This window comes from Paenibacillus tritici (genome assembly GCF_013204885.1).
GTDB lineage: Bacteria > Bacillota > Bacilli > Paenibacillales > Paenibacillaceae > Paenibacillus_AQ > Paenibacillus_AQ tritici.
On record NZ_JABMKX010000025.1, the window covers coordinates 1 to 82,197 of the forward strand.

99 protein-coding genes, 2 rRNA genes and 1 other annotated feature are annotated in these 82,197 nt (G+C 49.0%); of the genes, 94 read left to right on the plus strand and 7 right to left on the minus strand.

Features of this window, described 5'->3' with window-relative positions; all coding sequences use genetic code 11:
• Nucleotides 1-3: 3 nt before the first annotated feature.
• The 9 genes from rrf (at nucleotide 4) to pssA (ending at nucleotide 10,123) form a co-directional block, all read left to right on the plus strand.
• Nucleotides 4-120: ribosomal RNA gene (gene rrf, locus HQN87_RS29085) — 5S ribosomal RNA — on the plus strand.
• A 435-nt stretch (nucleotides 121-555) separates the two neighbouring features.
• The gene (locus HQN87_RS29090; RefSeq protein WP_173140416.1) at nucleotides 556-1,728 is read left to right on the plus strand and encodes a GNAT family N-acetyltransferase; all 1,173 of its coding nucleotides are present in this window, start codon (nucleotides 556-558) and stop codon (nucleotides 1,726-1,728) included.
• A 329-nt stretch (nucleotides 1,729-2,057) separates the two neighbouring features.
• The gene (locus HQN87_RS29095; RefSeq protein WP_036721901.1) at nucleotides 2,058-2,519 is read left to right on the plus strand and encodes a CtsR family transcriptional regulator; all 462 of its coding nucleotides are present in this window, start codon (nucleotides 2,058-2,060) and stop codon (nucleotides 2,517-2,519) included.
• A gap of 30 nt (nucleotides 2,520-2,549) precedes the next feature.
• On the plus strand, nucleotides 2,550-3,074 hold the full coding sequence (gene mcsA / locus HQN87_RS29100; RefSeq protein ID WP_173140418.1) for a protein-arginine kinase activator protein McsA: 525 nt from the start codon (nucleotides 2,550-2,552) through the stop codon (nucleotides 3,072-3,074).
• A 28-nt stretch (nucleotides 3,075-3,102) separates the two neighbouring features.
• Nucleotides 3,103-4,167 (plus strand): protein-arginine kinase McsB, encoded by a 1,065-nt coding sequence (gene mcsB / locus HQN87_RS29105; protein WP_173140420.1) that lies wholly within the window; start codon nucleotides 3,103-3,105, stop codon nucleotides 4,165-4,167.
• 36 nt (nucleotides 4,168-4,203) lie between these two features.
• Nucleotides 4,204-6,672, plus strand: coding sequence for an ATP-dependent protease ATP-binding subunit ClpC (gene clpC, locus HQN87_RS29110; protein WP_173140422.1), 2,469 nt, complete (start codon nucleotides 4,204-4,206; stop codon nucleotides 6,670-6,672).
• 190 nt (nucleotides 6,673-6,862) lie between these two features.
• The gene (gene radA, locus HQN87_RS29115) at nucleotides 6,863-8,230 is read left to right on the plus strand and encodes a DNA repair protein RadA (protein WP_173140424.1); all 1,368 of its coding nucleotides are present in this window, start codon (nucleotides 6,863-6,865) and stop codon (nucleotides 8,228-8,230) included.
• Between the two features lie 14 nt (nucleotides 8,231-8,244).
• Entirely contained in the window at nucleotides 8,245-9,321 is a 1,077-nt protein-coding gene (gene disA / locus HQN87_RS29120) for a DNA integrity scanning diadenylate cyclase DisA (protein WP_173140426.1), read from the plus strand.
• A 64-nt stretch (nucleotides 9,322-9,385) separates the two neighbouring features.
• Nucleotides 9,386-10,123, plus strand: coding sequence for a CDP-diacylglycerol--serine O-phosphatidyltransferase (gene pssA, locus HQN87_RS29125; RefSeq protein ID WP_173140428.1), 738 nt, complete (start codon nucleotides 9,386-9,388; stop codon nucleotides 10,121-10,123).
• Nucleotides 10,124-10,252: 129 nt separating this feature from the next.
• Here pssA and HQN87_RS29130 read toward each other — a convergent pair whose 3' ends face one another.
• Nucleotides 10,253-10,648: a nucleoside triphosphate pyrophosphohydrolase family protein gene (locus HQN87_RS29130; RefSeq protein ID WP_173140430.1), complete on the minus strand. Its 396-nt coding sequence runs from the start codon at nucleotides 10,646-10,648 to the stop codon at nucleotides 10,253-10,255.
• A gap of 212 nt (nucleotides 10,649-10,860) precedes the next feature.
• On the opposite strand from HQN87_RS29130, the gene HQN87_RS29135 reads away from it, so the two are divergent.
• From HQN87_RS29135 to tuf, 25 genes are all read left to right on the plus strand, one after another.
• On the plus strand, nucleotides 10,861-11,949 hold the full coding sequence (locus HQN87_RS29135; RefSeq protein ID WP_173140432.1) for a PIN/TRAM domain-containing protein: 1,089 nt from the start codon (nucleotides 10,861-10,863) through the stop codon (nucleotides 11,947-11,949).
• Between the two features lie 95 nt (nucleotides 11,950-12,044).
• The gene (gene ispD / locus HQN87_RS29140; RefSeq protein ID WP_173140434.1) at nucleotides 12,045-12,743 is read left to right on the plus strand and encodes a 2-C-methyl-D-erythritol 4-phosphate cytidylyltransferase; all 699 of its coding nucleotides are present in this window, start codon (nucleotides 12,045-12,047) and stop codon (nucleotides 12,741-12,743) included.
• The gene (gene ispF / locus HQN87_RS29145) at nucleotides 12,740-13,228 is read left to right on the plus strand and encodes a 2-C-methyl-D-erythritol 2,4-cyclodiphosphate synthase (RefSeq protein ID WP_173140436.1); all 489 of its coding nucleotides are present in this window, start codon (nucleotides 12,740-12,742) and stop codon (nucleotides 13,226-13,228) included. The genes ispD and ispF overlap by 4 nt, the downstream gene beginning before the upstream one ends.
• A 58-nt stretch (nucleotides 13,229-13,286) precedes the next feature.
• Nucleotides 13,287-14,750, plus strand: coding sequence for a glutamate--tRNA ligase (gltX, locus tag HQN87_RS29150; RefSeq protein WP_173140438.1), 1,464 nt, complete (start codon nucleotides 13,287-13,289; stop codon nucleotides 14,748-14,750).
• 406 nt (nucleotides 14,751-15,156) lie between these two features.
• Nucleotides 15,157-15,849, plus strand: a complete 693-nt coding sequence (gene cysE, locus HQN87_RS29155) for a serine O-acetyltransferase (RefSeq protein WP_173140440.1) — start codon at nucleotides 15,157-15,159, stop codon at nucleotides 15,847-15,849.
• Between the two features lie 50 nt (nucleotides 15,850-15,899).
• Nucleotides 15,900-17,306: a cysteine--tRNA ligase gene (gene cysS, locus HQN87_RS29160; RefSeq protein WP_173140442.1), complete on the plus strand. Its 1,407-nt coding sequence runs from the start codon at nucleotides 15,900-15,902 to the stop codon at nucleotides 17,304-17,306.
• Nucleotides 17,303-17,740, plus strand: coding sequence for a Mini-ribonuclease 3 (locus HQN87_RS29165; protein WP_173140444.1), 438 nt, complete (start codon nucleotides 17,303-17,305; stop codon nucleotides 17,738-17,740). Before cysS ends, HQN87_RS29165 begins: the two co-directional genes overlap by 4 nt.
• Before the next feature lie 24 nt (nucleotides 17,741-17,764).
• Nucleotides 17,765-18,526, plus strand: a complete 762-nt coding sequence (gene rlmB, locus HQN87_RS29170; RefSeq protein WP_076081731.1) for a 23S rRNA (guanosine(2251)-2'-O)-methyltransferase RlmB — start codon at nucleotides 17,765-17,767, stop codon at nucleotides 18,524-18,526.
• Between the two features lie 2 nt (nucleotides 18,527-18,528).
• Nucleotides 18,529-19,050: an NYN domain-containing protein gene (locus HQN87_RS29175; protein ID WP_173140542.1), complete on the plus strand. Its 522-nt coding sequence runs from the start codon at nucleotides 18,529-18,531 to the stop codon at nucleotides 19,048-19,050.
• 161 nt (nucleotides 19,051-19,211) lie between these two features.
• Complete coding sequence (gene sigH / locus HQN87_RS29180; protein ID WP_019908203.1) at nucleotides 19,212-19,856, plus strand: RNA polymerase sporulation sigma factor SigH; 645 nt, start codon at nucleotides 19,212-19,214, stop codon at nucleotides 19,854-19,856.
• A 362-nt stretch (nucleotides 19,857-20,218) separates the two neighbouring features.
• On the plus strand, nucleotides 20,219-20,368 hold the full coding sequence (gene rpmG / locus HQN87_RS29185; RefSeq protein WP_074086515.1) for a 50S ribosomal protein L33: 150 nt from the start codon (nucleotides 20,219-20,221) through the stop codon (nucleotides 20,366-20,368).
• A 20-nt stretch (nucleotides 20,369-20,388) separates the two neighbouring features.
• Complete coding sequence (gene secE / locus HQN87_RS29190; RefSeq protein WP_036692354.1) at nucleotides 20,389-20,580, plus strand: preprotein translocase subunit SecE; 192 nt, start codon at nucleotides 20,389-20,391, stop codon at nucleotides 20,578-20,580.
• A gap of 21 nt (nucleotides 20,581-20,601) precedes the next feature.
• Nucleotides 20,602-21,135 (plus strand): transcription termination/antitermination protein NusG, encoded by a 534-nt coding sequence (gene nusG, locus HQN87_RS29195; RefSeq protein ID WP_173140446.1) that lies wholly within the window; start codon nucleotides 20,602-20,604, stop codon nucleotides 21,133-21,135.
• A gap of 75 nt (nucleotides 21,136-21,210) precedes the next feature.
• On the plus strand, nucleotides 21,211-21,636 hold the full coding sequence (rplK, locus tag HQN87_RS29200; RefSeq protein WP_019908208.1) for a 50S ribosomal protein L11: 426 nt from the start codon (nucleotides 21,211-21,213) through the stop codon (nucleotides 21,634-21,636).
• An 81-nt stretch (nucleotides 21,637-21,717) separates the two neighbouring features.
• Nucleotides 21,718-22,410, plus strand: coding sequence for a 50S ribosomal protein L1 (gene rplA, locus HQN87_RS29205; RefSeq protein ID WP_173140448.1), 693 nt, complete (start codon nucleotides 21,718-21,720; stop codon nucleotides 22,408-22,410).
• A gap of 68 nt (nucleotides 22,411-22,478) precedes the next feature.
• Nucleotides 22,479-22,632 (plus strand) — a sequence feature (ribosomal protein L10 leader region).
• A 64-nt stretch (nucleotides 22,633-22,696) separates the two neighbouring features.
• Nucleotides 22,697-23,200, plus strand: coding sequence for a 50S ribosomal protein L10 (gene rplJ, locus HQN87_RS29210; protein WP_173140450.1), 504 nt, complete (start codon nucleotides 22,697-22,699; stop codon nucleotides 23,198-23,200).
• Nucleotides 23,201-23,263: 63 nt separating this feature from the next.
• Nucleotides 23,264-23,623, plus strand: coding sequence for a 50S ribosomal protein L7/L12 (rplL, locus tag HQN87_RS29215; RefSeq protein ID WP_173140452.1), 360 nt, complete (start codon nucleotides 23,264-23,266; stop codon nucleotides 23,621-23,623).
• A 139-nt stretch (nucleotides 23,624-23,762) separates the two neighbouring features.
• Nucleotides 23,763-24,359, plus strand: a complete 597-nt coding sequence (locus HQN87_RS29220) for a class I SAM-dependent methyltransferase (protein WP_173140454.1) — start codon at nucleotides 23,763-23,765, stop codon at nucleotides 24,357-24,359.
• 425 nt (nucleotides 24,360-24,784) lie between these two features.
• Nucleotides 24,785-28,330 (plus strand): DNA-directed RNA polymerase subunit beta, encoded by a 3,546-nt coding sequence (gene rpoB, locus HQN87_RS29225; protein ID WP_173140456.1) that lies wholly within the window; start codon nucleotides 24,785-24,787, stop codon nucleotides 28,328-28,330.
• A 112-nt stretch (nucleotides 28,331-28,442) separates the two neighbouring features.
• Nucleotides 28,443-32,054, plus strand: coding sequence for a DNA-directed RNA polymerase subunit beta' (gene rpoC, locus HQN87_RS29230; RefSeq protein ID WP_173140458.1), 3,612 nt, complete (start codon nucleotides 28,443-28,445; stop codon nucleotides 32,052-32,054).
• A gap of 180 nt (nucleotides 32,055-32,234) precedes the next feature.
• The gene (locus tag HQN87_RS29235) at nucleotides 32,235-32,486 is read left to right on the plus strand and encodes a ribosomal L7Ae/L30e/S12e/Gadd45 family protein (RefSeq protein WP_036692367.1); all 252 of its coding nucleotides are present in this window, start codon (nucleotides 32,235-32,237) and stop codon (nucleotides 32,484-32,486) included.
• A 134-nt stretch (nucleotides 32,487-32,620) separates the two neighbouring features.
• On the plus strand, nucleotides 32,621-33,040 hold the full coding sequence (gene rpsL, locus HQN87_RS29240) for a 30S ribosomal protein S12 (protein ID WP_020427075.1): 420 nt from the start codon (nucleotides 32,621-32,623) through the stop codon (nucleotides 33,038-33,040).
• A 45-nt stretch (nucleotides 33,041-33,085) separates the two neighbouring features.
• Complete coding sequence (rpsG, locus tag HQN87_RS29245; RefSeq protein WP_020427074.1) at nucleotides 33,086-33,556, plus strand: 30S ribosomal protein S7; 471 nt, start codon at nucleotides 33,086-33,088, stop codon at nucleotides 33,554-33,556.
• A gap of 47 nt (nucleotides 33,557-33,603) precedes the next feature.
• Nucleotides 33,604-35,682, plus strand: coding sequence for an elongation factor G (gene fusA / locus HQN87_RS29250; protein WP_173140460.1), 2,079 nt, complete (start codon nucleotides 33,604-33,606; stop codon nucleotides 35,680-35,682).
• A gap of 110 nt (nucleotides 35,683-35,792) precedes the next feature.
• The gene (gene tuf, locus HQN87_RS29255) at nucleotides 35,793-36,983 is read left to right on the plus strand and encodes an elongation factor Tu (protein WP_173140462.1); all 1,191 of its coding nucleotides are present in this window, start codon (nucleotides 35,793-35,795) and stop codon (nucleotides 36,981-36,983) included.
• 139 nt (nucleotides 36,984-37,122) lie between these two features.
• Here tuf and HQN87_RS29260 read toward each other — a convergent pair whose 3' ends face one another.
• Nucleotides 37,123-37,464, minus strand: a complete 342-nt coding sequence (locus HQN87_RS29260; protein WP_173140464.1) for a cupin domain-containing protein — start codon at nucleotides 37,462-37,464, stop codon at nucleotides 37,123-37,125.
• 34 nt (nucleotides 37,465-37,498) lie between these two features.
• Nucleotides 37,499-37,849 (minus strand): V4R domain-containing protein, encoded by a 351-nt coding sequence (locus tag HQN87_RS29265; protein ID WP_246553800.1) that lies wholly within the window; start codon nucleotides 37,847-37,849, stop codon nucleotides 37,499-37,501.
• Nucleotides 37,850-38,108: 259 nt separating this feature from the next.
• On the opposite strand from HQN87_RS29265, the gene HQN87_RS29270 reads away from it, so the two are divergent.
• The 35 genes from HQN87_RS29270 (at nucleotide 38,109) to rpsI (ending at nucleotide 56,309) form a co-directional block, all read left to right on the plus strand.
• Nucleotides 38,109-38,828 carry a Crp/Fnr family transcriptional regulator gene (locus HQN87_RS29270; protein ID WP_173140468.1) on the plus strand — a complete coding sequence of 240 codons (720 nt, stop codon included), beginning with the start codon at nucleotides 38,109-38,111 and terminating at the stop codon, nucleotides 38,826-38,828.
• A gap of 254 nt (nucleotides 38,829-39,082) precedes the next feature.
• The gene (gene rpsJ / locus HQN87_RS29275; protein WP_017692074.1) at nucleotides 39,083-39,391 is read left to right on the plus strand and encodes a 30S ribosomal protein S10; all 309 of its coding nucleotides are present in this window, start codon (nucleotides 39,083-39,085) and stop codon (nucleotides 39,389-39,391) included.
• Between the two features lie 41 nt (nucleotides 39,392-39,432).
• Nucleotides 39,433-40,056: a 50S ribosomal protein L3 gene (rplC, locus tag HQN87_RS29280; RefSeq protein WP_036721840.1), complete on the plus strand. Its 624-nt coding sequence runs from the start codon at nucleotides 39,433-39,435 to the stop codon at nucleotides 40,054-40,056.
• A 25-nt stretch (nucleotides 40,057-40,081) separates the two neighbouring features.
• Nucleotides 40,082-40,705, plus strand: coding sequence for a 50S ribosomal protein L4 (rplD, locus tag HQN87_RS29285; RefSeq protein ID WP_173140470.1), 624 nt, complete (start codon nucleotides 40,082-40,084; stop codon nucleotides 40,703-40,705).
• Entirely contained in the window at nucleotides 40,705-40,998 is a 294-nt protein-coding gene (gene rplW, locus HQN87_RS29290; RefSeq protein WP_019908225.1) for a 50S ribosomal protein L23, read from the plus strand. The genes rplD and rplW overlap by 1 nt, the downstream gene beginning before the upstream one ends.
• A gap of 27 nt (nucleotides 40,999-41,025) precedes the next feature.
• Entirely contained in the window at nucleotides 41,026-41,856 is an 831-nt protein-coding gene (gene rplB, locus HQN87_RS29295; protein WP_173140472.1) for a 50S ribosomal protein L2, read from the plus strand.
• Between the two features lie 76 nt (nucleotides 41,857-41,932).
• Nucleotides 41,933-42,211, plus strand: a complete 279-nt coding sequence (gene rpsS / locus HQN87_RS29300) for a 30S ribosomal protein S19 (protein WP_036692395.1) — start codon at nucleotides 41,933-41,935, stop codon at nucleotides 42,209-42,211.
• A gap of 31 nt (nucleotides 42,212-42,242) precedes the next feature.
• On the plus strand, nucleotides 42,243-42,575 hold the full coding sequence (gene rplV, locus HQN87_RS29305) for a 50S ribosomal protein L22 (protein ID WP_036680546.1): 333 nt from the start codon (nucleotides 42,243-42,245) through the stop codon (nucleotides 42,573-42,575).
• Nucleotides 42,576-42,588: 13 nt separating this feature from the next.
• Nucleotides 42,589-43,254 (plus strand): 30S ribosomal protein S3, encoded by a 666-nt coding sequence (rpsC, locus tag HQN87_RS29310; protein ID WP_173140474.1) that lies wholly within the window; start codon nucleotides 42,589-42,591, stop codon nucleotides 43,252-43,254.
• A 2-nt stretch (nucleotides 43,255-43,256) separates the two neighbouring features.
• Entirely contained in the window at nucleotides 43,257-43,691 is a 435-nt protein-coding gene (gene rplP, locus HQN87_RS29315; RefSeq protein ID WP_039298647.1) for a 50S ribosomal protein L16, read from the plus strand.
• On the plus strand, nucleotides 43,681-43,878 hold the full coding sequence (gene rpmC / locus HQN87_RS29320) for a 50S ribosomal protein L29 (RefSeq protein WP_019908232.1): 198 nt from the start codon (nucleotides 43,681-43,683) through the stop codon (nucleotides 43,876-43,878). The genes rplP and rpmC overlap by 11 nt, the downstream gene beginning before the upstream one ends.
• Before the next feature lie 43 nt (nucleotides 43,879-43,921).
• Nucleotides 43,922-44,188: a 30S ribosomal protein S17 gene (rpsQ, locus tag HQN87_RS29325; RefSeq protein ID WP_173140476.1), complete on the plus strand. Its 267-nt coding sequence runs from the start codon at nucleotides 43,922-43,924 to the stop codon at nucleotides 44,186-44,188.
• 39 nt (nucleotides 44,189-44,227) lie between these two features.
• Nucleotides 44,228-44,596, plus strand: a complete 369-nt coding sequence (rplN, locus tag HQN87_RS29330) for a 50S ribosomal protein L14 (RefSeq protein ID WP_036680556.1) — start codon at nucleotides 44,228-44,230, stop codon at nucleotides 44,594-44,596.
• 60 nt (nucleotides 44,597-44,656) lie between these two features.
• A complete protein-coding gene (gene rplX / locus HQN87_RS29335) occupies nucleotides 44,657-45,010 on the plus strand; it encodes a 50S ribosomal protein L24 (RefSeq protein WP_019908235.1) in 354 nt (117 codons plus the stop codon).
• 30 nt (nucleotides 45,011-45,040) lie between these two features.
• Nucleotides 45,041-45,583, plus strand: coding sequence for a 50S ribosomal protein L5 (rplE, locus tag HQN87_RS29340; protein WP_173140478.1), 543 nt, complete (start codon nucleotides 45,041-45,043; stop codon nucleotides 45,581-45,583).
• A 44-nt stretch (nucleotides 45,584-45,627) separates the two neighbouring features.
• A complete protein-coding gene (locus HQN87_RS29345) occupies nucleotides 45,628-45,813 on the plus strand; it encodes a type Z 30S ribosomal protein S14 (protein WP_036589425.1) in 186 nt (61 codons plus the stop codon).
• Between the two features lie 32 nt (nucleotides 45,814-45,845).
• On the plus strand, nucleotides 45,846-46,244 hold the full coding sequence (rpsH, locus tag HQN87_RS29350) for a 30S ribosomal protein S8 (protein WP_019908239.1): 399 nt from the start codon (nucleotides 45,846-45,848) through the stop codon (nucleotides 46,242-46,244).
• 30 nt (nucleotides 46,245-46,274) lie between these two features.
• Entirely contained in the window at nucleotides 46,275-46,817 is a 543-nt protein-coding gene (rplF, locus tag HQN87_RS29355) for a 50S ribosomal protein L6 (RefSeq protein WP_036692405.1), read from the plus strand.
• A gap of 84 nt (nucleotides 46,818-46,901) precedes the next feature.
• Nucleotides 46,902-47,270 carry a 50S ribosomal protein L18 gene (rplR, locus tag HQN87_RS29360; RefSeq protein WP_173140480.1) on the plus strand — a complete coding sequence of 123 codons (369 nt, stop codon included), beginning with the start codon at nucleotides 46,902-46,904 and terminating at the stop codon, nucleotides 47,268-47,270.
• Between the two features lie 26 nt (nucleotides 47,271-47,296).
• On the plus strand, nucleotides 47,297-47,794 hold the full coding sequence (rpsE, locus tag HQN87_RS29365; RefSeq protein WP_036652980.1) for a 30S ribosomal protein S5: 498 nt from the start codon (nucleotides 47,297-47,299) through the stop codon (nucleotides 47,792-47,794).
• A gap of 14 nt (nucleotides 47,795-47,808) precedes the next feature.
• Entirely contained in the window at nucleotides 47,809-47,994 is a 186-nt protein-coding gene (gene rpmD / locus HQN87_RS29370; RefSeq protein ID WP_019908243.1) for a 50S ribosomal protein L30, read from the plus strand.
• A gap of 40 nt (nucleotides 47,995-48,034) precedes the next feature.
• Nucleotides 48,035-48,475, plus strand: coding sequence for a 50S ribosomal protein L15 (gene rplO, locus HQN87_RS29375; RefSeq protein ID WP_036692409.1), 441 nt, complete (start codon nucleotides 48,035-48,037; stop codon nucleotides 48,473-48,475).
• Nucleotides 48,475-49,773, plus strand: a complete 1,299-nt coding sequence (secY, locus tag HQN87_RS29380) for a preprotein translocase subunit SecY (RefSeq protein WP_173140482.1) — start codon at nucleotides 48,475-48,477, stop codon at nucleotides 49,771-49,773. Before rplO ends, secY begins: the two co-directional genes overlap by 1 nt.
• A 98-nt stretch (nucleotides 49,774-49,871) precedes the next feature.
• Nucleotides 49,872-50,516 (plus strand): adenylate kinase, encoded by a 645-nt coding sequence (locus tag HQN87_RS29385; protein ID WP_173140484.1) that lies wholly within the window; start codon nucleotides 49,872-49,874, stop codon nucleotides 50,514-50,516.
• 4 nt (nucleotides 50,517-50,520) lie between these two features.
• Nucleotides 50,521-51,273 carry a type I methionyl aminopeptidase gene (map, locus tag HQN87_RS29390; RefSeq protein ID WP_173140486.1) on the plus strand — a complete coding sequence of 251 codons (753 nt, stop codon included), beginning with the start codon at nucleotides 50,521-50,523 and terminating at the stop codon, nucleotides 51,271-51,273.
• Nucleotides 51,274-51,284: 11 nt separating this feature from the next.
• Entirely contained in the window at nucleotides 51,285-51,593 is a 309-nt protein-coding gene (locus HQN87_RS29395) for a KOW domain-containing RNA-binding protein (RefSeq protein WP_173140488.1), read from the plus strand.
• Nucleotides 51,594-51,595: 2 nt separating this feature from the next.
• The gene (infA, locus tag HQN87_RS29400) at nucleotides 51,596-51,811 is read left to right on the plus strand and encodes a translation initiation factor IF-1 (protein WP_018753971.1); all 216 of its coding nucleotides are present in this window, start codon (nucleotides 51,596-51,598) and stop codon (nucleotides 51,809-51,811) included.
• 53 nt (nucleotides 51,812-51,864) lie between these two features.
• Complete coding sequence (gene rpmJ, locus HQN87_RS29405) at nucleotides 51,865-51,978, plus strand: 50S ribosomal protein L36 (protein WP_003322638.1); 114 nt, start codon at nucleotides 51,865-51,867, stop codon at nucleotides 51,976-51,978.
• Between the two features lie 19 nt (nucleotides 51,979-51,997).
• On the plus strand, nucleotides 51,998-52,366 hold the full coding sequence (gene rpsM / locus HQN87_RS29410) for a 30S ribosomal protein S13 (RefSeq protein WP_025706577.1): 369 nt from the start codon (nucleotides 51,998-52,000) through the stop codon (nucleotides 52,364-52,366).
• A gap of 19 nt (nucleotides 52,367-52,385) precedes the next feature.
• On the plus strand, nucleotides 52,386-52,781 hold the full coding sequence (rpsK, locus tag HQN87_RS29415; RefSeq protein ID WP_020427052.1) for a 30S ribosomal protein S11: 396 nt from the start codon (nucleotides 52,386-52,388) through the stop codon (nucleotides 52,779-52,781).
• Between the two features lie 131 nt (nucleotides 52,782-52,912).
• Complete coding sequence (locus tag HQN87_RS29420; protein ID WP_036692422.1) at nucleotides 52,913-53,857, plus strand: DNA-directed RNA polymerase subunit alpha; 945 nt, start codon at nucleotides 52,913-52,915, stop codon at nucleotides 53,855-53,857.
• A 41-nt stretch (nucleotides 53,858-53,898) separates the two neighbouring features.
• Nucleotides 53,899-54,264 carry a 50S ribosomal protein L17 gene (gene rplQ / locus HQN87_RS29425; protein WP_019908254.1) on the plus strand — a complete coding sequence of 122 codons (366 nt, stop codon included), beginning with the start codon at nucleotides 53,899-53,901 and terminating at the stop codon, nucleotides 54,262-54,264.
• Between the two features lie 179 nt (nucleotides 54,265-54,443).
• Nucleotides 54,444-55,223 (plus strand): tRNA pseudouridine(38-40) synthase TruA, encoded by a 780-nt coding sequence (gene truA, locus HQN87_RS29430; RefSeq protein WP_173140490.1) that lies wholly within the window; start codon nucleotides 54,444-54,446, stop codon nucleotides 55,221-55,223.
• A 235-nt stretch (nucleotides 55,224-55,458) separates the two neighbouring features.
• Nucleotides 55,459-55,896: a 50S ribosomal protein L13 gene (gene rplM, locus HQN87_RS29435; protein WP_173140492.1), complete on the plus strand. Its 438-nt coding sequence runs from the start codon at nucleotides 55,459-55,461 to the stop codon at nucleotides 55,894-55,896.
• Nucleotides 55,897-55,916: 20 nt separating this feature from the next.
• On the plus strand, nucleotides 55,917-56,309 hold the full coding sequence (gene rpsI, locus HQN87_RS29440) for a 30S ribosomal protein S9 (RefSeq protein ID WP_042140127.1): 393 nt from the start codon (nucleotides 55,917-55,919) through the stop codon (nucleotides 56,307-56,309).
• 153 nt (nucleotides 56,310-56,462) lie between these two features.
• On the opposite strand, the gene HQN87_RS29445 is transcribed toward rpsI, so the two are convergent.
• Both HQN87_RS29445 and HQN87_RS32625 read right to left on the minus strand, forming a co-directional pair.
• Complete coding sequence (locus tag HQN87_RS29445; RefSeq protein WP_173140494.1) at nucleotides 56,463-57,359, minus strand: ImmA/IrrE family metallo-endopeptidase; 897 nt, start codon at nucleotides 57,357-57,359, stop codon at nucleotides 56,463-56,465.
• 87 nt (nucleotides 57,360-57,446) lie between these two features.
• Nucleotides 57,447-57,845 carry a helix-turn-helix domain-containing protein gene (locus tag HQN87_RS32625; protein WP_339220551.1) on the minus strand — a complete coding sequence of 133 codons (399 nt, stop codon included), beginning with the start codon at nucleotides 57,843-57,845 and terminating at the stop codon, nucleotides 57,447-57,449.
• A 203-nt stretch (nucleotides 57,846-58,048) separates the two neighbouring features.
• Here HQN87_RS32625 and HQN87_RS29455 point away from each other — a divergent pair, with 203 nt between their 5' ends.
• The 20 genes from HQN87_RS29455 (at nucleotide 58,049) to HQN87_RS29550 (ending at nucleotide 77,299) form a co-directional block, all read left to right on the plus strand.
• Complete coding sequence (locus tag HQN87_RS29455) at nucleotides 58,049-58,570, plus strand: sigma factor-like helix-turn-helix DNA-binding protein (RefSeq protein ID WP_216857497.1); 522 nt, start codon at nucleotides 58,049-58,051, stop codon at nucleotides 58,568-58,570.
• A gap of 178 nt (nucleotides 58,571-58,748) precedes the next feature.
• Entirely contained in the window at nucleotides 58,749-59,171 is a 423-nt protein-coding gene (locus HQN87_RS29460) for a hypothetical protein (protein ID WP_173140496.1), read from the plus strand.
• Nucleotides 59,168-59,440 (plus strand): hypothetical protein, encoded by a 273-nt coding sequence (locus tag HQN87_RS29465; protein WP_173140498.1) that lies wholly within the window; start codon nucleotides 59,168-59,170, stop codon nucleotides 59,438-59,440. The genes HQN87_RS29460 and HQN87_RS29465 overlap by 4 nt, the downstream gene beginning before the upstream one ends.
• A gap of 3 nt (nucleotides 59,441-59,443) precedes the next feature.
• Nucleotides 59,444-60,889, plus strand: a complete 1,446-nt coding sequence (locus HQN87_RS29470) for a phage tail sheath family protein (protein WP_173140500.1) — start codon at nucleotides 59,444-59,446, stop codon at nucleotides 60,887-60,889.
• A 15-nt stretch (nucleotides 60,890-60,904) separates the two neighbouring features.
• On the plus strand, nucleotides 60,905-61,423 hold the full coding sequence (locus HQN87_RS29475; protein ID WP_173140502.1) for a phage major tail tube protein: 519 nt from the start codon (nucleotides 60,905-60,907) through the stop codon (nucleotides 61,421-61,423).
• A 12-nt stretch (nucleotides 61,424-61,435) separates the two neighbouring features.
• On the plus strand, nucleotides 61,436-61,756 hold the full coding sequence (locus HQN87_RS29480) for a phage tail assembly protein (protein WP_173140504.1): 321 nt from the start codon (nucleotides 61,436-61,438) through the stop codon (nucleotides 61,754-61,756).
• A gap of 149 nt (nucleotides 61,757-61,905) precedes the next feature.
• The gene (locus HQN87_RS29485; RefSeq protein WP_173140506.1) at nucleotides 61,906-64,905 is read left to right on the plus strand and encodes a phage tail tape measure protein; all 3,000 of its coding nucleotides are present in this window, start codon (nucleotides 61,906-61,908) and stop codon (nucleotides 64,903-64,905) included.
• Nucleotides 64,902-65,102: a tail protein X gene (locus tag HQN87_RS29490; RefSeq protein ID WP_173140508.1), complete on the plus strand. Its 201-nt coding sequence runs from the start codon at nucleotides 64,902-64,904 to the stop codon at nucleotides 65,100-65,102. Before HQN87_RS29485 ends, HQN87_RS29490 begins: the two co-directional genes overlap by 4 nt.
• A gap of 5 nt (nucleotides 65,103-65,107) precedes the next feature.
• Entirely contained in the window at nucleotides 65,108-66,139 is a 1,032-nt protein-coding gene (locus HQN87_RS29495) for a phage late control D family protein (protein WP_173140510.1), read from the plus strand.
• Nucleotides 66,133-66,558 carry a phage baseplate assembly protein V gene (locus tag HQN87_RS29500; protein ID WP_173140512.1) on the plus strand — a complete coding sequence of 142 codons (426 nt, stop codon included), beginning with the start codon at nucleotides 66,133-66,135 and terminating at the stop codon, nucleotides 66,556-66,558. Before HQN87_RS29495 ends, HQN87_RS29500 begins: the two co-directional genes overlap by 7 nt.
• Nucleotides 66,555-66,995, plus strand: a complete 441-nt coding sequence (locus HQN87_RS29505) for a phage tail protein (protein WP_254075729.1) — start codon at nucleotides 66,555-66,557, stop codon at nucleotides 66,993-66,995. The genes HQN87_RS29500 and HQN87_RS29505 overlap by 4 nt, the downstream gene beginning before the upstream one ends.
• Complete coding sequence (locus tag HQN87_RS29510) at nucleotides 66,992-67,321, plus strand: GPW/gp25 family protein (RefSeq protein ID WP_173140515.1); 330 nt, start codon at nucleotides 66,992-66,994, stop codon at nucleotides 67,319-67,321. The genes HQN87_RS29505 and HQN87_RS29510 overlap by 4 nt, the downstream gene beginning before the upstream one ends.
• Nucleotides 67,322-67,324: 3 nt before the next feature.
• Nucleotides 67,325-68,452: a baseplate assembly protein gene (locus HQN87_RS29515; RefSeq protein ID WP_173140517.1), complete on the plus strand. Its 1,128-nt coding sequence runs from the start codon at nucleotides 67,325-67,327 to the stop codon at nucleotides 68,450-68,452.
• Nucleotides 68,445-68,996 carry a phage tail protein I gene (locus HQN87_RS29520; RefSeq protein ID WP_173140519.1) on the plus strand — a complete coding sequence of 184 codons (552 nt, stop codon included), beginning with the start codon at nucleotides 68,445-68,447 and terminating at the stop codon, nucleotides 68,994-68,996. The genes HQN87_RS29515 and HQN87_RS29520 overlap by 8 nt, the downstream gene beginning before the upstream one ends.
• Nucleotides 68,997-69,008: 12 nt before the next feature.
• Complete coding sequence (locus HQN87_RS29525; protein WP_173140414.1) at nucleotides 69,009-72,524, plus strand: hypothetical protein; 3,516 nt, start codon at nucleotides 69,009-69,011, stop codon at nucleotides 72,522-72,524.
• Between the two features lie 173 nt (nucleotides 72,525-72,697).
• A complete protein-coding gene (locus tag HQN87_RS29530) occupies nucleotides 72,698-73,096 on the plus strand; it encodes a hypothetical protein (protein ID WP_173140522.1) in 399 nt (132 codons plus the stop codon).
• A gap of 236 nt (nucleotides 73,097-73,332) precedes the next feature.
• Complete coding sequence (locus HQN87_RS29535; RefSeq protein WP_173140524.1) at nucleotides 73,333-74,025, plus strand: phosphoadenylyl-sulfate reductase; 693 nt, start codon at nucleotides 73,333-73,335, stop codon at nucleotides 74,023-74,025.
• A gap of 68 nt (nucleotides 74,026-74,093) precedes the next feature.
• Nucleotides 74,094-75,263 carry a sulfate adenylyltransferase gene (gene sat, locus HQN87_RS29540; protein ID WP_173140526.1) on the plus strand — a complete coding sequence of 390 codons (1,170 nt, stop codon included), beginning with the start codon at nucleotides 74,094-74,096 and terminating at the stop codon, nucleotides 75,261-75,263.
• A 78-nt stretch (nucleotides 75,264-75,341) separates the two neighbouring features.
• Nucleotides 75,342-76,088, plus strand: a complete 747-nt coding sequence (cwlD, locus tag HQN87_RS29545) for an N-acetylmuramoyl-L-alanine amidase CwlD (protein WP_173140528.1) — start codon at nucleotides 75,342-75,344, stop codon at nucleotides 76,086-76,088.
• A 101-nt stretch (nucleotides 76,089-76,189) separates the two neighbouring features.
• Nucleotides 76,190-77,299: an iron-sulfur carrier protein/transcriptional regulator SalA gene (locus tag HQN87_RS29550; RefSeq protein ID WP_173140530.1), complete on the plus strand. Its 1,110-nt coding sequence runs from the start codon at nucleotides 76,190-76,192 to the stop codon at nucleotides 77,297-77,299.
• Between the two features lie 64 nt (nucleotides 77,300-77,363).
• Here the strand turns inward: HQN87_RS29550 and gerD are convergent, their stop codons facing one another.
• The gene (gene gerD, locus HQN87_RS29555; protein WP_173140532.1) at nucleotides 77,364-78,077 is read right to left on the minus strand and encodes a spore germination lipoprotein GerD; all 714 of its coding nucleotides are present in this window, start codon (nucleotides 78,075-78,077) and stop codon (nucleotides 77,364-77,366) included.
• Nucleotides 78,078-78,205: 128 nt separating this feature from the next.
• Here gerD and HQN87_RS29560 point away from each other — a divergent pair, with 128 nt between their 5' ends.
• Both HQN87_RS29560 and HQN87_RS29565 read left to right on the plus strand, forming a co-directional pair.
• The gene (locus HQN87_RS29560) at nucleotides 78,206-78,796 is read left to right on the plus strand and encodes a KinB-signaling pathway activation protein (protein WP_173140549.1); all 591 of its coding nucleotides are present in this window, start codon (nucleotides 78,206-78,208) and stop codon (nucleotides 78,794-78,796) included.
• A 133-nt stretch (nucleotides 78,797-78,929) separates the two neighbouring features.
• Entirely contained in the window at nucleotides 78,930-79,751 is an 822-nt protein-coding gene (locus HQN87_RS29565) for a PPK2 family polyphosphate kinase (RefSeq protein ID WP_173140534.1), read from the plus strand.
• A gap of 17 nt (nucleotides 79,752-79,768) precedes the next feature.
• Here the strand turns inward: HQN87_RS29565 and pdaB are convergent, their stop codons facing one another.
• The gene (gene pdaB / locus HQN87_RS29570; RefSeq protein WP_173140536.1) at nucleotides 79,769-80,572 is read right to left on the minus strand and encodes a polysaccharide deacetylase family sporulation protein PdaB; all 804 of its coding nucleotides are present in this window, start codon (nucleotides 80,570-80,572) and stop codon (nucleotides 79,769-79,771) included.
• Nucleotides 80,573-80,705: 133 nt separating this feature from the next.
• Between pdaB and HQN87_RS29575 the strand changes: the two genes are divergently transcribed.
• The 3 genes from HQN87_RS29575 to HQN87_RS29585 form a co-directional block, all read left to right on the plus strand.
• The gene (locus HQN87_RS29575; RefSeq protein ID WP_173140538.1) at nucleotides 80,706-81,317 is read left to right on the plus strand and encodes a stage II sporulation protein M; all 612 of its coding nucleotides are present in this window, start codon (nucleotides 80,706-80,708) and stop codon (nucleotides 81,315-81,317) included.
• Nucleotides 81,318-81,557: 240 nt separating this feature from the next.
• Nucleotides 81,558-81,788, plus strand: a complete 231-nt coding sequence (locus HQN87_RS29580; protein ID WP_173140540.1) for a hypothetical protein — start codon at nucleotides 81,558-81,560, stop codon at nucleotides 81,786-81,788.
• Nucleotides 81,789-82,132: 344 nt separating this feature from the next.
• Nucleotides 82,133-82,197, plus strand: a 16S ribosomal RNA gene (locus HQN87_RS29585); the annotation flags it as partial.

An 82,197-nucleotide genomic window follows, 5' to 3' on the forward strand; every position in this document is an offset into this window, starting at 1 on the left:
ATGTTTGGTGGCGATAGCGGAGGGGTTCCACGCGTACCCATCCCGAACACGACCGTTAAGCCCTCCAGCGCCGATGGTACTTGGACCGAAGGGTCCTGGGAGAGTAGGACGTTGCCAAGCAGATCAAGCCATTGTTGAGCAATCGACAGTGGCTTTTTTGCGTGCGGGCAGGGCTGTGGAAAAGCTGTGGATAGATTTCAGCAAGTACAGAAAAATTACGCACATGTGGATACTATTTCAGGAACGAATCTATCCCCGGAAAACGGGGGATAACGCATAATTCAGGGGACGAGTCAAGAAAAAACATAAGTAATACACCGATTTTGTGGATAAAAAGTGAATAATGTGGATAGATAATTGCTATTCGTGGATAACTCGTTTTTGCCGGAAAGAAACTCTTTCCGGTTTTTTATGTTGTTGTATAAAAGCTGTGGATAACTTGGGTATTAAAGCTGATTCGAGGCGCCTTGTTAGCTTCCGGACGATTTGCTTGTTATACTCTCTAATAAGCAATAATTGTCGCGATTTCTATGAAATATTAACGGGGTGAGCAGAATGGAAATTAGGAAATTACGGAACGAAGAATTTGAGGAAAGCTTGAGCTTGTCCGAATATGCTTTTCAGTACAAGGTAACCGGGGAAGACCGGGTACGCGCCAGGGAGAAATTTAAGCCGGACCAGATATGGGGGCTTTTTGAAGGGGAAGGAATAGGTGCACAATTGACCCTTCTTCCGCTACAGGCATATATCCAGGGCAGACCCGTTTCCATGGGGGGAATTGCGGGTGTCGCTACTTGGCCGGAGAACCGCCGGCAGGGGTATGTGGCCCATCTGCTGACCCATGCGCTGAAGACAATGAATGAAGCCGGTCAAACGTTGTCCTTTTTGCATCCGTTCCTGATTCCTTTTTACCGTAAATTTGGCTGGGAGATCTACTGTGAATATAAGAAGTACACCATTCCTGTAGGGAAGTTCCCGCATAAGACGGAGATCCAAGGCGCGGTAAAGCGCGGGACAGCTGATATTGCAGTATTTCAGCAGTTGTATGATACATTTGCCATGCGGTATAACGGCACGCTCCTGCGCCCTGAGCAATGGTGGAAGGAAAGAGTGCTCGATGAGGATACGCACACAGGTGTGTTTTATTCGGAGCAGGGTGAACCGGAAGGATATGTGCTGTATAAAATAGTGAACCAAGAGCTGATCATAGATGAATTTATCTATGTGAATGAACTGGCCCGCCAAGGCTTGTGGACCTTCCTTGCCAACCATGACTCCATGATTACGGCAGCACAGCTGAAGCTGGTGCCGTCTGATGATATTCTTCCCTTTCTGCTTCCCGATCCGCGTGTGGCACAGGAGAATTATCCTTACTTCATGGCGCGTATCGTGAATGCTAAGGCTTTTGTGGAGAACATGACGTTTAAGGTGCCGGGCAGCGTTCAGGATCGTGTGCTATATATTGAAGATACACATGCGCCCTGGAATAACGGGTTATGGCGGTGGACGGTATCGGAACACGGGAAGGTATCGCTTACTCAGATCGAAGGAGACCGGGCAGACGCAGACCTTGTATGCGGTATCGGAACACTTACCATGCTCCTGATGGGCTATAAACGTCCGCTGGAGACAGCCAGGTACGGACAATTAGCCGGGACCGCTGAAGCTGTAGAATGGCTGGAAGCGCTGATTCCGCAGGCGGAAACGGCATTATTCGATTTTTTCTGACAGTGCTATCCTATACATATCGTATGGGCCCAGTGATCTATTAAGACACCATGGAATACAATGCCGCCAATAAGTAAAAAATAAGCGTAACCCCTTGGAATTCAGTGAGAATATGTTATAATATGAAAAAGTCAAAGAAAGTCAAAGTCAACGCAGGCCGATTAGCATCGTTCTCAAGAATGTAACAATTAGACGAAAAGGGTAGTGCGAAGGTGATTGCAGCCGATTCTTACGCTATGGCCCGGTTTAAATTCTTAAGAGCATGTCTCTGACGGCAGGCGGTGGCGCACCACAAATTTTACCAAGGCTTACACACTGGAGGATGAGTGATGCGTAATATCTCCGATATTATTGAACAATATCTGAAGAATATTTTGCATGAAAGTCCCGAAGGTACGGTGGAAATTCAGCGCAATGATCTGGCGGACCAGTTCTCGTGTGTGCCGTCGCAGATCAATTACGTTATCAGTACACGCTTTACTTTGGAAAAGGGATATGTGGTGGAGAGCAAACGCGGCGGAGGCGGATATATCCGGATTCAGCGCTATGAGCTGCCTCAGAATGTGGCCTTGTATGCACATCTGAACTCCACGATAGGGAATGATATTGACCAGAATTCTGCCGAAGGACTGATTTATCAGTTGGAGGAGGCCCGTTTCCTCTCCAAACGTGAAGCGTGTCTGATGCGATCCGCGGTTTCCCGGGAATGCCTGACGGTTAATCTGCCGTACCGGGATGAGATTCGTGCCAAGCTTATGAAGGCTATGTTAATCTCTTTATTAGGCAAATAATTTGTCAACATGTAAGGAGGGACACCGCTCATGCAATGCCAGGAATGCGGCGTCAAACCGGCTACACTCCATTTCACGAAGATTGTGAACGGGGAGAAGACAGAATTTCATATTTGCGAAAGCTGTGCGCGGGAGAAGGGGGAACTCATCCCTGGTACTTCCGGAGGTTTCTCCATTCACAGCCTGCTCTCCGGGCTGCTTGATCTGGAGAGCGCAGGCAAGGGCAAGTCAGCAGCTGCACAGTCTGTGCAAGGGCTGCAGTGTGAGAACTGCGGTATGACCTATTCACAGTTCAGCAAGCTTGGACGGTTTGGGTGCAGCTCTTGCTACAAGTATTTCGACAGCACACTGGACCCGCTCTTCAGACGGGTACATGGAAGTACGGCTCATGTCGGCAAGCTTCCCAGACGGGCCGGTGCACAGATCATGTGCAAACGCCAAATTGATGAGCTGAAGCAGGAATTGCAGCAGAGTATCGTGCAGGAAGAGTTCGAAACTGCAGCAGAGCTGAGGGATCGGATCCGCAAGCTTGAAAAAGAAATGCCACAAGAGTAAAGTCTTTGATATATAGGGGGGATTGGACATGTCAAGTCTCCGGTTTACCGAACAAGCACTTAGTGACTGGATGCGCTGCGGCGGCAGTCATTCTGAGATTGTAATCAGCAGCCGTATGCGAATCGCCCGTAATCTGGAGCATCTGCCCTTCCCGCTGCTCGCCTCAAGAGAGCAGTCCGAAGAGGTGCTGGACCTGCTTGCTCCTGTTTTTCAGGGTGAAGCTTCTGCAGATTTCGGCAGCTTTGAGCTGCTGAGACTGGATGAGCTGGATGAGCTGGATAAAAAGGTACTGGTCGAGAAGCATCTCATCAGTCCTAATCTGGCGGATGATTCCAAAGGCGGAGCAGTCATTCTTAATGAGGACGAGTCGGTCAGCATTATGATTAATGAGGAGGATCATCTCCGCATTCAATGCCTGTTTCCCGGACTGCAGGTCAGAGAAGCCTGGGTAAGGGCAACTGCCATCGACGATATTTTTGAGGCTGCTGTCAATTATGCCTTTGATGACCGCAGAGGTTACCTGACCAGTTGTCCCACCAATGTGGGCACAGGACTCAGAGCTTCGGTAATGGTTCATTTGCCGGCGCTGGTCATGACCCATCAGATTAACCGGATTTTGTCCGCAGTCAATCAGGTTGGACTTACCGTTAGAGGAATTTATGGTGAAGGCAGCGAAGCAGTAGGGAATATCTTTCAGATCTCCAATCAGATTACGCTCGGACAGACCGAGAATGAGATCATCGAGAATCTTCACAGCGTAGTTACCCAGATTATAGAGCATGAACGGAATGCACGTGAACGCCTGCTGGTCGATTCCGCACTGCGGATTACGGACCGCATCAAACGTTCCTACGGAATTCTGTCCTACGCGGCAGTGATGGAGCTTAAGGAGTCCGCACAGCGGCTCTCCGATCTGCGGCTTGGTGTAGACCTTGGAATTCTGGAAGGGCCGTCGATTTCAGTGCTCAATGAGCTGAATGTCAAGACCCAGCCTGGTTTTCTGCAAAAGCTGTTCGGTGACGAGCTGTCTTCTACCGAACGTGATATGTACCGGGCGAAGCTGCTCCGGGAGACATTGGGATCACAACATTAATTATAGATATATATTATCCGTGGAGGTGCAGGAGATATGATGTTTGGAAGATTTACGGAACGCGCACAAAAGGTGCTGGCGCTGGCGCAGGAAGAAGCCGTACGTTTGGGACACAACAACATTGGGACAGAACATATTTTGCTCGGACTGATTCGTGAGGGAGACGGCATTGCCGCGAAGGCACTGATCGGACTCGGTCTGGGTCTGGAGAAAATTCAGGATGAAGTGGAAACACTGATTGGCAGAGGTCAGGAGCAGCCGACCAACATCGCGTATACTCCTCGTGCCAAAAAAGTCATCGAGCTGTCCATGGACGAGGCCCGCAAGCTGGGGCATACGTATGTGGGAACAGAGCATATCCTGCTCGGTCTGATCCGTGAAGGAGAGGGCGTAGCAGCCCGCGTACTGAACAATCTCGGCATCAGCCTGAATAAGGCCCGTCAACAGGTACTGCAGCTTCTGGGCAGCAGTGAAGCCACCTCCAGCCATAGCGGCGCTCCGGTCAACGTAAGCACGCCAACACTGGATGGCCTGGCCCGTGACCTGACAGCCTATGCCAAGGACGGCAACCTTGACCCTGTAATCGGCCGCAGCAAGGAAATCGAACGTGTCATTCAAGTGCTGAGCCGCCGTACCAAGAATAATCCGGTGCTGATTGGTGAGCCGGGGGTTGGTAAAACAGCTATTGCTGAAGGCCTGGCCCAAAAGATTATCAACAATGAAATTCCGGAAACGTTGCGCGACAAGCGTGTCATGACCCTTGATATGGGTTCTGTAGTGGCCGGTACGAAATATCGCGGTGAGTTCGAGGACCGCCTCAAAAAAATCATGGATGAGATTCGTCAGGCAGGCAATATCGTGCTCTTCATTGATGAGCTGCACACTCTGATCGGAGCTGGCGGTGCGGAAGGTGCAATTGATGCTTCCAATATCCTGAAGCCTGCTCTGGCCCGTGGCGAGCTGCAGTGCATCGGTGCGACAACCCTTGATGAATACCGTAAATATATTGAGAAAGACGCTGCGCTGGAACGCCGCTTCCAGCCTATCACAGTCGATCAGCCTTCCCCGGAAGAAGCTGTACAGATTCTGTTCGGTCTCCGTGACCGTTATGAAGCCCATCACCGGGTGAAGATTACGGATGAAGCAATTGTGGAAGCAGTGAAGCTGTCTGACCGCTATATCCCGGACCGGTTCCTGCCGGACAAAGCGATTGACCTGATTGATGAAGCAGGCTCCAAGGTAAGACTGAACTCTTACACGATCCCGCCGAATCTGAAGGAACTCGAAATGCGTCTGGATGATATCCGCAAGGAGAAGGATTCCGCCGTACAGAGCCAGGAATTCGAGAAGGCTGCTGCGCTTCGCGACACCGAGCAGAAGATTCGTGAAGAGCTGGATACCACGAAGAACCAGTGGAAAGAAAAGCAGGGCCGTACCGACTCCCAGGTTACACCTGAGGATATCGCGCAGGTGGTTGCCAGCTGGACCGGCATTCCGGTCAGCAAGCTGAAGGAAGAAGAGACGGACCGTCTGCTGAACATGGAGTCCTTGCTTCATGAACGTGTAATTGGACAAGATGAAGCCGTTAAGGCTGTCAGCCGGGCACTCCGCCGGGCGCGTGCGGGTCTGAAGGACCCGAAACGTCCGATGGGCTCCTTTATCTTCCTCGGACCAACCGGGGTGGGTAAAACCGAGCTGGCACGGGCGCTTGCCGAAGCTATGTTCGGTGATGAGAATGCGGTAATCCGCATTGATATGTCGGAATACATGGAGAAGCACTCCACCTCGCGTCTGGTTGGGGCTCCTCCAGGATATGTAGGATATGAAGAAGGCGGACAGCTTACGGAGAAGGTACGCCGCAAACCGTATTCCGTTGTCCTGCTGGATGAGATTGAGAAGGCTCACCCTGAAGTGTTCAACATTCTGCTGCAGGTGCTGGAAGACGGCCGTCTGACCGATTCCAAAGGCCGCGTGGTCGATTTCCGCAATACGCTGATTATCCTGACCTCGAACGTAGGGGCACAGGCGATCAAGAAGAATTCGACGCTTGGATTCACTGCAGTTCAAGATGCGGGCGCTGATTACAGCAACATGAAGGGCAAGGTTATGGAAGAGCTGAAGAAGAGCTTCCGTCCCGAGTTCCTGAACCGGATCGACGAGATCATTGTCTTCCACTCCCTGGATGAGAAGCATATCGCCGAGATCGTTACCCTGATGTCCGAGGAGCTGCGCAAGCGTCTGCGTGAGCATGATGTAGACTTCCTGCTTACGGATGCGGCCAAAGCGTTCCTGGCCAAAGAAGGCTATGACCCGGCCTTCGGTGCCCGTCCGCTCCGCCGGGCGATTCAGAAGCACATCGAGGACCGTCTGTCCGAAGAGCTGCTGAAGGGCAACATCAAGAAGGGCGATTCCCTCAACATTGATGAGGTGAACGGTGAACTGGTCGTAACCACTGTAGAAGCACCATCTGAAGTCTCCCTGGAGAAAACCGTTGAAACTGAGTAATTCTTGCGTAAAATGAAACAAAGCTCCCGTTCCTCCGTATAGAGGGGCGGGAGCTTTATTTGGCTTCCGGAGAAGACGCAAATGAAAAGTAGATCTTAAGTGTCCTTCCGTTAAGTGTGCAGAAATGGTAAACTTTGAATAAGAGAAAAATATCCGCAATTTTAGTAAGTTCGGACGGTAAGGAGCGCACATGGCAAAACCAAAAACAAAATTTTTCTGTACCGAATGCGGGTACGAATCACCGAAATGGTTCGGGAAGTGCCCGGGGTGCCAGGAATGGAACTCGATGGTAGAGGAAACGGAAAGCGTCGTCAAAACACAAGGCATGAATGCACCTATTTTTCAGAGTAAAGAAAAGGCGCAGTCGATCATAAATATAGAAAGTGACAAGGAGCCGCGGATTCTGACGGGCATCGGTGAGCTTAACCGCGTGCTTGGCGGCGGAATTGTGCCCGGCTCGCTGGTGCTGGTCGGAGGCGATCCCGGAATCGGCAAATCGACGCTGCTGCTGCAGACCTCACATGCCCTGACCACTCAGGGGCTTCGCGTGTTGTATATCTCGGGGGAAGAATCCGTGCGGCAGACCAAGCTGCGGGCCGACCGCCTCGGAGCGCTGTCTGCGGAATTGTATGTTCTATGTGAGACGAATATGGAGAGCATTGAAGAAGCCATTGAGCAGATTAACCCGCAGTTTCTGGTCATTGACTCCATCCAGACTGTATTTATGCCGGAAGTAACCAGTGCGCCGGGCAGCGTGGCACAGGTACGGGAATGTACGACAAGATTCATGCGAATCGCCAAGATCCGGGGGATTGCCACAGTACTTGTAGGGCATGTAACCAAGGAAGGGGCGATTGCCGGCCCGCGTATGCTTGAGCATATGGTGGATTGTGTCCTCTACTTTGAAGGAGAACGGCATCATACGTACCGTTTGCTGCGGGCGGTGAAGAACCGGTTTGGCTCCACCAATGAGATCGGCATCTTTGAAATGGGGGAGGTCGGGCTAACCGAGGTGGAGAACCCGTCAGAGCTGTTCCTCTCGGAGCGTCCGCTTGGAGTGGCCGGTTCAGCGGTAGTAGCCAGCATGGAAGGCACGAGACCTGTACTTGTAGAATTACAGGCACTGGTAGCCTCGACACATTTCCCTTCACCCCGCAGAATGTGCACAGGTATGGATCATCAGAGAATGGCGCTGATTATTGCTGTACTGGAGAAGCGGATGGGCATGTTCCTGCAGAATCAGGATGCTTACCTCAATGTAGCGGGAGGAGTGAAGCTGGATGAGCCGGCGGTAGATTTGGCTGTCGCCATCAGTATCGCTTCCAGCTTCCGGGATTTCCCGACCAAGCCTTATGATGTGTTCTTCGGCGAGGTAGGGCTTACCGGTGAGGTGAGGGGGGTATCACGCGCAGAAATGCGGGTGAAAGAGGCGGCCAAGCTTGGCTTCCGGCGGGTCATTATGCCCGAGAAGAGCATGAAAGGCTGGAAGCATCCGCAGGATATTCAGATTATTGGCGTCAGCACAGTAGCACAGGCACTAGCGGTCGCGTTAGATTAGGGGGCACAGGGACGATGAAAGAACATAATCCATTAGATAATATGAATGATCTGCTTAGAATGGCCGCACCGGGAACACCTTTCCGGGAGGGGCTGGAGAATGTGCTCCGCGCGAAGACCGGGGCACTGATCGTTGTCGGATATAGTCCGGAGGTGATGGAGGTTGTCGATGGCGGATTCTCCATTAACTGCGATTTTTCACCCAATTATTTATATGAGCTGGCCAAAATGGACGGGGCCATCATTCTGAGCGAGGATCTGAAGCGGATTCTGTACGCCAATACTCAGCTCATTCCCGATTCCTCTATCTCGTCCATTGAGACAGGAATCCGGCACCGGACGGCTGAACGTGTAGCCAAACAGACCGGCAAACTGGTAGTTTCCATTTCCCAGCGCCGTAATATTATTACTCTGTATCAAGGCTCCATCCGTTACGCCCTCAAGGAAATCGGTTCGATTCTGGCCAAAGCCAACCAGGCGATTCAGACCCTCGAGAAGTACAGAGCCGTTCTGACACAAGGGCTGACCAACCTGTCCGCTTCCGAATACGAAGGGATTGTAACTGTAGCAGAGGTCGTCGGCGTGATCCAGCGGGTGGAAATGGTGCTGCGGATCAAAATGGAAATTAAGCGATACATCAACGAGCTTGGCAATGAAGGCCGCCTGATCAGCATGCAGATGGAAGAACTGGTGGGAAATACAGAGGAAGAAGCATGGCTCCTGTACAGAGACTATGCAAGAGTGGAGCAAGAGGACAAGATCCGCGAGATCATTGCCGGACTGAAGCGCAGCACGGATGATGAGCTGATGGATGACAATCATATTGCCCGTCTGCTCGGCTATTCCTCGACAGCCATTTCGTCCGAAGAAGCTGTGACCCCGCGCGGTTACCGTCTGCTCAACAAGATCCCAAGACTGCCGAATGTGATCATTCACAATCTGGTGGAACGCTTCGAAAGACTGCCTAATCTGTTGACGGCAAGCATTGCTGAACTCGATGAAGTGGACGGCATTGGCGAGGTCCGGGCACGCAATATTCAGGACGGACTGAAGCGGCTCCAGAAACAAGTTCTTATTGACAGACAAATGTAAATAACATACAATCACGTAATATTGCAAACCAAAGCAGTACAAGTAGGAAAATTGAGGTGAAGAAATGATACAAAAATCAATTCCAAGTCTGTTTACGATCGGTAATCTGATGCTTGGAATGTTTGGTATCATGATGGCGTTTGACGGCAAACTGAGCATGGCCGCTATCATGGTGATTATCGCGATGCTGCTCGATGGTCTGGATGGCCGCGTGGCCCGTGCGCTCAAATGTGAGAGTGAATTCGGCAAGGAGCTGGATTCCTTATCCGATGTAGTTTCCTTCGGAGTGGCTCCGGCGATTATTATGTATTTGACCAGTCTGCAGGACTTGAATTCTGCACTGGGATGGACGATTACAGCGATTTTCCCTGTATTCGGAGCACTGCGTCTGGCCCGGTTCAATGTCCGCCCGGGGATTCCGGGATATTTCGTAGGATTGCCTATACCTGCTGCGGGTGGGGTTCTTGCCACACTGGCGCTTTTCCATAAAGACGTATCTGCACCCTTTATGATTGTGGCTACACTACTGCTCTCTTATCTGATGGTCAGTACCGTGAAATACCCCAATTTCAAAAAGATCGGCCTGCCCAAAAAAGCGGTCGTAGGCGCGCCTTTAGTGATAGTGATTGCTGTAGCCGTTGCTGTAGTATTTCCTGAACAGATTGCCAAGCTGATCTTCGGCCTGCTTGCGCTGTATGCTTTATATGGCTTCAGGCAGAGTCTGGGGCTGCTGAAGGCCCGCCGTCAGCGCCGCCGCAGAAGACGATCGGAAGACAAGGTATATCATTCCAAGAACGGCTAGGTATCAGTGCAGCACTAATTCCATTCATAGACCGATAAGCAAAAGGCATTGCCTTTCCTGAACCAGGAGAGTGCAATGCCTTTTTGCTGCGTATTGCTGAACGGATGAAGGAGGACACTGGCCGTCTGCTTAGGATAAATTGAACAATCCGAGTGTGGCGCATTTCTGCGATTCCTTGGACACTACCTCGTCCATATTGATCGCAAGCAAATTGCAGAGCGCAGACATATAGAACAGCTCGCGGCCCAGCTCTGAGCCAATGACCTCCCGGCAGTTCTCGCACAGCTCCCCTTCAAGATGGGTGCCGGCAAGCTCTTTGGCTTGTTCCAGCCCCAGTGTCGGTTCATAGACCTGCTTGGTTGCATGCAGTTGAATGCAGCCGCATTCGGTAATGGATTTGACGACAGCCCGGTTGACGGAAGCGCTGCTCTGTCCGTTCTTGGACATTACATCCAGAAGACTACGGTGACGGAGCAGCAGTTCGGAGACTTGATCCTGAAAGGCCTGTAAACTTGGTGCGCTCATTAACCATTCACCCCTGGGTTCGTAATTGAGTTCATTATATGTCAGGGGCTCCCTTATTTTCAACCAGCAATAGCAGTTTCGGCAGCGGATATGGACACAGAAATGGTAGTCCGCAGAAAAAATAACGTACCTCCGGATTATTGTCCTAAAAATTGGAACATACTGGTGAAGTATAGATGAATTGTGGATGAATAATAAGGAGGTGCGAGGTTATGTGGAAAAAGATTGTTCTGATGCTTGCCGGGTGTTGTGGAGCCTGGTCCGGTTATTCGCTATATCGCGCGGCAGAAAGAGGGTTCCCGGGAGGGATGGGGAAGCTGGAGGATAGTTTGCCTATGGAAGGAAGCGTTTTGTTTGCGGTGCTGGGTGCCATTATTTTTTTGATTGCGGGGACTTTATGCGCGGATTGGGCGATTTCTAAACTGCGTGAGGCGGTAGAGTATTGTTCGCGTATGCCGATGAGTGAGTTCGCTGCAGGCGCAGCGGGGCTTACTGGAGGTCTGCTGCTGTCTCTGCTGCTGTATCCCGCTATGGCCTGGCTTGGCAAGGCAGGAGAGCTGCTGCAGGTAGCTGCAACGCTTGCCCTGGGGTACCTGGGTCTTCGGGTAGGGCTGGAGAAGAAGGAAGAGCTGGCTTCGCTCTGGACTACCGGACGCTGGGCACGTGCTGCCGAACCGGAGGGCCGGGGAACACAGGAGCACAAGATTCTCGACACCAGCGTTATCATTGACGGACGGATTGCCGACATCTGCAAAACAGGCTTTATCGAAGGCACGATTGTTATCCCTGAGTTCGTACTGGAGGAATTGCAGCATATTGCCGATTCCTCGGATCTGCTGAAGCGTAACCGCGGACGCAGAGGGCTGGATATCCTCAACAAGATTCAGAAAGAGCTGGACGTCAAGGTACTGATCTATGAAGGAGATTTCGAGGAAATCTCCGAGGTGGACAGCAAGCTGGTCAAGCTGGCTAAAGTGCTGCACGGCAAGGTCGTCACCAATGACTTCAATCTCAACAAGGTATGTGAACTTCAAGGGGTGTCGGTGCTGAACATCAATGACTTGGCCAATGCAGTGAAGCCGGTGGTGCTTCCGGGCGAAGAGATCATTGTTCAAGTGATCAAGGACGGCAAAGAACATGGACAAGGTGTAGCCTATCTCGATGATGGCACGATGATTGTGGTGGAAGGCGGCCGGGATTATATCGGCACTACGATGGAGGTGCTGGTGACAAGCGTCCTGCAGACATCGGCAGGCCGGATGATTTTTGCCAAGCCCAAGCTTCTGGAAAAAGCGCAATAAGTACCCGTTAGCCTTCCGGCGGGACCTTGAAGGCTTGGAAATGCCAGTCAAACACGTTATGATGGGAGTATACGTGAAAGACAGGAGCCAAAAGCATGTCAAACAGTGTGGGTGTCGTTATCGTAGCGGCAGGCCGAGGAACCCGGATGGGGACGGCAGAGAGCAAGCAATACTTGCTGCTCCAGGGCAAACCGATTATCGTACATACCCTGGAGGTATTCCAGCGGCATGACCTTATCTCTGAGATTGTGCTTGTCACCGGTGAAGAGGATGTGGAGCGCTGCCGGCAATGGGTACAAGCCTACAAGCTGGATAAAGTGGCTGCAGTCATTCCCGGAGGAACGGAGCGCCAGCATTCGGTACGCCGTGGACTGGGAGAACTTACGACCACCTGGGTCATGGTGCATGACGGGGTCCGGCCATTCGTACAAGGCAGTGAGATTGAGGCTTGCTTTGAACGGGCTCAATCGGCCGGAGCAGCGGTGCTGGCAGTACCGGTAAAGGATACGATCAAGCAGGTGGACAGTGAGGGCAAGGTGCTGTCTACGCCGGATCGGCGAAGTCTGTGGGCGATTCAGACCCCGCAGACTTTTCGTTTGTCCGATCTGCGCTCCGCCTATGAGGAGGCAGAGCGGGACGGCTTCCTCGGTACAGATGATTCCAGTCTGGCGGAACGCAGCGGCATTACCGTTTCGGTTGTAGAGGGAAGCTACAGGAATATTAAGATCACAACACCGGAGGACCTGGATTTCGCTGAATTCACAGTAAGAAGCAGGGGAGAGGAACACACATGATTGCTGTAGGACAAGGGTTCGATGTACATCAACTGGTTGAGGGAAGGCCGTGTATTATCGGCGGGGTGACCATTCCTTATGAGAAAGGGCTGCTGGGGCATTCCGATGCGGATGTGCTGCTGCATGCTGTTAGCGATGCTATACTGGGGGCGCTGGGCCTTGGGGATATCGGCAGACATTTCCCGGATACGGACCCGGCCTTCAAGGATGCGGACAGCCTGAAGCTGCTGGAGCAGGTATGGGCGCTTGCACGCGAGCGGGGATACCGGCTGGGGAATATTGACTCGACCATCATTGCGCAGAAACCCAAAATGGCGCCTTATATCCCGCAGATGACGGAGGTTATTGCCCGTGCGCTTGAAGCGGATCTGTCGAAGGTGAATGTCAAAGCGACAACGACCGAGCAGCTTGGCTTTGCCGGACGCGGTGAAGGAATTGCCGCGCAATCTATTGTCTGTCTGCTCCAAGATGTGATATCATCGTGAGATGGTTTTAGCTTAAGAAACAGCCTAATTTCAACCAATATGAAGCGGAGGGAAACCCATGGCGGATCAAGTTCGGGTGCGTTACGCACCGAGCCCTACGGGACATTTACATATCGGAAATGCCAGAACAGCCTTGTTCAACTATCTGTTCGCCCGTAATCTGGGCGGCAAATTCATTATCCGGATCGAAGATACGGATCTCAAGCGCAATATAGCAGAAGGTGAAGAAAGCCAGCTGAAGTACTTGAAGTGGCTGGGAATAGATTGGGATGAAAGTGTGGATGTAGGAGGCGAATATGGCCCTTACCGACAGACAGAGCGTCTGGACCTTTACCGTGTCTATTGGCAGGATCTGCTGGACCGCGGTCTAGCTTACCGCTGCTATTGCACGGAAGAAGAGCTGGAAGCAGAACGTGAGGAACAGACGGCACGCGGCGAGACTCCGCGCTATTCCGGCAGACACCGTAATTTGACCGAAGAGCAGCGCCTTAGCTTTGAAGCAGAAGGGCGTGTTGCCAGCATTCGTTTTCTCGTTCCGGAAGACCGTACTTATACCTTCAATGATATCGTTAAGGGCAGCATTTCCTTCAATACCAAAGAGATGGGCGACTTCGTCATCGTGAAGAAAGACGGCATTCCGACGTATAACTTCGCAGTAGCGGTTGATGATCATCTGATGGCCATCTCCCACGTGCTGCGCGGAGAAGACCATATCTCCAATACGCCGCGTCAGCTCATGATCTATGAAGCTTTGGGCTGGGAAGCTCCGTTGTTCGGCCATATGACGCTAATTGTCGGGGACGACCATAAGAAGCTAAGCAAACGGAATGAGTCGATCATTCAGTTTATTGAGCAGTATGACCAGCTGGGCTATCTGCCGGAGGCACTCTTCAACTTCATCACCCTGCTGGGCTGGTCGCCGGAAGGTGAGGAGGAGATCTTCACGAAGGAAGAGCTGATCTCGATCTTTACAGCAAACCGTCTGTCGAAGAGCCCGGCGGTGTTTGATACGAACAAGCTGGCACATCTCAATAACCATTACATCAAGCATGCCGATCCCAAGCGGATCGCGGCACTTGCTATTCCTCATCTGCAAAAGGCGGGACGGCTGCCGGAAGCTCTGAGTGCGGAGCAGCAGATCTGGGCAGAGAGCCTGGTTGCGCTGTATCAGGAGCAGATGAACGCTGCTTCAGATATTGTAGGACTGTCCGACCTCTTCTTCCGCAGTCACCTGGAACTGGAGACAGAAGCAGCCCAGGTGCTTGCCGAAGCCCAGGTTCCTGAGGTTCTCTCCGCTTTTCTGGCTAAAGTGGAAGCGGCCGAGGACTTCAGCGCGGCCAATATGGCAGTGCTGATCAAGGAAGTACAGAAGGAAACCGGGCACAAAGGCAAAGCGCTGTTTATGCCGATTCGTGTCGCTCTTACCGGACAGATGCATGGCCGTGATCTGAATGCGACCCTTGCGCTGCTTGGCCGGGAACGGGTAATCGAACGTCTGAAGTCGCAGATCAAAGGCGCATAAACAGAAGCAGGCAAGGGCAGAGCCCCTTGTCAGTTCAGCGGCTTTTCGCTAAGATAGAAGAATATAATAATAGCTGGGATCAGGAAAAGTAAGCGTATAAGGGCAATTGCCAGAGAGAATAACCGCTGAGGGAGATTTCCCTTGCAGGCTGGGAGTTATTCATTTGTCTGCCGCTGAAGATGCACCTGTGAGCTGCAGGGTTGAAAGTCTCTAACCGGAGGCTGTAGACTGTGCCGGGAACGTCGCCGTTACAGACGCCAAGAGGAACACCAGAGCATGGGCCGTGAAGTGAACGGCATCCATGTATACGAATGTTCAAGCAGAGTGGGACCGCGGTTAAACGTCTCTGCAGCTATAGGCTGCAGGGGCGTTTTTTGTTGAAAAGTCAGAGAAGAGGGGAACCGTGATGTTTAAACATATCAAGTCGGACATTCAGGCCGTATTCGACAACGATCCCGCCGCCCGCAGCAGGTTCGAGGTTATCTTCACCTACGCAGGGCTTCACGCTATCTGGGCGCACCGGACGGCCCACTCTTTTTATAAACGCCGCTGGTTTACACTGGCCCGCATCGTCTCCCAGATCAGCAGGTTCATGACCGGGGTGGAGATTCATCCGGGCGCGGTGATCGGCAGCAGACTGTTTATTGACCATGGAATGGGTATTGTCATTGGGGAGACCTGCGAGATAGGCGATGATGTCATTATCTATCAGGGGGTCACGCTTGGCGGAACCGGGAAAGAGAAGGGCAAACGTCATCCTACCGTCGGCAACAATGTCGTGATCGGCTCTGGTGCGAAAGTACTGGGTTCCTTCACAATCGGTGATAATTGCAATATCGGCTCCAACTCCGTCGTTCTGCGCGAAGTGCCCAGCAACAGTACGGTAGTCGGCAATCCCGGGCGTGTGGTCAAACGTAACGGAGAACGCGTATCCGACCGGCTGGATCATACCAAGATGCCCGATCCGCTGATTGATTCCCTGCGTTTCCTGCAGAAGGAGATCGAAGAGCTCAGGGAACAGATGGGTGCGGAAGACAAGCAGAAGAAGGAACAGCGGCGGCTGGAAAGCCAGCAATATATCGGCGATTACGAAATTTAAGCTTACCGGTATTTCAGAATCCGGGGACAATAGAAAGGGTTGGGACAAGAATGGCTTTGCAAATTTATAACACGATGAGTCGCAGTAAAGAAGTATTTGTACCGCAGGAGCCGGGTAAGGTGAAAATGTACGTATGCGGACCCACAGTCTACGGCTATATGCATATCGGTAATGCCCGGCCGATTATCGTCTTTGACATGGTGCGCAACTATCTGGAGGCACTCGGCAATGAGGTACGTTATCTGACGAATTTCACCGATGTGGATGATAAAATGATCCGCAAAGCGGAGGAGATGAACATCACCGTAGCTGAGGTTGCAGATATGTTCATTGCCGCCTATCAGGAGGATCTGGCCGGACTTGGCGTGAAGCCGGCAACGATGAATCCGCGGGTGACGGACAGTATGGACACAATTATCGGATTCATCAAAGAGCTTGAAGAGAAAGGTTATGCGTATGAGAACGGTGGAGATGTGTATTACCGTACCGGCAAATTTTCCAATTACGGCAAGCTGTCCGGCCAGAATCTGGAGGAGCTGCGCTTCGGTATCCGGGTTGAGGTAGATTCCCGCAAAGAGAACCAGGAGGATTTCGTACTCTGGAAGGCTGCCAAGCCGGGTGAGGTGCACTGGTCCAGTCCATGGGGAGAGGGACGTCCCGGCTGGCATATTGAATGCTCGGCGATGGTGCGCGAATATTTGGGCAAGACTATTGATATCCATGGCGGCGGAGAGGATCTGAAATTCCCGCATCATGAATGCGAGTGTGCCCAGACCGAGGCGCTGACGGGCCAGCCGCTGTCGAATTACTGGATGCATAATGCATTTCTGAACATCGGCGACGAGAAAATGTCAAAATCACTGGGGAACGGTCTGCTGGTGAAGGATATCAGTGCGCGCTTCAAGCAGGGAGCTATCCGCTACTTCATGCTGTCCAGCCATTACCGCAATCCGCTCAATTTCACCGAGGAAGCACTGCAGTCTGCCGAGAAAAGCGTAGATCGTATCGCTCTGGCCGAAGGCAATGTGAAGCACCGCCTTGAGCTGGGTAAAGAGGAGGCGGCGGGTGAAGCAAGTCCGCAGATTACGGAACGGCTCGCGGCTATCCTGGGCAGCTTTCATGCCCGGATGCAGGACGATTTCAATACACCGGATGCGATCACCGCTGTGTTTGACTGGGTGAGTCTGGCGAACCTCACACTTGCTGATAATCATGCGCTTAATGCTGATTTAACAGCACTGCTGAAGGCTTTTGCCGAGATGAATTCGGTATTGCGCCTTACGGCGGAAGCCGAAGAAGAGGTAGCAAGTGAAGAGGTGGAGCGTCTGATTGCTGAACGTGCAGAAGCGCGCAAGAATAAGAATTGGAGCCGGTCCGATGCCATCCGTGATGAGCTGAATGCTCTGGGGATTCTGCTGGAGGATACTCCGCAGGGAATGCGGTGGCGGCGTAAATGAGCGGAACGTTTGATCTGAACAGCGTCTGGTTCCCGTACGAACCCTCCAAGCCGGCCCATCTGTTGTCACCGATCGTACTTGCGTATGCAGGCGATGCCGTCTATGAGGTTGCCGTGCGGCAATATCTGATCTCGCTGCCTAATCTGCGCCCCAATCATTTGCACCGCTCGGCAACCGGGCTGGTCTCTGCCAAAGCGCAGAGCACCATTCTTGCACACCTTGATCCGGTGCTTACGGAGGAAGAGAAGGATGTGGTAAGACGGGGGCGCAATGCGAAGTCCGGCACGATTCCCAAAAACGCGGATGTGCTGGAGTACCGCCACGCGACTGCTTTTGAATGCCTGATCGGGCATTTGTATTACACCGGACAGCAGGCGAGAATCCAGGAGCTTGTTCACAGCAGCATCGAATACATGTTGAACCGGACCAAGTGAGCATACAGAACAGGAGATAAAACAATGGAAGAATTGAGAACAGAAGAGGAAATACTGGCAGGCAAGCATTCTGTGCTTGAAGCCCTTAGAGCCGGACGGACACTGAACAAGATATGGATCGCTGAAACCGCGCAAAAGCATCTGACTGCACCTATCGTAGCTGAAGCGCGCAAGGCGGGAATTGTGATCCAGCATGTAGACAAGCGGAAGCTGGACCAGCTCGCACCGGGAGTGCAGCATCAAGGGGTGGTTGCGCAGGCGGCACCGTTCGCCTATACGGAGGTTGCTGATATTCTGGCAATTGCTGAAGCCAAGGGAGAACCGCCGTTTCTGCTTTTGCTGGATGAAATTGAAGATCCGCACAACCTGGGGTCTATCCTGCGTACGGCTGATTGTACGGGTGTGCATGGAGTCATTGTGCCGAAGCGCCGCTCTGCACAGATCACGGCAACTGTATCCAAGACCTCTGCCGGCGCAGTCGAATATGTGCCCGTAGCGCGCGTAACGAATCTTGGGCAGACCATTGACCGGCTGAAGGAGCTGGGGGTCTGGGTGGTAGGAACCGATGTGGACACCGATCAGAATCTGTTCGGATCGGATATTGTCACCGGACCGGTAGCAGTGGTTATCGGTAATGAGAACAAGGGAATGGGCCGCCTGATCCGTGAGAAATGCGATGTGCTGCTGAAGCTGCCGATGGCCGGAAGAATTAACTCGCTTAATGCTTCGGTTGCAGCCGGTGTAATCATGTACGAGGTACTCCGCCGCCGCCAAGAACAGGGATAATGATGGCGGACTGGCGCGATATCCTGCTCGTGGACGGGTACAATATGATCGGCGGCTGGCCGGAGCTTGCGGCATTATCGCAGACCGGCATGCAGGAGGCGCGCGACCGGCTGCTCGATATGCTGGCCGATTATCAGGCGTTCTCCGGGCTGCGCGTCATTGCCGTATTCGATGCCTACCGTGTGCCGGGACTGGGGCGGTCTTTTGTACAAGGGAAAGTCCAGGTCTTCTTCACCAAGGAGAAGGAAACCGCAGATGAGTGCATCGAACGGCTGGTTGGAGAATTCACGCACCGCCGCAGACAGATCTCGGTTGCAACCAGTGATTTTGTGGAGCAGCATGTCATTTTTGCCCAGGGAGCTCTCAGAATCTCAGCCAGGGAACTGAGACTTGCGATTGAAGAGAACCAGAAGCAGGTGAAGAAAGCCATCGAACCGGGAAGCATAAGCTCCACCCGTCACTCGCTGGAAGACAAACTGCCTCCCGAGACGCGCAAGCGGCTGGAGGACTGGCGGAGACAGTAAGGACGCGAAAGCAGCAGACTCCCGTCGAAAAATGCCATAATATGTTATTGAAGATTGTTTTTGGACAATTCCGGTTGACGGTGTAAGGTAACATAATATATACTGTTCCTATATTTCGAGAAGTAACGATGTGTCTTGCGTTGCAGCCGGGGGGATTCTTGGTGAGTGTCGACCTCAAGGAAATAATGCTGTCCGAGTATGATTTCATAAGTGATGAAGAAATTGTCGAGATCTTCCGTGGTGGCGACAGTGGCGCATTAGAGCATTTGATTAACAAGTACCGCAATTTCGTGCGTGCCAAGGCTCGTTCCTATTTTTTGATCGGGGCAGATCGTGAAGATATTGTGCAGGAAGGCATGATTGGCCTATACAAGGCGATTCGTGACTTCAAGGGTGACAAGCTGTCATCATTCAAGGCCTTTGCCGAGCTGTGCATCACCCGTCAGATTATAACCGCCATTAAGACGGCTACCCGCCAGAAGCATATTCCGCTGAATTCTTATGTCTCGCTTGACAAGCCCATCTATGATGAGGATTCCGACCGGACACTGATGGATGTGATATGCGGAACGCAGGTGCTTGACCCGGAAGAGCTGATTATCAACCAGGAGGAGTTCATCGGACTGGAAGATAAGATGGCTGAGATTCTGAGTGATCTGGAACGCAAGGTTCTGATGCTCTATCTGGACGGACGTTCCTATCAGGAGATTGCCGAGGATTTGAAGCGGCATGTGAAGTCCATTGACAATGCACTGCAGCGAGTGAAACGGAAATTGGAAAGATATCTGGAAGTGCGTGACAATTAATGATATAATGAACTAGGAAGGCTCGGGACTCGAGTCTTTTTTTAGTGTCGCTACATTTTGATGTGATGAATTTCTGATTTATGAAGCATTGGCTGGCAGCAGGTTTATACCATGGCGGAATGCACCATAATGATATGGAAGACAGCGAGTGGCATAAGGAAGAAGCTAGAGCAAAGATGATGGTTGTTACACGGCTACAGCACCCGGAAATACCCAGTGCGATGGGGGAAACTTTCGTTGACACAGACATTGATATTATGCTAAAGTGTTTTAGGTAGGCCTAAATTCGCGGCTTTTTTTTGAATCAATATCTACGTCTTCTAATTTAACCGTTAGAAGTACGTCTTCGGGAGGTGCACATCATGCGGGTAATTATCACTTTGGCTTGTACAAGTTGCAAACAAAGAAACTATGCAACAACCAAAAACAAGCGAAATCACCCCGACCGCTTGGAGATGAAGAAATTTTGCAAGTTTTGTAACGAGCAAACTCCTCATCGCGAAACCAGATAGTCTTTGGAGGTGTAGTCGGCGTGAAACGTAGTTTCAAGTCTTTGTTTTCCTTTTTCACTGAGAGCTGGAGTGAACTCAAAAAGGTTCGCTGGCCTAGCCGTAAAGAATTGAAGAACTATACATTGATCGTTCTCGGTACAATCGTAGTTATTTCTCTTTACTTCTGGGTTCTGGACATCGGTATTTCCGCTGTGATTGAAGCGATTATTTAGAGAGGTCCCAGGTGGCTTGATATGGAAAAAAGATGGTATGTCGTTCATACCTATTCCGGGTATGAGAATAAGGTCAAGGCCAATTTGGAAAAACGCGTTGAGTCCATGGGCATGGAAGACAAAATATTCCGCGTTCTTGTTCCTATGGAAGAAGAGCTGGTAAACAAGGATGGCAAGAAAAAAACTGTCATGCGCAAAGTTTACCCTGGTTACGTTTTGGTCGAAATGGTTCAGACGGATGATTCCTGGTATGTAGTCCGCAATACGCCGGGCGTTACCGGATTTGTCGGTTCAACTGGTTCAGGGTCCAAGCCTACTGCACTGCTCCCTGAAGAAGTTGAACAAATTCTGAAGCATATGGGCATGGTTGAACCTAAAGCGAAGATTGATTTCGAAATTAAGGAATCCGTACGTATTATGGTCGGTCCATTTGCGAATTTTGTGGGCTCTGTGGAAGAGATTTTGGCAGACAAGAGCAAGATCAAGGTACATGTCAACATGTTTGGACGGGAAACCCCAGTCGAGTTGGATTTCACTCAAGTGGAGAAGATATAACAAGCACAAGGGTTTCTTGTGGGAGAATGCTGTATAGCATTCGAATACCACTATTTACGCAAGGAGGTGTCACTCATGGCTAAAAAAGTTATTAAAATGGTGAAACTGCAGATTCCTGCAGGGAAAGCGAATCCAGCGCCTCCAGTAGGTCCGGCGTTAGGTCAAGCAGGTGTCAACATCATGGCATTCTGTAAGGAATTCAACGCTCGTACTGCCGACCAGGCTGGCCTGATCATCCCGGTTGAAATTACAGTATTTGAAGACCGTTCCTTTACCTTCATCACCAAAACTCCTCCGGCTGCTGTTCTGCTTCGCATCGCTGCGAAAGTAGAAAAAGGATCCGGTGAACCAAACAAGAAAAAAGTAGCGAAGCTGGGCCGCGCAGCGGTTCGTGAAATCGCTGAAACAAAAATGCCCGATCTGAACGCTGCATCTGTTGAAGCTGCAATGCGTATGGTTGAAGGTACTGCCCGCAGTATGGGAATCACAATCGAAGACTAATATGTATTCGATGAACCGGTCATTCATGACCGCAATATGTGGGAGGAATTTCCGCTAACACCACAAAGGAGGAACATTTTCATGGCTAAACATGGTAAGAAATACATGGAATCTGCTAAGCTGATCGACAGCGAAGCGACTTACGAGCCTTCAGAAGCTGTAGAGCTTGTGAAAAAGGCAGCAACTGCCAAATTCGACGAAACCGTTGAAGCAGCAGTTCGTCTGGGTGTAGACCCGCGTAAACAAGACCAAGCAGTTCGTGGTGTTGTTGTCCTGCCTCACGGCACAGGCAAAACTCAACGCGTGCTTGTATTTGCAAAAGGTGAAAAAGCGAAGGAAGCAGAAGCTGCTGGCGCTGATTTTGTTGGTGATGCTGATATGATCAACAAGATTCAACAGGGCTGGTTTGAATTCGATGTCTGCGTAGCTACACCTGATATGATGAGCGAAGTCGGTAAACTGGGTCGTCTGCTCGGTGGTAAGGGCCTCATGCCTAACCCTAAAGCAGGTACAGTTACTTTCGACGTTACCAAGGCTGTTCAAGAAATCAAAGCCGGTAAAATCGAATACCGTCTCGATAAAGCGGGCCAAATTCACGCGCCAATCGGCAAAGTGTCTTTCAACGCTGAACAACTGAACGAGAACCTTAAAGCTCTCATGGACGCTCTGAACCGTGCGAAACCGGCTGCTGCCAAAGGTGTTTACCTTAAAGGCGTTGCTATTTCGTCCACAATGGGACCTAGTGCTCGTGTGAACGCTACTGCTTTCAGATAATTAAGGGTTGACTCTTCGAGTTATCTTTGATAATCTGTAACAGTTGTGAACATTAAGGTGATCAATCTTGAATTTGAATATGCTTACCGTAGACAGTAGGTGCCGTAGGGCTTAATTTCCTACCGAGGTGTTGTGATAGAAACAAAAAGTGCCAGGCTCGCCTGATCAACTTTCCGTTTTATCAAGCCTTCGTGAATCTGCGGAGGCTTTTCTAATGCCTGCGTAGGAACGGCGCAGTTTCTCCGGAAGAAACGCCGTGACATAAATTTTCAGGAGGTGTATACCATTGGCAAATGCAAAAGTAATCCAAGCTAAACAGGATGCGGTTGATGTTGTTACCGGCAAACTGCAAAACAGTATCTCTACTGTAGTAGCAGACTACCGCGGATTGAACGTATCGCAAGTAACCGAACTGCGTAAGCAGCTTCGTGAGGCTGGCGTTGAATTTCAAGTCCTGAAGAACACATTGCTTCGCCGTGCAACTGCGGCGGCTGAATTGACTGATCTGGACGCTGTCCTGACTGGTCCTACAGCTATCGCTTTCAGTGAGACTGATGCGGTAATAGCAGCCAAGATTCTGAATGACTTCGCTAAGAAGAACGACGCTCTGAAACTTAAAGGCGGCGTAGTAGAAGGTCGCGTGATCGACGCTGACCAGCTCAAAGCACTGGCTGAGCTTCCTTCCCGCGAAGGTTTGCTGTCCATGCTGCTTAGCGTGCTTCAGGCTCCAATGCGCAACTTCGCGCTTGCAGTTAAAGCTGTTGCTGAGAAAGAAGAACAAAGCGCGTAAGCCTTTGCTTCTAGCTTCATAATCAATACCACAAACCAATTCAAATATAATGGAGGTTCAATCATGAGCAAAGAAACAATCCTGGAAGAAATCAAAGGCATGAGCGTATTGGAACTGAACGACCTGGTTAAAGCAATCGAAGAAGAATTCGGCGTAACTGCAGCAGCTCCAGTAGCAGCTGGCGGCGCTGTAGCAGCTGTTGAAGAAGAGCAATCCGAATTCGACGTAATTTTGACAAGCGCTGGCGCTTCCAAAATCAACGTTATCAAAATCGTTCGCGAAATCACAGGTCTTGGCTTGAAAGAAGCTAAAGACGTTGTAGACAACGCTCCAAAAGCAATCAAAGAAAAAGTAAGCAAAGAAGAAGCCGAAGCTACCAAAGCAAAATTGGAAGAAGCAGGCGCAGCTGTAGAAGTAAAATAAGTTGATTCCATAGGTACTGCCCCGGGGCAGAAGTGATTCTCTCCGGTTCTTGCAACCCCCTTGAACTTGTTCAAGGGGGTTGCTCTATAAGGGAAGCCCTTATAAGATGGGTCTAGTACAATGTGAAAGGGAGGATTGTATGTCGCAGCATTATTACTCGCAGCAGCCGGAAGCGCGTCATGACAGACGCAGCATCGATACGGAACTGAGAGGCAAAAGCCTCCGCTTTACAAGCGACGCTGGTGTTTTTTCCAAAGGTGATATTGATTATGGCAGCCGTGTTCTAATCGAGGCGATGGTCATCCCGGATGGTGCGGGGGTACTGGACGTGGGCTGTGGTTATGGCCCCATAGGGATTAGTGCGGCGTATCTAGCTCCCAAGGGACATGTGACGATGATAGACATCAACAGCCGTGCGGTAGAGCTTGCCCGCGAGAATGCGCAGCATAATGGAATCCGCAATGTTACGGTTATGCAAAGTGATGTGCTGTCCGCAGTACAGGGGCGTAAATTCGATGTGATTCTTACCAACCCGCCGATACGTGCCGGCAAGGCAGTGGTGCATCAGATCTTTGAACAGGCGTATGATCATTTGCATGAGGGTGGAAGTCTGTGGATTGTCATCCAGAAGAAGCAGGGAGCGCCGTCGGCGGTTGCCAAGCTGGAGAGCTTGTTCCCGGTGGTGGAAGAAGTGGGGAAAGACAAGGGCTATCGGATTATAAGAGCGCAGAAATAAATAATATTACTTATTGACATGCATTGCCCACAGTGGTATTATTATAAAATGTCAGTATTAAGATAGGCTCCATGTCTTTAGTTTGCTGAAATGTCAAGTGATATATTGTCGCCCGGTAAGCGCATGCCGCACGGCAGGTTTTTGCGAATTCCGTTCTCTATGTTCCTGTCACGGCGAAGGTCGCCGGGACAATAGATAATAGCGCATGAACTGTAGCCTGGTGACGTATAATACGCACGTTTTGGGCAAATCTATTGGATAAGGAGTATTTTGGCCGTGGATAGATGTGCTCTTTTTTCGAAAGATTTCGATAAGGGGCTTTTCTGTATTTATGGCTGAATCCTTGTGGTATGGTTCCATTATACGGGTCCAAACAAGGGTTCGCAATCAATTTTTAAGTGAGTAGACATGAGGGGTGAGTAAAGTTGGCAGGACATCTTGTTCAGTATGGTCGACGCACTCGGCGGAGCTATGCGAGAATTAACGAGGTACTCGAGGTCCCGAACCTGATCGAGATCCAACAAAAATCTTATGATTGGTTTTTGGAGGAAGGATTGCGGGAAATGTTCCAGGACATCTCGCCGATCCAGGATTTCACAGGGAATTTGGTGCTAGAGTTCATTGATTACAGCCTGGGTGAACCGAAATACACGGTTGACGACGCTAAAGAGCGGGACGTAACATATGCTGCTCCTCTGCGTGTGAAGGTGCGTCTCATCAATAAGGAGACCGGTGAGGTTAAAGAGCAGGAAGTGTTCATGGGAGATTTCCCTCTGATGACGGAAACCGGCACCTTTATTATCAATGGTGCAGAACGGGTTATTGTCAGCCAGTTGGTTCGCTCTCCAAGCGTCTATTTCAGCACAAAAGTGGATAAGAACGGCAAAAAAACTTACACCGCCACAGTAATTCCGAATCGCGGAGCCTGGCTGGAGCTGGAGACCGACGCTAAGGACATCATGTATGTCCGTATCGACCGGACTCGTAAGATCCCAGTTACGGTGCTCTTGCGTGCTCTGGGCTTCGGCAGTGATGCTGAAATTCTGGAACTGCTTGGCAATGATGAATATATTCGCAATACGCTGGATAAAGACAACACGGATTCCACGGAGAAGGCGCTTATCGAAATCTACGAGCGTCTGCGTCCGGGCGAACCCCCTACACTTGACAATGCCAAGAGCCTTCTGGTCGCGCGTTTCTTCGATCCGAAGCGTTATGATCTGGCCAATGTAGGCCGTTACAAAATTAACAAAAAGCTGCATATCAAGAATCGTCTGTTCAATCAGCGTCTGGCACAGCCTTTGGTTGATGAGTCTACAGGAGAAATCCTGGCAGAATCCGGTCAAATGGTAGACCGCCGCCTGCTTGATGAGCTGATTCCTTACTTTGAGAAAAATGTGGCTGCCAAAAACTACCGTGTAACCGGCGGGGTGATGGACAGTGAAGATATTCCGCTTCAGACCATTGACGTATTCTCGCCAATCGAAGAAGGCCGGATCATCAAGCTGATTGCCAATGGTAACATTGACAAATCGGTTAAGCATATTACTCAGGCTGATATTATATCCTCAATCAGCTACTTTATTAATCTGCTGCACGGTATCGGCAACACGGACGATATTGACCACTTGGGTAACCGCCGTCTGCGTTCTGTTGGCGAACTGCTGCAGAACCAGTTCCGTATCGGTTTGTCGCGTATGGAGCGCGTTGTCCGTGAGAGAATGTCGATCCAGGATGCCAACGCGATTACACCGCAGGCGCTGATCAACATCCGTCCGGTTATCGCGTCCATCAAAGAGTTCTTCGGCAGTTCGCAGCTGTCCCAGTTCATGGATCAGACGAACCCGCTTGCTGAGCTGACACACAAACGCCGTCTGTCTGCACTCGGACCCGGCGGTCTGACGCGTGAACGCGCGGGCTTCGAAGTCCGCGACGTCCATCATAGCCACTACGGCCGTATGTGTCCTATCGAGACTCCAGAAGGCCCGAATATCGGTTTGATCAACTCCTTGTCCACCTTTGCCCGCATCAATGAATACGGCTTTATCGAAGCTCCGTATCGTTGGGTGGATCCGAAGACCGGCAAGGTTACGGAACAAATCGATTATCTGACTGCTGATGAAGAAGATAACTATGTAGTAGCACAGGCGAACGTATTGATTGATGAGCATGGCTCCTTTAAGGAAGATCAGGTTATCGTCCGTTATAACAAGGATTCAGACAACATCACTACGATGCCAAGTAACCGTGTAGACTACATGGACGTTTCTCCAAAACAGGTTGTATCTGTCGCTACGGCGCTCATTCCGTTCCTTGAGAACGATGACTCCAACCGCGCACTGATGGGATCGAACATGCAGCGTCAGGCCGTTCCGCTTCTCATTCCGAAGGCTCCGCTCGTAGGAACGGGGATGGAACACAAGTCTGCGAAAGACTCCGGTGTATGTATTGTCTCCAAATATGACGGTATTATCGAACGCTCCTCTGCCAATGAAATCTGGCTGCGCCGTGTTGAGGCAGTTGAAGGCAAAGAAGTCAAAGGCGATATCGTTAAATATAAATTACACAAATTCATGCGTTCTAACCAGGGTACCTGTATTAATCAGCGTCCACTGGCCAAGCGCGGTGACATCGTCAAAAAAGGTGATATCCTGGCAGACGGACCTTCCACAGAAATGGGCGAACTTGCGCTTGGCCGCAACGTAGTCGTTGCATTCATGACTTGGGAAGGCTACAACTACGAGGATGCGATCCTGCTGAGTGAGAAGCTGGTGAAGGAAGATGTATACACTTCGATTCACATCGAAGAATACGAATCTGAAGCCCGTGATACGAAGCTCGGACCTGAAGAGATCACACGTGATATTCCTAACGTCGGTGAAGAGGCGCTCCGTAATCTGGATGAGCGCGGAATCATCCGGATCGGTGCGGAAATCAATGCCGGTGACATACTGGTAGGTAAGGTTACTCCGAAGGGTGTAACTGAGCTGACTGCTGAAGAGCGCCTGCTGCATGCGATCTTTGGTGAGAAGGCCCGCGAAGTTCGTGATACCTCCCTGCGCGTTCCGCATGGTAGTGATGGTATTATCGTTGATGTTAAAGTGTTCACCCGCGAGAACGGCGATGAGCTGCCTCCTGGCGTGAATCAACTGGTTCGTGTCTACATTGCCCAGAAGCGTAAGATTTCTGAAGGTGACAAGATGGCCGGACGTCACGGTAACAAGGGTGTCGTTGCCCGTATCCTGCCTGAAGAAGACATGCCGTTCCTTCCGGATGGCACGCCGGTACAGGTTGTCCTGAACCCGCTGGGCGTTCCTTCCCGTATGAACATCGGACAGGTGCTGGAAGTCCATATCGGTATGGCTGCACTGCGTCTGGGTATCCACGTGGCTACTCCGGTATTCGACGGAGCCCGTGAGTATGACGTATTCGATACGATGGAAGAAGCCGGTATGCAGCGTAATGGTAAGACTGTGCTGTATGACGGACGTACAGGCGAACGCTTCGAACGTGAAGTTACAGTTGGTGTCATGCACATGATCAAGCTGGCGCACATGGTTGACGATAAGATTCATGCCCGTTCTACAGGTCCTTACTCTCTCGTTACACAACAGCCACTGGGCGGTAAAGCTCAGTTCGGCGGACAGCGTTTCGGGGAGATGGAAGTGTGGGCGCTTGAAGCTTACGGTGCGGCTTATACACTGCAGGAGATTCTGACTGTGAAATCCGATGATGTGGTCGGCCGTGTCAAAACGTACGAATCCATTGTCAAAGGCGAAAACGTTCCAGAACCGGGTGTTCCGGAATCGTTCAAGGTATTGATCAAGGAACTGCAGTCACTTGGTATGGATGTCAAAATCCTTAGCGGTGACGAGCAGGAGATCGAGATGAAGGAACTGGACGATGAGGACGAGACGTCAAGCGACAAGCTGAGCCTCAATTTGGAAGGCACTGAAGTCGGCATAGAGTAGTACACCAGCAAGCCACTAATTTCATTACACAAAGGACCCGCCCTCTGTTGACGTAAGCGTCAAGAGAGGGCTGTGGTACTAAATCAGGATATAGGTTAAGGAGGGTTGCTCCTTGTTGGACGTTAACAATTTTGAATTTATGAAAATCGGGCTCGCTTCCCCGGAAAAAATTCGTTCTTGGTCCCGCGGAGAAGTAAAAAAACCGGAGACCATTAACTATCGTACTTTGAAACCGGAAAAAGAGGGTCTTTTTTGCGAACGTATTTTCGGACCGCAGAAGGACTGGGAATGTCATTGTGGTAAATACAAACGCGTCCGTTATAAAGGCGTTGTGTGCGACCGCTGCGGCGTAGAAGTTACCCGCGCTAAAGTCCGCCGCGAACGTATGGGCCACATCGAATTGGCAGCTCCGGTATCTCATATCTGGTATTTCAAAGGTATTCCTAGCCGCATGGGTCTGGCACTGGATATGTCTCCTAGATCGCTCGAAGAGATTATCTACTTTGCATCTTATGTTGTAACCGATCCGGGGGAAACTCCGCTGGAGAAGAAACAACTGCTGTCCGAGAAAGAATACCGCAGCTACCGTGAGAAGTACGGCTACGGATTCCAGGCCGGTATGGGTGCGGAAGCTGTTAAAAAGCTGCTGCAGGATATCGACATTGATAAAGAGCTGGAATTCCTCAAAGAAGAGCTGCGTACGGCTCAAGGCCAGCGCCGCAACCGGGCGATCAAACGCCTGGAAGTTATTGAAGCCTTCCGCAACTCCGGCAACAAGCCTGACTGGATGATCATGGATGTACTCCCGGTTATACCTCCGGAGCTTCGTCCAATGGTTCAGCTCGATGGCGGCCGTTTTGCTACGTCTGACCTTAATGACCTGTACCGCCGTGTAATTAACCGGAACAACCGTCTGAAAAGACTGCTGGACCTCGGCGCTCCTGACATTATCGTTCAGAATGAGAAACGGATGCTTCAGGAGGCTGTGGATGCACTGATTGATAACGGCCGCCGCGGCCGTCCTGTAACAGGACCTGGTAACCGTCCGCTCAAATCCCTCAGCCACATGCTGAAAGGTAAACAGGGACGTTTCCGCCAGAACTTGCTCGGTAAGCGTGTTGACTATTCAGGACGTTCTGTTATCGTCGTAGGACCTTACCTGAAGATGTACCAATGCGGTCTTCCGAAGAAGATGGCACTGGAACTGTTCAAACCGTTTGTAATGAAAGAATTGGTGAATAAAGGGCTAGCCCACAACATAAAGAGCGCGAAGCGTAAGGTAGAGCGCGTAAGTCCAGAAGTATGGGATGTGCTTGAAGAAGTAATCAGAGAGCATCCGGTTCTGCTGAACCGTGCCCCTACGCTGCACAGACTGGGTATCCAGGCGTTTGAACCGATTCTGGTAGAAGGTCACGCGATCCGTCTTCACCCGCTCGTATGTACGGCTTACAATGCCGACTTTGACGGTGACCAGATGGCGGTGCACGTTCCACTATCCGCAGAAGCTCAAGCAGAAGCCCGTATTCTCATGCTGGCATCCGGTAACATCCTGAACCCTAAAGATGGCAAGCCGGTAGTTACTCCTTCCCAGGATATGGTCCTTGGTACGTTCTACTTGACCATGGACAACAAGGAAGAAAAGGGTACTGGGATGATCCTGCGTACCGTGAACGAGGCAGTCTCCGCCTATCAGCGTGGAACGGCCGGTCTGCATGCACGTGTAGCTATTCCTGTTAAGGCTCTGGGCAAAACCTGCTTTACAGAAGCACAGCAAGGTGCAATGCTGATCACTACTGTGGGTAAGATTATCTTCAACGAAATCTATCCAAGCAGCTTCCCGTATATCAATGAAGCTACCAAAACCAACCTGCTGCAGGGTACACCTGAGAAGTATTTCATCTATGAAAAGGGCGCGGATATCCGTGAACTGATCATGGCTGCTCCTGAAGCCAGTGCCGTAGGTAAGGAATATCTGGGTCTCATTATCGCCCGCTGTTTCGAAACCTACCACACTACGAAGACTTCGGTGATTCTGGACAAAATTAAGCAGCTCGGCTTTACGTACTCCACACGTTCCGGTGTTACAGTTGCCGTATCGGATGTTATCGTGCCTGAGGAGAAAGCTACAATTCTTAAGGAATCCGAAGCTAAGGTTGATGTTGTGGCGAACCAATACCGCCGCGGTCTGATCACCAATGATGAGCGGTATGACCGTGTTATCGAAATTTGGTCAAAGACTAAGGATGATCTTACCAATGTGCTGCTTAAGTCGATGGACCGCTTCAATTCCATCATGCTCATGGTTGACTCCAAAGCGCGTGGTAACAAATCGCAGATCACCCAGCTCGGTGGTATGCGTGGACTGATGGCTACACCTTCAGGCCGAATCTTTGAATTGCCAATCAAAGCAAACTTCCGTGAAGGTCTGACCGTCCTCGAGTACTTTATCTCCACTCACGGAGCGCGTAAAGGTCTGGCCGATACAGCGCTGCGTACAGCGGATTCCGGGTACTTGACACGCCGTCTGGTCGATGTGGCGCAGGATGTCATTGTCCGCGAAGAAGATTGCGGTACCGATAAAGGCTTCACTGTCAGCCGGATTCAGGATGGCAAGGAAGTTATTGAGGATCTCTATGACCGTATTGAAGGCCGTTATTCCTTCGAGACTGTCCGTCATCCGGAGACCAAGGAAATCCTTGTTCACCGTAACGATCTGATTGACTCGGATAAGGCTGAAGAGATTGTCAACGCTGGTGTTACCAAGCTGCAGATCCGCTCTGTACTGAGCTGCCGTGCCCGTCACGGTGTCTGCAAGAAGTGCTACGGACGTAACCTGGCAACAGGCAAATTCGTGGAAATCGGTGAAGCTGTCGGTATTATTGCCGCACAATCAATCGGTGAACCGGGAACACAGCTTACCATGCGTACGTTCCATACCGGTGGTGTAGCCGGAGACGATATCACGCAAGGTTTGCCGCGTATCCAGGAGCTGTTTGAAGCCCGTAACCCTAAAGGCCAGGCGACAATCAGTGAGATTGACGGGGTAGTCAAGGAAATCCGTGAAACCAAGGACCGTCGTGAAATCGAAGTCCAGGGTGAAGCAGAGTCCAAGACGTATTCCATCACTTACGGCTCCCGTCTGCGTGTCAGCGAAGGGCAGGAGATTGAAGCTGGCGATGAGCTGACAGACGGTTCTATTGACCCTAAAGAAATGCTGCGTATCAAAGGGATCCGTGGGGTACAGAACTACATTCTGCAAGAAGTACAGCGTGTATACCGTAACCAGGGCGTTGAAATCAATGATAAGCACATTGAAGTTATGATTAAGCAGATGCTGCGCAAAATCCGGATTATCGATGCTGGAGATACCAGTCTCCTGCCTGGTGCTTTTGCGGATATTCATGAATATGAGGCAGCTAACAAGGAAGCTATTCTTGCTGGTAAAGAACCTGCAGTCGCCAAACCGGTTCTGCTTGGTATCACGAAGGCTTCCCTGGAGACAGACTCCTTCTTGTCTGCGGCTTCTTTCCAGGAAACTACCCGCGTCTTGACGGATGCAGCGATTAAGGGTAAAGTGGATAAGCTCTTGGGTCTGAAAGAAAATGTTATTATCGGTAAGCTGATTCCTGCAGGTACAGGCATGAATCGTTATCGTAATGTGAAGCTGAGCGATCCGAATGAAGAAAGCAAGCAAGCCGCTTTAGAAACGGTTCCAGCTGAATAATTGAATAATCATGGCATGGCATTGCTCGCGTCACGTAATCATCTTGCGTGACGCAGCTGTCTGCTATGAATATTAATAAATTTATTGTCGTTTTTCTTGACATCATGTGCTGTGGATGCTAATATGTCTAAGGTGCGTGAGTAGTCTTGTCATTCTTATTCAGTGGAGGTAATGGTTTTCATGACTGATGATAGAGGGTTACAGGATGCTCAGGTCAAGATCGGTTCCAAGCAAACCGTCAAGGCGGTGGAGTTGGGCCAAGCCGCAGAAGTCTATGTGGCAGAGGACGGAGATCAACGGCTTACTTCCAGAATTGTAATGCTTTGCAACAAACAAGGCGTGAAGGTCACTTATGTGGACACGATGCTGAATTTGGGCAAGGCCTGCGGTATAGAAGTTGGTGCTGCGATGGCAGCCGTCTTAAAACAATAGCAACAAGAGAACGTTTTTGTACCGGGGTACACTTCGGCAGCAAGGACTTTTCATTTGTCTTTTTATGAACCACCTGGGTCTGTGGACTTAGCGGTCATGAATTGACTATCATTTCAGGAAGGGGGTGGCACAACATGCCAACTATTAATCAACTGGTTCGTAAAGGCCGTCAAGCCAAAATCGAAAAATCTAAATCTCCCGCTCTTCAAAAAGGGTTCAACGCCCTCAAGCGTGAGGCTACAAATTTGAGCGCTCCGCAGAAACGCGGTGTGTGCACTCGTGTAGGCACAATGACTCCACGTAAACCAAACTCAGCACTTCGTAAGTATGCCCGTGTTCGTCTGACGAACCGTCTTGAGGTGACTGCTTACATTCCGGGTATCGGACACAACCTTCAAGAGCACAGTGTAGTATTGCTGCGCGGAGGTAAAGTTAAGGACCTTGCAGGAGTTCGTTATCACATCGTTCGTGGTGCACTGGATACTGCAGGTGTTGCTAACCGGATGCAGGCTCGCTCCAAGTATGGTGCGAAACGTCCTAAAGCCAAGAAATAAGATAAGCCTATTTGAATAATAACCATTTAAGAAAGGGGGATATCCATGCCACGCAAAGGTCCAGTTACTAAGAGAGATGTATTGCCAGATCCATTGTATAATAGCAAGTTGGTTACTCGTTTGATCAACCGTATTATGCTGGGTGGTAAAAGAGGTGTCGCTCAAAGCATTTTGTACAATTCATTCAAGTTGATTCAGGAACGTACAGGTAAAGAGCCGATGGAAGTTTTTGAAGCTGCTATCAAGAATATCATGCCTGTATTGGAAGTTAAAGCTCGTCGTGTCGGCGGTGCTAACTACCAGGTACCTATCGAGGTTAAACCTGAAAGACGTACAGCTTTGGGATTACGTTGGCTTGTAAACTACTCACGCAACCGCGGTGAGAAGACTATGGAAGAGCGTTTGGCGGCTGAGATTATCGATGCTTCCAACAACACAGGCGCTTCCGTTAAGAAACGTGAAGATACACACAAAATGGCTGAAGCGAACAAAGCGTTTGCTCACTACCGCTGGTAGGATTACAGTCGTTCAAATAACTTCTATTTTGAAAGGAGATCCATTTCATGGCAAGAGAGTTCTCCTTAAAAAATACACGTAATATCGGGATCATGGCACATATTGATGCTGGTAAGACTACTACCACTGAGCGGATTCTTTTCTATTCAGGCCGTACGCACAAAATCGGTGAAGTTCACGAGGGTGCTGCTACAATGGACTGGATGGAGCAAGAGCAGGAGCGCGGAATTACGATTACTTCCGCTGCTACCACCGCTGCCTGGAAGGGTAACCGCGTTAATATCATTGATACCCCAGGACACGTTGACTTCACCGTTGAAGTTGAACGTTCCTTGCGTGTATTGGATGGGGCAGTAGGCGTATTCAGCGCCAAAGAAGGCGTTGAACCTCAGTCCGAGACTGTTTGGAGACAAGCTGACCGTTATAGTGTACCGCGGATCGCTTATGTCAACAAAATGGATATCATCGGCGCTGATTTTCTTAATGTAATTCAGTCTATGCGTGAGCGTTTGATGGCGAATGCAGTTGCTATTCAATTGCCGATCGGCGCAGAAAATGACTTCATTGGTATTATTGACCTGATTGAGCAAAAAGCTCATATGTTTAAAGACGATTTGGGTCAAAACATTGAAGTAACAGATATTCCTGCTGAGTATCTTGAGCAAGTTGAAGGACTTCGTCTCGAGTTGATCGAGAAGGTTGCCGAACTTGATGAAGAGCTTACTATGAAGTATCTTGAAGGTGAAGAAATTACAATTCCGGAAATCAAAGCTGCATTGCGCAAAGGCGTATGTGAAGTTAAGATTTTCCCTGTAATTGTTGGATCCTCCTACCGCAACAAAGGGGTTCAACTTATGTTGGACGCTGTTGTTGATTACTTGCCTTCACCTCTTGATGTTCCAGCTATTGTGGGTCATCATGATGATGGAACTGAAGGGGTTCGCCATTCTTCGGATGAAGAGCCGTTCTCAGCTTTGGCATTTAAAATCATGACAGACCCTTATGTAGGTAAGCTTACGTTCTTCCGTGTTTACTCTGGTGTTCTGGAGTCCGGATCGTACGTAGTGAATGCTACTAAGAACAAACGTGAGCGTATCGGTCGTATTCTACAAATGCACGCGAACAGCCGCCAAGAGATTTCCATTGTGTACTCTGGTGATATCGCTGCAGCTGTAGGATTGAAAGATACAAGCACGGGCGATACTCTGTGTGATGAGAAGAATCCAATTATTTTGGAATCCATGAACTTCCCTGATCCGGTTATCGAAATTGCAGTAGAACCAAAAACCAAAGCTGACCAAGATAAGCTCGGCGTTGCTCTCGGAAAGTTGACCGAAGAAGATCCAACTCTTCGTGCTCATACTGATGAAGAAACAGGCCAAACGATCTTGGCAGGTATGGGCGAGCTTCACTTGGATATTATTATTGATCGTATGCGCCGTGAATTCCACGTTGAGACTAACGTTGGTAAACCGCAGGTAGCATATCGTGAAACATTCAATGCGCCTGCTCGCGTCGAAGGTAAATTCGTTCGTCAATCCGGCGGACGCGGTCAATACGGTCACGTATGGGTTGAATTCGAACCTCTCGAGGCTGGTACTGGCAACCAATTCGAAAGTAAGGTAGTCGGCGGTTCTGTACCTAGAGAATATGTCGCTCCTGCACTTGCGGGTATTGAAGAAGCTATGAAAAATGGTGTCATCGCAGGCTTCCCGCTTGTTGATGTTAAAGCCACTATCGTAGATGGTTCTTATCATGATGTTGACTCCAATGAAATGGCGTTTAAAGTTGCCGGATCATTGGCGCTTAAGGCTGCAAAAGACAAGTGTAAACCTGTCCTGCTTGAGCCAATCATGAAAGTGGAAGTAACTGTTCCTGAGGAGTACATGGGCGATGTTATGGGAATGCTTAGTTCCCGTCGCGGTAAGATTGAAGGTATGGACTCCCGTGGTGGAGCTCAGATTATTCGGTCTAAGGTGCCTCTCTCCGAAATGTTCGGTTACTCTACAACACTTCGTTCCGGTACTCAAGGGCGCGGCGTATTCTCAATGGAGCTTTCTCACTATGAAGAAGTTCCAAGAAGTATTGCAGAAGAAATCGCAGCCAAGAACAAAGGCGGAGAATAATTTAAAGTTTTTAACTTGCCGTCCGGGTATATCACATCAGTCACCTAAGAATTACATGTAGGCGGGCGGCTCAAATATAAGGAACCCCACAATAAGGAGGAACTGTTCAAATGGCAAAGGCAAAGTTTGAACGTAACAAACCGCACGTTAACATCGGTACTATTGGTCACGTCGACCATGGTAAAACAACTCTGACTGCTGCAATCACTACTGTATTGTCCAAAAAATACGGTGGCGCTGCTGTAGCATTCGACCAAATTGATAAGGCTCCTGAAGAACGCGAACGTGGTATCACTATCTCCACTGCTCACGTTGAATATGAAACTCCTAACCGTCACTACGCTCACGTAGACTGCCCTGGACACGCCGACTATGTTAAAAACATGATCACTGGCGCAGCGCAAATGGACGGAGCTATCCTGGTTGTATCCGCAGCTGACGGCCCTATGCCACAGACTCGCGAGCACATCCTGCTGTCCCGTCAAGTAGGTGTTCCTTACATCGTCGTATTCCTGAACAAATGCGACATGGTTGAAGACGAAGAGTTGCTTGAACTGGTTGAAATGGAAGTTCGCGACTTGCTGAGCGAATACGACTTCCCAGGCGATGATACTCCAATCGTTCGTGGATCTGCTCGTGAAGCTCTGCAGAACCCTGATGGCGAGTATGCACAGAAGATCGTTGAAATGTTCGAAACGATCGACACATACATCCCTCTTCCAGAACGTCAGACTGACAAGCCTTTCTTGATGCCTGTCGAAGATGTATTCTCCATCACTGGCCGCGGTACTGTGGCAACTGGTCGCGTAGAACGCGGAACAGTTAAAGTCGGAGAAGAAATCGAAATCGTTGGTATTCACGAAGAAACTAAGAAGTCCGTAGTTACTGGCGTGGAAATGTTCCGTAAATTGCTTGACTCCGCTCAAGCTGGCGACAACATCGGCGCACTGCTTCGTGGTGTTGACCGTAACATGATCGAGCGTGGCCAAGTATTGGCTAAGCCGAACTCCGTTAAGCCACACACTGAGTTCACTGCTCAGATCTACGTTCTGACTAAAGAAGAAGGCGGACGTCACAAACCATTCTTCACTGGTTACCGTCCACAGTTCTACTTCCGTACAACTGACGTAACTGGCATCATCAACCTGCCAGAAGGTACTGAAATGGTTATGCCTGGTGACAACATCACTGTAACCGTTCAACTGATCTCCCCAATCGCTATTGAAGAAGGTACTAAATTCTCCATTCGCGAAGGCGGCCGTACAGTTGGTGCCGGTTCCGTAGCTTCCATCCAGAAGTAATTCGGATTCTATCCGTTAGGATAGACTGGAATACATTCAAGGCCTCTTCTTTGAAGGGGCCTTGTTTTATGTTGGCACAGGCCACAAAGACCGCTGCTCCAGAAGAGTAACGGTCTTTTGTATTTTTAAATTAAATGATTTAGATTTCCTTCGCATAATCCGCACTAGGCAACTTGGATAATACCACATGCAGACTGGATGGGGATGAGCTATTGTTCGTATAGGCAAAGGACTCATCACCGGTGATATAAATGGTTTCCCCTTGGACCAAAGAGAATTCTTCTTCATTAACGTGAATGACTCCGTCTCCATGGAGGGCCAGGATATATACATCGGCGCCCGGATGCTTGTGAACAGGCAGCTTCTGCCCCGGCATGAAATTAAGCACGAATACAACACTTTCACCTTTTTGGAAAATGATTTTTTTCGTAAAGCGCTCCTCTTGATATTGTATTACCTCAGCTATGTTTTTCTTTTCCATTATCCATTCCCTGCTTTCTATAAATTAGTTTTGTTTAAAGCTTCACTTCGTACTCACAATGCTCATGACCTGTAACATTACATTTGATCTCTTTCACGGATACCCTGCGGCCAAGAATTTTGCACAGCGCGCCCTCAATAATAGCTCCCTCTAGATCACATACCATCTTCTCATCCTCAAGAGAGGGTAATCCTTTGCAGAAGCAGTCATCAACGGCAATATTAATCCTGCGTTCATCAGAATGGACAATCCGGGGAATCCCTATTTTGAGCTCCTCAAAAATATGCAGCAGCTCTTCAATAGACTGGACAGGCAAGCTCTCGCCGATCTTCCTGCCAATGGTGACAGTAGTTCCCTTTCCGCCTAACGGCAATCCCTGATTCATACCAATCAAACGTATGGTCCGAAAAAGCTCAAGGGGGACCATGTTCCCCAGAGTAGTTCTATCCATCTGGCGCATATCCTCGAAAGTGTATTGCAGCAAGTGCGTCAACTCCTTTTCTCTCTGTAAATCTATTGTATAGAACATGAGCAGGTTAATCCTTGATACAGATCAAGTTTTTAATAGGATTGTGCGCACAGTCACCCGGTGGACTTCAGAACCTTGATATGTTGGAAGGAGGAGTAGGAAGGGATGAAGGATGATGAATTGTAATACATGCAGCTCTCATGCCTGTGTACGTCAGGTTCCGGTATTCCGGAGCTTGTCTGACGAAGAATTAGTTATAATAGAATCTATTACAGAATCTCATGATTATAAAAAAGGCAGCCAGGTATGCAGAGAAGGGGAGCCGTCTGAAGCCTTGTTTGTGGTGAAGAGCGGACTCATCAAATTAACGAAGAACAGTAAAGAAGGGAAGCAGCATATTGTCCGTTTTCTTTTCCCGGGGGATTATTTCGGTCAGTTTGCCTTGCTTCACAATAAAAATAATGACGTAACGGCGGAGATTATTGAGAGCGGAGTGGTGTGCCGGATGCACCGTAAAGACTTCATTCCTCTGCTGGAGCAAAATGCGGGTCTTGCGTTCAGCTTCCTGATGTCTGTAAGTGAGCAGCTTCATCTGGCAGAGGAGTCTGCAGGGGCTATGCATATGTTTGAAGTGGAGAAACGGCTAGCCCGGCTTCTGGTCTACTTGTATACGCGGAATCTAAATACCCCGGCTGTTACTGTGCAGGCCTTGAGACAATCCGTAGATTTGCCGTCTGCGCAAAAAGAAGTGGCTGCGATGATCGGTACAACCGCCGAAACGCTCAGCCGCAAGCTGAACAAGCTGGAAGCTCTGAAGATTATTGCGATGCATAAAAGAACGGTGAATATTCTGGAGATGGAAGCTCTGATTCAGATTGCAGAGATTAGAGATTAATTGATATCGCTTGAAAGCATCTTTTTCAACGAAAAGGGTGCTTTTTTAATTATATTTCGGAAAAATCTCATTTGTTTCGCAAATGCTCTTGCAATATAGCCGCCTATTATATATAATAATAAATGTTGTTCTGAGACGTTGCGATGATGTGAGAGGTTACTGACACACCCGGCCCCTTTGCCATGAGGTCGACGTCAGAAAATTTTCACGGAGTATGTCCGATAATAAATTGGGCGATAGAAGGAGGGACTAAAATGGCAAAGCAAAAAATTCGTATTCGCTTGAAAGCATACGACCACAGAATTCTTGATCAATCCGCAGAGAAGATCGTTGAAACAGCAAAACGTTCGGGTGCTGGTGTATCCGGGCCGATCCCGCTGCCAACTGAGAAGCAAATCATTACCATTCTCCGTGCGGTACACAAGTACAAGGATTCCCGTGAACAGTTTGAGCAACGGACTCACAAACGTTTGATCGATATTGTGAACCCAACACCACAAACTGTGGATGCCTTGATGCGCTTGGATCTACCGTCCGGTGTAGATATCGAAATCAAATTGTAATTCATCATTAAGCAACTAGGAAAAGAAAAGAGGTGTCAACATTGAAAGGTATCTTAGGAAAAAAACTCGGTATGACTCAAGTGTTTACTCCAGAAGGTAACGTAATTGCAGTTTCTGTTATCGAAGCTGGACCTTGTGTGGTACTGCAAAAGAAAGACCTGAATATCGACGGATATGAAGCAGTGCAGTTGGGCTTTTCCGACAAAAAGGAAAGTCGCTCCAACAAGCCTGAACAGGGTCACGCCAAAAAGGCAAATGCAACACCTAAGCGCTACGTTCGCGAAATTCGCGGTGTTGACCTCGGGTCACTCGAGGTTGGACAAGAGCTTAAGGCTGACATCTTCGCTGAAGGCGAATTTGTTGACGTAACAGGTACTTCGAAGGGTAAAGGCTTCCAGGGTAACATCAAACGCTGGGGACAAAGCCGCGGACCAATGGCACACGGATCGCGTTACCACAGAAGACCGGGCTCAATGGGTTCCATCCAGGCTAACCGTGTTCCTAAGGGCAAACGCCTGCCAGGACATATGGGTCACACGACCGTAACGGTTCAAAAGCTTGAAATCATCCGAGTTGACGTAGAACGTAATGTACTGCTGGTTAAAGGCGCTATTCCAGGTCCTAAGAACAGCTTCGTGAAAGTTAAACAAACCGTTAAGAAATAATTACTGAAGAAAGGAGGAACATGAAATGCCAAAAGTAACACTTTTCAATACTAGTGGTAACGAAGTTGGCGAAGTTGAACTGAGTGATTCAGTTTTCGGTATTGAACCGAACGTACATGTGCTGCATGAAGCTGCACTTATGCAAAGAGCTTCCCTTCGTCGTGGTACACACAAAGTAAAAGGGCGCTCTGAAGTGCGTGGCGGCGGACGTAAGCCTTGGAAACAAAAAGGTACAGGTCGTGCTCGTCAAGGCTCCATTCGTTCTCCACAATGGAAAGGCGGCGGCGTAGTCTTCGGACCAACTCCACGCAGCTATTCCTGGAAATTGCCTAAGAAGGTTCGCCGGTTGGCCATCAAATCCGCGTTGTCCTCAAAAGTACTTGAGAATGACATTATCGTATTGGATAGCTTGACTATGAATGCTCCGAAGACGAAAGAATTCGCAGCTATTCTGAACAACCTTAAAGTGGGCAGCAAAGCCCTGATCGTAGCTCCTAGCTATGATGATAACGTAGCACTTTCCGCTCGTAACATCCCTGGGGTGAAATTCGTAGCAGCTGACGGCATCAATGTTCTTGACGTACTGACGTACGACAAACTGATCATCACTAAAGAAGCAGTTCTGAAGGTAGAGGAGGTGTTCGCGTAATGAAAGATCCTCGTGATATAATCAAGCGTCCAGTGATTACGGAACGCACATCCGAATACATGAGCGAACTGAAGTACGCTTTTGAAGTGGATATCCGTGCTAACAAGACCGAAATCAAAAAAGCTGTCGAGGCTATTTTTAAAGTTAAAGTTGTTAGTGTGAACACAATGCGCGTACCTGGTAAACTGAAGCGTTACGGCAAATATTCCGGTTACACTCCGGAGTGGAAAAAAGCCATCGTTAAGCTTAGCCCGGACAGCAAGCCGCTTGAATTCTTTGAAGCGGTAGAATAATACTCTTAAAGTAAGGAGGAAACTATAGTGCCAATCAAAAAGTACAAACCGACCTCTCCGGCAAGACGCAACATGTCTGTGTCTACGTTTGAAGAAATTACAACAAACCAGCCAGAGAAATCGTTGCTCGCTCCGCTGTTCAAACATGCGGGACGTAACAACCAAGGTAAAATTACGGTTCGTCACCACGGCGGCGGACACAAACGTAAATACCGCATTATCGACTTCAAACGGACTAAAGACGGCATACCAGGTAGCGTTGCTACAATCGAGTATGACCCGAACCGTACTTCCAATATTGCTTTGATCCACTATGCTGATGGAGAGAAACGTTATATCATCGCTCCTAAAGGCCTTAAAGTTGGGGATAAAGTTGAGTCTGGCCCTGCTGCAGACATCAAAATTGGTAACAGCCTTCCGCTGATCAACATCCCGGTAGGTACAGTTATCCACAACATCGAGCTGAAACCTGGCAAAGGCGGACAACTGGTTCGTGCTGCTGGTACAGAAGCTCAGTTGCTTGGTAAAGAAGATAAATATGTATCCGTTCGTTTGAACTCCGGTGAAGTTCGCAGAATCCTCAGCGTATGCCGTGCAACTATCGGTGCCGTAGGTAACGGAGATCATGAATTGATCAAGATTGGTAAAGCCGGACGCAGCCGCTGGCTCGGACGTCGTCCTGAAGTACGCGGTGTTGTCATGAACCCTAACGATCACCCACACGGTGGTGGTGAAGGCCGCGCTCCAATCGGACGGAAATCGCCAATGTCACCTTGGGGCAAACCAACCCTTGGCTACAAAACGCGTAAGAAAAACAAAGCTTCTGATAAATACATCGTTCGTCGCCGCACAAAATAAGACGCTTCAGGCAAGTTAGCTAAGCGCGAAGCGTCGATTCGCGGTTTGAAGAACCGGATGAAGGGAGGATTCACACATGGGTCGCAGTTTAAAAAAGGGGCCGTTCATTGATGGCTACCTGCTGAAAAAAGTTGAGGACTTGAACGAGACAGACAAGAAAGTTGTAGTAAAAACCTGGTCCCGTCGCTCAACCATTTTCCCTCAGTTTATCGGACATACGTTTGGTGTATATGACGGCCGCAAACACGTGCCTGTATACGTAACAGAAGATATGGTAGGTCACAAGTTGGGCGAGTTCGCGCCAACACGTACTTACAAAGGCCACGCGGGTGACGATAAGAAAACCAGAAGATAAATAACGTCTTCGTTTGAGAGGAGGGAAAACAATGGAAGCAAAAGCACATGCAAGATCGGTGCGGATTTCCGCTCGTAAAGCGAAACTGGTTGTTGACTTGATTCGCGGCAAGCAAGTGGGGGAAGCAATTGCAATTCTTCGCCACACTCCGAAGTCCGCTTCTCCGGTTGTTGAGAAGCTACTGAACTCGGCGATTGCGAACGCTGAGCATAACTACTCTTTGGACGTGAACAGCTTATTCGTAAGCGAAGTTTTCGTTAACCAGGGTCCTACAATGAAACGTTTCCGTCCGCGCGCCATGGGCCGTGCAAGCCGGATCAATAAACGTACCAGCCACATTACTTTGGTGGTATCTGAGAAATAAGGAGGGATAACACGTGGGTCAAAAGGTAAATCCAGTCGGACTCCGAGTCGGTATTATTCGCGATTGGGAATCAAAATGGTATGCAGGCAAAGATTTCGGTACTCTTTTAATGGAAGACGTCAAAATCCGGGAATACCTTAAAGGCAAGTTGAAAGATTCCTCTGTTTCCCGCATCGAGATCGAAAGAGCGGCAAGCCGAGTGAACGTTACAATTCACACTGCTAAGCCAGGTATGGTAATTGGTAAAGGCGGAGCAGAAGTAGAAGTACTTCGCAGCGCAGTTACAACTATCGCCGGCGGCAAAAAAGTACACATCAATATCAATGAAATTAAACACCCTGAACTGGATGCTATTCTTGTTGCTGAAAGCATTGCACAACAGCTGGAACGTCGCGTATCGTTCCGTCGTGCTCTGAAACAAGCAATTCAAAGAACTATGCGTTCCGGCGCAAAGGGAATTAAAACTCAGGTTGGCGGACGTCTTGGCGGCGCTGAGATTGCCCGTTCAGAAGGTTATAGCGAAGGAACAGTTCCACTTCATACGCTTCGTGCTGATATCGATTACGGAACAGCTGAAGCACATACAACTTACGGCCTGATCGGCGTAAAAGTATGGATCTACCGTGGAGAAGTTCTTCCCCCAGCTAAGAAACATGCTGCTCAGGAAGGAGGCAACTAATCATGTTGGTACCAAAGCGCGTTAAACACCGCAAGCAACAACGCGGTCACATGAAGGGTATGGCAAAAGGCGGAACCGAACTGAACTTCGGCGAATATGGTTTGCAGGCCCTGGAACCATCTTGGATCACTAACCGTCAGATCGAAGCTGCCCGTATTGCAATGACACGTTACATCAAACGTGGCGGACAGGTTTGGATCAAGATTTTCCCGGATAAGCCAATTACTCAGAAGCCTCTCGAGGTTCGTATGGGTAGTGGTAAAGGTAACGTTGAGAAATGGGTAGCTGTAGTTAAACCGGGTAAGATTATGTTCGAACTCGGAGGCGTGTCGGAAGAAATCGCTCGTGAAGCGATGCGTCTTGCCGCTCACAAGCTGCCTGTAAAGACTAAGTTTGTGAAACGTGAAGAATTGGGTGGTGAAGCAAATGAAAGCTAATGAACTTCGCAACTTAACCACTGCTGAGATTGAACAGAAGATCGCCGGATTCAAGGAAGAACTTTTCAATCTCCGTTTTCAATTGGCAACAGGCCAACTGGATAACCCTACTCGGATTCGTGATGTGCGTAAGGAAATAGCTCGTGCTAAAACCGTTATCCATCAAAGAGTACTTGGGATTAGTTAAGTGACGACGGATGCTTAATCCGTAATCAGGAAGGAGGCTAATTATGAGCGAAGAGCGTAATGCACGTAAAGTGTTGATCGGTAAAGTAGTCAGCGACAAAATGGATAAAACCATCGTAATTGCTGTTGAAACCTATAAAAAGCACAGTCTGTATCACAAACGCATCAAGTCCACGAAGAAATTCAAGGCACATGATGAAGAGAATGTAGCTAAGATTGGTGATGTCGTGAAAGTCATGGAAACTCGTCCATTGTCGAAGGACAAACGGTGGAGACTGGTTGAAGTGGTAGAAAAAGCGGTAATCATCTAAGATAAGAGCTGATCCCTTTCCGGAAGGAGGAAATTAATAATGATTCAACCATTTACACGTTTGCATGTGGCTGACAACTCTGGTGCGAAGGAACTGATGTGTATCCGCGTACTGGGTGGTACTGGACGCCGTACAGCAGCAATCGGCGATTTGATCGTTTGTTCCGTTAAACAAGCAACACCAGGCGGCGTTGTCAAAAAAGGTGATGTTGTTAGAGCGGTAGTTGTTCGTACGAAACGTTCTGTACGCCGTAAAGATGGATCTTACATCGCATTCGACGAAAATGCAGCTGTTGTTGTTAAAGACGACAGAAGCCCGCGCGGAACACGTATCTTCGGACCAGTTGCTCGCGAACTTCGCGACAAGGACTACATGAAGATCGTTTCCTTGGCACCGGAAGTAATCTAATAAAAACCCGAATCATACTCGGGTGTGCTTGATAAGGTCAGTTATAGGAGGTGTAATTAAATGCCTAGAGTGAAAAAAGTTCTGGAATCCCACAACAACAAACTGCACGTGAAAAAAGATGATGTGGTACTTGTGATCAGCGGGAAAGACAAAGGTAAAAAAGGCCGTGTCATCGCTGCTTATCCTCGTGAAAACCGCGTCCTGGTAGAAGGCGTGAACATGGTGAAGAAACACCAGAAGCCTAACCAGTTGAATCCGCAAGGCGGAATCATTGAGCAGGAAGCTTCGATCCATGTGTCCAACGTAATGCACATTGATCCGAAGAGCGGGAAAGTTACGCGTATCGGTTACAAAGTACTAGATAACGGTAAGAAGGTTCGGGTAGCAAAAAGATCCGGAGAGATTATCGACTAATACAGTCCTAATGAAAGGAGGTAAATCTTCATGGCAGCAAGAATGAAAGAACGTTTTCTGAATGAAATTACACCTGCTCTGATGCAGAAGTTTAACTATACTACTGTTATGCAAGTGCCTAAGATCGAGAAGATCGTCATCAACATGGGTGTGGGTGACGCTGTTCAAAACTCCAAAGTACTTGATGCTGCAGTAAATGACATGCAATTGATCACTGGTCAAAAGCCAGTTATCACTAAAGCAAAAAAATCCATCGCCGGTTTCAAACTGCGCGAAAATATGCCGATCGGGGTTAAAGTAACACTGCGCGGCGAGCGTATGTATTACTTCCTGGATAAATTGATCAACGTAACGCTTCCACGCGTACGTGACTTCCGTGGTATTTCCAGCAAAGCCTTTGATGGCCGTGGTAACTACACACTGGGGCTTAAAGAGCAATTGATCTTCCCGGAAATCGAATATGACAAAGTGGATAAGGTACGCGGTATGGACATCGTTATCGTAACGACTGCAAAGACGGACGAGGAATCCCGTGAGCTGCTGAATCAGCTGGGAATGCCTTTCACAAAATAAGAATCATCCATTTCTCCGAAAATGTTTAGGAGGTGTCAGTCTAAGTGGCAAAGACTTCAATGAAAGTTAAACAACAACGCGAGCCTAAGTTCAAAGTACGTGCATATACACGTTGCGAGCGTTGCGGTCGTCCACATTCGGTACTGCAAAAGTTCAAAATTTGCAGAATTTGTTTCCGTGAATTAGCTTATAAAGGCCAGATTCCTGGCGTGAAAAAAGCAAGTTGGTAAGAAGTTTATAAACGGGAAGGAGGTTTACACACATGACTATGTCTGATCCTATTGCAGATATGCTTACTCGTATTCGTAACGCCAACACTGTGCGTCACGAGACAGTAGAAATGCCTGCTTCTACTATGAAAAAACAAATCGCGGACATCTTGAAGCGTGAGGGTTTCATCCGTGATGCTGAATTCGTTGAAGATAGCAAACAAGGGATTATCCGTATTTTCCTGAAATACGGCCCGAACCAGGAGCGCGTTATCTCCGGTCTGAAAAGAATCAGTAAACCAGGTCTTCGCGTATACACGAAGAGCAATGAAGTGCCTCGTGTACTCGGTGGTCTGGGAATCGCGATTATCTCCACATCTAAGGGAGTTATGACCGACAAGGAAGCTCGTCAATCAAAATCCGGCGGAGAAGTTGTCTGCTACATTTGGTAATAAACGTCACAAGATAAGGAGGTGCAACACATGTCTCGTATTGGTCGCAAACCAATCGCAGTACCTAGCGGTGTAGATGTCACTTTGGACAACACCGTTATTACAGTAAAAGGTCCTAAAGGCACTTTGACTCGTGAGCTTCATAAAGACATGAAGATTACAGTTGAAAATAACGAAATCACTGTTGTTCGCCCGTCGGACAACAAATTGCATCGTTCACTTCACGGCACAACCCGCTCCGTTGTCAACAACATGGTGAGTGGTGTGACTGAAGGTTTCTCGAAATCTCTGGAGCTGGTTGGGGTCGGATATCGTGCAAGCAAATCCGGAGATAAAATCGTACTGAACGTTGGTTACTCCCACCCGGTTGAAATTACACCGGAAGCGGGTATCGAGTTCGATGTTCCTGCGAACACGAAGATCATCGTTAGAGGTATTGATAAAGAACGCGTAGGCGCTTATGCTGCCAAAATCCGTTCTGTACGTGAACCAGAGCCTTACAAAGGTAAAGGTATCAAATATGAAGGCGAGCGTATCATCCGCAAGGAAGGTAAAGCTGGTAAGAAGAAATAACCAGCTCTACCTTAATTGTAAGATACCCCGTGCATCTTAAAGTGAAGCTGTTTACGGCAAACTGAAGGGAGTGAAAGGGAAGTCATGATTACAAAAGAGGATAAAAACAAGGCTCGTCTCAAAAGACACCTGCGTGTTCGTAAGAAGATCCAGGGTACTACTGAGCGCCCGCGTTTGAATGTGTTCCGTTCTTCGAAACACATCTACGCTCAACTGATTGATGATGTGACAGGCGTTACTATCGTAGCTGCCTCCACACTGGATAAAGAATTGAGTGCTACAATCGGAAATGGCGGCAGCGTTGAAGCTGCAAGCAAAGTGGGTCAATTGATCGCTGAGCGTGCCAAGGAAAAGGGTTATGCAGTGGTTGTATTTGACCGCGGTGGATACTTGTACCATGGACGGATTCAGGCTCTGGCTAGCGCAGCTCGCGAAGCTGGTCTTGAATTCTAGAATATTTCTAAAAGGAGGTTAACGACTTGCGTGTAGATCCGAACAGTTTAGAACTGACAGAAAGAGTTGTACACATTAACCGTGTTGCAAAAGTTGTAAAAGGCGGACGCCGTTTCAGCTTTAGTGCACTTGTTGTTGTGGGCGACGGCAACGGCTACGTTGGTGCTGGTATCGGTAAAGCCGGCGAAGTTCCGGATGCCATCCGTAAAGGCATTGAAGACGCCAAGAAAAACCTGATCCACATTCCAATCGTAGGAACTTCGATTCCTCACTTGGTTACTGGGCATTTCGGCGCAGGACGCGTTCTGCTGAAGCCAGCATCCGAAGGTACCGGCGTTATCGCTGGTGGACCAGTTCGTGCGGTGCTTGAATTGGCAGGCGTTGGCGACATCTTGACAAAATCTTTGGGTTCTTCGAATTCCATGAACATGGTCAATGCTACTTTAGAGGGTCTTTCCCGTCTGAAGCGCATTGAAGAGGTCGCGAAGCTTCGCGGCAAATCTGTCGAAGAATTACGCGGTTAAGGAGGGGAACGTCAATGGCAAAATTGCAAATTACCCTCGTACGCAGTGTAATTGGACGTCCAGAAACACAACGTGTTACTGTTAAGACGCTCGGCCTGCGCAAAACCAACTCGTCCGTGGTTCACAACGACACTCCTGCAATTCGCGGAATGATCAACAAAGTGAGCCACTTGCTGTCCGTTACTGAAATTGAAGGCTAATAGCCTCGTATAAATTAACAAACATAAGGAGGTGCAAACGATGAAGTTACATGAACTTGCTCCAGCTCCTGGATCACGGAAAGAACGCAACCGCGTTGGTCGTGGACCAAGTAGCGGTAATGGTAAAACTTCGGGCCGCGGTCACAAAGGTCAAAACTCCCGTTCCGGCGGTGGTGTGCGTCCAGGCTTCGAGGGTGGACAAAACCCACTCTATCGTCGTCTGCCTAAACGTGGTTTCGTCAATCCTACCCGTAAAGAGTACGCGATTGTGAACCTGGAAGATCTGAACAGCTTTGCAGAAGGAACAGAAGTAACTCCTGAGCTTTTGCTTGAAACTGGTGTTGTCAGCAACACTAAGAGCGGCATTAAGATTCTCGGCAATGGTGAACTAGCTGTTAAATTAACTGTCAAAGCAAATAAGTTCTCTCAATCTGCGGTAGAGAAAATCGAAGCTGCCGGCGGTAAAACCGAGGTGATCTAATGTTCAAGACGCTTAAGAATATATGGCATGTTGAAGATTTGCGCAAAAAGATCCTGTTTACCCTGTTCGTTCTGATCATTTACCGCATCGGTTCGTTTGTACCGGTTCCCGGTGTGAACAAAGAAGTACTGGAATCAACAAATCAGGGCGGAGACGCTTTGATGGGTCTTTTGAACACCTTCTCGGGCGGAGCGCTCAAAAACTTCTCGATTTTTGCGATCAGTATTTACCCGTACATTACGGCTTCCATCATAGTGCAATTGCTCTCGATGGATGTTGTCCCTAAGTTTGCCGAATGGGCGAAGCAAGGGGAGCACGGTAAGAAACAACTGGCGCAAATTACGCGTTACGGCACTGTAGTGCTAGGTTTGATTCAAGCGTTTGCCACATCTATCGGGTTTAACCGGATTTATGGCACTGAGATGATTCCAAATGCAACCTTTGCGGATTACCTGCTTATTGCGATCATATTGACGGCGGGTACATCGTTCTTGATGTGGTTAGGTGAACAGATCACTGAAAAGGGTATAGGAAACGGGATTTCGATCCTGATTTTTGCGGGAATCGTCGCCGCCTTTCCGGGATATATCACAACTACGGCTCAATCAAGTTTCATTCAGCCGGATCAGATGTTCCTGAATATTCTTAAAGTCGTTATTGTACTGATCGTGGTTGTTGCGATTATTGTCGGGGTTATCTTTGTTCAACAAGGTATCCGTAAGATTCCTGTACAATATGCCAAACGCGTAGTCGGTAACAAAATGTACGGTGGACAGAATACGCACATTCCGCTTAAAATTAATGCGGCTGGTGTAATTCCGGTTATCTTCGCCGTTTCACTGCTTCAATTCCCGATCGTTATATCGAGTTTCTGGTCAACCCATGGCTGGGCTAAATGGGTAACAGCCAATCTGGATCATACAAAGCCGCTCGGAATGCTGCTATACGTAGTCATGATCATCGGATTTACGTTCTTCTATACGTTTGTCCAGATGAACCCGCAGCAAATGGCTGACAATATGAAAAAGAATGGCGGATACATTCCCGGTATTCGTCCAGGCAAGGCTACAGAGAAATATCTGACTAGAGTAATGTCGCGTTTGACTATGTCCGGTGCGCTGTTCCTGTCACTCATTTCTGTGCTGCCAGTATTGTTTGGAACGTTATCCGGTTTGCCTAAGCAAGTACAGATCGGCGGTACTGCACTGCTGATCGTAATCGGTGTTGCATTGGATACGATGAAGCAGATCGAGAGCCAATTGATCAAACGCCATTACAAAGGCTTCATCAATAAATAGGCGATAGGTTCCGGTGAAGTACCTGGGTTCTTAGACTTCCCGGTACCTATTGTGCTGTTTCTTGCTTGGTGGCGAACTTTTGGGGGGAGAAGAGAATCGTGAACATTTTATTCATGGGCCCTCCTGGGGCAGGCAAGGGAACACAGGCCGCTGTTGTAGTGAAGGAGCTTGGCATTCCGCATATTTCGACAGGAGATGCATTCCGCTTGGCAATCAAGCAGGGTACTCCGGTTGGATTGAAGGCTAAATCTTACATTGATCAAGGCTTGCTTGTACCTGATGATGTGACTATTGGAATCGTTGAAGAACGGCTGCAGCAGTCCGATTGCGAAAAAGGTTTCTTATTGGATGGTTTTCCAAGAACCCTTTCGCAAGCGGAAGCGCTGGGAGAAATCCTCAGCCGGCTTGGGACTTCACTGGATCATGTGATCAACTTGAATGTGGACCGCGGACTGCTGATGGCGCGTCTTACCGGACGCCGGATCTGCACAGTATGCGGAACATCCTACCATTTGATTTTCAACCCGCCGAAGCAAGAAGGCATCTGCGACATTGATGGCGGTGAATTGTATCAGCGTCCGGATGATAACGAAGAGAGCGTAGGCAAGCGTCTGGATGAGTATGATAACAAGACAGCGCCGCTGCTTGCATTTTATGACGATAAAGGTCTTTTGCGTCAGGTAAACGGAGAAAACGAAATCAATGTCGTTTCTTCTGAAATCGTATCTTTATTGCGGGGTTAATGTAATGATCATTTGTAAATCCGAACAGGAACTTGTCTTTATGAGGGAAGCTGGTCGAATTGTTGCCGAGAGTCACCGCCGTATAGCTGAGGCTATTGAGCCAGGCATTACGACCGGAGAGCTCGACAGAATCGCCGATCAATACATCCGCAGTCAGGGTGCTGTGCCGTCTTTCAAAGGCTACAACGGTTTTCCTGCCAGCATTTGCGCTTCAGTCAACGAACAATTGGTGCATGGATTTCCTGGGAAACGCAAACTGGTAGAAGGCGACATCGTTACGCTGGATATCGGTGCAGAGTACCGCGGTTATCACGGTGATTCCGCCTGGACTTACGGGGTGGGTAGTATTTCCGAAGAGGCTCAGCGTCTGCTGGATGTCACGGAAGGCTCCCTGTACGCTGGACTGGCGTTGGTCAAACCGGATGTGCGCTTGTTTACAATCTCCCATGCAATCCAGCAGTATATTGAGGACGCCGGCTTCTCCGTTGTCCGAGAGTATGTTGGCCATGGCATTGGGGCAGAACTGCATGAAGAACCGCAAATTCCGAATTATGGCATAGCTGACCGCGGACCTCGACTGAAGCCGGGTATGGTACTCGCGATTGAGCCGATGGTTAACGCAGGAGACAGATATGTCAGAACGCTGGAAGATAACTGGACTGTCGTTACGGTAGACGGGTCACTGTGCGCTCACTTTGAGCATACAGTTGCAGTTACACCGGACGGCATGGAGATTTTCACAAAACTGAATGCGTAGGTGATCTTCACGTGAATACTGGGACCAGCCCGCAGATAGGTCAAATTGTGAGAATTCTCAAAGGCAAGGATGCCGGAGAGGCTGCCGTTGTTATCGCAGTTGTGGATAGCAGGTTTGTATATATTGCTGACGGGGACAAACGTAAGTTTGACAGCCCAAAGAAGAAGAATATTCAGCACCTGGAGCTCATACCCTTCATCAGCAGTGAGATTGTAGACAGTTTGGAAGAAACCGGCCGGGTAACCAACGGAAAGCTGCGGTTCGCAGTCATGAAGTATGGAAGACCCGCTGGAAAAAGTGCTAATGAGAGAGGAGACTAACTGTGGCTAAGGAAGACGTCATTGAGGTAGAAGGAACGGTCATCGAGCCGTTGCCTAACGCAACGTTTAAGGTTGAGCTTGAGAATGGTCATCAGATACTTGCCCATGTGTCCGGGAAATTGCGGATGCACTTTATCCGTATTCTTACCGGAGACAAAGTGGTCGTGCAGTTATCGCCTTATGATTTATCAAAAGGCCGTATAACTTACCGTAAATAGATGGGAACTACAACAAAAGTTTTGCTTCGCAAAACTTTGAGGAGGTAATTAACATGAAGGTAAGACCTTCTGTAAAGCCCATTTGCGAAAAATGCAAAGTCATCCGCCGCAAAGGGACTGTTATGGTAATTTGCGAAAATCCGAAACACAAACAAAAACAAGGTTAAGAAGGGGGTGTAGCGTAAAATGGCTCGTATAGCTGGAGTGGATTTGCCACGTGATAAGCGCGTTGAGATCGCCTTGACTTATATTTTCGGAATCGGTAAAACGACTTCCCAGAAAATTCTTAATGAAACAGGCATTGACGTTAACACACGTGTCCGTGATTTGACGGAAGATGAAGTCAGCAAACTGCGTGAAACGATCGACAAGCAGGTTAAGGTTGAAGGTGACCTTCGTCGTGAAATTTCCTTGAATATTAAACGTCTTACTGAGATCGGCTGTTACCGCGGTGTTCGTCACCGTCGTGGATTGCCTGTTCGCGGTCAACGTACCAAAACCAATGCTCGTACCCGTAAAGGCCCGCGTCGTACTGTAGCAAACAAAAAGAAATAAGAAGAGGTGATAAGAGACAATGGCTAAACCGAAAAAAGTCGTACGTACGAAACGTCGCGACCGGAAAAATATCGAGTCTGGCGTGGCACATATCCGTTCCACGTTCAATAACACTATCGTTACGATCACGGACCCTCACGGAAATGCAATTTCCTGGGCAAGCTCCGGCGGTCAAGGATTCAAAGGTTCCCGTAAATCGACTCCATTTGCAGCGCAGATGGCAGCCGAAACTGCTGCTAAGGCAGCTATGGAACACGGCATGAAGTCCGTTGAAGTTATGGTTAAAGGACCGGGCGCGGGCCGCGAAGCAGCCATCCGTTCCCTTCAGGCCGCTGGTCTTGAAGTAAACCTCATTAAAGACGTTACTCCGGTTCCTCACAATGGATGCCGTCCGCCGAAGCGTCGCCGCGTTTAGTATAATCAGAATTGTGATTGTGGTATAATTCTGACGCATCTGCTAATAATAGGTGTTTAGGCATACTACATGATACACCTGATGGGGTGACTGTTTCATATAGGAGCGACGTTTGAAGGAGGGGTACACTCGTGATAGAAATCGAAAAGCCGAAGATTGAGACCGTAGAAGCCAATGATGATGGAACCTATGGGAAATTCGTAGTTGAACCGCTGGAACGTGGATATGGCACGACTCTGGGGAACTCCCTTCGCCGGATTCTGCTTTCCTCCCTTCCGGGAGCCGCAGTGACTTCGGTCCAAATTGACGGCGTTCTGCATGAGTTCTCGACCGTTCCCGGCGTAATGGAAGATGTGACGGAAATCATCCTGAACCTTAAAGCTCTGTCTCTGAAGATTCATTCGGACGAAGAGAAAGTGTTCGAGATTGATGCTGAAGGAGAAGGCATCGTTACCGCAGGTGATATCCGTGCGGACAGCGATGTTGAGATCCTGAACCCGGATCTTCATATTGCAACGCTGGGACCTGGCGCGAGACTGCACATGCGCATTTTTGCAGGCCGTGGTCGCGGCTACGTCCAAGCGGACCGGAACAAACGCGACGATCAGCCAATTGGTGTAATTCCAGTTGACTCCATCTACACTCCTATTTCCCGCGTGAATTATGGTATTGATAATACCCGTGTTGGTCAAGTGACTAACTACGACAAATTGACGCTTGAAATTTGGACGGATGGTAGCATCAGACCGGAAGAAGCCGTTAGCCTTGGAGCCAAAATTTTGAACGAGCACCTCGTTCTGTTCGTAGGTCTTACGGATGAAGCGAAAGACGCCGAAATTATGGTTGAAAAAGAAGAAGACAAAAAAGAAAAAGTACTTGAGATGACTATCGAGGAGCTTGATCTTTCTGTCCGTTCCTACAACTGCCTCAAACGTGCCGGTATTAATACCGTGCAAGAGCTGACTACGAAAACTGAAGAAGATATGATGAAGGTTCGTAACCTGGGCCGCAAATCTTTGGAAGAGGTTCAAGAGAAGCTAGAGGAACTTGGTTTGGGACTTCGTACAGAAGAATAATACCCGGAGTTCTTGAGACTTGAGTGAAGGAGGGAAAACAAATGGCATACCAAAAATTGGGCCGTGATTCCAGCGCGCGCAAAGCACTATTCCGCGATATGGTAACGGATCTGTTCCTATACGAACGTATCCAGACAACAGAAGCCAAAGCGAAGGAAGTTCGTTCCATCGCTGAGAAACTGATCACTAAAGCGAAAAAGGGCGATCTTCATGCTCGCCGTCAAGTAGCTGCATTTGTTCGTCGTGAGACTGTAGATGGTGAACAAGATGCAATCCAAAAATTGTTCTCTGATATTGCTCCACGTTACACAGAGCGTCCAGGCGGATACACTCGTATCCTGAAGCTGGGACCTCGCCGTGGCGATGCTGCGCCTATGGTTTATCTTGAACTTGTAGACCGCGCGTAGTTTCACAAGCCATGATTTCCGGATGTACGCATTACGTATTTAACGTTATTGTACTGCAGGGCATATTACCCTGCTGTGCAATTAACCGCGGGAATCACCTTGTATAGAGTAGAAGGAGCTCCCGCCGGGGCTCTTTTTTTTGAGAATAATTCAAGTATATGGACCCACAGGAGAATGAAATGCGCAATCTATTGATGAAAGTCAATTATGACGGTACCCATTATGATGGCTTTCAGACCCAGCCTAAGGGCAATACGATTCAGGACAAGCTGGAGCATGCCATTCTTCATCTGACCGGCGAGACGCTCAAAATAACGGGCTCAGGACGGACTGATGCAGGGGTGCACGCTTATGGCCAACCTTTTAACTTCATAACCTCCTCCCAGATTCCGCTGGAACGCTGGTGTCTGGCTCTGAATGCCAGGCTCCCGCAGGATATCGTGGTTACCGAGGCTTCGGAGGTTCCGCTCTCGTTCCACTCCCGCAGAGGGGCGAAGCGTAAAACCTACCGGTACACGATTAACGGCAACCGGTTCCCGGACCCGTTCCAGCGGCGCTGGCAGCATCATCATCCGATGAAGCTGAATATTCCTGCGATGGAAGAGGGGTTGGCAGGGCTGCTGGGCACCCATGATTACACTTCGTTTGCATCCAGGAAGTCTACCAAGACTTCGCATGTGCGGACTATATTCGAAGCATATCTTGAGGTGGACCGCAGTATGTGCCGTCCTGGCTCTTCTGATCAGGGAGTAATTCATACCTATATTACAGGCAGCGGCTTTCTGCAGCATATGGTACGCATAATTATGGGCACGCTGATGCAAGTCGGACAAGGCAAGATCAGCGCGGACCGAATTCCTGTAATTCTTGCAGCATGTGACCGCGCAGCTGCCGGACCTACGGCTGTGTCTAAAGGTTTGGCACTCTGGAGTGTGGAATATGACGAGAATGAGAGTTAAACGTTCAGTACACTATTTTTTTCTGAAAAATAGCGTTGGAATAGTTAAAAATCACTTGCACTTGTCATGTTTATGCTGTAATATAAAAGTTGTGTTTTCTTGATGGCTATCCCACAGCCCCGATCAAGGAAATGCCAAACAAACAAGCTTTTTTTAACTCACATAATTGTAATCCAATGAGAAACAAGATATACGAAACAGATGATTTTCGTACGAGAACAAGGAGGAAACATTCATGCGTACCACCTATATGGCGAAGCCGAACGAAGTTGAACGCAATTGGCACATTATTGATGCCGAAGGCAAAACACTTGGCCGTTTGGCAAGCGAAGCCGCTGCTCTGATCCGTGGCAAACACAAACCGCAATTCACTCCACATGTTGATACTGGAGACTTCGTAATTGTTATCAACGCTGAGAAGATTCACCTGACCGGTAAGAAAATGCAAAACAAGAAATACTACCGTCACTCGATGCACCCAGGTGGCTTGAAGGTTACCGTTGCCGAAGAACTGCTCAAGACTAGACCTGAGCGTATGATTGAATTCGCAGTTCATGGTATGATTCCTAAGACTCGTCAAGGAAATCACATGAAGCTGAGACTCAAAGTATATGCAGGCGCTGAACATCCACATGCAGCACAAAAACCTGAAGTTTACGAACTTCGCGGATAAGAATAGAGGAGGACAGTTTCATGGCACAAGTACAATACTATGGGACAGGTCGTCGTAAACATTCGGTAGCACGTGTTCGCCTTGTACCGGGTGAAGGACGCATTGTCATTAACAAACGTGAGATGGACGAATACTTCGGTGTTGAAACATTGAAGATGATCGTAAGACAACCTTTGAACCTGACTGAAACTCTGGGCAACTACGATGTAATCGTTCTTGCACACGGTGGCGGCATTTCCGGTCAAGCTGGCGCAATCCGTCACGGGATCTCCCGTGCATTGCTCAAAGTAGACCCTGAATATCGCGGTGCGCTGAAGAAAGCCGGCTTCCTGACTCGTGACCCACGTATGAAGGAACGTAAGAAATACGGCCTCAAAGCCGCTCGTCGTGCTCCACAGTTCTCGAAACGTTAAGATTCCCTTGTTATCAAGGATTTCAAGCTCCTGGCCTTTATGGTCAGGAGCTTTTTATGTGTTTGGCGGTGTGTTCAAAATCGAATGAAAAAAGGCCCATGCAATCGCGCATGGGCTTTCATTTTGAAGTCTATGACAGACAGGGCTGCCGCGTCAGAGGAATCTCCGTACTGTGCTTTGATCTGCTTCAAGAATCTGTTCGATATCCCTCATCTGCAATACAAAGTTTCTTTTGGACCAACCATATCGGTACACCAGCTGGTGAAGTTGCAGGGTGAGTTCCCCATCAAAACAGATCAAGTCCCCTCTCGATGCAGATTCAAGTTCAAGATTCTTCAATGCATCTAGCTCTATTTCCTCAAACCTTTCTTCCATAGGTACAATCCATTCATGCTGAGTGGACAAAGTATTGTGATCAAGACAGACAATAAGCTGATCAGGACCATCCAAGGTGCTGTGGGGATCATAATAAGCAAAGATTACAGGCTCATCTATATTATGATTGGGTTCCACATGCTTTTCTTTAATTGAAGGTGACTGATATTCTTCTCTCTTTCCAGGCAACATCTCTCCCTCGTACTCACGGCGTAGAATTTGATCAAAGCGTATTTTTGCCATATCTCTGGATACACCAAAAACCTTTGAAATCTGCTGAATAGCGATATTGTAATTTCCTGATAAACTATAGGATTGAAGCATGAAAAAGGGCATGGTGGCATAAAGAACAAACTTTTCTGCGTCCTCTTCTTGTGCTTTGATGAATGGAATTGGCAGTACCATTTGATTTCCGGCGTGCCTCAGCATATGACATAGCTCATGCAAGAAATCGAACCGCTGCTTCATGGGTGTAGTCCGGTTGTCCAATAATACACAGCGTATACCTGACTTGGATTCGTAAGCGCGGCTTTGAATAGGGGCATAATCTATATGAATATTCAGCTCAGCCGATAGCCTTGGAATAGTGATGTCTTCAGGTTGCAGAATAGAATGCTTTATATAGAGCTTTTCTACGAATTGCTCCAAATGTGTTTTTGTATAGTGGATAAACATAAAAAAACCTCCTTAACAAGAATGTATGTTCGTATGTATAGATATGAGGAATCAGCTCTTGGCTGAAACCACGAGTATTCCCTGCTTTTAGTGGGTATCCGAAGAGTCTGATTTTTTCTTTTCGAGATCTTTGATGAATTGCCAGAAGGTTAACATTTCGCGTTTACGCTCCTCGGGTGCATCCAGATAATCTTTGAAAAACAACCCATGTTCCGGATTTTTTAGAAAAGCCTCAAATTCGGACATTTCAGAAGTTAGGGGAGCAGCCCCTTCCTCACTCGTTCCGTATGCCAAACGCTCCAATTCTTCGGTAGTTATACCTAATGTACGACAAACTTTAAGGACATTATCTACAGAAGCTCCTCCAACACCCCGCATTAGGATCGACCTCAGCGTAGTATAAGGAATTCCCGCCTTTTCTGAAAAAGCCTTCGTGTTCAGGCCTGTTTCCTCGATTAACCTCTTTAAGACTTCAGCCCGTTGCACATACAGTCCTCCCTAAAATCATCAGTGTATACGCTACTTCGTATTCTTAAGTTTATTGTAGAAGGTTTGAATGCAATTGTAAATATGCATTTTCGTATTATTGCGGATATAAGGCTTGACTTAATGCGAAATTGAGCATAATATGATTAAAAAATACGAAATTGAGTATATCTAAATTGATTTTTGATAGAGGGGGAATAAACATGTGGTGTATAGAGCAGGAAGAAGTGGAACATCTGGATTCAAATGGTGTGCAAAAACTGCTTCCAGAATATCAAATTTCATTAAAGAGTGTAGAGCAATTATATGGAAGCGCAGATGCGGATGACAAGAAGGTAATCGCCGGAATGGTCAGTGACTGCAAATATGTTATTGAGTGGCTGAGCAGTGGACGGCGGCCGGGGAACACGCGGGGAATTGAACGGCGGGCAGGCTATGAACGGGAAATTCTTTTAGAACCTGTGCGTATGCAGAACTTTACCGCCAGGTTCAATGCAGTCCCTTCTGAAGGACTCACTGAGGATCAACGTTTTCAATTGGAATATGTATTGGGGCTGTTAAGCAGGAGGGAGAAGGAGTGTTACATGCTGGCAAAAGGTGAAGGATTCTCGCATGTGGCTATTGCTGATATGCTCCAGATTTCGGCCGGCAGTGTAAGTGAGTATATTCAGCGGGCACAAAAAAAGGTCAGTTCTGTAACAGATGAGTTTATGTCTCTTATCTAAAATTAGCTTTTTAAATTAAATAATGGGTTTGTCTAGTGAAAGCCCCTAATAAATAGAAAGATAAATAACGACGCTCATTCTGCTGATGCCGGAGGGGGAGGTGACTGCAAAGATGGTGAAGCCGTTAGGGGCAAACTGCTGCTTTGAAAAAGAGTTCTAGAGATTGGGGAGGGGCGCAGTGACAATTACTTTATTAATCATGGCGATTCAAAAGTTTCTGAAAGAGCAGTTGGCAGATGACATGCTGCCCGTACCACCAGTTCTGCTGGGATATCTACCGCAGAGTAATGCCGGGAAGCCTGTATATCCGGTAATTATGATTCGCCCGGCTGAAGGTGAGGGAGATTCAGGTCAAGGGCAAATCCAAATTAAACTACAGTTCGGAACTCAATCCGAAGATGACACAGGATTAATTGATTTGCTTAATATGATGGAGCGGGTACGTATCCTGCTTTTGCGCAAGAGAGTACTTGAATCCAAATTCGTCATGGACGGCAGTTGGAAAGTGAAACTTAACGAGGAGCATCCTGCAGATGACTGGGGAGGCGAACTTGTAACAACATGGGCATTGCCCGAAATTAGACAGGAGGCACAACAATGAGATTCATTAAAAATAAAGACAATCTCCAAAATGAGCAGGAGCCGGCACGGATCTATTTAGGTCCAAACCTGCGCGGCGGGCGGCTGCTGCAATCTACCGTGTTTCGTTCGGGTATTCCTGCCTATTTGTTGCCGCTGCTGGAAGAACAGCCGGATGTGGCAGAACTGATTATACCGGTTGAACAAATGACGGCAGTGCAGGAACGCATTGTTCAAGCCGGAACAGCTGAATATGCAGTATATCAAAGACTTTTAGGGAAGGGGATTTAAAATATGGCTTTTAAACATGGTGTAACAATTATTGAACAATCGACTTCGGTTCTGGCTCCGACAAAAGCGACAAGCGGTATTCCTTTTGCGGTAGGAACGGCTCCGGTGCATTTGGCTAATGCGGCTGTACCGGTGAATACTCCAGTACTTGTATATAGTTACGCAGAAGCAGTGGCTGCTTTCGGATACAGTGAGGACTGGTCAAAATATACGCTGAGCGAATTAATATATTCTCATTTTGCGTTGTACGAGAAAGCCCCTATGATTCTGGTCAATGTGCTTGATCCGACCACGCATAAGACAACGGTTGCCCCTGCAACGGCTGCTGTAACTAACCGTACTGCAGTCCTTCAGGAAGAAGGAGTACTGCTGCCAACACTCATTGTTAAATCTTCAGATGGTACATCAACTTACGTATCCGGCAAGGATTATTCAGCTGCTTTTGACGAGAGCGGCCATGTGATGATCACAACAAAGCCTTCTGGTGCTATCGCGGTCAATGTGAATCAACTGACGATCGGTTATGACAAGCTTAATCCGGATGCTGTAGAGGCTGAGGATGTTATTGGGGGCGTGAGCGTCTCTGGGGAATATACCGGTTTCGAACTGGTCCATCAAGCTTACCCGCGGTTTGGTATTCTTCCGGATCTGCTGCTGGCTCCAGGCTGGTCACACTTGTCTGCAGTTGCCGCAGTAATGAAGGCGAAAGCGGGAAATATCAACGGGAATTTCAAGGCGATAGCGCTGACGGATATTGATCCGTCCCAGCCGTATACAGATGCCGGTACGTGGAAAGCGGACAACAGCTACACGGGTCCTCTTCAAATTGCATCTTATCCGATGCTGACTCTGGGGGAGAAGAAATATCATTTCTCTACTCAGCTCGCAGGACTTATCGCAGCGACCGATGCCAATAACGGCGGTATTCCTTTTGTATCACCGTCTAACAAGTCCTTGCAAGCGGATGGGACGGTGCTCTCTGATGGGATAGGCCAGTTCCTGGGGATTGATCAGGCAAGCTTCCTTAACAGCACGGGGATTGTAACGGCACTTAACCTTGGAACGAGCGGCTGGAAGAGCTGGGGCAATCATACGGCTGCCTATCCTGGTGCAACAGACCCCAAAGACAGCTTTATTCCGGTTCGCCGCATGTTTAACTGGATTGGCAACAGTCTGATTTTGACCTACATGCAGAAGGTGGATGATCCAATGAACAAGCGGCTGGTTGCCGCAGTTACCGATTCGGTGAACATCTGGCTGAATGGGCTGACGGCTTCCGGAGCACTGCTGGGCGGACGGGTAGACTTCAATGAGTCCGAGAACCCGGTGGAGGAGCTGATGGCCGGCAAGGTTACCTTCCATCTGCATATCACACCACCGGGACCGGCACAGGAGATTTCATTCCTGCTTGAATACGACACAACATACTTAGCTGCGCTGGTAGCGTAAAAGGAGGAGCAAATTATGCCTAAAAGATCTGAAAGAGTTATTGATTATTCAGTGTACTTGAATGCCGTCGATTACCTGGGAACAGCAACCGCGACCTTGCCGGAAATTACTTACCTGGTAGATACAATTAAAGGGGGCGGGATTGCCGGTGAAATGGCGGCGCCTTCTCCAGGATACACGGGAGCGATGAGTCTGGCGCTCAAATGGCGTACGATTGAAAACGCAGCGGCCTCTCTTCTGGCGCCGAAGGTCCATACGCTGGATCTCCGGGCTTCGATTCAGACCTTTGACACGGCAACAAGTGAATATCGTGAGGTGCCCTTCAAGGTAACCGTCCGTGCAAGACCGCTCGGCTTGACACTCGGTAATCTGGAGACTGGAGCAGCCATGGATACTACCAACAACTTCTCGGTCAACTATTTGAAGGTCACTCTGGATGGTGTCCAGGTGCTGGAAATTGATAAATATAACTACATCCATAAGGTACACGATGTCGATTACCTCGCGGCTACCAAAGAGAATCTGGGTCTATAAGGAGAATGCACAATGGGAACAAAAGAACTGGAGGAGACTGGAGCGGAAGTATATACTTTCGCCCGGCCGGTAACATTTGAGGGCGATACTGTTGAAAGCCTGAGTATCAATTTTGACAAGCTGACGGGTGAGGACATTCTGGTCTGTGACCGGCAGTATCAGATGGAGTCGGCGCGGCAATCCGGCGGGGAATTGATTAAGGAGACCAATAAAGCTTATCAGGCTTATATTGTAGCGAAGGCAGCCGGTGTTCATGTTGGACTAATCCGGGTCCTGCCTGCTAAGGATTTCACAAAACTGACCTTACAGGCACAAAGTTTTTTGCTGCTGTAGGCTGCGGAGACGGCGATGGGATCAAAGACATCGCCGTCTCTTTGGCCATGCTTACCCATACTCCTATTCCTTATTTTCTTGCTTTGCCTTTGGAGGATCTGGGGGATTGGGTAGAGAGGGTGTCGAGGATGAAGGGAAGGAGGTAGCTTATGGCAGGAACAGGCAGTCCAAGCGGAAGTATTAATGAGATTATTGTCCGGCTGAATGTATTGGTGAATCCTGATTTCCGGCGCTCTGTCGGGGAAGCGGAACAGCATATTGAGGATCTGGACCGGGTTCTTAGGGAACTGGCGAGCAGAGGGTACTTTGATGTACTGCGCAGAGAGGCTGAGGATGCAGATGACAGCATAGAGGAGGTAGGCGATAATGCCGGTAAACTCGGTGACAGACTTAAGGATGCATTCAATGAAGTAGATTTCTCCATGCTGCAAAAAGCGGTTGAACCCTTAAAAGCCGTATGGACGGCTGTGAATGATTCTGCTGGGGCAATGGCGCAGCTTCAGGCATCAACCGGATTAACCGCCGCTGAAATGAGCGGAATGAAAGAAATCTCCGATAGCCTGTACAGTCAGAATTACGGTAAAAACTTCGAGGATATCGGTGACGCGGTTGGAACGGTGAAGCAAGTTCTGGGCCAAACCGGAGATGAGCTGGAGAAGACCACCCAGACCGCCATGACGTATCGTGATGTTTTTAAGGGAGATATATCTGACTCTGTACAAGCCGTTGACGCGATGATGCAAAAATTCGGCATCTCTTCAGAACAGGCCTATAATCTGATGGCCCAAGGTGCGCAGAAGGGGATGAATACATCCGGCGGGCTTCTAAATGCCGTAGAGAAGTACAGCGCTGACTTCAAAAAGATGGGGTATTCTGCTGACGAGATGTTTGAGTTGTTGAGCTCTGGCATGGACAATGGGGCGGACTCCATTGATGGCGTTGCCGGTATTATGAAGAAATTCGGATCCACGGTGAAAGAGGGCTCGGATTCTGCAAAGGCCGCTATTTACGAGCTCTTTGCTCCTAAGCAGCTGGATCAGTTCAGTGCTGCACTTATCAGTGGCGGGACGAAGTCGAAAGAATTTGCTGAATTGGTAAAGGCTGCAGGAAAAAAAGGGGCCGTTGCTCTTGTTGGCGATCTGAAGGCGGGGGGAGACTCGGCTAACAAAGCAATGCTTCAACTGCAAAAGACGCTGGGCAACGGTGATGCCATCTTCAAAGGGATGGCGGACGGAACCGTCACCGGCAAGGAAGCCATGAATCAGGTTATTCAGAAATTAAAGGCTATTAAAGATCCGGCTCATCAAGCGGCTCTTGCCGGTGCCTTGTTCGGGTCTCAATTTGAGGAAATAGGAAACAAAGCGGTGTTGTCGCTGGGCCAGACGCGGCATCAGTTTGATATGACCCGGCAGACGATGGATGAAGTGTCTGCGATTAAGGATAATACGCTAACCGAACAGTTTGCAGCCATAGGGCGGGAGTTGATGTCCGGTCTAGTAGTCCCTCTGGGAGAGAGCGTGATGCCGGCACTTCAGGGGCTGACTAGCTGGGCGTCAGACAACAAAGAAGCATTGATGGTCATCGGTCTTGCAGCGCCTACCGCAGTATTGGCTACCAAGGCAGTGAAGATTGTTCAGGAGTTCTCCACGATCATTAAGGCGGCCAGCGGGGCCAGCGGAGCGGCTGGAGGATTTGCGGGGGCACTGGGACTGCTGACGAATCCCGTAGGTCTCGCTGTTGCCGGTGTGGGGCTGGTCACAGCAGGGGTCATAGCCTTCAAAAAGCATCAGGAGGATGCACGCCAGGAGCTTCTGAATATGGGAGGTACACTGGAGGAATCCTATGCTAATTATTCAGGGATTGAGGAAGCCAGTACCAAAACTCAAGGCTTGATTACCGAATATGACCGGTTGGCGAGGAAAATTAAGGACGTCAAAACCCCCGCTGCAGAATTGGCAGAAGCCAGACGAAAACAGAAGGATGTAGAGCAAAAGTTAATTGATATGAATCCGGGTATTCTGTCTGCTGAAGATTTGAAAAGTGGAAGATTTAGCGATCAGCTTGGGCTTGTAGGAAATCTGGCCAAAGCCCGTGAGGAGATAGGCAGACGAGAGTTAGAGCATGATGCACTCTCAGCACAGGCTAAATTGCCTGATTTGGAGGATGAATACACAGCATCGACCGAAAAACTCGCCAAGCAGAACGCTGAATATGAGACTAATAAGGTTAAATTTCAAGATTATCGTGAGTACGTGAATCAGCTTGATGAGATTTGGGATGGAAAGGGAAGCGAAAAGGAGAAAGTAGCACAGATAGATGCATTAAGAGATAAAATCAATAAAGCTCAAGGTACAAATTACGATGTTTCCGGCGGGTGGGCTATTGAGTCGATCAGAAGAGATTATGAAAAATATATGAATTCCTTCGATGACCAAAACGCTAAAATCAAAGAAACCGAGGGTGACATAAACAAAGCAGAAAATAGCATGTTAACTTATTACAATTCCCAAAAAAAATTAATTGAGCTTAATCTCGGCGGAACCTTGGAAGAACAAGTAGCAAAGTACAAGGATATGTCCGTTGTTCAAAAAGAACAGATTGATCAAGCAATATATAAAGTGGGGAATCTCACCAGTGAGCTGGACAAAGTTCCTGCCGAAAAGATGGTTAATATTATGGTCTTATGGCAGCAAACCGGACAGGTTCCAAACTGGAAACTTACAAAGGAAGAGTGGGGCGAAGTCCATAAGTCCATTGAAACCAATGGTACACCCAATTCCCGCACTAAAGCTGGCCAAAAAATGAATTACTTGGCGCAACATGATCCGGGTTTTGAGGGGTACGCTGAAGGCGGTATCGCATACGTTCCCTCTATTTTTGGTGAGGCTGGTCCTGAAATCGCCATTCCCTTGAACCGCAAGCCCCGGTCGAGGTCTTTGCTTGAGAAGGCAAATGATTTAATGGGGTATAATAATAATTCTGTTAACAATGGGGATATTCATGTAACCTGGGCGCCAAATATCAACCTTCAAGGTGGGGATAAATCTGTGGTCGAACAGCTTAGAGACGCTTTACGGCAGACAGAGGATGGTTTTGAACGCCGCTTCCAAGCGATGCTCCAGCAGCAGAGGCGGGTGAGCTTCCAATGATCTACCGGACTGTGCAAGGAGATATGTGGGATGGAATTGCTTTTAAGCTATATGGTGACGCGAAGTTCATGACTCTGCTTCTGAATGCTAACCCGGCACATGCGGCAGTCAGTGTGTTCTCCAGCAATATTGTTCTGAATGTCCCGGAGTTGCCGGCGGATACCTCCAGCTCATTGCCTCCTTGGCGAAGGGAGTGAACCGGATGGAATTAATGCAGGACGCACGCAGAGCAGTACTGGAGCTTCGGTATAACGGGAAGGATGTCACGCTCGATATTGCCAAGTCTTTAACTGACTTTCAATACAATGATGCTGCCTCCGGTTCCCTGGATGATCTTACTGTATCGCTGGAGGACCGGGAGCGCAATTGGCAGGGACCTTGGGCGCCTATTGAAGGAGACCGGCTCACTGCCTCCATCCGAACTGTCAATTGGGGGAAGCCGGGGGAGATCAAGAAGCTGCCGCTGGGAAGCTTTGAGGTGGACAGTATTGACTTTAACGGTCCCCCTGACACGATATCCATTAAGGCGGTTTCACTCCCCATCACCTCCGAGATTCGGATGCAACGCAGCTCGCGCAGCTGGGAGAAAACGAATCTGAAAACGGTAGCCGCTCAAGTTGCCAAACGCGCTAACCTGAAATTAATTTATGAGGCACAGGACAATCCTTCTTATGAACGTCTGGAGCAGTCGGAGATGTCGGACCTGGGCTTTTTGCTGGACACGGCTACTCAGGAGGGCATCGCCATTAAAGTATCCGGTGGAAACCTGGTTCTTTTTGATGAAATGGAGTATGAACAAAAGCCTGCGATCGCAACGATTGTGCGCGGGGAGGCGAATGTGACAGGGTACAGCTTTGCCCTAAATACTGCATACGCAGCTTTCCGGGCCTGTACGGTTGCGTATACGCCTTCCCAGGGCAAAGAGTCTCTCAAGGCTACTTACACACCAGAGGGCGCGCCGAAGGGGGGGCCTGTGCTTAAGATCAATGAGCAGGTTGATAGCCAGGCAGATGCCTTGCGGCTAGCCCGCAAAAAGTTGCGGGAACGCAATAAAGAAGGCGGAAAAGGCACCCTGACCCTCATGGGAGATATGCGGATGGCGACAGGGTTAACCATTAACATCAAGGGCTGGCAGCGCTTTGACGGGAAATACATCATAGAATCCGCCAGACATTCGATTGGAAGTAGCGGTTACACAACCAGTCTGGAAATTCGCAAAGTATTGGGGTGGTAGAGTTGATTTTTATTGGCAGGGTATCCACAACAAATTTGGCGGCGGGAAGTGTCAGGGTTTCTTTTGCAGACCGGGATGATATGGTTTCTGGCGAATTGCCGGTTCTCACGCCGGGCGGTTGGGGAAGGGGCAATGCGATACCGTTGCCGGGTGAGAGAGTGCTGTGCGTTTTTTTGGATAACGGGCGTTCGGCAGGGTTTTGCTTGGGAACGTACTTTGAAGAAGACGATCAGCCTACAGGCAGCATGGATCAGCGGGGGGTATGGTTTGAGGATGGCAGTTATGTCTATTATGACCGTTCCGCCAAAAGACTGAATGTTAAAGGTGGGGGCGGGGTGCGGATCGAGGGAGATCTGACGGTCACAGGCAAGGTGTCGGCCAGCGCATTTAACGATGGAGGGGGAGGCGGAAGCGGATGAGCAGTACGGGGAAGCAGAACCAGGGACAAGAATACAAAATGAACAAGATTGGCAGCTTAGGACCGGTCGTTTTTGTCGTGGCCGAGGGGGCGATTCGCACCATAGATGAATTCAAGCGCAGCAGCTCCAGCCGGTGGGCACAGCATGAAATCATCGGCAAGAAGCCCAAAAAGGAATTTCTGGGACCGGGGGCAGATTCGGTGTCGTTCTCTGTTCACTTCTCGGCGGCGCTGGGTCTTAATCCGCGGAAAGAGCTTGACAGGCTTACCGAGCTGGACCGTGCGGGCAAAGCGATGCCGTTAATCATAGGACGTAAGAATGTGGGGGTTGGACTGTGGGTGATCAGCGGCTTGTCCCAGGATTGGAACCGGCTGGACAGCATCGGCAATGTGATAGACGCACAGGTCACGATCTCACTTGAGGAGTATGTGAAATGATGTATACCGTAGATATGACGCAGCCCACCCGGATCAACTTCAGTCCGGTAACGGTAGAGGAAGAGGTCGCTCAAAATATTCGTATGATTCTTGCTACTCCTTGGGGCAGCGCTCCCTTAGCCCGGGAGGTTGGCGTGGACTACTCGATTATTGATGAACCTGCCTTCATCGCTGAATCCCGCCTGACTGCAGAAATCATCGCAGCTATTACAGAACAGGAACCGCGGGCTATGGTAGCCGATGTTTCTTTTCCCAAGGTTATAGAAGATTCACTTAACGGCAGTGTGGCAGTTGTAGTGAAATATACTCTGGCAGAGGAGGAATAAGAATTGGAATATGCTGAATTACCGGAAATTCTCTTTGCGGAAGAAGATGCAGCAGCCATTCAGCAGAATGTGATCACTGTATATGAAGGCCTCGCTGGCCGCACCCTGCAGCCCGCCGATCCGGTGCGGCTCTTTTTGTCTTCGCTCGCAGCGGTCATTATCCAGCAGAAGGTGCTTATCAATCAGACGGCAAAAGGGAATTTGTTGCGCTATGCTTCCGGGACACTCCTGGATCATATGGGAGCTTTTCAAGGTTCGAAGCGGTTAAAGGCGTCGGCAGCTATCGTAACCCTTAAGTTTGTTTTATCCATTCCCCTGGCTTCAGCGACTTCGATTCCTGCGGGAACGCGCGTTGGGGTGCAGGGCGGCAATGGTTCAATCTATTTTACAACTACTGAGTATCTGGAAATTCCGGCGGGAGAGACTGCGGGGATAGTAGCTGCACAATGTTCTGACTCCGGAACGGTAGGAAACGGGTTTTTGCCCGGACAGATTAATGTTCAGATGGACCCTTTGCCTTTTGTTCAATCTATAACCAATTTGACAGTTAGCTCCGGTGGAGCCGCTGCAGAGACGGATGAAGCTTTTAAGGAGCGTATCCGCCTTGCACCGGAATCTTATTCAACGGCTGGTCCACAGGGAGCTTATGAATTCTGGGCCAAGTCCGCGTCCTCTGCAGTTATGGATGTTCATGCCTACTCTCCGGCACCAGGCCGTGTAACTGTTGTTCCCTTACTTGCAGAGGGACAGATTCCCGGCGAGGATGTCCTGAATTCTATCGCCGAGACCTTGGAAGACAGGGGGATCCGGCCACTGACAGATCTGGTAAGCGTGAGTGCTCCACAACCGGTAAGCTTTAATACCGCAGTAACCTATTATATTAGCCGCAGCCGGGCTGCAGAGGTGCCGGCTATCCAGGCAGCGGTGTCGGCGGCAGTGGCTGCTTACCAGCTATGGCAGCGTTCGAAGCTGGGCCGGGATATTAACCCATCGGAGTTGATTGCCCGCATCATGGCTGCCGGGGCACTGCGGGTGGTGGCGTCAGCACCTGTCTATACGGCTCTGTCTGCTACCCAGATTGCACAGAGCGGCACAACGACAATCACTTATGGAGGGTTGGCAGATGATTAAGATTCAGACCGTAAGCCTGGTTGATCTGCTGCCTGTTCCGATTCGTAATGATCCTGCTATGGCCGCGGCTGCGGCTGCACTGGATATACAGCTGCAAGAGACATATCGTATGATTGCCGGCCTGGACATATTCAGGCGGTCAGCCGAGTGGACCAATGAGGAGACAGATGAACTGGCGTGGCAATTCAGCCCGCCGTATTATGATCCGGATCTGCCTTTGGAGCAGAAACGGCTGCTGATCCAAAATGCCATTCCATTTCACAGGCACAAAGGTACAGCCGGAGCGGTAGAGGATCTGATTGCGATCTTGTTTGGCCAGGGAGCTGTCGAAGAATGGTGGCAGTATGGCGGTGACCCGCATCATTTCCGGGTGGTCACCAATAATGCTGATGTGACGGCGGAGCGGGCGCAGGAGTTCATTGCCGCCGTTGATGCGGTCAAACGGCTGTCAGCTGTGCTGGACAGCGTCACCATTTCACAAGCGGAGCAGCTGCCTTTTTACTTCGGCGGCTTTCTACATTTCGGGGAACACATTACAATTTAGGGAGGGAAACATGTGGCAGTATTTGGAGGCATGACATTAACGAATAAAGGATTGGTACTGCAAGGAAAAGCGCAGGCGGGAGTACAGCTCAATTACACCAGGATCGCGATTGGCGACGGATCGCTTAGTGGACAATCGGTACCCGCACTTAACGCGCTGATATCCCCCAAGAAAAGCTTGCCGGTTGCCCGTCTTCAGATGCAACCGCCTAACAAAGTGATTATCGGTACAACGCTTTCTAACGCCGATGTGACCACAGGCTTTTATTTTCGGGAGGTTGGGGTCTTTGCTCAAGACCCGGATGCCGGGGAGATCCTGTACGCCTATGCCAATGCAGGAGTGACAGCGGATTATATCGCGCCCGGCGGCGGAACAGATATCATTGAGAAGGCTTTTGACTGCATCGTTGTCGTTGGGACGGCGGCCAATATTACAGCGAGCATTGATGACTCACTGATTTTTGCATTACAAAAGGATCTGGATGCCGTATCAGCGTCGAAGGTGGATAAAATATCCGGCAAGGGTCTGTCCGCCAATGACTACACAACGACTGAGAAGAATAAGCTGGCGGGTATCACTGCGGGAGCAGGCGGCGCCGGATCTGCATCAGACGCGGTTATAGGCAACCGGACGATCTCTGATACCACAGCTCCGGCAGGAGACACCGGCACGATTACATCCCTGTTCGGCGGGTTGGCCAACATGATCAAATCCATTACAGGTAAATCCTCATGGCGGACGGCTCCGGTCACAACCCTGGAGGCAGCCAAGGTCCATGCAGATGATGCCGTACGACATCTTACTGCGGCGGAGCGGACGGCGTGGAATGCTAAGGAGACAACGGCTGGAGCGCAGACTAAGGCAGACGCGGCTCAGGCTGCTGCAGCAACGGACGCAACCACGAAAGCGAACGCTGCCCAGGCAGCGGCTGCGACGGATGCTACTGCCAAGGCTAATACCGTGCAGGCCAATGTAACGAGCCATACGGCAAATACAACAGTTCATATCACCGCAGGAGAGCGGACGGCGTGGAACGGCAAGGCATCTACGACTGCGGCCACGACCAGTGCACCGGGGCTGATGGCCGCAGCAGATAAGGCGAAGCTGGATGGAGTGGCCGCCGGGGCCAACAACTACACACATCCAGCTGCACATCCACCGTCTATCATTGTGCAAGATGCGAATAACCGATTTGTTACTGATGCAGAAAAAAATACATGGAATGCTAAAGCATCGACAACAACCGCAACCGCCAGCACAGCTGGTCTCATGTCTGCTGCTGACAAAACGTTACTGAATAATAACACAGGATTTGGTACCACGTCTGGCATAGCCACTGCATACACCATTACTCTTAGCCCAGCACCTACGGCGCTGGTGGCAGGACTAAAGTTTAGTTTCATATCACATATTACAAGCGGTGCTAATCCTACCTTAAACCCTAATGCGCTGGGAGCCAAACCCATCAAAAAGCCAAACGGTAACGCTGCCACGCTTGCTCTAAACGGAGTGTACACAGTTGTGTATGATGGAACGGCTTTTCAATTACAGGGTGAAGGGGGTGAGTATGGTACTGCAACTGCTGGGGATGTTTTGAAAGGCAAAACTATTGGTACAGAGAACGGAGTTATACCAGGGAAATTATCCTTATCTCCTCCTGGCATAGAATGGCTAGTGCAAGAGGTAACTTCTCCTTATCGCTGGTACTCAGTATGCTACGGTAACGGCATGTTTGTTGCTGTTGGAGAAAATGCAGTAATGAAGAGTCGGGATGGTATTAATTGGAATATCACAGTTTCAACCTACAACTTTGAATCCGTTGGTTACGGAAACGGAATGTTCGTTGCCGTTGCAAAAGAAGGTTTTAACGGACAAGTATTGACAAGTATAGATGGTATTAATTGGACTATTCAAGCTACCCATTCTTCGAGATTGGAGTCAGTTTGCTACGGAAATGGCCTATTCGTTGTTGTAGGGGATAGAGTAGTGATGACCAGCAGGGATAGTTTTAATTGGAAATCAGTCATTCGACCAGATGATGATTGGCGCCATGTTTGCTACGGAAATGGACTATTCGTTGCTGTAGGGTATGATTTCTATCATCCAGGAAAACAAGTTATGACCAGTAACGATGGTATCAACTGGACGCTAAGAAATAGTGTGGAAGGTACTTATTGGTATGGGGTGTGTTACGGAAATGGATTGTTTGTAGCTGTAGGGTATAACGGAGAAATGAATGGCAATCAGGTCATGACTTCTCCAGACGGCATTAACTGGACTTCGAGAGTAAGCGCAGAAGATAACTCTTGGAATTCCGTGTGTTATGCAAGTGGATTGTTTGTAGCTGTAGCTGCAGGATCATCTAGTCATGTGATGACCTCACCAGATGGTAAGGATTGGACTGTTAGAGATGTAGATTATAGGCAAAGTTGGTACTCAGTATGCTATGGAAACGGAACGCTTGTTGCTGTTTCAAATTTGAGTTATCTAAATCAAGTTATGACATCCACTTCAAATGAAAGAATCAGTAATTATATCGTTACCATGGATAAATTCAAAGAAAGTATATCTAATACGCTAATTGATGTTGGCTCCAATTTTTCCACTCCAAATGATTCTAATAACATGCTCATAGACAACATACGTTCGTTGCCTATGGTACGGGCTGGAGCAATATGGGAACTTCAAACAACCCCGACTATTGGATCCTGGAAGTCCGTTTGTTACGGGAACGGCATATTCGTCATAGTAAATGGAGCTTACAACGGATCAACAACTTCTGTTCTATCTTCCACAGATGGTATCAACTGGACAGAATCTACTATGACTCAAGCCTCATGGAGTTCCATTTGTCATGGGAAAGGCTTGTTTGTTGCAGTAGGGCGTTACAACATTGCAACTTCCCCGGATGGTATCAACTGGACCGTTAGGAACAGTCCAGACAGCTTCTGGGATTCTGTTTGTTTTGGTAATGGTAGATTCGTGGCGGTTGGTTCTAGCTCTGATTCTGACATATATGGTGCAACTTCCACAGACGGTATAAACTGGACAGTAATTGATATCCCTGAAGCTGATTGGAGCTCTGTTTGTTATGGTAACGGTATATTTGTCGCTGTTCAGAATGTTGGCGCTGGAATAATTGCAACATCGTCTAACGGTATTAATTGGGCAACACATACCGCCCCCATTTCTTCTAACTCTATTTGTTATGGAAACGGGTTGTTTGTTGCACCAATTGCTTATAATAATCATTTTATTTTCACTTCAATTGATGGAATTAATTGGGATAAACACGAACTAAATATTTCAGAGGCCTGGGACTCTGTTTGTTACGGAAGTGGGCTTTTTGTTGCAGTTAGAAGGTCCTTTACAAATAGAGTGATGACGTCTCAAAATGGTATTAATTGGACTGAAAGAAGTTCACCTGGTGATGGTAGATGGGGATCTGTTTGTTATGGAAACAACAGGTTCGTTGCTGTAGCAGATTCCGGTACAAGCAGAGTCATGATATCTAGGAGAGTAGACTAACTAAGTATATCCGACACTACAGAGACGTTTATTTTGCCCTCGGATCCCTGGGGGCTATTTGATTTTAGGGAGAGGGGAATGGACATTAACAATCTCTATACGCCGTTATAAAGATACCTCCAAGGAAATTCAGGAGGAGATCCAGAACAACAGATTTGCTGAATTTTTAATTTATGATCGGGGTGCAGACAATGGGGGGCACTGATATCGTGCTGTTAATTGCATATGGTATTTCATTCGTATGTGCGCTGCTGCTGATGGCCGCGCTTTTTTTGTATTTCCGGAAAAGGTTCCGGGCGAGAGTGGTCAGCCTGTTCATGCTGGCCACATCCTTTTTCCTGGGTGCTTATACCTTCAAAATGGCTATCGCCTTTTGGATTCGGGTTTCGAACATCTCAGGCGGAAATGCTGTGAATACTGCACTGAAGTCCATGTCCTGGACAGTGGCTCAAACTGGCACCACACTAGGCTTGGTGATTTTAACATTGCTTATGTATACTCGGCGGCAGGATCTGTTTATGGTTATTCCATCGGTCCTGGAAAAGGAAGAGAATCGCGATGTTGACGCTTGAACAAAGAGAGCTTAAATCATAGTTCCGGTTAAATGGATTGTATCTCCGGCAACAGTTATGACTTTTACAGGGTGATGACGATTGAAAACTCTCTCATCCCTCCATCCAAAACTTTCGCCCAAAATGGATAAAACTGTTGTGCATCCGCTCCACATGCCTTATACTATTCCATATAAGAATAGTTGGAATTAGCGGAAGCCAGATGTTTATGAAATATCCGGATGGAGGAAACTGAGATGAACCTGCTCGAGAAAGAGGATTTAATCAAAGTCAAAGCGGAAGAGCTGGAGAATGCTACTCCCGAGGAGATTATCCGCTGGGCGGTGGAGACTTTTCCGAATATAACCTTTGCCTGCAGTTTTGGAGCGGAGGATGTGGTGCTGGTGGATATGATCCAGAAGGTGAGTCCCTCGACAGATGTGTTCTATCTGGACACGGATTATCATTTCAAGGAAACCTATGAGACTAGAGATATCATGGCCGAGAAGTACGGCATGGAGTTCGTACGTGTGTCTCCACAGATTACGGTAGAAGAGCAGGCGCTTCAGTACGGGGAGGCTCTATGGAACAGTGATCCGAATCAGTGCTGCGCCATCCGTAAGGTTGAACCGCTGACCCGCATTCTCTCACAATACGACGCTTGGATTACCGGCATCCGCCGTGATCAGGCACCTACACGGGCCAATTCCAAAAAGGTGGAATACGACAACAAATTTGGACTGGTCAAGTTCAATCCGATTGCCAGCTGGACTACAGAGGATGTATGGAATTATATCCGCGAGAATGAGGTAGTGTATAATCCGCTTCATGACCGCAATTTCCCGAGCATCGGCTGTGAACAGTGCACCCGGGCAGTTATGCCTGGTGAAGATCCGCGTGCCGGAAGATGGTCCGGGTCGGATAAGACAGAATGCGGACTGCATAAATAAGGTACCAGCTCTACAATACCAGAACTACCAGCACTGCACAGGCATTGATACAGGAGGAGAGAATAAGGATGACTTCAATACTTCCTCATGGAGGAACACTGATTCAGCGCATCGCCGCCGGAGAGCAGAGAGAAGCACTGCTGGAGCAGGCTTCAGCCCATACATCAATTGCACTTAATACTTGGACTTTATCGGATCTGGACCTGATCGGTGTAGGGGCATTCTCGCCGCTTACCGGATTCTTGAACGAAGAGGATTATCATTCTGTAGTTACAAGCATGCGGCTGGCTGACGGTACCGTGTGGAGTATTCCGGTTACGCTGGCTGTAGGCGAAGAGCAGGCGTCATCTCTTGCCGTAGGGGACAGAGTTTCACTGATTGGCGAGGAAGACGGTGTTGTCTACGGATTACTTGATATTGAGAGTATCTATACGGTAGATCAGCAGCTTGAAGCTCAGAATGTGTTCAGAACAACCGATCCCGCGCATCCGGGTGTCAGCAAGCTGCTGGCCCGGCCGGCCACTTACGTAGGCGGACCCATAACTGTGCTCAATCGCCCGCAGCCGGAGAAATTCGCTGAGTTCTATTTTGACCCCGCTGTGACGCGCCAGATCTTCGCAGAGAAGGGCTGGAGAACGGTTGTAGGCTTTCAGACGCGTAATCCGGTACATCGGGCCCATGAGTATATCCAGAAGTGCGCTATGGAGGTTGTAGACGCTCTTTTCCTGAATCCGCTGGTGGGTGAGACTAAATCGGACGATGTTCCGGCCAATGTGCGGATGAAGAGTTATCTCGCGCTGCTGGAGAATTATTATCCGGAGAACCGTACATTTCTCGGGGTGTTTCCGGCGGCTATGCGATATGCAGGACCGCGTGAAGCGATTTTCCATGCGATGGTGCGCAAGAACTACGGGTGTACACACTTTATTGTCGGACGCGACCATGCCGGTGTAGGAGATTACTATGGCACGTATGAAGCGCAGGAGATTTTTGCTAATTTCACCGCTGAGGAGCTCGGCATTACGCCGCTATTCTTCGAGCACAGCTTCTTCTGTGTGAAATGCGGGAATATGGCCTCCAGCAAAACCTGCCCGCATCCGGGCGACCAGCATTTGACGCTATCGGGTACGAAGGTACGTGCGCTGCTGCGTGACGGTCAGTGCCCGCCTCCAGAATTCACGCGTCCTGAGGTGGCGCAGATTCTGATTGAAGGCATGTCTTCAGAAGTCTCCGTATAGTCTGGAACAGCCAGTACTATTTGGCCCTCTTGTCCCATATAGATGAGTAGAATCTATCGGGACGAGGGGGTCTTTGTTATGTCTGGAGGGCAGCGGCGTAAATTCTCGGTCTGGATCTCTTGGAGCAGCATCAAAAAAAGCTTCCTAGGCGCTATACTACTCGCTGTGATGATCGGTATCATCGCATATGATATGCCGACTGCCAGGACAGTCAACTATTGGAGCCTGCCGCTGTCCGGCAAGGTCATTGCCATTGATGCAGGCCACGGCGGGCCGGATGGTGGGGCGGTGAGCCGGTCGGGTCTGATTGAGAAGGAGATCAATCTCGCTGTATCGCTGTACTTGCGTGATTATCTGCAGCAGGCAGGGGCAATCGTGGTCATGACCCGGGAAGGGGATTATGATCTCGCCCAGGACAACACCAAAGGGTACGCAAAGCGCAAGACAGAGGACCTGAAGCAGCGGGTGCGGAGCATTGAGGAGAAGGGGGCGGATCTATTCATCAGCGTACATATGAACAGTATTCCTTCCAACCGCTGGAGCGGGGCGCAGACCTTCTATTATCCAAGCAACGAGGGGAACAAGGCATTGGCCGAACGGGTGCAGGATGAACTTCGGGCAACGCTTGAGAATACAGACCGGGTGGCGAAGACCGCGAACACCATTTATTTGTTAAAAGTCTTAAAGATGCCATCCGTGTTAGTGGAGGTAGGCTTCCTGTCCCATCCTCAGGAGTCCTTGCTGCTTGGGGATGATGTGTATCAGCGGAAGGTCGCTACCAGCATCTACCGGGGAATTCTGCGGTACAGCACGGAGCAGCCATAGAACCAAGGGATTAGGGCAGGGACTACTCTTCCCCCGGAGGGTAATGCTATAATAGATGCAAATACCGGGGCTTACCGCCGGACAGAAACAGAGGTGCTTCCATGCTGACCAGGGAACAAATTCAGGAACTTTTGCAGCCGCTCACAGACCCGGAATCCGGAAAAAGCCTTGTTGAATTGCAGCTAATCCGCGACATCATGGTCAAAGAAGACCGGATATCGTTATCCATCGTGTGTCTTGACTCCGATGAGAAGAAGCGCATGGAGCTGGAACAGCAGGTGCGTGATCTGCTTACGGAGGGCGGGGCTGAGAATATTCACATCCGCCTGCGTGATGCCACCGATTATGAACGTGCTATGTTCCGCGGAGAGGGCGAAGACGGCGAGCCGGATTCCGAACAAGGGGAGAAGCTCAAAGGACACGCAGCGGGCCTTGAGGGGCATGAGCTGATCAATGAGAACTCAGGTGTGAACTTTATTGCTATTGCCAGCGGTAAGGGGGGAGTCGGGAAATCTACGGTCACCGTGAATCTTGCCGTAGCACTAGCCCGGAAAGGCAAAAAAGTCGGCCTGATTGATGCTGACATCTACGGCTTCAGTATCCCGGATATGATGGGGATTGAAGAGGGACCGGTCGTCGATGAAGGAACTATTATTCCGGTAGAACGTTTTGGAGTGAAGGTCATGTCCATGGGCTTCTTTATCCGTGAGAATAGTCCGGTGATCTGGAGAGGGCCGATGCTGGGCAAAATGCTGCGTCAGTTCTTCGCCGATGTGGGTTGGGGCGAGCTTGATTATCTACTGCTGGATCTGCCTCCGGGTACGGGGGATGTGGCGCTCGATGTACATCAGATGCTGCCGCACAGCAAAGAGATCATTGTAACTACTCCTCATGCAACGGCTGCCTTTGTGGCTGCGAGAGCAGGCTCAATGGCTCTGCAGACGGAGCATGAAATCCTTGGGGTCATCGAGAACATGGCTTATTACGAATGCTCCTCCTGCGGCAAAAAGGATTATATCTTCGGACGCGGCGGCGGAGCCCGTCTGGCTGAAACGCTGCATACAGAGCTGCTGGCCCAGGTGCCGCTGGGTGCACCGGATAACCATATCTCCGAGCCGGACTTCTCACCGTCGGTCTATAAGGCGGAGACAGCCACCGGAATGTTATTCGCAGAAATTGCAGACAAGCTGATTGCCAAATACGAGCAATAAACATTCCGCGATGCGCATGCAAAAATAAGGCCTGCCCCATTCCTGGGGCAAGGCCTTATTTGAATTACGAACCAGATCCTGAACCGGAATCGTCTCCGCCTTCCTGTTTTTCTCCTCCGCCTTCTTTTTCCTCCCCGCCGCCTTCGCCTTTTCCTGCATCCTTTTTCTCAACCTTGGGCTGCAGCTCATCCTGAACTACACTTTTGAGCAGAGTAAGGACTTCCATACGGAACAGCGGATTTTGCATAGCCTCCTGCATAATGGTCATGGACTGTTTGCGGTAATCCGGAGTCTTAGTAAGATCGAGGAACATTTTCATCATTTCGGGCGATTTCATGATTTCTCCAACAGACTTCTGATAAGTGGGGTCCTTGATCAATTGAAGATGCAGTTCCTTGCTCTCTTTATTAATCGCTTTGGCGAAATCCCCGGCAAATTGCGGGTCGGTCATGATTTTTTCGATTTCCTTCTGATACTCGGGTGCTGTAAGAGTATCCTTAACGGCAATCCTAATCTGCTCTGTCGTCTGCATAGGCATCATTTTCATGCTTATCCCGCCGCTGCCGCCGCCACCCTCATCTGAGCTGGGGGTAGACAGGGCTTCCTCTACAGCCTTTTTACCTTCGTCGCTCTTTAATATATCTACAACCATCGTCTTCATTTCCTTATATCCGCCCTGTCCACCGGAAGAAGAACTGCTCTGTTCGCCTCCGCAGGCGGTTAACGTGATCGCCAAGCCGAGTGCCAAGCCTCCAGACCATAGAGCCCTCCATTTCATTGGCGCTGCCCTCCTTTATTAGAATCAATGATTGTAGTATGCCGCCCGCAGGTACATTTATGTTGAAGAGTAATGGTTTTTTGACGGTAACCTTGGTAAAATAAATCTGACACGGGGAGGTGAAGGCGCTGAGCTTAAGAAAATGGTTTTATTTGTTCTGGACCACGCTTTTGATCGGTGCAGGCGGGGCCGTGATTGCCGGTCTTGCTCTGCAGATAGTGAATGGCGGAATTCAATTTAAAAGCACCGCCGACTTTTTCCTCTACGCCCTGATTCTTCTTGGCTACGGAGCGCTTGTTAGCGTATATGCCCAGCTCGGATTCTTCGCTTATCTTATTCTCAACTATACGGGCATCGGCGTATTTCCGCGTAAGGCTTGGCGATACATACAACTGGTGCTTGCAGTGCTTGCGCTGCTGGAGCTGATGTTCCTCCGCACCTTTGTCAGCGGGGACCGGAGTGTGGGTTCAGATCTGACGCTGGGCGTGGCTATTCTGCTGACAGCCCTTATGGTATCCTGGTTCAAAATACGCAGCACGAATGCATCAGCCTGGGTCCCCACCTTTTTCTTCATGACAGCCATCACAATAGTGGAGATTATCGGCGTCCTCCGCATTGGCGTGGACAGCGCTACCGTATTTATTCTTGTCCCGCTTATCGCCTGTAATGCCTTCCAGATTCTGATGCTGCACCGTATTCTGAAACCGGCCTCACTCTGAAATTATGAATAAAGCCAAAACCCCACCCCTCTGGATCTAACCAGGGAGGCGGGGTTTTGGCTTTGCTGATGTGAAGAGGTTAAAATGAAGCCCAAGAGGTTAATCTTAAAGAACAGAGTGGAGGAGGGAATATATGAACATCAAGCGCTATATGATAAAAGACACAAATGAAACACGCCTGAAGGACCTCGATCCGGATGAACTGGGTGAATTCAAATCCAAAGAAGAAGCAGAAGCCAAAACAGAGAAGCTGAAGGAACGGCTGGTGAAGCTGCAGGATATCCTGTTTGCCCAAAAGAAGCATTCGCTGCTGGTGATCCTGCAAGGAATGGATTCAAGCGGAAAAGACGGCACAGTTAAGCATATTTTCTCCGGCGTCAATCCGCAAGGCTTCATCGTTACCAGCTTTAAGAAGCCGTCACTGGAGGAGGAAGCTCACGATTTCCTGTGGAGAGTCCATATGAAGACCCCGCCCAAAGGCTATATAGCGGCGTTCAACCGGTCGCATTATGAGGATGTGCTGGTGCCCCGGGTGCATGGCAGTCTGAGTAAAGAAGATGCCAAGCGGCGTTTCCGCTACATCCGCCAGTTTGAGGAGATGCTGGCGGAGGAGGGGACAACGGTAATTAAGCTCTTTTTGCATATCTCCAAGGAGAAGCAGCTCGAGAAAATCCAGGAGCGGCTTGACGATCCGGCGAAGCATTGGAAATTCGATGCCAGTGATCTGCAGGAACGCGAATACTGGGACGATTATCAACAGGCGTACGAGGATGTTTTCCGCGAGAGCAGTATAGACAAAGCCCCGTGGTACTGGATTCCTGCGAATCACCGCTGGTATCGCAACTATCTGGCGCTGAAGATTGTGGTTAAGACACTGGAGGGGCTTGACCTGAGTTACCCGAAGCTGAACACTCCAACTCCGGATATTTCCCAGCTCATCTCGCCGCGCCACTAAATATTCCTTAAGCGTTGTTACATTCCGGCTGCGTCTTCCAGGCCATCATCGAGCCAGGCTGAATCGCGGACTTCCTTACCGCTTGCATTGCTTTGGCTGATCAGCTCAGATACGGTAACGAACTCATACCCTTGGCTGCGAAGCTTATCAATAATCTGAGGCAGAGCTTCATGCGTTTGTTTGCAGGAGTCGCTGGCATGCAGCAGCACAATATCGCCGGGATGGGCCTTACTCGTTACACGGTTTACGATATTGTCCACACCGATGTTCTTCCAGTCCAGTGAGTCCGTGTCCCATTGAATGACTTTATAGCCCAGATCGGTGGCAACCTGCAGTACTCTTTTGTCAAAATCGCCGTTAGGCATTCTGATCAGATTAGGCTGTGAACCTGTGAGCTCCGTCAAAACCGTATGCGCAGTGCTGATCTGTGTGCGGATCTCTTCATTGCTTAGCGTGCTGTAATTCACATGCTTATGACCATGGCTGCCGATCTCATATCCGGCGTCTTTGATGCTGGTAACGATCTCAGGATGTGTCTTGCTCCAGGGGGAGGACAGGAAGAATGTCGCCTTATCCACCTTTTTGTCTTCCAGCACCTTCAGAATCGGCTCGGGCCTTTTTTCTCCCCAGCTGATATCGAAGGTTAAGGCAATCAGCTTCTTTTCCGTCGGCACACTGTAAATGGCGGAAGGGGCTGCTTCAGAGAACACGGTGATGTTGCCCCTTTCCACATACACGACGCCGGCGGTAAGAAGCGCAGCAGCAAAGATGTAAAGGAACCGTTTTATCTTTTTGCCGCTAAATACATAAAAAGAATTCATAAAGTCGCGCTCCTCTCCCATGCGAAATGCTTGTTTGTTCTAAATGTATGCTCGTACAGGACGCTTATGACCTCAGATATGAATCAATCGAGACGAAATACAAAATAGACGTAGTCCCATTCAGGAGGTAAGCATGTTATCTTTTAATACATTTATTAAGGATCTAAGGACAATTCGCGCAGCACTGCTGCTGGCTACCCTGCTATTCATAGCTGGAGGAGTGATGGGTTGGATCGGCACGGGAAGTCTTCAAGAGCTGCTGAATGAGCAATTGAAGGGAATCAGTCAGATTAGCGGGGACCTTAGGGAGTCGTCTAACCCGCAGTGGAGCTTTTTTGTCTTCATCTTTCTGAACAATAGCATCAAAAGCGTCGTAATCATATTTCTGGGGGCGTTATTCGGTCTCTTGCCTGCCATATTCCTATTAATTAACGGTGCGGTTATTGGTTATCTGATTCATTTGTCCGCGATACAGGGACAGGATCTGTTCACGCTGATTGTAAAAGGACTGCTGCCGCATGGAATTATTGAGATTCCGGCAATCATCATTGCCTGCGCTTTTGGGATAGCGTTTGGGAGTAAGGTATGGTCTACGCTCTTGGCGGCAATCACACGGAGTGAGAGAAGGGCAGTGGTATGGCCGGCCTTTATGCGCCAGACTTTGACCGCTTCCTTCTGGATTGTTATTCTCCTGTTCGTTGCAGCCATTATTGAGAGCACAATAACATTTTCGCTTTTATCATAAAATCCTTGGGAATTGTGCATAACATTAAAGCCGAAACATTTGGGTCTATTTCCAGGTTGAATGAAGAGAGGCCATAACTGGAATTTTCTTATGATTATGGTTATAGATTCAGTACTCCGGTTAATCTAGTGTAAGCACTTCAATAAAGAGCTTCCCACATCAAATGGCAGTCTTCGCGTTAAATGATAAGGCATTTGATGATTTTGAATAACTATGAATTTCATGAAGGAGGCCAAGCATATGTTGGGAATGTTATTCAATGAGAAGGAATGCAAGGAGCTGGACTATGTATTGCGCAAAGAACTGGATGAAATGCTATTGGATATGAGTGACCAGCGATTAGACCAGAACATTAGACAGGCTATTGCCAATCGATATAAAACGGTATTCCGGATGTATGCGCGTTTTGCTCCCCAGAAAGAGTTGTCCAAGTATGCTTGGGGTGGACGTTCTTCTCAGTTCAAACATTAAGTTGTGAGCGGGATGAAATCCGGATAAATAAAATGAATTGAATAGCTTGACGAAAAGGGAGCCGACATGATACATTATATCTCGCGCTCCTTTTAATTGTTTTAAGAGAAGCCGCAGGCAAGAAATAATGAAAATAAACTTTTTCAAAAAAAAGCTTGCCAAACAACGAAACACTATGATATATTATGAAGGTCGCCGCTGAGATGCGGTGAAGAGCTAAAATGAGACATTGATCTTTGAAAACTGAACAACGAGTGAGTGGGAAATCACGAAAGTGAATTCCAAAAAAGAGAATGTAAATTCTCGTCAGATGTTTCAAAATGAGCAATCGCTCTTTTCAATACTAATTGGAGAGTTTGATCCTGGCTCAGGACGAACGCTGGCGGCATGCCTAATACATGCAAGTCGA

What these genes read in the sequence shown, in the direction of transcription:
- HQN87_RS29495 (WP_173140510.1), top strand. Translation starts at nt 65,108, where the DNA reads ATGGAATTAATGCAGGACGCACGCAGAGCAGTACTGGAGCTTCGGTAT.
- cysS (WP_173140442.1), top strand. Translation starts at nt 15,900, where the DNA reads ATGGCTTTGCAAATTTATAACACGATGAGTCGCAGTAAAGAAGTATTT.
- clpC (WP_173140422.1), top strand. Translation starts at nt 4,204, where the DNA reads ATGATGTTTGGAAGATTTACGGAACGCGCACAAAAGGTGCTGGCGCTG.
- HQN87_RS29090 (WP_173140416.1), top strand. Translation starts at nt 556, where the DNA reads ATGGAAATTAGGAAATTACGGAACGAAGAATTTGAGGAAAGCTTGAGC.
- gerD (WP_173140532.1), bottom strand. Translation starts at nt 78,077, where the DNA reads ATGAAATGGAGGGCTCTATGGTCTGGAGGCTTGGCACTCGGCTTGGCG.
- HQN87_RS29135 (WP_173140432.1), top strand. Translation starts at nt 10,861, where the DNA reads ATGTGGAAAAAGATTGTTCTGATGCTTGCCGGGTGTTGTGGAGCCTGG.
- rpsS (WP_036692395.1), top strand. Translation starts at nt 41,933, where the DNA reads ATGGGTCGCAGTTTAAAAAAGGGGCCGTTCATTGATGGCTACCTGCTG.
- rlmB (WP_076081731.1), top strand. Translation starts at nt 17,765, where the DNA reads ATGGAAGAATTGAGAACAGAAGAGGAAATACTGGCAGGCAAGCATTCT.
- ispF (WP_173140436.1), top strand. Translation starts at nt 12,740, where the DNA reads ATGATTGCTGTAGGACAAGGGTTCGATGTACATCAACTGGTTGAGGGA.
- HQN87_RS29260 (WP_173140464.1), bottom strand. Translation starts at nt 37,464, where the DNA reads ATGGAAAAGAAAAACATAGCTGAGGTAATACAATATCAAGAGGAGCGC.
- rplR (WP_173140480.1), top strand. Translation starts at nt 46,902, where the DNA reads ATGATTACAAAAGAGGATAAAAACAAGGCTCGTCTCAAAAGACACCTG.
- HQN87_RS29520 (WP_173140519.1), top strand. Translation starts at nt 68,445, where the DNA reads ATGATTAAGATTCAGACCGTAAGCCTGGTTGATCTGCTGCCTGTTCCG.
- HQN87_RS29475 (WP_173140502.1), top strand. Translation starts at nt 60,905, where the DNA reads ATGCCTAAAAGATCTGAAAGAGTTATTGATTATTCAGTGTACTTGAAT.
- rpsQ (WP_173140476.1), top strand. Translation starts at nt 43,922, where the DNA reads ATGAGCGAAGAGCGTAATGCACGTAAAGTGTTGATCGGTAAAGTAGTC.
- rpmJ (WP_003322638.1), top strand. Translation starts at nt 51,865, where the DNA reads ATGAAGGTAAGACCTTCTGTAAAGCCCATTTGCGAAAAATGCAAAGTC.
- rplW (WP_019908225.1), top strand. Translation starts at nt 40,705, where the DNA reads ATGAAAGATCCTCGTGATATAATCAAGCGTCCAGTGATTACGGAACGC.
- rpsL (WP_020427075.1), top strand. Translation starts at nt 32,621, where the DNA reads ATGCCAACTATTAATCAACTGGTTCGTAAAGGCCGTCAAGCCAAAATC.
- rplN (WP_036680556.1), top strand. Translation starts at nt 44,228, where the DNA reads ATGATTCAACCATTTACACGTTTGCATGTGGCTGACAACTCTGGTGCG.
- gltX (WP_173140438.1), top strand. Translation starts at nt 13,287, where the DNA reads ATGGCGGATCAAGTTCGGGTGCGTTACGCACCGAGCCCTACGGGACAT.
- disA (WP_173140426.1), top strand. Translation starts at nt 8,245, where the DNA reads ATGAAAGAACATAATCCATTAGATAATATGAATGATCTGCTTAGAATG.
- rplX (WP_019908235.1), top strand. Translation starts at nt 44,657, where the DNA reads ATGCCTAGAGTGAAAAAAGTTCTGGAATCCCACAACAACAAACTGCAC.
- rplO (WP_036692409.1), top strand. Translation starts at nt 48,035, where the DNA reads ATGAAGTTACATGAACTTGCTCCAGCTCCTGGATCACGGAAAGAACGC.
- tuf (WP_173140462.1), top strand. Translation starts at nt 35,793, where the DNA reads ATGGCAAAGGCAAAGTTTGAACGTAACAAACCGCACGTTAACATCGGT.
- rplE (WP_173140478.1), top strand. Translation starts at nt 45,041, where the DNA reads ATGGCAGCAAGAATGAAAGAACGTTTTCTGAATGAAATTACACCTGCT.
- HQN87_RS29480 (WP_173140504.1), top strand. Translation starts at nt 61,436, where the DNA reads ATGGGAACAAAAGAACTGGAGGAGACTGGAGCGGAAGTATATACTTTC.
- ispD (WP_173140434.1), top strand. Translation starts at nt 12,045, where the DNA reads ATGTCAAACAGTGTGGGTGTCGTTATCGTAGCGGCAGGCCGAGGAACC.
- rplA (WP_173140448.1), top strand. Translation starts at nt 21,718, where the DNA reads ATGGCTAAACATGGTAAGAAATACATGGAATCTGCTAAGCTGATCGAC.
- mcsA (WP_173140418.1), top strand. Translation starts at nt 2,550, where the DNA reads ATGCAATGCCAGGAATGCGGCGTCAAACCGGCTACACTCCATTTCACG.
- HQN87_RS29575 (WP_173140538.1), top strand. Translation starts at nt 80,706, where the DNA reads ATGTTATCTTTTAATACATTTATTAAGGATCTAAGGACAATTCGCGCA.
- rpsK (WP_020427052.1), top strand. Translation starts at nt 52,386, where the DNA reads ATGGCTAAACCGAAAAAAGTCGTACGTACGAAACGTCGCGACCGGAAA.
- rplL (WP_173140452.1), top strand. Translation starts at nt 23,264, where the DNA reads ATGAGCAAAGAAACAATCCTGGAAGAAATCAAAGGCATGAGCGTATTG.
- HQN87_RS29175 (WP_173140542.1), top strand. Translation starts at nt 18,529, where the DNA reads ATGGCGGACTGGCGCGATATCCTGCTCGTGGACGGGTACAATATGATC.
- map (WP_173140486.1), top strand. Translation starts at nt 50,521, where the DNA reads ATGATCATTTGTAAATCCGAACAGGAACTTGTCTTTATGAGGGAAGCT.
- HQN87_RS29455 (WP_216857497.1), top strand. Translation starts at nt 58,049, where the DNA reads ATGTGGTGTATAGAGCAGGAAGAAGTGGAACATCTGGATTCAAATGGT.
- rplF (WP_036692405.1), top strand. Translation starts at nt 46,275, where the DNA reads ATGTCTCGTATTGGTCGCAAACCAATCGCAGTACCTAGCGGTGTAGAT.
- cysE (WP_173140440.1), top strand. Translation starts at nt 15,157, where the DNA reads ATGTTTAAACATATCAAGTCGGACATTCAGGCCGTATTCGACAACGAT.
- HQN87_RS29130 (WP_173140430.1), bottom strand. Translation starts at nt 10,648, where the DNA reads ATGAGCGCACCAAGTTTACAGGCCTTTCAGGATCAAGTCTCCGAACTG.
- rplQ (WP_019908254.1), top strand. Translation starts at nt 53,899, where the DNA reads ATGGCATACCAAAAATTGGGCCGTGATTCCAGCGCGCGCAAAGCACTA.
- HQN87_RS29490 (WP_173140508.1), top strand. Translation starts at nt 64,902, where the DNA reads ATGATCTACCGGACTGTGCAAGGAGATATGTGGGATGGAATTGCTTTT.
- rplP (WP_039298647.1), top strand. Translation starts at nt 43,257, where the DNA reads ATGTTGGTACCAAAGCGCGTTAAACACCGCAAGCAACAACGCGGTCAC.
- HQN87_RS29095 (WP_036721901.1), top strand. Translation starts at nt 2,058, where the DNA reads ATGCGTAATATCTCCGATATTATTGAACAATATCTGAAGAATATTTTG.
- nusG (WP_173140446.1), top strand. Translation starts at nt 20,602, where the DNA reads ATGGAAAAAAGATGGTATGTCGTTCATACCTATTCCGGGTATGAGAAT.
- rplM (WP_173140492.1), top strand. Translation starts at nt 55,459, where the DNA reads ATGCGTACCACCTATATGGCGAAGCCGAACGAAGTTGAACGCAATTGG.
- HQN87_RS29505 (WP_254075729.1), top strand. Translation starts at nt 66,555, where the DNA reads ATGAGCAGTACGGGGAAGCAGAACCAGGGACAAGAATACAAAATGAAC.
- HQN87_RS29510 (WP_173140515.1), top strand. Translation starts at nt 66,992, where the DNA reads ATGATGTATACCGTAGATATGACGCAGCCCACCCGGATCAACTTCAGT.
- rpsI (WP_042140127.1), top strand. Translation starts at nt 55,917, where the DNA reads ATGGCACAAGTACAATACTATGGGACAGGTCGTCGTAAACATTCGGTA.
- HQN87_RS29265 (WP_246553800.1), bottom strand. Translation starts at nt 37,849, where the DNA reads ATGAATCAGGGATTGCCGTTAGGCGGAAAGGGAACTACTGTCACCATT.
- mcsB (WP_173140420.1), top strand. Translation starts at nt 3,103, where the DNA reads ATGTCAAGTCTCCGGTTTACCGAACAAGCACTTAGTGACTGGATGCGC.
- HQN87_RS29580 (WP_173140540.1), top strand. Translation starts at nt 81,558, where the DNA reads ATGTTGGGAATGTTATTCAATGAGAAGGAATGCAAGGAGCTGGACTAT.
- HQN87_RS29530 (WP_173140522.1), top strand. Translation starts at nt 72,698, where the DNA reads ATGATCGGGGTGCAGACAATGGGGGGCACTGATATCGTGCTGTTAATT.
- pdaB (WP_173140536.1), bottom strand. Translation starts at nt 80,572, where the DNA reads ATGAATTCTTTTTATGTATTTAGCGGCAAAAAGATAAAACGGTTCCTT.
- HQN87_RS29550 (WP_173140530.1), top strand. Translation starts at nt 76,190, where the DNA reads ATGCTGACCAGGGAACAAATTCAGGAACTTTTGCAGCCGCTCACAGAC.
- HQN87_RS29565 (WP_173140534.1), top strand. Translation starts at nt 78,930, where the DNA reads ATGAACATCAAGCGCTATATGATAAAAGACACAAATGAAACACGCCTG.
- sat (WP_173140526.1), top strand. Translation starts at nt 74,094, where the DNA reads ATGACTTCAATACTTCCTCATGGAGGAACACTGATTCAGCGCATCGCC.
- HQN87_RS29270 (WP_173140468.1), top strand. Translation starts at nt 38,109, where the DNA reads ATGAATTGTAATACATGCAGCTCTCATGCCTGTGTACGTCAGGTTCCG.
- rplK (WP_019908208.1), top strand. Translation starts at nt 21,211, where the DNA reads ATGGCTAAAAAAGTTATTAAAATGGTGAAACTGCAGATTCCTGCAGGG.
- HQN87_RS29445 (WP_173140494.1), bottom strand. Translation starts at nt 57,359, where the DNA reads ATGTTTATCCACTATACAAAAACACATTTGGAGCAATTCGTAGAAAAG.
- rpsH (WP_019908239.1), top strand. Translation starts at nt 45,846, where the DNA reads ATGACTATGTCTGATCCTATTGCAGATATGCTTACTCGTATTCGTAAC.
- rplD (WP_173140470.1), top strand. Translation starts at nt 40,082, where the DNA reads ATGCCAAAAGTAACACTTTTCAATACTAGTGGTAACGAAGTTGGCGAA.
- rpsM (WP_025706577.1), top strand. Translation starts at nt 51,998, where the DNA reads ATGGCTCGTATAGCTGGAGTGGATTTGCCACGTGATAAGCGCGTTGAG.
- fusA (WP_173140460.1), top strand. Translation starts at nt 33,604, where the DNA reads ATGGCAAGAGAGTTCTCCTTAAAAAATACACGTAATATCGGGATCATG.
- HQN87_RS29485 (WP_173140506.1), top strand. Translation starts at nt 61,906, where the DNA reads ATGGCAGGAACAGGCAGTCCAAGCGGAAGTATTAATGAGATTATTGTC.
- truA (WP_173140490.1), top strand. Translation starts at nt 54,444, where the DNA reads ATGCGCAATCTATTGATGAAAGTCAATTATGACGGTACCCATTATGAT.
- HQN87_RS29465 (WP_173140498.1), top strand. Translation starts at nt 59,168, where the DNA reads ATGAGATTCATTAAAAATAAAGACAATCTCCAAAATGAGCAGGAGCCG.
- secY (WP_173140482.1), top strand. Translation starts at nt 48,475, where the DNA reads ATGTTCAAGACGCTTAAGAATATATGGCATGTTGAAGATTTGCGCAAA.
- HQN87_RS29165 (WP_173140444.1), top strand. Translation starts at nt 17,303, where the DNA reads ATGAGCGGAACGTTTGATCTGAACAGCGTCTGGTTCCCGTACGAACCC.
- pssA (WP_173140428.1), top strand. Translation starts at nt 9,386, where the DNA reads ATGATACAAAAATCAATTCCAAGTCTGTTTACGATCGGTAATCTGATG.
- radA (WP_173140424.1), top strand. Translation starts at nt 6,863, where the DNA reads ATGGCAAAACCAAAAACAAAATTTTTCTGTACCGAATGCGGGTACGAA.
- rpmD (WP_019908243.1), top strand. Translation starts at nt 47,809, where the DNA reads ATGGCAAAATTGCAAATTACCCTCGTACGCAGTGTAATTGGACGTCCA.
- HQN87_RS29470 (WP_173140500.1), top strand. Translation starts at nt 59,444, where the DNA reads ATGGCTTTTAAACATGGTGTAACAATTATTGAACAATCGACTTCGGTT.
- HQN87_RS29220 (WP_173140454.1), top strand. Translation starts at nt 23,763, where the DNA reads ATGTCGCAGCATTATTACTCGCAGCAGCCGGAAGCGCGTCATGACAGA.
- HQN87_RS29235 (WP_036692367.1), top strand. Translation starts at nt 32,235, where the DNA reads ATGACTGATGATAGAGGGTTACAGGATGCTCAGGTCAAGATCGGTTCC.
- rpsG (WP_020427074.1), top strand. Translation starts at nt 33,086, where the DNA reads ATGCCACGCAAAGGTCCAGTTACTAAGAGAGATGTATTGCCAGATCCA.
- cwlD (WP_173140528.1), top strand. Translation starts at nt 75,342, where the DNA reads ATGTCTGGAGGGCAGCGGCGTAAATTCTCGGTCTGGATCTCTTGGAGC.
- rpsJ (WP_017692074.1), top strand. Translation starts at nt 39,083, where the DNA reads ATGGCAAAGCAAAAAATTCGTATTCGCTTGAAAGCATACGACCACAGA.
- rplV (WP_036680546.1), top strand. Translation starts at nt 42,243, where the DNA reads ATGGAAGCAAAAGCACATGCAAGATCGGTGCGGATTTCCGCTCGTAAA.
- rpmG (WP_074086515.1), top strand. Translation starts at nt 20,219, where the DNA reads ATGCGGGTAATTATCACTTTGGCTTGTACAAGTTGCAAACAAAGAAAC.
- HQN87_RS29535 (WP_173140524.1), top strand. Translation starts at nt 73,333, where the DNA reads ATGAACCTGCTCGAGAAAGAGGATTTAATCAAAGTCAAAGCGGAAGAG.
- rpmC (WP_019908232.1), top strand. Translation starts at nt 43,681, where the DNA reads ATGAAAGCTAATGAACTTCGCAACTTAACCACTGCTGAGATTGAACAG.